Here is an 83,427-nt window from a genome sequence, read left to right as displayed (position 1 = left end):
GGTACCACATCGCTGCGCGATGTGCAAGGGGCGCGGGCGCTGCGCTCCCTTCGCCCACGCGGAGCGTGGGCGCCTCCCTCCGCTGCGCTCCTGGAGGCAGTGGGGCGGGCCGCTGCGCGCCCGGTTGGCCGCGCATCGCGCGGCCGTGCCGCTGGGGTGTGGTGGTGCGGCTAGTGGGGCCTCCAGTGCGGGAGTTGGGGGAGCGCGGGGCGCTCCCGGCGGGTCCGCTGCGCTCCCCCGCCTGACGGTCCTTCCGGCTGCGCCTCCAGGACCTGGGGCCCGCTGGCGCGGGCCGGGCTGGCTATGAGGGGTGGGGGCGGCGGGTTTGCGAGTCGTGCCCTTCTGGAAGAATGCACATGTAGAGTTGGTGGAAGCAGGGCACATCCCCTGATGCCCGGAAGGGCTCTTCTCAGGAACGGAACGCGCATGTGGAACCGCCTTTTTGCAGCTTATCGAGGAGTTCGCTGATGTGGTGTGCGGATGACGTGGCCCGGGACGTGGTGCGCCGCCGGGGAGCGGGGCTGAGTGCGGCGGAGGTGTTGGGGAAGGTGGCCGAGGCCGCGGTGCGGGAGCGTGAGACCGCCGGGGGGCTGACGGGCTGGGCCCGTCAGTCGTCCAGTGAGCTGTCGTATGAGGATCCGCAGCATCTGGCCGAGGTGTGGAAGGCCCGGCATGCGGAGTGGCGTCGGGTTCGGGACTGGATCGCCGCCGCTGGAACGGCTGCGTATGACCCTGAGCAGGACAGCGTGGGCAGTGCGTGGGCCCGTGAGCGTGTGGAGCGGAGGGCCGCCGCTCTCACCGGCCATGCGGCGTGGATGGCTCAGCGGCGCGGGGCGAAGGACGAACTCCGTGCGGAGGTGTGGCTGGACGCCTCCACCGGCCGGCGGCTTCGTGCGGTGGCCGAGGGCGCGGGACTCGCCGCGGAGCAGGTCCTCGCCCAGCTCGCGCAGCACGTCGTGCTCGGCCCGGACGGCACCCTCTCCGTTCCGCCTTTCACGCCGGTCAATTCCTAGAAAGGGACCAGGGAATGCCTGCTATTCAGCTTCGGGAACACCAGGTGGATGCGAATGCACGTATCCGGAAGTGGGTGGGGTTCCCTGCAAGAACTGCTGTGCCGGAGGGTGGTGCCCGTGCCACGGTCGTGTCGGCGACCGGGTCCGGCAAGACGATCACCTCCGCCTGGGCCGCGCTCGACAATTTCCGGGACGGGCGGATCCTCGTCATGGTCCCCACCCTGGATCTGCTCGTGCAGACCGCTCTGGTGTGGCGCAGGGTCGGGCATCACGCGCCGATGGTGGCGGTGTGTTCGCTGGAGAAGGACGACGTCCTGGAGCAGCTCGGGGTGAACACGACCACGAACCCGATCCAGCTGGCGTTGTGGGCAGGGCACGGGCCGGTGGTCGTGTTCGCCACGTACGCCTCCCTCGTGGACCGCGAAGACGTCGACGCCCCCTCGGGCCAGGAGAAGGTGCGGGGGCCGCTGGAGGCCGCTCTCGCGGGTGGGGAGCGGTTGTTCGGTCAGTCCATGGATGGCTTCGACCTGGCTGTGGTGGACGAGGCGCATGGTACGGCGGGTGATCTTGGCCGGCCGTGGGCGGCGATCCACGACAATGCCCGCATCCCGGCCGCCTTCCGGCTGTACCTCACCGCCACCCCTCGCATTCTGGCCTCCCCGCGGCCCCAAAAGGGCAAGGACGGCAAGGAGCTGGAGATCGCCAGCATGACCTCCGATCCGGCAGGCCCCTACGGTGAGTGGATTTTCGAGCTGGGTCTCTCGGAGAGCGTCGAACGGGGCGTACTGGCCGGGTTCGAGATCGACGTCATCGAGATCCGCGACCCCGAACCGGTCCTGGGCCTGTCCGAGGAAGCGCTGCGCGGCCGGCGCCTCGCACTCCTCCAGACCGCTCTGCTGGAGCACGCCGCGGCGAACAACCTGCGCACCGTCCTGACGTTCCACCAGCGGGTCGAGGAGGCCCGAGTCTTCGCGGAGAAGCTGCCCGAGACCGCGGCCGAGCTCTACGCCACGGAGGCATCGGACCGGTTCCTCGAGGACGCTGCCAAGCTGCCAGCGTCCTCGATCGACGCGGAACTCTACGACCTGGAGCCGTACCGGCATGTCCCGCCGGACCGGGTCTGGGCGGACTGGCTGTGCGGCGACCACCTCGTGTCCGAGCGGCGTGAAGTGCTCCGTCAGTTCGCCAACGGCATCGACGCCGATGACCGCAGGGTGCACCGGGCATTCCTCGCCTCCGTCCGCATCCTCGGAGAAGGCGTCGACATCGTCGGCGAGCGAGGTGTCGAGGCCGTCTGCTTCGCGGACACCCGCGGGTCGCAGGTCGAGATCGTGCAGAACATCGGGCGGGCCTTGCGCCCGAAACCGGACGGGGCCACGAAGGTCGCCCGGATCATCGTGCCGGTGTTCCTTCAGCCCGGTGAGAACCCCACCGACATGGTCGCCTCCGCCTCGTTTGCACCCCTTGTAGCCCTCCTCCAGGGCCTCCGCTCTCACGACGAGCGCCTGGTCGAGCAGCTCGCCTCCCGCGCCCTGACACGGAGCAGCAGGGAGCGGCCCGTACATGTGAAGCGGGACGCGGACGGGCGGATCATCGGCGCCGAGGGTGAGGGCGAGGACGTCGAGCAGGAGGACGGCACGGAAGCCGTGGTCGAGTCGGCGCTGCTGCACTTCTCCACGCCGCGTGATCCGGCGACGATCGCGGCGTTCCTGCGGACCCGGGTGTTCCGGCCCGAATCGCTGGTGTGGCTGGACGGATACCAGGCACTGCGGCGCTGGCGCGCGGAGCACGAGATCACCGGGCTGTTCTCGGTGCCGTACGACACCGAGACCGAGGTCGGCGTGGTGCGGTTTCCCCTTGGGCGGTGGGTGCATCAGCAGCGCCGGGCGCAGCGGGCCGGTGAACTCGACCCCCACCGCAAGGAGCTCCTCGACCAGGAGGGCATGGTGTGGGAACCGGGCGATGAAGCGTGGGAGACGAAGCTCGCCGCATTGCGGTCCTTCCACCGCGCCCACGGGCACCTCGCGCCACGGCAGGACGCCGTATGGGGTGAGGCGGATGACGAGCTGGTGGCGATCGGGCAGCTGATGGCGAACCTGCGCCGAAAGGACGGCCTGGGCAAAGACCCGGAACGGGCCGGGACGCGGGCCGAGCAGCTGGCCGCCATCGATGAGGACTGGAACTGCCCGTGGCCGCTGGACTGGCAACGGCACTACCGGGTCCTCGCGGACCTCGCCGACACCGAGGCCGGCGGGACCTTGCCCGCCATCCAACCCGGTGTGCTGTTCGAGGGTGACGACCTGGGGAAGTGGCTGGCACAGCAACGGCGGGCGCACACCTGGGCGCAGCTGAGCGGTGAGCAGCAGGAGCGGCTCGGCGGGCTCGGCGTAACACCCGACGCGCCGGAACCCGCCCCGGTGACAGCCCGCGCGGGAAGAGGGGCGGGCGGGCTGTCGGCACCCTTCCGGCGAGGGGTCGCGGCCCTCGCCCAGTACCTCCAGAGGGAAGGACACGAACGGCCCGTCCCGAGGAAACACGAAGAACCCATCGACATCGACGGCCAGAAACACCTCGTGAAACTCGGCGTATTCATCAGCAACACCAAGAGCCGACGCGACAAACTCACCCCCGAACAACGCCAGGTCCTCGCCGAGCTCGGGGTGGAATGGGCCTGACACCGGCCGCGGCCGGTCGTTGAACCCGCCGGACACGTCACAGTGCACCGCGAGACCCCGGACGATGGCGCCCGGGGTCTCGTAATGACGGCACCGCAGGAGCCGACGGGGTAGGCGTGTTGGCCCGGAGACCGGCCGGGATCGCAACGCCGGTGATCGGCAGACCGCACCGAACGGCCCGGCCGGCCCGTGCATGCGCTACCTGCGGCACATCCCCGGCCGGGCCACGGAGACCGAAGAGAACGTGCCGGAGCCGGGCGGGGTCAGCTGTTGCCTCCGCTGTTGCCGCCACCGTTGCCCCCGCCGCCCCCCATGGCAGGAGGGGAGAGCAGGTTGAGGAGGTTGCCCAGGATCTGAGGGTTGTAGATGTACTTATTGCCGCTGCCGATCGAAACATCCGGGCCCTGACCGGCGGAGCAGACAGAGCAACCCTTTTCCCCGCCATAGCCACCGGAACCGGCGGCGGCGGCCAAGCCCGCGTTGGCGAAGACAAGACCGCCGCAAAGAGCCGCGACGACAGCAATTTCCCTGATCACATTCCACCTCTTCATTGGTGACTTCATGCCATTCTGCGGATTCCGTGTACGTCATACCGCTGGGTGGGCCGACCATCCGCGCGCGCCTTGACGCAAGTTCACTCCTTCGGCCCGCTACTGAAACTTGATTGGGTGATGTCGGGCCGTTCGCCTGACATCGGCTGAGTCGGGTCGGTAGCTGTGGGGTGTGAGATACGCGCAGGGTGGCGGTTTGACCGATGCCAAGAGGGCTGCAGGAGAGCGGATCCGGCTGGAAGCGGTCGGTCGTTTCGAGAGTGGCGCGAAGAACCGGGAGATCGCGGCCGCGCTGCGGGTGAGCGAGCGGTCGGTGGAGCGCTGGCGCCGTCAGTGGCGTGAGCGGGGTGAAGAGGGTGTCCGGTCGAAGGGATCGCCAGGGCGTCCGAGGCTTTCGGCAGACCAAATTGCCTAACTGGGGCGGGAGTTGGAGCGCGGCCCGCTCGCCCATGGCTGGGCTGACCAGCGGTGGACACTGGCCCGGGTGAAGACTCTGATCGGACGGTTGTTCCACGTCGGCTACACGGTGGAGGGGACATGGCGGCTGTGAGGTGCCCCCCGGAGTGTGGACACAGGGGTTCATGCCGCGAGTGTGAGTCTACGTTCTGTCTGGTGCTGTTGTTCGAACTCGACGGGTGAGAGGTAGCCGAGCGAGCTGTGGCGCCTTCGCCCGTTGTAGTACGTCAGCCACTGGAAGAGTTCCAGTCTGGCCTGGCTGATCGTCGTGAAGAGCCTCTGGTGCATCGTCTCTCTCTTCAGTCCCTGCCAGAAGCTCTCGGCGAGGGCGTTGTCGTAACTCGACCCGACGCGGCCCATGCTCCTGCGGATCCCGAAACGGTCGCAGACCTGGGCGAACGCGCCCGAGGGCGCGGTCACGTTGGCTGGCTCGTGGGATGATCTTCGGGGTTGATCACGTTGGGGGGAGCCGTCCGTGGTGGGTACACCGCCGTCGTACAAGGGGCACCGATACCCGGTTGAGGTCATCTCGCACTGCGTGTGGCTGTACTTCCGGTTCCCGCTCAGTTTCCGTGAGGTTGAGGAGCTGATGCTCCAGCGTGGTGTCGCCGTCTCCCACGAAACCGTCCGGCGGTGGTGCGCCAAGTTCGGGCAGGACTACGCCAACGCGCTGCGCCGCCGTCGGCCCCGCCCCGGGGACAAGTGGCACCTGGACGAGGTCTTCATCGAGATCAACGGTGAGCAGAAGTATCTGTGGCGGGCGGTCGACCAGGACGGCAATGTCCTGGACATCCTCGTGCAGGACCGCCGGGACAAGGCTGCGGCCAGGCGCTTCTTCCGCACACTCCTCAAGAAGACCGGTGCCGCGCCCCGGGTGATCGTCACTGACAAGCTCCGCTCCTACGGCGCGGCTCACCGCGAGGTCATGCCCTCGGTGCAGCATCGCTCGCACAAGGGCCTGAACAACCGGGCGGAGAACAGTCACCAGCCCACCCGACAGCGTGAACGTGCGATGAAGGGCTTCCGTTCTGCCGGCGGGGCGCAGCGGTTCCTGTCCGCGTTCAGCGGCATCTCACCCCACTTCCGGCCCCGACGCCACCTGATGACCGCACACCACTATCGAGCCGAGATGACCATCCGCTTCGCCATCTGGGAGCACATCACAGGCGCCACCGGCCAGCCCACCACGGCCTGAACACGGCTCCCGAACCCGCCCCACCACACCCCGACACACCGTCAGATGTACGCGCGCCCAACAACGTGACAGCGCCTGGACGACGCCTGCTTCAAGCTGTGGATGTCAAGGACGCCCCGCGCCACGCACGTCGCGGTCCGTGCTGTTCGCCCTCCTCGCCGTCGCGTCCAGCGCGTCGAGCAGGCGGGTCACGGCTTCCCGGTCGGCCGCGGTGGAGCCGCTTGCCGCTATGTGGCCGTCCGGACGGACCAGGAGGAAGCCGCGGTGGGGTGCCGTGCGGTGGGTCAGCAGGTGTGGCCGACGGGCTGCCAGGGCTCGGGCCCAGTGTGCGGCCGCGTCACCGGTGACCAAGGCCAGGCGGTGGTCCGGCGCATGGGCCAGGGCCCACTGCGGGGCGCGGGCGCCTGCCCGGCGGCCGGGGCCCGGGAGTTCGTAGCGCACTCGTCTCCCGGCCAGCAGGGGCACGAACCACCGGCGCAGCACACCGGCGGACTCCAGCGCCTGCCACACCAGGTCACGCACCCTGGCGGCCAACGGCGGCAGCATGAAAACGCGGAGCATGGTGTGGGTGGCCCGGACGGTCTGCTCGGCGGCCTGGCGGCGTTCCTGTCCGTATGTGTCGAGCACGTCCGGATGGAGTGCGCCGCTCACCACGCCCGCCAGCTTCCACGCCAGATTCCGTACGTCCTGAAGGCCCAGGTTGAGGCCCTGGCCACCGAGCGGGGCATGGGTGTGAGCAGCGTCTCCGGCCAGGAAGCACCGGCCCACCCGCAGCCGCGACGCGATCCGCTCGGCGCTCGTGAACTCGCGCACCACGTCCAGCCGGGCCAGGCGCATACCGCGTGGACCGCGCTCCGTCAGCAGGCGCTGGACGGTCTCCTCGGTCAGCGGCGTGTCCGGCGGGACGGCCGTGTAGATCCGGACCGTTCCGTCCCGCATCGGGGCGTACACCAGGGACCCCTTCTCGGACATGGAGTAGTGCACGGCGCCGTGCTCGATGTCCTCGGTCAGCCTGCCCTCGGCGAGCAGGAGAGGCATCGGCACCTGTTCGCCCAGAAACTCGACGTCCAGTGCGGTGCGTACGGTGCTGCGCACTCCGTCGGCGGCTATCAGCCAGTCCGCCTCGATCACGCCTGGTCCGCCGGGACCGTCGGTGCTCGCCCGTACGCCGGTCGTGTCCTGCTCGATACCGGTCACCCGGATACCCCGTTCGACGATGCCGCCCAGCCCGCGCAGGGCCCGGTCCAGCAGTTCCTCCGTCCGGTGCTGGGGCAGCAGCAGGGGCTGGTCGGCGGGGCCGAGGGAGAGGTCGAAGCGACGGCGGCCGGCCAGTGTGAACCGCATCGCCCGCACCGGCTGACCGAGCCGGCCGGCTTCCTCCAGCACGTCCAGGTCGTCCAGTACCGCGAGCCCGCTCGGCCACAGTTGCATCGCCCGGGGGCCGGTTGCCGGGTGGAGGGCGGCGTCCACCACCCGTACGCTGACGCCGAACCGGCGCAGCTCGGCGGCCGCCGCGAGTCCGACCGGGCCGGCGCCGACCACCAGTACGGTGGTCCGGGCGCTCACGCGGACCACTCCAACTCGCGCGGACCGGTGATGTCGTCCAGCCAGTCGGCCAGCGCGGCCGCGGTGTCCGCGGCGTGCTCCTGCAGGAGCGTGAAGTGGTCGCCGGGTACCTCCCTCACCGTCTGGCCGCCGGGCCAGGGCATCTGCCATGACGGCACGCGCCACGGTGTATGCCCGGGCAGCGCCGAGGCCGCCCGTATCAGCAGGGTGGGCGCGGCCGGGTCGGTGGGCTGCCACTGGCCGATGAGCGGAAGGTAGCCGCCCATCGCGGCGACCCGGCGGTCGTCGGCCTCCAGCACGTCCAGTCCGCGCGCCACGCCCGACAGCAGCGCAGGCGGCAGCCCGGCCAGGGTGAGCGGGCCCGGCGGGTAGGTGTCCAGCAGGACCAGAGCTTCGGCAGGGGTGCCGGACGCGGCCAGCCTGGCCGCCACCGCGTGGGCGAGGAGGCCACCCGAGGAGTAGCCGGTCAGTGCGACGGCCCGCCCTTCCGCTCGCGCCGTCACCGCCGTGGTCGCCGCGTCGACCAGCGACGCCCACGAGGCGGGCAGCCGCTCCTCGCCGGCGAAACCCGGCAGTTCGAAGGCGCACACCGCGTGCCGGCCAGTCAGCTCCGTAGCCAGCCGGACGAACTGGTGGGCGCCGGACGTGGCCAGCACGGTGGGGAAGCACATGAGCATCGGCCCGGCCGGGCCGGCGGCGAGGTCGTACGCCCTGGGCACGTCTCGCGCCTGGGCCACGTCGAAGCGCGGCAGCCGGGTGGCCGCCTCGGCCACCCGTTCGCCGAACAGGGCGATCCGGTCCGGATCGGTGGACGCGGCCGCGTCCGCCGCCGCGCGGCGCAGCGCGCCGGGGGCGGGGCGTCCGGTGTGGTCGGTACCGCCGTACACGGCGGGATCGACGGTGCTGCCCTCGGCGCCATCAGCGATGCCGTCTGCGATACGGACCGCCGCGACGCCAGCCGGGTCGACGGCGCGGTCGCCGGTGCCGGCCGCGCCACCGGCGGTGCCAGCCGCGCGGGCGGCCGTGTCGTCCTGCGCGCCGTCGGCGCGATCCGCGCCGAACAGTTCGATGCGCAGATGCCGTGCCAGTGCGTCCGCTGTGCGCAGGTCGAAGAGTTGGCGCACGGTCAGTCTCTTGCCGGTGGTCGATGCCAGTCGGTTGCGCAGAGCGACCGTGACGACGGAGTCCATTCCCAGTTCCAGGAACGAGCGGTCCGGGTCGATCGCGCCCGGGGTTTCATGTCCGAGCAGCGAGGCGACTTCCGTACGTACCAGGTCCAGCAGCCGCCGGTACTGTTCGGCCGGTGCCAGGCCGGTGAGGAACCCCGCATCGGCCCGCTCCCCGGGCACCGGCGCCGGCGGCCGGTGTTCGCGGGCCCGGCCGGATGTCGTGTCCTCGATCCAGAAGCGTCGGGACTGGAACGCGTAGGTCGGCAGGTCGACCGGCTCGGACGCGTCCGGCAGCGACGACGACCAGTCGACGCCTATGCCCTGTACGTACGCCTCGGCAACCGCCGTCGCCATCCGCTCCGGGCCGCCCTCGCCGCGCCGCAGCGTGCCGATGACGACCGCGTCCGTCTCCGCGGCGTGCGCCAGGTCCTCGATGGCGGCGGCCAGCACCGGCTGGCCGCTCACCTCGATGAAAGCCCGGTGGCCCTCGTCCAGCGCGGCCCGGACGGCGCGGTCGAAGCGGACCGGTTCACGCAGGTTCCGGTACCAGTAGGCGGCGTCCGGGGCGGTGGCCAGTCTGCCGCCGGTGACGGTGGAGTAGAGCGGGACCTCCGGGGCTGTGGGCCTGAGCCCGGCCAGTTCCGTGAGGACGGTCTCGCGTACCGGTTCGACCTGGGCCGAGTGACCGGCACCGGGTGCGTCCAGGAGGCGTACGCGGACGCCCTCGGCCTTGTAGCGCGCGTGCAGTTCCCGGCAGGCGTCGGCGGCGCCCGACACCACCAGGGCCTCCGGCCCGTTCACCGTGGCCACGGACAACCGGCCGCCGTACCGGACCAGTTCGGCCTCGATCTCCTCGACCGGCAGTGCCACGGCGAGCATCGCGCCGGTGGCCCGTAGTCCGGCCAGGGCTGTGCTGCGTACCGCGACCACGCGCGCGCCCTCGGCAAGGGTCAGTGCCCCCGCGACGCAGGCCGCGGCCACCTCGCCCTGGGAATGGCCGATCACCGCCGCCGGGTGGACTCCGTAGGACCGCCACATCCGGGCGAGCGACACCATGACCGCCCACAGCACGGGCTGCTGCACGTCGAGCCGCTTCATCGCCTCCTCGTCGCAAAGCGCCTTCGCCAAGTCGGTCTCGACGGGCCAGTCCAGATGCGGGGCGAGGGCCGCCGCGCACTCCCGCATGGAGTCGGCGAACACCGTTGACCGCGACAGGAGTTCGGATGCCATGCCGGGCCACTGGGAGCCGTGGCCGGCGAACACGAACACCGGTGCGCCGCGCTCCTTGGCCGCACCGCGCACCAGCCCGGCCGCAGGACGGCCCTCGGCGAGCGCTGTCAGGCCGGCCAGGACGCCGGCCGGATCGTCACCGAAGAGCATCGCGCGGCTGGGCAGCGCGGGGCGGGCGGCCAGGGCCGCTCCCACCGCCCCGAGGGGCAGGTCCGGCCGCTCGGCCAGGAAGGACGCCAGCCGGCCGGCCTGCGCGGCGAGCGCCTCGTCCCCGCGTGCGGAGACGAGCAGCGGGACCGGGGCCGTGTGCGGGGAAACGGTGTCCGCGGTGCCGGGCACCTGCGGCGGGGCCTGTTCGAGGATCACATGGGCGTTGGTGCCGCTCATGCCGAAGGCGGATACCCCGGCGCGGCGCGGACGTCCGGTCTCCGGCCACGGTGTCTCCTCCGTGACCAGCCGGATCGCGTCGGAGGACCAGTCGACGATCGGGGTCGGCCGGTCCACGTGCAGGGTCTTGGGGACGGTTCCGGCCCGCATGGCGAGGACCGTTTTGATGACCCCTGCCATGCCCGCCGCGGCCAGGGTGTGGCCGATGTTGGACTTCACCGAGCCGAGCAGCAGCGGTTCGTCCCGGTCCCGGCCGTACGTTGCCAGCAACGCGCGCGCCTCCACCGGGTCGCCCAGGCGGGTCCCGGTGCCGTGGGCCTCCACCACGTCGACGTCCCCGGGGGCCAGGCCGGCGGAGCGCAGGGCTTCGCGTACCACCCGCTGCTGCGACTCGCCGCTGGGCGCGGTGAGTCCGTTGCTGCCGCCGTCCTGGTTCACCGCGGTGGAGCGGACGAGGGCGAGCACCTGGTGGCCGTTGGCGCGGGCGTCGGACAGCCGCTCCAGCAGGACGAGACCGATGCCTTCGGCGAAGCCGGTGCCGTCCGCCGACGCGGCGAAGGACTTGCACCGGCCGTCCGGCGCGCAGGCGTGCTGGCGGCTGAAGTCCACGAAGCCCGTCGGGGTGGACATCACGGTGACGCCTCCGGCGACGGCCAGGGAGCAGGTGCCGCCGCGCAGCGCCGACACGGCCAGGTCGAGTGCGACGAGCGAGGACGAGCACGCCGAGTCCACGGTGACGGCCGGCCCCTCCAGGCCGAAGGTGTACGCCACCCGGCCCGACACTACGCTGGTCGCCGAGCCGGTCATCCGGTACGCCTCGATGTCCTCCGGAGCCTCGGTGAGCAGCACCTGGTAGTCGCTGGTGACGCAGCCGGCGTAGACCCCGGTACGGCTGCGGCGCAGGGTGGCCGGGTCGACACCGGCCCGCTCGAACAGTTCCCAGGTCGTCTCCAGGAACAGCCGCTGCTGCGGGTCCATCGCCAGGGCCTCGCGCGGTGAGATGCCGAAGAAGTCCGCGTCGAAGTCGAGCGCGCCGTCGAGGAAGCCTCCCGAGCGGGTGTACGTACGCCCCGGACGGTCCGGTTCCGCGTCGTAGAGGCCGTCCACGTCCCAGCCGCGGTCGTCCGGGAACGCGCCGACCGCGTCGGTGCCGGACGAGACGAGCTGCCAGAGCTGTTCCGGTGAACGGACGCCGCCCGGGAGGCGGCAGGCCATGGCGACGATCGCGATCGGTTCGGTGCTTTGCCGGCGCAGCGCATCCAGCCGGGACCGGGTCTCGTGCAGTTCGGCGGCCACCCGTTTGAGGTAGTCCCGCAGCTTCTGTTCGTCAGACATGGAGTTCCTCAGACATAGTGCTCCTCGTTGCCGATGCCCAGTTCGTTGTCGATGAAGGCGAAGACGTCCTCGTCGTCCGCGTCCGCCAGCGCGACGGCCACGGAGGAGCCGCCGGAGAGTTCGGCGGTGAGCTGCCGCAGCAGACCCGTGATCCGGTCCCGTTCGCCGTCGTCGGCCGTGAGCGCGGCCTTTCTGATCCGGCCGAGGTCGGCGCCGATACCGGCCGGTGGTGGCGGGGCCGACGTGAGCTGGTCCGAGAGGTACGCGGCGATGGCCGAGGGGGTCGGGTGCTCGAAGGCGAGGGTTTCGGGGAGGGGCAGCCCCGTCGCGACCGCCAACGAGGTGCGCAGGGTGACAGCGGCAAGCGAGTCGAAGCCGAGGTCCCGCATCGCGGCGTCCGGCGCCACCGCGTCCGGCGTCGCATGGCCGAGGACCGTCGCGGCCTCGCCGCGCACCAGATCGAGCAACAGCCGCTCCCGGTCGACCGCGCCCAGTCCGGCCAGCCGGTCCGCCCAGGCACCCGGCCGGTCCTCATGGGGTTCGCCGTCCCCGGCGACATCCGCCGCCGCGGCCTGTGCGCTCGTACGAAGCCCGGCCGAGGCCGTCCCGGGCGCGTCGAGCCAATACCGCCGGTGCTCGAACGGGTAGCCGGGCAGGCCGGTCCGGCGGGCGCCGGTGCCCTCGAACACCGCGTCCCACGCCACCGGCGCGCCCGCCGTCCACAGGGCGCCGAGCGCGTCGAGGCCGGTGCGGACCTCGTCCTTGTCGCGGCGTTGGAACGGCACGGCCGGCACGTCGGTGGCGGCGTCGTCCGCCGGTGCCGCGCGGACGAGTGCGGTGAGCACCGCGTCCGGGCCGATCTCCAGGAACACCCCGGCGCCGGCCTCCCGCAGCGCGCTCACGCCGTCGTGGAAGCGCACGGCCTCATGTACGTTCCGAACCCAATAGCCGGGATCGCACAGGTCGTCCGCGCTCGCGAGGCGCCCGGTCACGTTCGACACCACCGGCAGGACCGGCGGCCGGAACACTGTCCGTTCGGCGACCGCGCGGTACGCGTCAAGCATCGGTTCCATCAGCGGCGAGTGGAAGGCGTGGCTCACCCGGAGCCGCCGTGTCCGGTGCCCGGACGCGGCCAGTTCGTCGGCGACCCGTTGTACGTCGTCGCCGGCGCCGGACACCACGACGGAGCGCGGGCCGTTCACCGCGGCCACCGCGACGGTCCCGCCCACGGCCGCGAGCACGTCGCGCACCGTCGCCTCGTCCGCGGCCACGGACACCATCGCGCCGCCGCCGGGCAGCGCCCGCATCAGCCGGCCGCGCGCGGCGACCAGGGCGGACGCGGACGGGAGGTCCAGGACGCCCGCGACATGGGCGGCGGCGAGCTCGCCGATAGAATGCCCGGCGACGAACTCCGGCCGGACGCCCCAGGATTCGACGAGCCGGAACGCCGCGACCTCGAACGCGAACAGCGCGGCCTGGGCGTAGTCGGTCCGGTCGAGTTCGTCCGCGTCCGTGCCGGACAGGACGGTGCGCAGCGGCCGTTCAAGGTGGGCGTCCAGCAGGTCGGTCGTGGAGTCGAATGCCTCGGCGAAGACCGGGAACCGGGCGGCGAGGTCGCGGCCCATGCCGAGCCGCTGGCTGCCCTGCCCGGTGAACAGCACGGCGACGCGGGGGTCTGTGGCCCGTCCTCGTGACACGCCGGGAGCGGCCCGGCCCTCGGTGATCGCGTCGAGGGCCGCGCGTAGTTCGTCCTCGTCCGCGACCACGGCGACCGCCCGCTCGGCGAGTGCGGCGCGCCCCACACCCGAGGTGTACCCGATGTCGGCCACGCAGGCCCGTACGGAAGCCAGGTCCGCGGCTCGTCCGCGTAACGCGGCAGCGGTCGCCGCCGACAGCGGGACGGGGACCATGCCGTCGGGAACCGCCTGGCGGGGAGTCTGCGCCGGGGGCTGTTCGAGGATGACGTGGGCGTTCGTCCCGCCTATCCCGAAGGACGAGACCCCGGCGCGCCTCGGCCGGCCGGTGTCCGGCCAGTCCACCGGGCCCGACGACACCACCTCCACGCCACCCGACGACCAGTCCACGTGTTCCGACCGGCGCTCGGCGTGCAGCGACCCGGGCACCACACCGGCGTCCAGCGCCGACACCATCTTCATGACGCCCGCGACACCGGCGGCCGCCTGGGTGTGTCCGATGTTCGACTTCACCGAGCCCAGCAGCAGCGGGTCACCGGTCCGGTCATGGCCGTAGGTGTCCAGCAGCGCCTGCACCTCGATCGGGTCGCCCAGCGCGGTGCCGGTCCCGTGCCCCTCGACCACATCGACGTCCGCCGAGGTCAGGCCCGCGTCGGCGAGGGCGGTCCGGATCACCCGCTGCTGGGCGGGGCCGTTCGGCGCGGTCAGGCCGTTGCTGGCACCGTCCTGGTTCACGGCTGTCCCACGTACCACCGCCAGCACCCGGTGCCCGTGCCGACGGGCCGTGGACAGCCGCTCCACGACGAGCATGCCGACGCCCTCGGCCCATCCGGTGCCCTCCGCGCCCTCGCCGTACGCCCGGCAGCGGCCGTCGGCGGACAGACCGCCCTGGCGGCTGAACTCCACGAACGTGAACGGCGAGGACATGACCGTGACCCCGCCGGCCAGAGCGAGTTCGCACTCCCCAGTGCGCACCGAGCGCACGGCGAGGTGCAGGGCCACCAACGAGGAGGAACACGCGGTGTCGACGGTGATCGCCGGGCCTTCCAGACCCAGCGTGTACGCGATGCGGCCGGAGGCGACACTGCCGGTCGTCCCGGTCCCGAGATAGCCCTCGGCCTCGGCCGGCACGGACGGCAGCCGGCTTGCGTAGTCGTGGTACATCAGACCGGCGAAGACACCGGCCTGCGCGCCGCGCAGTTCGGCCGGGTCGATGCCGGCCTGTTCCAGCGCCTCCCACGACACTTCGAGGAGCAGCCGCTGCTGCGGGTCCATCGCCACGGCCTCGCGCGGCGACACCCCGAAGAACCCGGCGTCGAACCCGGCGGCGTCGTCCAGGAAGCCGCCGGAGTGCGTCGCCGAGGTGCCCGGCCGGCTCTTGTCCGGGTCGAACAGCGTCGCCAGGTCCCAGCCCCGGTCGGTGGGGAACGGTGAGATCGCGTCGACCCCGTCCCGCGCCAGCCGCCACAGGCCGTCCGCCGAGCGCACCCCGCCGGGATAGCGCCCGGCCATGCCGACGATCACCACCGGGTCCTCCCCGTCCGGGCCGCCCGCCGGTGGCGTGTCCGGCGGCGCGTCCTCTTCGGCGGGCCTGAGTCCGGACATCAGCCGGGCGGCGAGTTCGTCCGGGGTGGGATGGTCGAAGAGCAGCGTGGCGGACAGCCGCAGACCGGTCGCTGCGGAGAGCCGGGTACGCAGTTCCAGCGCGGTGAGCGAGTCGAATCCGATGTCGCTGAAATTGCTCCGCCCCGACAGGACGGCGGTGTCCGGCAGGCCCAGGACGGAAACGGCTTCGGTGCGGATCAGGTCGGTCAGCAGCGGCAACCGCTCTGCCTCACCGGCCTGGGCCATGCGCCGGGCCAGGTCCGTACCGGGGCCCGCGCCCCGACGGGTGCCGGGGAGAGCGGCCGGTACGAGGCCGCGCAGTATCGCCGGGTAGTCCGTGGACGAGCGCAGGGCCCGGCGGTCAAGGCTCACCGCCACCAGCTCCGCCCTCGGGTGGCCCAGGGCGGCGTCGAAAAGCGCGAGACCCAGCTGCGGGGTGAGCGGAACCATGCCGGTACGGGCCAGCCTGGCCCGGTCGGCGGCACCGAGCGAGGCGGCCATGCCGTCCTCCCACGGCCCCCAGGCCAAGGAGAGAGCGGCCAGTCCCTCGGCGCTGCGCCGCCGGGCCAGCGCGTCCAGGAACGCGTTGCCGGCCGCGTAGGCCGCCTGACCGGCGGTGCCGAGTGTGCCCGCGATCGAGGAGAACAGCACGAACGCGGCGAGGTCCAGGCCCTCGGTGGCCTCGTGCAGATGCCAGGCGCCGTCCACCTTGGGGCGCAGCACGGCGTCGAGCCGCCGGCGACTGAGCCCGCCCACCGTCGCGTCGTCGAGCACGCCCGCCGCGTGCACCACGGCGGTGAGCGGGTGCCCGGCCGGGGCCCCGGCGACCAGGGCCCGCACCTGCGCGGCATCGGTCATGTCGCAGGCCACCACGCGCACGGTCGCCCCGGCCGCGCGCAGTTCGGCGGTCAGCTCCGGGATGCCGGGGGCCTCGGCGCCCCGCCGTCCGGCGAGCAGCAAGGACCGTATGCCGTGCCGGTGGACGAGGTGACGGGCGAGCAGCGTGCCCAGCGCACCGGTGGCGCCGGTGATCAGCACCGTGCCTTGCACATCCAGCGTGACCGGCGGCGAGCTGCCGGCGGGGGCGAGCCGGGGCACCAGCATCTGCCCCGCGCGCAAAGCCAGTTGCGGTTCCCCGGTGCGGAGCACCTCCTCGGGCAGGGCCTCGGGCCCGGTCTCGTCGAGGTCGACCAGGGTGATCCGGCCGGGGTGCTCGGCCTGCGCGGACCGCACCAGCCCCCATACCGCCGCGTGCGCCAGGTCCGTGGTAAGCGGACCGCCTCCGGTGGCGACCGCTGCCGTGGTGACCAGCACCAGGTGTCCGGACGCGTACCGCTCGTCGGTCAGCCAGCCGGTGACCACGTCGAGCGCGGCGGCCGTGGTGGCCCTGACCCGTTCGGGCGCCGCGCCGTCCGTGCTCGGCGCGCGCAGCACCACGATGTCGTCCGCGCCGACCGGTACGACGAGGTCGGCGAGCGAGTCCACATACCGGATGGACCGCACGGGAGCGGTGGCCGGCGCGGCCGCGGTGGGCAGCGGCACCCAGTCCACGGCGAACAGCGCGTCCGCGGCGGGGCCGCCACCGACGAGCGAGGCGAACCGGCTCTTTGTCACGCCACGCACGGACAGCGCCCCGATCGACAGGACCGGGCGGCCGTCCTCGTCCACGACGTCCACCGCGACGGTGTCCTCACCGGCGGGCTCGATGCGCGCCCGGACCGCCCCGGCACCGGTGGTGTCGAGCCGCACGTCGCGGAAGGCGAACGGCAGCTTCACCGCCGGGTCGGCCGGCTCGACAAGGCCGAGCGCGTGCAGCACGCTGTCCAGCACCACGGGGTGCAGTCCGTAACCGCCCGGGTCGAGCCCTTCGGGCCGCACCGACACGTACACCGCCCCGTCCCGCCGCCGGGCCGAGCGCAGGCCCCGGAACGCGGGGCCGTAACCGAGCCCGCGATCGGCGAGCTCGTCATACCAGGCGGCCACGTCCAAGGGCTCGTCGCCGTAGCGACCGCCGGCGGGGGCCGAGGCCGGCTCGTCCTCGAGGTGACGGCCGGCCGTAACCCGCTCGCCGTCCCCGCGACGGCTGACCACGCCCGTGGCGTGCCGCGTCCACTGCCCCGGCTCGTCGTCTTCCGGCCGCGAATGAACCGACAGCGAACGCAGCCCTGCCTCGTCCGGTGCACCGACGACGACCTGCACCTGCCGCGCGGGAACGGCCGGCATCGGCGCCTCGACCACCAGCTCGTCCAGCACCGGGTGACCGCATTGGTCACCGGCGCGCACGGCGAGGTCGACCAAGGCCGAGCCGGGCACCACCGCGGTCCCGAACACCGTGTGGTCGGTGAGCCAGGAGTGCATGTCCGGGTCGACCCGCCCGGTCAGGACGTACTCGTCGGCGTCCGCACGGGCGATCACGCTGGTCAGCAACGGATGCCCGGTCCCGCCCTGCCCGTGCCCGCGCGGATCGGTGGGCTGCCGCACCGCGTCGAGCCAGTAGCGGGCCCGCTGGAACGCGGACGTCGGCAGGTCGGCCGGGCGGGCCCCGGTCCTGTCGAACAGCGCGGACATCCTGACCGGTGTGCCGCGTACCCAGAGCCTGGCCAGGGCGTGCGCCAGTCCCAGCGGCTCGGCGCGGTCCCGGCGTATCAGAGGTACGAAGTCGGCTTCGTCCTCCACACCGGCGTCCTCCGCCGTTTCCCCGGCGAGCGTGCTGAGGACGGCGTCCGGTCCCAGCTCCACGAACGTACGCACGCCGTCGTCCGTCAGGCGCCGCACCGCGTCACCGAACCGGACCGTGGACCGTACCTGCTCCACCCAGTAGTCGGGAGTACACAGTTCGGCGGCGCTCGCCGGCCTGCCGGTCACCGTGGACACGAGGGGAATGGCCGGGGGGTGGTAGTCGAGGCGCGTGGCGACGGCTCGGAACTCCGCCAGCATCGGTTCCATGAGCGGGGAGTGGAAGGCATGGCTCACCCTCAGCCGCCGGGTCCTGCGGCCTGCCTTCTCGCACTGGCGGGCCACCGCCAGCACCTCGGCCTCAGCACCGGAGAGCACCACCCGGCCGGGACCGTTCACGGCGGCGACGGCGACACCGGGCCGCCCGGCCAGCAGTCCGGCGGCCTCCGCTTCACTCGTCCGTACCGCGACCATCGCTCCGCCCTCGGGCAGGGCCGCCATCAACCGACCTCGGGCTGCGACCAGTTCGGCCGCGTCCGGCAGAGACAGCACCCCGGCGACGTGTGCGGCGGCGAGCTCGCCCACCGAGTGGCCGGCCAGGTGGTCCGGCCGCACCCCGAGGGCGACGACGAGCCGGTACAGAGCGACCTCGACGGCGAACAGCGCGGCCTGGGCGTAGTCCGTACGGTCGAGCAGGCGGGCGTCCGCGTCGCCCTCCCCGTCCACCGGCCCGGCACTCGCAGCGCCCTCCCCCGCGAACAGCAACGTACGCAGCGGGCGGTCCAGGTGGCGGTCGAGTTCGGCGCAGACCTCGTCCAGCGCGGCGGCGAACATCGGCTGGTGGGCGTACAGTTCGCGGCCCATGCCCACGCGCTGGCTGCCCTGTCCGGTGAAGAGGAACGCGAGGCCGCCGTCGGTGACCTGCCCCGTGACCACGGACCTGTGGGCGCGGTCCCCGGCGAGCGCGGTCAGGCCCTCGGTCAGCTCCGCGCGGCCGGTGGCGAGCACGACGGCGCGCAGGTCGGCCGGGGCGCGTGCGGTGAAGGTGGAGAGGCCAATATCGGCGGGCTCGGCGGTGTCCAGGCCGGCGAGCAGCTTCGCGTTCGCCGAGCGGACCGTTTCGTTGCGGCCGGAGACGGCGACGGGCACCACGGGCGGGGTCGCGCGCGCTGTTGTGTCGTCGGTTGCGGCGGGCGCCGCCTCCACAATGAGGTGCGCGTTGGTGCCGCCGATGCCGAACGAGGAGACCGCTGCCCGGCGGGGCCGCCCCGAATCGGGCCACGGAGTCGACTCCGTCACGAGCTCCACCGCACCGGATGTCCAGTCCACGTGCGGCGAGGGCTCGTCCACGTGCAGGGTGCGCGGCACCGTACCGGCCCGCATGGCCAGCACCATCTTGATCACGGCGCCCACACCGGCGGCGGCCTGGGTGTGGCCGATGTTCGACTTCGCCGATCCGAGAAGGAGCGGGGCCGCGTCGCCGCGGCCCTGTCCGTAGGTGGCGAGCACCGCCTGCGCCTCGATGGGGTCGCCCAGCGGTGTGCCCGTGCCATGCGCCTCCACCACGTCCACGTCGGCCGGCCGCAGCCCGGCGCCGGCGAGCGCGGCGCGGATGACGCGCTGCTGGGAGGGGCCGTTGGGGGCGGTCAGGCCGTTGCTGGCACCGTCCTGGTTGACCGCGCTGCCGCGCAGCACGGCGAGCACGGGGTGGCCGTTGCGGCGGGCGTCGGACAGCCGTTCCAGCACCAGCATGCCCGCGCCCTCGCCCCAGCAGGTGCCGTCTGCGGAGGCGGCGAACGACTTGCAGCGGCCGTCGACGGCCAGGGCCCGCTGGCGGCTGAACTCCACGAACGGGAACGGCGTCGACAGCACCGTCGCGCCGCCCGCCAGGGCCATTTCGCACTCGCCCAGCCGCAGCGCCTGCGCGGCCAGGTGCAAGGCCACCAACGACGAGGAGCACGCGGTGTCCACGGACACGGCGGGGCCCTCCAGGCCGAGCACGTACGACAGCCGGCCGGAGGCAACGCTGCCGTAGCTGCCGGTCCCGAGGTAGCCCTCCAGCTCCGAAGGGGTGGTGGGCAGCCGGGTCGCGTAGTCGTAGTACATGATGCCGGCGAACACGCCGGTGCGGCTGCCGCGCAGGGTGGTGGGGTCGATGCCGGCCCGCTCGACCGCCTCCCACGAGGTCTCCAGGAGCAGCCGCTGCTGCGGGTCCATGGCCAGCGCCTCGCGCGGCGAGATGCCGAAGAACTCGGCATCGAACCCGAGCGGATCGGTGAGGAATCCGCCGTGCCGGGTGTACGAGGTTCCGGGGCGGGCCGGGTCGGGGTCGTAGAGCGCGTCCAGGTCCCAGCCCCGGTCGGCCGGGAACTCCGAGATGGCGTCGACCTCGTGCGCGAACAGGTCCCAGAACCGCTCGGGTGTGTCGGCGCCTCCCGGGTAGCGGCAGCCCATGCCGATGACCGCGATCGGTTCGCGGACGGCCTCGGTGAGCCGGTGGTTCTCCTTGCGCAGCCGGCCGGTCTCCCGAAGGGACTCGCGCAACGCCTCGACGACCGCCTCGGGTGAGGGGGATGGGCTGCTCATGCTGTCGTCTCCTGCCTCGTCGTTCCCATGTCGCGTCCGGCCCCGGCCAGCCGCACCAGCTCGGCCACGTCCAGGCCGTCGAGATCGTTCTCCGCGTCGCCCCACTCCTCGCCGAGAGGTCCGCGTCCGGGCTCGTCGTCCGGCTCCGGGGCGGGCGTGTTACGGGCCAGCGCCTCGGTGATGTGCGCGGCCAGCGAGGCGGGGCTGGGGTAGTCGAAGACGACGGTGGTGGAGAGCTGAAGGCCCGTTTCGGCAATGAGGCGGTTGCGCAGTTCCAGCGCGATGAGCGAGTCGACCCCGAGGTCGCGGAAGCCGCGCCGCGTATCGACTGCGCAGCCGCCCAGCGCCGTGGAGAGTTCCGTACGGAGCAGCGCGGCCACCGCCTGCTCCCTCTCCGGTACGGACAGACCGGGCAGACGGTCCGCGAAGGCCGGCTGGGCCATGGCACCGGGAGCGGCCGTGGGTACGGTGCCCACCTGGACCAGCGCACGTAGCAGGGACGGTAGTTCGCGGGGCCGTTCGGCGAGTACGGCCCGGTCGATCCGCAGCGGCACGACGGCGGCGTCCGCTGCGGACAGCGCGGCGTCGAACAGTGCGAGGCCCTGCTCGTTCGAGAGGGCCGCCATACCGAGGCGGGCAAGCCGCGCCAGGTCACCGGCGCCGAGGGAACCGGCCATGCCCGCCTCGCGCCACGGCGCCCACGCCATCGCCGTCGCCGGCAGCCCGGCTTCGACGCGCTGCACGGCCAGCGCGTCCAGGAACGCGTTGGCAGCGGCGTAATTCGCCTGCCCGGCCGCGCCGAACACCCCGGAGGCGGAGGAGAACAGCACGAAGTGGTCGAGGCCGAGGCCCGCCGTGAGCGTGTGCAGATGCCAGGCCCCGTCCACCTTCGGCCGCAGGACCCGGGCCAGCCGCTCGGGTGTGAGTGCCTGGGTCACGCCGTCGTCCAGGACGCCCGCCGCGTGTACGACGCCGGTGAGCGGCCGGTCCGCCGGGATGGCGGCCAACAGGTCCGCCACGGCCGCCCGGTCCGCGACATCGCACGCGGTGAAGACCACCTCGGCCCCGGCTGCAGTGAGCGCGGCCCTGAGCGCGTCCGTGTTCGGGGCGGCCGGGCCCCGCCGGCTGACCAGCACCAGCCGGCGCACGCCGTGCGCGGTGACCAGGTGCCGCGCGATCAGGTCGCCCAGCGCGCCGCCGGCGCCGGTGACCAGGACGGTGCCGTCCGGCCGCCATGCCGGAGCCGTACCCGTGTCGGCGGGCCCGAGCCGAGGCACCCGGATCTGTCCGTCACGGAGGGACGAATGCGGTTCGTCGATGGTGAGGAGGGCCGGCAGGGCGACGAGCGAGGCGTGGGCGCCGTCCGTCTCGACGAGAAGGATCCGGCCGGGGTTCTCGCGCTGCGCCGACCGGACCAGCCCGCGTACCGCGGCGACGTCCAGGTCCGGCCGGTCGTCGGTCAGCACAACCAGCCGCGCCGTTCCGCGGTCGCGGTCCAGCCAGTCCTGGAGTGTCGCGAGGGCCCGCCTGGCCGCGGCGTGGACCCGCGCGGGCATGTCGTCCTCGGGCCCGGTACGCCACGGCAGGACGACCAGGTCCGGCAGGTCGTCCCCCGTGTCGAGCGCCTCCGGGCCGGGGAGGCGGGTGACGGTCAGCCCGTGGCGCGCCAACGCTTCGGGCAGCGCGGTGAAGGGTTCCGTCCCGGGCTCTTCAAGGATCGCGACGACCGAGCCGGGCGCAGCCGCCCGCGCGTCGACCGGCACCCAGTCGACGCGCAGAGGCCGTTCGGCCGCCCCGGCCGGCCGGTCCGCCAGGCGGTCCGCCGGCACCGTACGCACCGTCATCTCGTCCACCGTCACGACCGGTGTCCCGGCCGGGCCGGCGAGCTCGACCCGTATGGTGTCCTCCCGGAGCCGGGTGATCCGGACCGTCGCGACCGTGGCGCCGGGTGCGTGGACGCGGACCCCGGACCAGGAGAACGGCAGCCGGGGTCCTGCCTCGCCGGTGAAGAATCCGAGCGCGCCGGCGCCGTGCAGGGCCGCGTCGAGCAGGACCGGGTGGACGAGGTATCCGGCAGCGTCCTCGGCGATCCCGATGTCGGCGAGAGCGGTGTCGCGGCTCGCCGACAGCGCGGTCACACGCCGGAACGCGGGGCCGTAGGTCAGGCCGGTGGCCGCGAGCCCGCCGTACAGCTCGTCGACCGACAGCTCCACGGCGTCCGCGACCGGGGCAGTCGCAGCGGGCGGGGCAGTCGTGTCCGTGCGTACGAGGGAGCCAGCGGCGTGCCGGGTCCAGGCCGTCGCGTCCTCGTCGCGCGAGACCACCGTGACGGTGCGCCGTCCGGCGGCGTCCTCGGCCCCGACCTCGATCTGGACGGCCACCGGTTCCCGGCCGGTGAGGACGAGCGGAGCGGCCAGCACCAGCTCTGCCAGCTCCCTGGCCCCGACTTCGGCGCCCGCGGCGAGCACCAGTTCGACGAGTGCGGCGCCGGGGACCACGACCGCTCCGGCGACAACATGGTCGGCCAGCCACGGAACGGCGGCCGCCGAGAGGGTCGCGGTGAAGACCTCGGTGTGCCCGGACAGGCTCACCCGCGCGCCCAGCAGCGGATGTGCCGCGGCCCACAGACCGAGCGAAGCGGGCGTGGCGGCGGGACGTCGGCCGAGCCAGAACCGGCGGTGCCGGAAGGGGTACGTGGGCAAGGGCACCCGAAGCGCCTTGGGCAGGACCGCCGTCCAGTCCACCTCGGCCCCGGTGACGTACAGTCCGGCCAGTCCCGCCATCAGTCCGGCCGCCTCCGACCGATTGCGCTGCTGGGCGGGCACGCACCGGACCGGCTCGTCCGCGCACGCCTGCTCGACCAGCGCGGTGAGCACCGGCGCGGGCCCCACCTCGAACGTCGCGGTGACCTCGTCGGCCATCAGCGCGCGCACTCCGTCGTGGAATCGCACCGGCGCGCTCACGTGCCGGACCCAGTAGTCCGGCGAGGACATCAGCTCGTCCTCGGCGTACCGCCCGGTCACGTTGGAGACGAGCGGGATCGTGGGCGGCCGGAAGGTGAGGGTGTCCAGCACCGCGTGGAAGTCCGCGAGCATCGGCTCCATCAGCGGCGAGTGGAACGCGTGGCTGACATCGAGCCAGGTGGTCCTGCGCCCCGCCGCACCGAGCGCGTCGGCGGCCTCGGTGACGGCTTTCCGTGTGCCGGAGAGCACCACGGAGTGGGGCGCGTTCACGGCCGCGACGGCGATGTCGGGCGACCCGGCAGGGAGAACGGCCGCGGCGTACCTTTCATCGGCTTCCACCGCGAGCATCGCACCGCCGGAGGGCAGCGCCTGCATCAGCCTGCCACGGGCAGCGACCAGCGCGCATGCGTCCGCCAGGTCCAGGACACCGGCGATGTGTGCCGCCGTCACCTCACCGATGGAGTGACCGGCCACCACGTCCGGCCGGACGCCCCAGCTCTCCACCAGCCGGTACAGGCTGACCTCGTACGCGAACAGCGCGGCCTGCGTGTACCCGGTCCGGCCGAGCAGACGCGCGTCGGGGGACCCCTCGGGGGCGTACATCACCTCCTTGACGGGCCGGTAGCCGTACGGTGCGAGTGCACGGTCCAGTTCTCCGCAGACCGTGTCGAGCGTCCGCGCGAACACCGGGTGGCGGGACGCCAGTTCGCGTCCCATGCCGGGCCGCTGGCTGCCCTGCCCGGTGAACAGCACCGCGAGTCGGCCGCGCGTCCGGGACCGTCCGCGCACGACGCCCGGGGCGATCCGTCCCTCGGCCACGGCCGCCAGTCCGGCTCGTAACGCATCGTCGTCCGCGCCGACCACGACGGCCCGTTCGCCGAACGGCTCCGACCGGGCGAGGGAGTGGGCGAGATCGGCTGAATCCTCGGCCCCGATCAGGGGCAGGATCTGCTCGGCCCGCGCGCGCAGTGCCTCGGGGTCGTGGGCGCTGAGCAGCAGCGGCACGGGGGTCTCGTCAGCAGGTGAAGGGGCGGGGGCGCCGCCCCTTGGCAGGTCGTGCGCCACCTCGGCCTGCTCAAGCACCATATGGGCGTTCGTCCCGCTGATGCCGAACGACGACACACCCGCCCGCCTCGGCCGGCCGCTCTCCGGCCACGGCACCGACCCCGCCGACATCACCTCCACGCCGCCCGACGACCAGTCCACGTGCGGTGACGCCGGGTCGGCGTGCAGCGACCCGGGCACCACCCCGGCGTTCAGGGCGAGCACCGTTTTCACCAGACCCGCCACACCGGCCGCCGCCTGGGTGTGACCGATGTTCGACTTCACGGAGCCGAGCAGCAACGGTGCGGCGCTCCGCTCGCGGCCGTACGTCTCGGCCAGGGCCCGCACCTCGATCGGGTCGCCCAGCGCGGTGCCGGTGCCGTGGCCCTCCACCACATCGACGTCCGAGGGAGACAGGCCGGCGTCGGCCAGGGCGGCCCGGATCACCCGCTGCTGTGCCAGGCCGTTGGGGGCGGTCAGGCCGTTGCTGGCGCCGTCCTGGTTGACGGCGCTCCCCCGCACCACGGCCAGCATCCGGTGCCCCTTCTCCCGCGCCCGCGACATCCGCTCCACGGCGACGACCGCGACGCCCTCGGCCCACCCGGTGCCGTCCGCGCCGTCGCCGTACGACCTGCACCGGCCGTCCGCCGACAGGCCGCCCTGGCGGCTGAACTCCACGAAGGTGAAGGGCGAGGAGAGCACGGTGACACCGCCGGCCAGGGCGACATCGCACTCCCCGTCGCGCACCGAGCGCACGGCGAGATGGAGCGCCACCAGGGACGAGGAGCACGCCGTGTCCACGGTGATGGCGGGCCCCTCGAAGCCGAACCGGTAGGCGACCCGGCCGGAGGCGACACTGCCCGCGCCGCCGGTCATCCGATGGCCGCGCACCTGCGGCGGCACGTTCTCATAGGTGGCCGCGTAGTCGTGGTACATCAGGCCGGTGAAGACCCCAGTCCGGCTTCCGCGCATCCCGCCGATGTCGAAGCCGGCCCGCTCCAGCGCCTCCCACGACACCTCGAGCAGCAACCGCTGCTGCGGGTCCATCGCCAGCGCCTCGCGCGGCGACACCCCGAAGAACCCGGCATCGAACCCGGCGACGTCGTCCAGAAAGCCGCCGTACCGGGTCCGGGAGCCACCGGGGCCCTCCGCGTCGGAGAGCGCGGCAAGGTCCCAGCCCCGGTCGTCGGGGAACGGCGAGATCGCGTCCACACCGTCGGAGACCAGCCGCCACAGGTCTTCCGGCGAGGCGACGCCCCCGGGCAGCCGGCAGGCCATCCCCACGATGACCACCGGATCGTCATCGGCCGAGTCGCCCCGCGCCTCCGGGGCCGTCGCGGGAGCGGGCTCCTCGGCGGTGCGTGCGCGCAGGTGGTCGATGACGGCGGCCGGGGTGGGGTGGTCGAACACGAGACCGGCCGGGATGGGCCGGCCGGTGCGGCGGGCGAGCCGATTGCGCAGTTCGACGGCACCGAGCGAGTCCAGTCCCAGGTCATGGAACGTGGCGTCGGTGTCCAGCCGGGCGGCGGACGGCAGCGCGAGGACTCCGGCCAACTCGGCCAGCACCAGGTCTCTGGTCTGTGGGGCCGTAAGTGCCAAGCCCTCCGGGCCCGTGAGTGCCGGTGACGTATCCGTGGACGGCGACTTCTCCGTGGACGCCGTCGCCACCGCCTCGTCGCCGATCCAGAACCGCTCACGCTGGAACGCGTACGTGGGCAGGACGGTCCGCTTTCCCGCGCGTACGCCCAGGTCCGCGAAGACCGTCGGCCAGTCGATGGCGGCCCCGCGGCTGTGGAGCGCCGTCAGGGCGGCGAGCAGCGTGGCGGTCTCGGGCCGGCCCGCCCGGCCCGCGCACGCGAAGAGCGACGCGTCGTCGCCGGCGCACTCCCGGCCAGCGCCGCTCAGTACCGCGTCCGGGCCGACCTCCAGGAAGCGGGTGACGCCCCGGGCCCGCGCGGTGCGGACGGCGTCGAGGAAGCGCACGGTACCCCGCGCCTGCCGGACCCAGTAGTCGGGTCGGCGCATCTCCTCCGCTTCGATCACCTCACCGGTCAGGTTCGACACGACCGGCACCCGTGGCGGGTGGTACGTGAGGGTTTCGGCCACCGTGCGGAAGTCGTCGAGCATCGGGTCCAGGTGCGCCGAGTGGAAGGCATGGCCGGTCCGCAGCCGGTGGATGCGCCGCCCGGCTGACTCCCACGTACGCGCCAGCTCCAGTACGGCGTCACGGTCACCGGACAGCACAGTGGCGGCCGGTCCGTTGACGGCGGCGACGCAAACGCCCTCGGGTAGCTGCCCGAGTTCGGCCTCGGCCGCCTCCACGGCTACCATCGTGCCCGTGGACGGGAGCGCCTGCATCAGCCGGCCGCGCGCGGCCACCAGCGTCGCGGCGTCCTCGATCGACAGCACACCGGCCGCTCGCGCCGCCGCCAGCTCACCGACCGAGTGGCCGATGAGCACATCCGGCCGTACGCCCCACCGCTCCAGCGTCGCGGCGAGCGCCACCTCGTACGCGAAGAGCGCGGGCTGCGTGTACGCGGTACGGTCGAGCAGCGCGGCGTCCGAACCGTCGAGCACTTCGCTCAACGGTCGCGGGAGCAACGGATCCAGGTGCACGGCGACAGCGTCGAAGGCGTCCGCGAACGCGGGTACCGCGCGGCGCAGTTCACCACCCATGCCGAGCCGCTGACTGCCCTGGCCGGTGAAGAGGAACGCGCACGTCCCCTCATCCACCACATCGGCGCGGGCCCGGCCGTCGGCCAGGTCATGGAGCCCCGCGCGCAGCGAGGCGAGGTCGTCGGCGACGAAACCGGCGCGGTGCGCGAAGTGGGTGCGCGTGGCCGCCAGCGCGTACGCGACCGAGGCTGGCGGCAGATCCGGGTGGGCGTCCAAGTGGCTGAGCAGCCGGGTCGCCTGGTCCCGGACGGCCTGTTCGGTGCGGCCGGAGAGCAATACCGGGAACGGTCCGGACACATCCTCGGGCTGAGCGGCAGTCTCGGTGGGGCGCTCCCCCAGTACCAGGTGGCAGTTGGTACCGCCCATGCCGAACGAACTGACTCCGGCCACCAGTTGACGGCCGTCCTGCGTCAGGGGCCGGAGTTCGGTGTTCACGGTCAGCCGGGTGGCTGCCAGGTCGATCTTCGGGTGCGGGGTGCGGTAGTTCAGGCTCGGGGTGAGCGTCCGGTGGTGCAGGCACAGCACGGCCTTCAGCAGACCGGCGATGCCGGCCGCGCCCTCCGCGTGGCCGAACACCGTCTTGACCGAGCCGACCGGCAGCGGTGCGTCCTTCGGTCGCACGCTTCCCAGCACCGCGCCGAGCGAGACGGCTTCGACCGGGTCGCCCGTGGGGGTGCCCGTGCCGTGCAGCTCGACGAAGCTCGCCTCGGCCGCGTCGACACGGGCGTGGGCGTAGGCGGCCCGTAGCAGCTCCGCCTGGGCGTCGGCGCTGGGCGAGGTTAGCGACGTACCGCCGCCGTCGTTGTTGACCGCGCCGCCGCGGATGACCCCGAAAACGTTGTCACCGTCCGCCAGGGCCCGCTCCAGTGGTCTGAGCACCACCATGCCGCCGCCCTCGCCGCGCACGTACCCGGTGGCACGGGCGTCGAAGGTGTGGGCGCGCCCGTCCGGCGACAGCGCTCCGAAGCGGTCCGCGAGGACGAATCCGGTGTCGGTGAGGTTCAGCTGGACTCCGCCGGCCAGCGCGGTGGTCACGGCTCCCGACCACAGGCTCTCGCAGGCCTGCAGCACCGAAACGAGCGACGAGGACTGACCCGTGTCGACGGTCGTGCTCGGTCCGCGGAGACCGAGCACGTACGAGATCCGGTTGGCGAGGATGCTCCGGTTAAGGCCCGTCAGGGTGGTGGCGGCGGCCTCGTTCGTACCGCGCCGCCGGGACAGCTCCGCGTAGTCGTCCGCCATCGCGCCGAGGAACACGCCCGTACGGCTGTGGCGCAGCGTGCCCGGCACGATGCCGGCGTGTTCCAGCGCCTCCCAGGCGAGTTCGAGCGCCAGCCGCTGCTGCGGGTCCATGGTCGCGGCCTCGCGCGGCGGGATGCCAAAGAACGCGGGGTCGCACCGCTCCACCTCGGCCAGGAATCCGCCCACCCGGCCGGGCAGTTTCCGGCCGGCCGGTGCCGGGCCGACGGCGCTGCGGCCGGACCGCAGGAGCTCCCACAGCTCCTCGATCGTGGAGGCACCCGGCAGCCGGCAGGCCATACCGATCACGGCGATCGGTTCGGGTGCCCTGGGGTCGCTCGCCCTCGTCATCGTGATCCTTCGGGAAGGGTGCGGTCGTGGTCCTGGTCCCGTGCCTCGGCAGGCGTCAGCGCGAAACGGGGGCCGTGTGCTGGACCGGGGTCAGCGCGTTGCCGCCGAGTCGCTCGCGCAGCGCGGGGTCCGACACGCCGAGGCCCGGCGCCGGGGCCATGCAGAGGATGCCGATCTTGCCGACGTGCTCGTTCAGCTGGAGTCGACGGCACGCGTCCGCGGCGTCGTCGAGCCCGTAGACCTCGGACAGCGCCGGTTTGACGCGGCCTTCCGCGATCAGCCGGGTGCACTCGACGGCTTCCTGCAGGTTGGCGCCGTGGCTGCCGATGACGGTCTTCAGCTTCATCCACAGATACCGGTTGTCGTACGTGTGCTGGTAGCCGGAGCTGGAGCCGCAGGTGATGATCACTCCCCCGCGCCGCGCGACGAACACCGAGACGCCGAAGGTGGCGCGGCCGGTGTGCTCGAACACGATGTCCGGGTCGCGTCCGACCAGTTCCCGGATCTTCGAGCCCAGGCGTTTTCCGGCCCTGATCACCGCGTCCGGTTCGGCGTCGAAGTCGCCGTCGAGCCCGATCTCGGTACGGTCGATGACGTGGTCGCAGCCCAGTTCGCGTACGGCTTCGGCCTTGCGCGCGGAGCTGACCACGCCGATCGGTATGCCGCCACCGTTCTTCACCATCTGCACCGCGTAGGCGCCCAGGCCGCCCGCCGCGCCCCAGATCAGGACGACGTCACCCTGCTTGAGCCGCGCGCCGTGCCTACCGACCAGCATGCGGTAGACCGTGGTGGCGCACAGCGTGTTCGACGCGGCCTCTTCCCACGTGAGGTGCGTGGGCTTGGGTATCAGCTGGCTGGCCCGGACGACCGTGTACTCGGCCATGGAACCGAAGTTGGTCTCGAAGCCCCAGGCCCGCTGGTTCTCGCCCATCATTCCGTCGTCGTGGGTTCCGTGCTCCTGGTCGTCCACATGGGAGGGGTGGATGACGACCTCGTCGCCGATCTTCCACCGGCGCACACCGGAACCGACGCGCACGACGACACCGGAGCCGTCGGAGCCTATGACGTGGTGCGGCAGGTCGTGGCGCGCGGCCCAGCCGCCCTGCCGGGCGAACTGCTTGAGGAAGTTGAACGTCGGTACGGGCGAGAACATCGCCGACCAGACGGAGTTGTAGTTGACCGCGCTCGCCATCACCGCGACCAGCACCTCGTCGGGCGCGATCTCGGGCATGGGTACCTGACCCACCACCAGGGATTTCCGCACATCCTTGTCGCTGACGCCGCGGAACATGTCGACGTCCTCGGCCCGGAGATGAGCTGCCTTGTACGTGGCGGGCAGAGCGGCCTGCTCCAGTTCCTCGGGGCCGGCACCGCGGTGCAGAGCTTCGCTCAGTTCCATGCCATTACTCTTTCTCCTCGTGACGATCTCCCGGATCCTGCTTGCCGGCGAAGGCCGTATGTCCTTGGCCGATGAGGCGCGCGGTGACCGAACCAGCCTGCGGCCACCGGGTGGGCTGCGGGTGGAGCAGCGGTGGATACGGTGGAAAGAGGGCATCGGACGCACAGCAGGCTGAGCAATATCGGAGATGCCCGCACGGGCCTGAAGCCCGGATCCTTGTCGTCATGTATGACGGAAGCATCGACAACCCTGCACGCCGGGTGGCGCGGCCATGACCGCCAAACGGTTTACCGCGACCGTGGTGGGCGGCGGCGTCGGCGGGTTGGCCGCGGCAACAGCGCTTGCACGGTGCGGCCTCGACGTGACGGTCGTGGAACGCGCGCCGCGCTTCGCGCCTGCGGGCTCGGGGCTGATGCTCTACCCGAACGGTGTCGCCGCAGCGGATGCCATGAGCAGCCGGCTCGGTCGGCGCCTGCGTGAATCCGGGCATGTCATCGGACCGGTCGAGGAACGCGTCCTGCTCAGCTCCTCCGGCCGGGTCCTCGCACGGGAGCACATCGGACGCCTGGCCCAGCCCGATGGGACACCGTCGATCTCCATCCTGCGCACGGCCGCGCAGAACGCACTGGCCGACGATGCCCTCGCTTCCGGAGCCGAGATCCAGATGGGCACCGTCGTGTCCGACTACACGACGGACAACGGCCCCGTCTCCCTGCAATGGTCCGACGGCAGCATCCACTCCGCGGACCTCCTCGTCGCCGCGGACGGAATCTGGTCGTCCGTACGCAAACGGATGATCGGCGACGGGCTACCGCGATACTGCGGATACACCTCGGTACGCAGCCACACACCGGGAAACTGGCCGTGGCCGCACGGATTCGTGGCGAACGGCAACGGCGTCCAGATATTCGCCGCCCCAGTCGGCGACGGGGCACTCTACTGGACAGCCAAGATCACCGCTCCCCCCGGCACATGGCCACAACTGGGCTCCGAAGCCGCACAACGGGCGCTGGCCGAACTGATCGGGCACTGGCCGGCCCCGATCGTACAGCTGATCACGAACAGCGACCCCGCTGACGTCGCGGTCACGGACATCCACGACCGCGACCCCGTGTCACGGTGGGTGGACGGCCGCGTAGTACTGCTGGGCGACGCGGCACACCCGATGTCCCCGGCCCTGGGACAAGCGGCGAACATGGCGCTCGAAGACGCCGTCGTTCTCGCCTCGACGCTGCGAACGCATGTTGTGGAAGGCAGTCGTGGTGACTTCTCCACCGCTCTGCGAGCCTACGAAAGGCAGCGGGTACAACGCACCGCCCGGGTAGCACTGCTCTCACGCCGACAAGGCCTGCTGGACCAGGGATCGGGCCCGCTCCGGTCCCTCCTGCGCAATACCACCATGCGGATGCGCGGCCGCAAGGACGTGGCACTCCATGAGATCACCCGCTGGTCCGCCCCGGCCCTCGCGGCGTAGTCCCGCCGACGAAATCCGGGCACACCGCTGGGAGGCACGATGAACAAGCCAGGCCTGCCGGGCAGGGCCGCGTCCCGGCACGACGACACCCAGACGGGCCTCGTCCTTGCCAGCAGACTCACCGACGAACACGAACCGCCGAAACTGCAGGCATCGGCAGGACTGTTCCGGCTCCTGGCCGAAGACGTCCGCACCGTCGTCGAGCGTGACCCATCGGTACGCACATTCACAGAGGCACTGCTGCACCCGGCGCTGCCCGCCCTGTGTACCCACCGGGTGGCTCACCTGCTCCACGAACGAGGAGCCCGGCTGTCCGCACGCGCCCTCATGACGGCCGCCAGAGCACTCACCGGCACAGAAATCCATCCCGGAGCCACACTCGGTCGCAGAGTCTTCATCGATCACGGCGCGGCAGTCGTCATCGGCGAGACAGCCGTCGTGGGTGACGACGTGACGATCTACCACCAAGTCACCCTCGGCGCGGTCGGCTGGTGGCGGGACAACCGCAGACCGCCCGGCGAACGGCGCCACCCCGTAGTCGGCAACGGAACCGTCCTGGGCACAGGAGCCACCGTCCTGGGCCCGGTCACCATCGGCGACCAGGTAATCGTCGGAGCACAAGCACTCGTCCTCACCGACATTCCCGACGACGCCCATGTCACCGCCACGAGTCCACCTGCGCAACCACCCACCGCACTACCCCGAATCGCACACACACCCTGACCCCCACCTCGCCCGTACCCACACCGGGGAAGAAACGGAGAGAGCGTGCAAGCGGACACCACCGCGCTTCTCGTCGGCGCCACCGACTCGACGGTGAAGAAGGCAAAAGGCCTGGGCCTGAACGTCCTCGTGCTCCAGCATCCCGAGAAACTCGCGGAGGCGCCCTGCGAGCTCGCCGACGAAGTCCGGGCCGTGAACTACACGGACCTCGACGCACTGGAAACGACTGCCCGCCAGCTACACGAAACAACGGGATTCACCGTCGCCCTGTCCCTGACCGAACCCGGGCTGGAAGGCGCGGGCCTGATCAACGATCTCTTCGGCCTGGGCGGCACAGGACTCGAAACAGCGAGAAGGTTCAGAGACAAACTCGCCATGCGCCGCCACCTGGCCGCCACCGGCGCATCCGCCGGCGCGGCCGCGGCCCCCCTGACGCAACGCGGCGACCTCGACACCTTCGCCCAGCGCCACGGTTACCCCTTCGTCGTCAAACCGACGAACGGAACAGGCAGCTACGGAGTGGTCCGGGTCATCGACCCCCACACAGCCGACGCCGCATGGGACACCGTACGCACCCTGAACGGGCACCCCATGGCCCGCACCACCATGCCCTTCACCATCAAGGGCTTCATGCTCGAACAGTACGTCGAAGGACCCCAGTACAGCGCCGAAACATTCGGCTTCAACGGCCGCCACGTCATCATCGGCATCACCGAGACTCACCTCGCCCCCGACAGCTTCGCGGCCTTCTCACACACCATGCCCGCCCAGTTGGACACCACCGCCCACGCCGGCATCCAGCACAGCGTGAGCACGTTTCTCGACAGCATGGGGCTCCACGACGGACCCGCGCACACCGAATTCAGAATCGGAAAAGACGGACCCGTAGTCATCGAGTCACACAACCGCTACGGCGGCGGCGCCATCAACGAACTCGTACGCGGCGCCTACGGAATCGACCTCGAAACATACGCACTCGGCTGGCCCTTCGGACTTGTCCCCGAAATGTCCCGCCCGCCCCGGGCACAGCGCGCCGCCGCCGTGAGATTCCTCATCAGCAACCCCGGCCGCGTCGAATCCATCACAGGAATAGAAGAAGCACGCGCACAACCGGGAATCCTCACGGCACAGGCCTGGGTGAAACCCGGCGACACCGTCCGCCCCGTCAAAGACTCCTGGGACCGCCTCGGACTCGTCGCCGCGACAGCCCCCACCACCGAACTCGCCATCCGCCACGCCGACCACACGCTCCACAACACCGTCCACATCCACATCCGCGACACCAACGGCACACTCCGACCCGCGCACATCGCCCAACCGCACCACCCCGCACAGAGCCCCACCAGCCGGTAGAACCCAGCAGAAGCTCCCGTATACAAAAAAACTGGCCCCCATCCACCCGGACCGGGGCCAGCACCCAACGTTTCCAGCAACCTCCTAAAGGGCTGTCCCGACCGACAGATAGCGCTCACCGGAATCAGGGAACACCGCGACGATCGTGGCCCCGGACCACTGCGGCCGCCGGGCCACGGCCCGGGCGGCGTGTGCCGCCGCCCCGGACGAAATTCCGGCCATGAGCCCGGTGGCCCGGGTAATCTCCCCGACCGCGGCAGCAGCGTCATCGTCCGACACCGCGATCACCTCATCGATGAGCCCGAGGTCCGTGATCTGCGAGACGTAACCCGCGCCGATCCCGGGGATGCCGTGGGGCCCTGCCTCGCCTCCCGACAGAACGGCTGATCTGGCGGGCTCGACCGCGACCACATGGACATCGCGTCGTTCCTTGAGGAAACGCGCGATCCCCGTCAGCGTCCCGCCCGTACCGACACCGCATACCAGCACGTCCACCTCGCCCGCGGTGTCCCGCCACAGCTCCGGTCCGGTCGTCTCGTAGTGCGCCAGCACATTGGCCGGGTTGGTGTCCTGGTGCGGGAGCCAGGAACCGGGCAGGGACTTCTGCAGCCGCTCCGCAAAGGCCCATGCGGCCAGCAGTCCGTCGCCGTGGGGCACGCTCTCGATCTCGGCGCCCAGCTTGCGCAGGATCAACTGTCTTTCCACAGTGGCGTTGTCGGGCAGGACGATGATGCAGCGATGCCCGTACAGCCGGCTGAGCGCGGCGAGGGAGATGCCGGTGCTCCCGGACGAGCACTCGATGACCGTGCCGCCCGGGGACAGCTGCCCCGACTCCCGCGCGGCGCGGAACATGTGGAGCACCGCCCGGTCCTTGACGCTGGCGAGCGGGTTCAGCATCTCCAGCTTCGCCAGGGTCCGTACGTCCTCCGGAACACCCGGCAGCCGGTACTGGAGCAGAGGGGTACCACCGACCAGCTCCTCGATGGACCGGTAGATGCGGCCTTCCGGACTCATGAGTCCTCCGCCCCGCGGGCCGCCGCCAGGTGCATGGCCGCGACCTGTTCGAGATGGGTGATGTCACTGGAGATCGTGGCGAAGGTGTACCCGTCCGACAGCCACCGGGCCGCGCTCTCGCCGTCCATGCAGTGGATGCCGCTCGCGATGCCCGCGTCGCGTGCGGCGCCGGCGATGGCCTTCGACGCTTCGACGAGCGCCGGCTGCACCGCGGGATCGCCGAAGTAGTGTCCACCGAGTGCCACGGACAGATCGGCCGGTCCCAGGTAGACGGCGTCCAGGCCCGGCGTCGCGCAGATCTTGTCGAGGTTGTCCAGGGCGGCTTTCGTCTCGATCATGACGATGCAGACCACGCCCTCGTCGATCTCCGCCGGAACGTCACCGAGACGGAACTGGGCTCGTACGGGGCCGGCCAGGCTACGGGTTCCGGCAGGCCAATGCCTGGTGGCCCGCACCGCCGTCTCGGCCTGCTCCGGCGTTTCGACCATGGGCACGATCACTCCGCGCGCCCCGGTGTCCAGAGCGGCGCCGATGGCCACCGGGTCCACGGAGGGGACCCGGATCAGACCCGCCGCGCGTTGTCCCGCGTCCACCGCCATCATCGCGGCATTCCAGCCCGGCTGCGACAGCACGCCGTGCTGGCCGTCGACGCCGATGTAGTCGTAGCCGAGCCGGGCGATGCGTTCGACCGCGACCGGGTTGTCGCACGAGATCCAGTAACCGGTAAGCCGCTCGCGTGCCCGGAGCCGCCGCGCGAAGGAATCCGGGGTCGCCATGTCTGCCGCCATGTCTATCGTCCCTCCTCGTTCCCGTCGCCGGCATGAATCACGTAACTCTGTTTGCCGTCCAGGCCGACGGGCACGTCGCCGGTGACCGAGACGCGGTGCAGCAGCCGGCGATGGTCGTCGTAGTCGTTGACGCCGTAGTGCTGCGTGCAGCGGTTGTCGAAGATGAGCACGTCTCCGGGGCGCCAGGTCCAGCGGACCTGGTTCTCCGGGCGCAGTATGTAGGACTGCAGTACGTCGATGATCGGCCTCGACTCCCGCAGGCTCATGCCGACGAGCCGCTGGGCGAAGCCACCGAGGAACAGGGAGGGTTCGCCCGTGACCGGATGGACCCGCACGACGGGGTGCGCGGTCTCGAACCGCTTGGCGAGGAAGGCCCGGCGTACTTCTTCACCACGCCCGGTGCCCAGGCGCGGCTGTTCCGCCCGGTTGGTGTGCACCGCCCAGAGCCGGTCGGCGATGTCCCGCAACTCGGCGGGCAGATCTCGGTAGCCGGCCGCGCCGCCGGCCACCAGGGTGTCTCCGCCGTACGGCGGCAGCACCACACTGCGCAGCGTGGTTCCCAGGGACGGGGTCTCGGTGAAGCTGATGTCGCTGTGCCAGTGGTTGGCCCGTTGGTCCTCCCCGTCGACGACGAGGACCTGCGGGCTCTCTTCGGCGGTCCGCATCATCGGATGGCGCCGGGTGAGCGGGCCGAACCGGCCGGCGAAGGCCAGCTGCTGTTCGTCGCTGATCTCCTGGTCGCGAAAGAACAGCACCTTGTGGTCGAGGAACGCCTGCTCGATCTCGGAGAACAGCTGTTCCGGGATCGTGGTGCTCAGGTCGATGCCGGTGATCTCGGCTCCTATGCGGCCGCCGATACGCCGGATGTCCATGCTGCTCATTCGCTCGTCCCCTGCTCGTGTCCCCCACTGCCGCCGGCCTGCTGCCATCCCCGTGCCAGGGCGTCCTCCAGGCCGTTCAGGACCGTGTAGGCGTCGTGCAGGAGCGTCTTGGAGTCCGGCGACTTCAGGTAGAGGACTCCGCCGAGCACCATCTTTCCGCCGCTGCGTTCGTACTTCGGCATGGGCGTCCCGTCCGCGATCGTCAGTCCCGGCACGGTCTCGATGGTCGTGCCGGGCGTCACCAGGGACGGCCAGTCGACCACGTGGGTGTCCCAGATCAGGTCCCTCGACCACGGCTGTCCCACCGCGTTCGTCGCCAGGAGGGACAACGTGCACGCGGCGCCGGTGGCGTCGCCCTGGGCCAGCATGGAAACGGGAGGGTCCGTCGGGAGCCCGAGCAGCGCGTCCGCCAGAGTGCCGACCAGGTCGCAGCCGTAGACGTGCTCGATCTGGGCAAGGATCGCGGCGCCGCCGAAGCGCGCGGCGGACTCGATGAGTGCGAGCCCTCCGTCCCGCATCAGCTTGATCTCCGTATGCGTACCGCAGGTCCGCAGCCCGAGGGCGTCGACCGCGGCGCGCGCCACTGATTCGATCTCGCGCTGGAGCGGTCCGGCGAGTTCGCACGGCGCTATGTTGCAGAGCTCCATGAAGGGCGGGATCGTCGGCAGCCGCGATGTGATGCAGACCGGGTGGTACTCGCCCTCGATGACTATGCCCTCGACGCTCAGATAGTCGCCGTAGCCGCTGTCGTCCGCCCACCAGGACTGTGTCGTGCCAGGGATGATCTCCTCGACGAGGAAGTCGTCCTCGGCACCCGGTACCTCCAGCATCACGACACCGGCCGCGTCGGCTGCCGTCATCACCGCCGTCACCTCCTCCCACGCCGGATCGATCTCCTCCTCACGGGAGACGACGAGCTGCGCGGTCGAGCCGGCGCCCCACGCCGACTTCAGCAGCAGAGGGGGCTGCAGCTCGTCGAACGCCCGGTGCAGGTCGGCCGCCGAGGCCACTGTCCGGTACGCCGGCTGCGGCACGCCGGCCTTCTCCCACGCAGCCCGCATCAGCCGCTTGTCGCGTGATGCCGCTGCCACCGGGCCCGGGCCGGGAAGACCCAGGCGTTCGGCCGCCTCCGCCACCGGGACCACCGTGTACTCCGACAGGCCGCACAGCGCGTCCGCGCCGACCCGGCCGGCCGCCTCCACGATGGCGTCGACCAATGCGTCCCCCTTCAGCCGCCGTTCGTGGGCGGGGATGACCGAGGCGCAGTACTCCTCCGCTCCGGCCGGCAGCGGATGGAACGCGAGCACGTGGACTTCTGCTCTGGCTGCCAGCCGGCGCAGCGCGAAGTCGAGGGGCGGACCGGACCGGCTGTGCACCAGCAGGATGCGTTTCTTCACCGGCTAACCCTTCACTCCGCACAGAAGACTGTGGACATGAATCATCTCGGGTGGCCGCTCGTCCGCCCCATGCGTGATCGTCTCGACGTCGGTGAATCCGCATTCCTCCATCCACTGCTTGTACGTGGAGGCCTTCTGCGGGCCGCCTTCGGCCGTGCTGCAGCCGAGGAAGTAGGCAGGGAAGAAGTCCGCCTGACTCGATTCCCTGACATTCTCGGGATAGGTCGGCACCAGGGCGTAGATCCGGCCTCCGGGTTCCAGGCAGTCGTAGACGGCGCGCAGCACCCGGAACACGTTCTCCTTGCCCAGCTGGTCCAGGAAGTGCTTGACCAGAACGGCTCCGAAGCCTTTGGGCAGACCCTCGTACACGTCGCCGCCGATGAAGGTGCAGGAATCCTCGACACCATGCGCGCGGAAGTTCTCCAGCGCGTCGTCCCGCTTCTCCGGAAAGTCGAAGCAGGCCACTTCGAGGTTCTTCTCCGGGTTGTACTTGCAGGTGAGGATCGCACCGAGGCCGGTGTGGCCGGCCAGGTCAAGCACCTTGGTGCCGGACGGGATATCGACGTTCTCGAAGAACCAGGGGTCGATGAGGGATGTCGTCTGGTCCATCATCTCGGACCAGGCACCACGGAGTTCCTCGTGCCCGGCGCACGCCTCGTACAGATCGCCGTGGAACCCGAAAATCTTCTCCAGGCCCACGACCTTGCCTGTCCGTACGCTGTCGGGAAGGTAGTAGAGCTGCCGCAGACAGACTTCCTTGATCATGGACATCAGGCGCATGGCCCGGGCGAATTCGTCGTCGGAGAGGCGGGCGAGACCCACTGCGCGGTATCCGCCGGTATCCGCGTCGTACGCGATGAAGTCTTCCTTGACCAGCAGATGCAGCAGTTGCTCGACGGCATCCGGCCGGACACCGCTCGCCTCGGCGAGATCCGCGGCCGACAGCGCGGTGCCGTCGCTCTTGCGGAGCCGGTCCAGAATCCCGAGCTCGTAGCAGGCGTGAACGGTCATGAACCGGGTCGGGCCGACCGCGAGATCCCGGAACTGCTCCAGGACCCGCGCGGACTCCGTCCGCGGCCCGTCGGGCGTGGTGGTCACGCGCCCACCTCTTCCCACTGCTCGGGGTTCCCGGCGTCGGCGAACAGGGTCACCACCACCTGGTCCGAGGGCAGCTGTGCGGCGATCCTGCGCGCGACCAGCCAGTTCGCCGAGGCGGAGGTGCCGATCCGGGTGCCGGTGAGGCTGTAGAACTCCGCGGCGCCCTCGAGTGCTTCGGGATAGGAGACCTGCCGGTGCGCGGCGACGTCGTTCTCGTACGCCTTCACGAACGGCTGCTTGAGGCCGTAGCCGAGTCCTCCGGTGCCGCACAGTCCGCGGGGGGTCGCCGGGGCGCCGCCGTGCCCGTACGGGGATTCGGCAGGCGTGACGCCCACCGCCCGGACGCCGGGGTTGACGGTGCGCAGCATGTTCAGGACGCCGATGAGGGTGCCGCCGGTTCCGATGGCGGCGACCCAGGTGTGCGGGATGCGGCCGTCGAGCTGCCGGACGATCTCCGTGCCCGTGGTCGCCTGATGCATGGTCAGGTTGGCGGGGTTGACGTGCTGGAACAGCAGCTGCCGGGAGCTGTCCTCGTCCGCGATACGCAGCGCCTGCCGGATCGTGCCGAGGAAGCCCTCCTCCTCCGGGGCGATGTCCACCGCGGTCCCGCGCGACCGCAGGGTGTCCAGCACGCTGTCCGACGTGAAGGACGCCACGACCAGGTTCAGCGGAATCTCCGCCTCCGCGCACAGATAGGACAGTGCCAGGCCCAGGTTCCCGCCCGAGTACTCCACCAGTCGAAGGTCCTCCGCCGGCCGGTTGCCGTGGCGCCTGATGGCATCGCACACCAGCGCGTAGGCCACTCGGTCCTTGACCGAGCCCGCCGGATTTCCCCATTCGCACTTCGCGAGAATGCTCGCGCCGCCGGGCGCCGTCGGGACCTCGATGAGGGGCGTGTCCCCGAGCCGTTCCCGGAATCTCGCCAGCCCGGGATAGCGCTCATGAATGGCGTCGACGCTCTGCAGTTCGGAATCGGCGACGTGGCTGAACGGTTTCAGCAGCTCGTCCACCACCGGGGCCAGAATTCTCCGCACGTCATCCATGAGACTTCCTCTCCGCCGCCTCGTTCACGCGGGCGGCGTCCTCTGTAGCGGGGGAGGCGGGTTCTTGCATGCTTCACAGCATGGGAGGAGCCCCGGCGTGAGACATATCCCAAATTGCTGACACCCGCCGTGCCGTGGTCGCCCTACCGCGGTTCGAGTGCGGTGCGAGCCGTACCCAACCGGGGCGGCGCACCTTGGTGGCCGTGACAGCAGACAGGCGCCAGGTCGTGCCCGAAGCCCGCAACGGTGCCATTCGTGAAGCCATAGAACGTGCCATCGAATACATCTGGGAGCGGTACAGCGAGCCGGTCTCGCTGGACGAGCTCTCGAAGAGCGCTCTGCTCAGCCGCTTCCACTTCGCCCGGACCTTTCGGGAAATCACCGGCGTGACCCCCGGCCGGTTCCTCTCCGCTGTCCGCATCCATCAGGCGAAGCGTCTGCTGACCACCACATCGAGGACGATCACAGAGATCTCGTTCGCCGTCGGATACCAGAGCCTCGGGTCGTTCACGAACTACTTCACGCAGAGCGTCGGAATGCCCCCGAGCCAGTTCCGTCACCTCGTGAGGGGCACCGCGCTCAATCCGACCCTGCCCAAGGACGAGGTGCAGGCATCACACGGCACGGCGGCCGTGACAATCTCCTTTCCCAGCGCGTGCCCGGCCCTGCGCGTGTACATGGGGATCTTCCCCTCCCCCATCCTGCAGAGCCCGCCGGTCGCCGCGAAGATCATCGATGCGGCCGGCGACCACCCCCTGCGCTGCGTCCTGTCCGGTGTGCCGCACGGCACGTGGTTCGTCCATGCCGTCGCGGCCACGCGCACCACCCGCCCGGACCGGCGCACTGACCCGATGCTGTTCGTGGACCGGCGCGACTCCGTGACGGTCGGCGCACGCTCGCCCCTTCGCGTATCGATGCGCCTGCGCCCCAGCAGACCGACCGATCCCCCGATCCTGTTCGCGCTGCCGGTTCTGCGTTCCCTCCCCCCTCCCGTCCGACCGCAGACCGGGTCGGACGGAATCGGCTCGGATGCCGGCTCTGTTGGCCGTCCCCTCAAGAACTCGAGGCACCCATGATCCCTGCCGGCATACACCGGAACGTGAAGCTGCGCATCGGAGTCGGGTTCGTCCGGAAGTTCCTGGACATCATGCTCGCCCCGCTGATGGTGATCCACTTCTCCCATCTGTACGGTGCCGCAACGGCCGGACTCATGACGTTCGCGATCGCCGTCGCCGTCGTCGGGTGCACGTTCATCGGGGGCCACATGTCCGACACCCTCGGCCGGCGCCCCACCCTCCTGCTCGGCGAGATCGGCAGCGCCGCCGCCCTCGTCCTGCTCGCGCTGGCCAACTCTCCGTGGTGGCACTCGGGAACCGTGACCTTCTGCTGCTACCTGCTCAGCACCAGCCTCTTCGGTATCGCTGTGCCGGCCAACGACGCGATGATGGTGGACATCTCCACGCCGAAGACGCGCGAGCAGATCTACACGATCAACTACTGGTCGATCAACCTGGCGTTCCTCCTGGGTTCCCTCGTCGGCGGCTTCGCCTTCGGCGCGTTCTTCTTCCAGCTCCTCCTCGGCGCCGCCGTGCTGGCCGGCGTCATCGCGCTGATCACCCTGGTGGCGATCAGCGAGACCGCGCCGAGCGACCGCACCGGTACGGCACGGGACCCTCGGGCCCGCGGCCGGCTCAGGTCGCTGCTGGGCGGTTACACGACGGCGCTGCGCGACAGCGTCCTGGCCCGCCTGGTCCTGTCCGCCCTGCTGATCCGCAGCGTCGAGATCCAGATCTCGTACTACATCGCCGTACGCCTCAGCACGGACTTCGAGCGGCAGCAGTTGCTGAGCTTCGGGCCGTGGCGGCCGACCGTCGACGGTGTCGAGATGCTCGGCATCCTGCGGGCGGCGAACACCCTCATCGTGGTCTGTCTGGCACTGTTCGCCGCGTGGCTGTTCGGCCGGCTGTCGGACCGGCAGCGGATCTTCGGCGGCATCGTGCTCTTCACGGCCGGATACATGGTGTGGGGGGCGAGCAACGCGCCCTGGCTGCTGCTCGCCGCAGCGGTGGTGCTCACCGTCGGCGAGATCATGTCGGTGCCGATCCGGCAGGTCCTGCTGGCTGACCTGGTGCCCGCAGACGACCGCAGCAGGTACATGGCCGTCTACCAGATCAACGTGCAGCTGGGGATGGTCGTCGCCTCGCTGTGCCTGGCCCTCGGCGTACTGATCCCGGCGGTCGGGATGAGCCTACTGTTCGGGCTCTTCGGAGTGGGCGCGCTCCTCATCTACTGGTCGCTCTTCCGCGAGCGCGACGCCCGTGCGGCCGTCCCGCAGCCCGCCGCCGTCCAGGAAAACACGCAGCAGACATGAGTGCGGCCCGCATCAGTGAGGGGAACACCACGTTGAACAACAAGATCCTCATGGTCATGCCATGGCGAGCCTATGTACGCAAGGCCACCGAGGAGGGCTTCCGGGTCTTCTCCATCTGGGACCCGGAGCGCATCCCGGACGACCACCGGGAGGAGGTCGCCCGGTACTCCGAGGAACTCCTGTTCACCGACTTCCGGGACGTCGCCGGGCTGCGCCGCCTGGTGGCCGGCACGGCCATACGGCTGGGCGTCGCGCACGTGCTGCACCTGGGCAACGAGGACACCCAGCTGCCGGTCTGCGAGGAGGCGCACGCCCACGGTCTCGCCCTCAATCCGCCTGAGGCACTACGCGTCATCAACGACAAGACGGCGATGCGGCAACTGCTGCGCGAGCGCGGTCTGTCGCCGGTGCGTGCCACCGCGGCCGCGTCGGCGCACGAGGTCCGGTCCTTGCTGTCCCGGCTCGAACTGCCCGTCGTGGCCAAGCCGGCCCTGCTCTCCGGCAGCCGCGGCGTACGACTCGTCCACGAGGCCCGGGACCTGGACGAGTGGGAGGAGCAGCTCGCCGACCAGCGCTACACGGGTCCCGTGCTGATCGAGGAGTACCTGCGCGGGCCGGAGTTCAGCGTCGAGACGCTGACGGCGCAGGGCACCCACCATCTCGTGGGCATCACGTCCAAGCGCAAGACACCGCCGCCCGGCTTCACTGAGATCGCGCACGTGCACCCCGCGTCCCTGACCGAGCCGGACCGGGCGGCCGTCGCCGATCTGGTGGTGCGGTTCCTGGACGAGGCCGGTTACCGGTTCGGCCCGGCGCACACGGAGGTCATCCTGACAGCGGACGGACCGAGGATCGTCGAGTCGCAGACCCGCGCCCCGGGCGACCGAATCCATCGGGCCATCGCGCTCGCGTCCGGGTACGACATCGAAGCGGCCATGTTTCGCGCACTCGCCGGCAAGCCGGTCCAGGTGAACACCGCTCATCGGGTGGGGTGTGTCTCCTTCTTCCAGCTCCCGCCCGGGCGGCTCGTGTCTGTGGAGGGGCTGGACGACATCCGGGCGCTGCCGTTCGTGCACGAACTGAAGTTCCCCTTCGCACCGGGCGACACGGTCCCGGAAATCAAGAACTCCGGGAGCCGGCACGGTCATGTCGTCATCGACGCCGCGTCCGAAGAGGAAGTGGACCGCCGGATCGCCCTTGTGCGCTCGCTGTTGCGCGCCACGACGGACGCCGGTCTCTCGGACGGGTCGGGGGACACCCCGCAGGCCCGGGCGGGACTGGGCTGATCGCGGGGTGCTCGGGGGAGGCGCGACCGGCCGCCCCCGAGCCCCGGTGCCCGGGCTCGTCCCCGTAGCCACGTCCCGACGGGGTGTCAGGCGCGGCCGCTGTCCGCGGTGAGACCTCGCCCCGGTGGTCCGGCCGGGAGCCAGCGTCCGGTGGGACTGCCGGCCTTCTGCTCGTTCGCGTCCCAGACCACCTCACCCGCCCTGATCGTGGTCCGCACCCGGCCAGCCATCGTCCATCCCTCGTAGGCCGACCAGCCGCATTTGGACTGTACGTCGTACGCGGAGAGCATCCAGGAGTCGTCCGGACCGAAGACCGTCAGGTCCGCGTCGGCGCCCGGCTCCAGACGCCCCTTGCCCGGCAGCCGGAACAGCTCGGCCGGCCCGGCCGCCAGATGATCGACGAGTCGCGCGATCGCCACATCGCTGGACTCGTCCGGCCAGCGTCGGCGCATCCCGGTCCAGACGGCGACGGCGAGCTCCTGCACGCCGGGAATCCCGGGCGGAGCGTCCGGGACCGGCAGGAGCTTCTCCGCCATGGTGTGCGGAGCGTGGTCACTACCCAGTGCGGCGACCTCGCCGCCGCGCAGGGCCGCCCAGAGCCGGTCCTGGTCGGCGGCGGAGCGGATGGCCGGCGAAAGACGGGTACGCGCTCCGGTCCGCAGGGTGTCCTGGTCGGTGAACGACAGGTGGTGCCCGGTCACTTCGTAGGTGACGGGGAGTCCGGCGTCGCTCGCGGCCGCGAGCAGGTCGGCCTCTTCCGCGCTGGACACATGCAGGATGTGCGCCTGCGTTCCGTGCCGGTGTACGAGCTCGATGACCTCGGCCACGGCCGCGATGCCCCCGCTGCGGGGCCGGGACCGTTCGTAGGCGTGGTGGTCCCGAAGCCGGCCCCGCCAGTCGTCGAGCATCGTGAACAGGGTGTCCCGTTCGGCGTGCAGCACCAGTCGGACCCCGCCGACGGCCGCGGCGGCGAAGATCTTCTCCAGCCGTTCCGCGTCCCGCACGACCGTGGGTGCGGTCTGGTGCCCGGCCATGAACACCTTGGCGCTGGTGGCGATCGCGGGATCGAGGTCGGCGAGCAGTTCTGGCCGGTCCGGATCGGCGCCCATATGGAACCGGTAGTCGACCAGCGAGGACCCGGCCACCAGTGCGGCCTTCGCCGCTATCGCCTCCGGCGACAGCCCCGGGGGCCGCGTGTTCGGCATGTCGATGACCGTGGTGAAGCCGCCGGCCACCGCGGCCCGGCCGGCGTGCTCCCAGTCCTCCTTGTGTTCCAGGCCCGGGGTGCGGAAGTGCACGTGCGAGTCGATGAGTCCGGGCAGGACGTAGGCGTCGCCGGCGTCGAGGTGTGGCACGCCCGGGGCGGCCTCGTCGATGGCAGTGAGGCCGGTGACGGCGGCGATACGGCCCGCGGAGACGAGGACCGCGCCCGGCCGTACTCCCGTGGGCGTGACGAGTCGCCCGCTCACCACGAGATCGGCGGGTTTCCGGTTCAGCTCTCCCATGACGCCGCCACCAGGTCCCTGCACAGATCGTTGGTCGGGCCCATCAGGGCGACCGCTCGGGCATCGGCGATCAGCCGGTTCAGCCGGTGGCCGACGACGTAACCGGCGGACCCGAGCATGCGGGAGACCTCCAGGCAGATCTGCTCGGCGGTCGCCGAGGCGTGCAGCTTGGCCTGGAGCGTGGTCCGGCCCGGATCGTCCGACGACCGCCGGCCCGCGCGCGCGACGAAGGCGTGCGCCGACTCCAGGAGGGTGCTGAGCGCGACCATCTGGCGCCGGCCGACCGGGGCCAGGGACGGGTCGAGGAGGGCGCGGTGCCCGACCGCGAGGTCGTACGCCGCCTGGGCGATGCCGGCCGACACGGCACCGAGCGTCGCGCCGCTCTCGCGGACGCCGGCGATGACGGCCGCCGCCTCTCCGAGCGGTGCCAGGCGGTCGTCGTCGGTGACCTCGCAGTCGCTGAGGCGGACGAAGCCCGTGGCCGATCCGCGCATGCCGACCAGGTCCAGGCTCAGATCGGGGATCAGCCCGGAGTTGTCGCCGCGCACGAGGAAGAAGCTCTGGCCCGCCGCGCCATAGCGGCTGCCCGCGTCGTCGTCCTGTGCCGACGTCCGTACGAGCACGAGATAGAGGTCGGCGACACCGGCGCCGGTGGTGAACGACTTCGCGCCGTTCAGCCGCCATCGGCCGTCCGGCAGCCACTCGGCGGTGGAGGCCAGCCGCTTCTTGGCGGCGCCCGCACCGGGCTCGCTCCATGACGAGGCGGCAAGGCACTCGCCGGAGGCCAGGGCCGGCAGGAACCGCGCCTTCTGCTCGTCGGTGCCCCATTCGTCGATGCGCGCGCACACCGCGAAGTGCTGGAACAGGATGATCGCCACGGACGGGTTCACCGTCGCTACCTGTTCCACCACCCGGTTGACGGCCACGGCGTCGCCTCCGGCGCCTCCGTACACCTGCGGGACGGCGGTCGCGAGCAGGCCCGAGGCCCGCAGTCCCGACAGCGCCGCCGGGTCGGGCCTGCCGGTGACGGCGGCTTGGGCATCGGAGTCGCGCAGTAGGTCCAGGAACGGCGGTGCGAGGGTGGGGCCGACGGTGCGGACGGCTCCTTCGGTGCGGGTCAGGCGGGAAGCGACAGACATTCTCCGAACTCCCTGGGTTGGAAATAGGTGAGTGACTCGGGGAAGAACGAGCCGTGGAACCGGACGGTCTTGTTCCCCACGGCGACCCAGGCGAGTTCGGTGCGTCCGTCGCCGGTCCGGGTGGTGGCGGTCACCGCCGTGCTTCCGCCCGTGGTCAGGATGTCCACATGCCCGTCGGGGCATCCCGCCTCCCGTGCCGCGAGCCATGGAATCGTGTCCGGGATGCAGCTCGCCGCCCCCAGGCAGACCGCGCCGGTCAGCGCCAGCGTGGGATGCCAGCCGGGTACGGTCACGGCCCGGGCCGCGATCCGGCCGGGTCCGTCGGGAACCACGACGGCGATCTTGGGGAACGCGCCGTCGGGCGCCCATTCGAACAGCCGGGCCGCCGCTTCACGAATCCGTTCCAGCCGGCCGAAGAGGGCGGGCCCGCCGGCGAACAGTTCCGCGGAGCCGGACACTCCGGCGTCCCGCGCCCCGACGAAGACGTACGGATTGCCCGAGGAGACGAGGGAAACGGTCACCTTCTCATCGTCCAGGTCGAGAATGGTCTGCGGTTCGTCCCGCAGCAGCAGGCCCGACACCGGGACCGGGGGCGTGTGCAGGAAGTACATCGTGCAGCGGGCCGTGTCCCGGTCGGCCTCCTCGATCTCGCACACGAGGTGATCGCCGTTGTTGAGGACGCGCACCCGGGCCCGGTCCCCGGGCGCCTGCCGGGGGAGCATCCCGGTGTGTCCGGCGGCGATCACGGAGCACAGCACGGAGTGCCCGCACGAGCCGCGCAGATCGAACCGCTCGACACTGTCGGGGAGCGCCTGGACGAAGCGGTAGTCAAGATCGAACAGCGGATGCGACGAGGACTCGATCAGCGCGATCTTGAGGATGTGCGCCCCGCCGGACAGCACCAGCCGGCGGCGGACGCCGGTGAGGGCCTCAAGGAGCGGTCCGCTCTCTCGCGGGAACTGCCGCGCGTCGAGGACGAGCGTGGGGCAGGGCGCTCCGGAGGCGTAGGCGATGTGGCCGATCACGCGGACATCACCCCTGTCGCGGCTCCCACCCGTGCGCCGGGCCGCAGGAACAGGTCCTGCCATATCTCGTGCACCAGCAGGGCCCAGATCGTCAGCGCCGCGGTGGCGTCCGGGCGGTCGGCCTGGGCCGTGAAGAGGTTCTGTACGGCGGTGGGGTCGATCTGGCCCGCGGAGCGCAGCCGGCTCACGGCCAGCATGTCCCGGGCGTAGTTCCACAGCGGCCGCCCGGGGGCGAGCATCGCGGTGATCGGCAGGGTGAAGGGCTGCTTGGGCCGGTTCAGGACGTCCTGCGGCAGCAGTCCGGACGCGGCGCCGTAGAGCGCCCGTTTCACCTGCCCGCCGCTGATGCGCTGGGAGTCGGGCAGCGCCCGGCCGAAGGCGACGATGTCGCGCTGGCAGAACGGCAGTCGCACCTCGACCGAGTGCGCCATGCTCAGGTGGTCCACGCGGCGCAGGTGGTAGGCGGGCAGCCGGTACTCCATCTCGAACGCGGTGATCCGTCCCAGCGGGCTGTCGCCGTCGTCGCGCAGCAAGCGGCCTGCCCGCTCGGGAAGCGGCGTCGTGCGGTCCACCTCGGCGGCGTAGTCCTTGGTGTAGAGCCGGTTCCGCCGTCGCGCGGGGACGACGGCGAGGGCGTCCCGGTACGCCGCGGACCACGCTCCGGGGGTCCGTGCCGCCTCGCGCATCCGGTCGTAGCCGCCGAAGACCTCGTCCGCGCCGTCGCCGGTGAGCGCGGCCTTGAAGCCGGCGTCCCGGACGGCGCGGAACAGGGCGTAGGTGCTGAGCGTGATCGGGTCGGCGTTCGGCTGACCCAGGTGCCACACGACGTCCGCCATCAGGTCGGGGAAGGTGGCCTGGTCGATCTCCACCTGGTGGTAGACCGCTCCGGTGCGCTCCGCGATCTGGCGCGCGTACACGCGCTCGTCGCCGGGCCAGGTGCCCTTGTAGGAGAGGTTGAAGGTGTGCAGGTCGCCGCCGTCCTGTGCGGCGAGCGCCGTGACCAGGCCGGAGTCGAGCCCGCCGGACGTGATCGAGGCGAGCGGGACGTCGGCCACCCGGAGCCGGCTCACCTCGTGGCGCAGCATCTCCCGCAGCCGGCCCGGGGTGTCGCCGCCGGGCAACAGGCCGGGCTCGGGCGGGTTCCGGCGCAGGACGCGCATCCCGGAGGTCCGGTCGCAGACCAGTGTGGCGGCCGGGGGCAGCACCTTGATGTCGGCGAACATCGTCTGTTCGCCGAAGGGTGTCCTGGTCGCGAGATAGGCGTCGAGGCCCGGCGCCCAGAGGGAGTTGGACACCGCGTCGAAGGCGAGCAGGGCGGGGATCTCCGAAGAGAAGTGAAGCGCTCCCGATGCCGGGTCCCACCGGTAGTACAAGGGCTTCATGCCCACGTGGTCGGTGGCGAGCACGAGCCGTGGCTCGGCGCGCAGGTCGAGGACGGCGATCGCGTACATGCCGTCCAGGTGTTCGGGGAAGCTGTCGCCGTAGACGTCGTACAGCGCCGGGAGGATCGATCCGTCACAGCGGTCGGTGAACGTGTATCCCCGTGCGCGCAGCCTTTGCCGGAGCTCGTCGTGGTTGTAGATCTCGCCGTTGAAGACGACTCGTATCCGGCCGTCCAGCAGCTCGTAGGGCTGTCTGCCACCGTCAGGGTCGACGATGGCCAGCCGGTTGTTCCCGACGGACCACTCCGCGCCGTGCGCGCTGCCCTGGCCGTCGGGGCCGCCGTGCCGCTGAAGTGCGCCGACCGTCTGGAGTTCGTAAGGAGTCACCGTTCCGTTCAAGTGACCAAATATCCGACACATCGCCCGACCCTCGCCTGTATGAATGGATGAGAACTGGACTTTCGGCACCGACGCGACGGCAGCGGGTCGACTTCAGCGGCCTCAAGTTGACCAGCACGGCCTAGAAGCGGGCTCGAGCGCCGGGGCAGGCGTCACCGTCGTGGGGCGGGTGCGGGTACGCGACGATGATCGGGTTCGGGAAGCGGCTCCGGCCGTCGGGGACGACGGCCCGGAGCGGACTGCCGCTCGGACGGGGTCCTGACGACTGTGCGGGGGCGGGGCCGCGCGGAACAACGAGTGCCCGGCAACCTCGTCAGTTGCCGGGCACTTCGTCACCTCTGTGTCAGGTCAGGTCAACCAGCAGTCGGGGGCGGGGCCGCCGCTGCCGAGCGACGGGAAGAGCACGTCGAGGTCGGCGAGGAGGGACTCGGGCAGCTCGCAGTCCAGGGCTTCGAGTGCGCCATCGATGTGCTGCTCGGTCCGCGGGCCGATCACCACGCCGGTCACCCCGGGGCGGGACAGCGTCCAGGCCATGCCGACCACCGCCGGATCCAGGCCGTGACCGGCGCAGAGCTTCTCGTAGGCCTCGATGGTGTCGCGCTGCGCGTTCAGGGCCTCCAGGCCGCGGCCCTGCGCGGACTTGACGGCCGAGTTGGTCTCCATCTTGCGCAGCACGCCGCCGAGCAGGCCGCCGTGCAGCGGTGACCAGACGAAGAGTCCGAGTCCGTACGCCTGGGCTGCGGGAATCACCTCGAGCTCGGCGTACCGGGTGACCAGGTTGTAGACGCACTGCTCGGTGACCAGGCCCAGGCTGTTCCTGCGCTGCGCGGCCGCCTGCGCGGACGCGATGTCCCAGCCGGCGAAGTTGGACGAGCCGACGTAGCGCACCTTGCCCTGGGCGACCAGGAGGTCCATGGCCTGCCAGACCTCGTCCCAGCCCACGGTCCGGTCGAGGTGGTGCATCTGGTAGACGTCGATCCAGTCCGTTCCGAGCCGCTTGAGCGACGCCTCGCAGGCCGCGACGATGTTGCGGGCGGACAGACCGTGGTCGTTGGGGCCCTCGCCCATCGGGTCGCCCACCTTGGTGGTCAGGACGACCTGGTCGCGGCGGCCCGGGCTCTTGCCGAGCCAGCGGCCGATGACCTCTTCGGTGTGGCCCTTGTGGACGCGCCAGCCGTAGATGTTGGCGGTGTCGATCAAATTGATGCCCCGGTCCAGGCCATGGTCCAGGAGCCGGTGCGCCTCCGGCTCCTCGACCCGGCCACCGAAGTTGACGGTGCCGAGGGCCAGCCTGCTGACCCGCAGACCGGTACGGCCCAGCTGTGTGTAGATCACGCGTCCTTCTCCTCCTTCAGCGATGGGTGCTTGCGCGGCGACGGGCTCACCACACGTCGGCCTCCCGGCCGTCGGTGCAGAACTCCGTCGTCAGACGCAGGCCCTCCTCCAGGGACACCTGCGGTTCCCAGCCGGTGGCGGCCCGGAACGCGGAGGAGTCGACGGTCACGCTCCGGAAGTCGCTGACCTCGGCGTACTCCGGCGGCTCGACGGAGACCACCGGCACCGGTTCGGCGCCCGTCTGCTCGGCGACCAGCGCGGAGACCTTGGTGAACACGTCCCCGAGCGCGGCCCCTCGGCCGGTGCCGATCAGCCGGCGCTTTCCCCCGAGCACATCCATGTGCGGGACGGCGGCCCAGAAGGCGCGGGCGGCGTCATCGACGTGGAGCAGGTCCCGGCGCACTGTTCCGTCGTGCCACATGGTCAGGGGCTCGCCGGCCACCGCGCGGCGCGTCATCGTGGAGACGATGCCCTTGTCCCGGGCGGTGGACCCGGCGCTGTAGCCGTACAACGTGGTGAGGCGCAGGCTGGCGCCCCGCACCGTTCCTGCCGCGTCGGCCGCCAGCAGCAATTGTTCCGCCTCGAGTTTCAGTCGTTCGTAGTAGCCCTTCGGCCGGTCGGGTTCGGTGCCGTCCCGGACCTCCTTGTCCGAGTCGCCGGCCGCCGTGACCGATCCGGTGAACAGGACGGTCGCGGGCTCCCGGGAAGCGGGGCGGTCGCCGAGGGCATCCAGCAGATCCCGCATCAGGCCGACGTGGACGCGTTCGGCGCCCGGGTCGCCGTCCGCTATGCGCCAGGTGGAGGCACCCTCCAGGTACGCCAGTGCGTGGATGACGACATCGGCGTCGGCGACGGCGGCGGCCATGCTGCCGGGTTCGAGAAGGTCCGCGGAGACCACCTCGATCTCGGCGCGGGCATTCTCGGGGACAGGGCACTTCCGTCGGGAGACGGCCCGAATCCGGACCGGATGCTGTGCCAGCTCGCGGAAGACGGCGGAGCCGACGAAGCCCGCGGCGCCCAGCACCACGATGAGCGGGGAGTTCACTCCCGTACCTCCAGAGGGTTTGCGTGGTTCGGGAACCGCGGTTCCCGGTAGTTCCGACGGCCCGTCAGAGCAGGCAGGAGGCCAGGCTGCGGGCCTCGACGTTGACGTGGTATCCGAAGTGGATCAGGCGGCTGAGCAGGTTCAGGCTGATCCAGCGGTAGTTGTCCGGTGCCTCGACCGTGTGGTCCTCGGGGACCTCGACGACCAGGTGGCGGGTGTCCGCCTTGGAGAAACGGCCGCCGTCCTCCGACTGGATGGTGTCGAGCCGGGTCCACGACGCGGATGCGTCGAGGTACTCCGTCAGCGGCGGGAGGTCCTGGGGGCCGCGGTGGTAGCCCGGGGAGAACTGGACGGTGGGGCCGAGTTCGAGCCGGTCGGTCAGGCCGGGCTGGATCGTGGCCTGGAGCAGGAACTGCAGTACCCCGTTCCGCCGCTGGCAGACCAGGGCGACGGCGTTGCCGGGGCGGGGTTCGAGCATGGGCTGCCACCAGGTGCCGACCTCCCGGCTCGTGGCCTTGACCGACATGCCGATGATGTCGAAGATGCGGCCGTCACGGTGGCGGATGCTCTCGTCGTCGCAGATCCAGTCGTCCATGTCCCGCAGGCTGATCCGTCTGGCGTCCAGGCTGTACTTCGCCTTCTGGTCGAAGAGCCACGTCAGCGCGCCGGCGAGGTCGTCCGCCGAGCTCGGCGTCCGGTGCGACTCCAGGAGCTCGGCGTGGAAGCCCTCGGGCTGCTCGCCGTAGGACAGCAGGTCGCCGTCGGCACCGCCGTACGCTATGCCGGACAGCACGGTCCGGGCGTTCATGTTGACGCGGTTGCCGAGCATGAGCTGGTGGCGCACCTGGCCCAGAGTGAGCCAGGTGAAGTCGTTCTCGACGGGGACGTCCTCGTCCTCGGGCACCTCGACGATCATGTTCCGGTTCCTCTTGTGCAGGTACCAGAAGCCGTGCTCGGAGAGGAGCTGGTCGAACAGGACGCGTCGCCGCGTGCCCTCCAGGAAGTAATCCAGGTACGGGGTGGCCCTGCCACCGTGCACCCGCCGGTAGTTGCTCTGCGTCGCCTGGACGGTCGCCGCGTACTGGACGAAGGCGGTGTTCCCCGGCTCCATCTTCGCCTGCATGAGGAAATGGAGCACACCGTCGAACCGCTTGGCGACGATCCCCAGGATGCCGACCTCCGGCTGGACGATGATTGGCTGGGACCACTGCGGAACGGGTCCGAAGTCCGTCCGTACGGAGAGCCCCTCGACCGTGAAGAACTTGCCGTCCTCGCGGCTGAGCCGGTCTCCGTGGTGCCAGTTCGGGAGGGCGGCCAGGGGCACCCGCTCGACGTCGTACGAGGCGGACTCCTCGCGTTCCTCGAGGAAGGCTCCCGCGTCGGGGGTCAGCCGGGACTTCGACACCAACGCCGACGCCAGGAAGTCGTCGGCACCGTTCACCTCGGGCTGCATGCTGCTACTTCCTTTCAACGAGCTGTCGGGCGGAGGTGGCTCTGTCGAAGCGGGGCGACCTCGGCGGCCACCCAGGGCTCCTCGGGACAGTGGCCGGTTCGGTTCGGTTCGGGACGGCGACGCTAGGGCGGGCCCCTCGCCCCTCCCTCGCGCTCCGCTGGAGCGTTCCGGCGCCCGCCGCGCCTCGCGCCCGGATTCCCGCTCCAGAGGGACTCGACCGCGGCTGGCGATGCTCGACCTGATCGTTCTTCTCCCAGCCCGCCAGAAAGGCCCCCATGTCGAATCACCACGCCCTCGTCCAGAGCTTCGTGGACATGATCAACAGCCACGACGTCAGCACCATGGAGAAGCACACGGCTCCTGGTCACATCGACCACAACCCGGGGGTGGCCGACGGCATCGAGGCCAACCGGGGCTTCTGGACCCAGGTGTTCAGCGCCTTTCCCGACCTGAAGGCCGTGCTGCACGACGCCGTCGGGGAAGGGGACCGGGTGGCCGCGCGTCTGGAGTACAGCGCGACCCACCAGGGCACGTTCCTCGGCATACCGGCCAGCGGACGCCCGGTGAACTTCCAGTCCATCGACATCTGGAGGGTGGAGAACGGGCTGTTCGCCGAGCACTGGGACCAGCTGAACATGGACGACCTCTTCCGCCAGCTGGGCGTCGACCCGGCGCCGGCCGCACAGGCCTGAGGGCTGTCCTGGGCGCGGCATCAGGGTTGCTCCACTCGGTCTTGAGCAGCGGCGGCTACCGTCGTGACCATGGAACCCATCAGCCTGGAAGTCAGCGAACTCGCCCTGCCGGGCGCGTTCCTGCTTACGCCCCGGGCCGTTGGGGACGAGGTCGTGGTGCGCTACGAGACCTTCCGCCAGGACCGTGTCGAGGACGTGATTGGACGGCCCTTCTCGATCCGGTACAGCGATGTGTCGGCCGCGCGGCGCGCGGTCCTGCGGGGCATCCACGGCACCGACGCGGAGGACGGCCGTGCCCGGCTGTTCGACTGTGTGCGGGGTTCCGCCCTGCACGTCGTGGTGGACCTGCGCGTCGGGTCCCCGGAGTACGGCCGGCACGAGACGGTCTGGCTGGACCACCACAACGCGTCCGGAGTGTTCGTCTCCGAGGGCCTGGGCCACGCCTGGCTCGCGCTCGAGGACGACACGGTGGTCGCCTGTCACAGCACCCGGCCGGCCGGGCCCGGCTACACGGTCAGCGCGCTCGACCCCGCTCTGGCCCTGCCGTGGGGGCTCACCGAGGAGCCGGTGATGTCCGACGAGGATCTGGCCGCGCCCACCGCGGCGGAGGCGCTGGCGAAAGGGCTGCTGCCGACGTACGAGGACTGCCTCGCGCCGTACAACCACCCCGTGATCATGGGGGACTGAACCGACCCGTAGCCGACCCGGCCTCCCCCTTCCGGCCGGACACGACGAGGCCCCGCCACCATCCCGGCGCGCGGGGCCTCGTCGTGTCCGGCACGCCCCGCCACCATGAATCGGTCATGCCCTGACCAGGACAGACGCACTCGCAGGAGCGGGAACAACACACTGTCCGCACGAGGCGGCCTCGTGGGAAGTTCAAGGTTCCATGACAGAGACATAAGGGGGCAGCATGCGAATCTCTGTTCTAGGGTCTTTGGATGCCGAACTAAACGGCGTTCCGATCCTGCCCACGGCGGCGAAGCCGCGTCAGATCCTGGCGCTGCTCGCCATCTACGCGAACCAGGTCCTACCGGTTCCCACCCTGATGGAGGAGATCTGGGGCGACGCACCGCCGCGCAGCGCGCTCACCACGCTGCAGACCTACATCCTCCAGCTCCGACGCTGCATGGAGAAGGCACTGGACGGGGAGCCCGGCGGTTCCAAGGCACTGCTGCTGACCCGGCACGGCGGATATCTCCTGCACACCGAGCCGGGAAGCATCGACGCGCACGAGCACGACCGGCTGGCCTCACTCGGCCAGCGCGCCTTCGACCGCGGAGAGCACCAGCAGGCCGCGGAGCTGTTCCGGGAGGCGCTCGCGCAGTGGCGGGGACCGGCTCTGGTCGACGTACGCACCGGACCGCTGCTGGAGATCGAGGCGATGCGCCTTGAGGAGAGCCGGCTCGGCGTGCTGGAGCGGCGCATCGACGTCGAGCTCCGGCTCGGCCGGCACGGCGAACTGCTCACCGAGCTCATCGCCCTCGCCGCCAGGAACCCGCTGCACGAGGGGCTGCACGCCCAGTCCATGGTGGCCTTCTACCGGGCGGGGCGGCCCTCCGCGGCGCTCGAAGTCTTCCAGAATCTTCGGAGCCGTCTCGTGGAGGAGCTGGGCATCGAGCCCTCGCAGCGTCTGCAACATCTGCAGCGTGCCGTGCTCGGCAGCGACCCGGCGTTGGACATCGACGTCGAGAACGGGCGGATGCTCGACCGCTTTGCCAGGTAATGGCGCAGGGAGGAACTGTGCGTGTTCTCTTCTCGGCGGGCCTCGGCATGCCGGCGGTGCTGCGCATGGTGCTGCTCGCGAGAGAACTGCAGGCGGCCGGGCACGAAGTCCGCTTCTGCGGTCCGGCCCGGACCCGCCACCGCGTGGTCAGTGCCGGGCTCGTCCCGGTACTGGCCGCTCCACGGCGGTTCAGCCGGGCCTGGCAGCCCGACCTGGTGGTGCACGATCCACTGTGCCCGGAATCTACGGCCATGGCGGCCGAGTCGGGGGTGCCCACCATCGGCTATCTACCGTACGCCCACGCACCGTTGTCGCCGCGGCCGACCGTGTGGATCGACCCCTGTCCCGGGCCGTTGCGGGAGCGGCCCGACCCCGACGCCTGGCATGTGTGCTGTGATTCCTACGAGCTGCCCCCGCAGCCGGTGCCCCAGCTCACCGAGCTGTCGCTGCGCCCCCGCGTCTGCGTCACCGGGATGCCCACCGGCACCCGGCCCCGGGACCGGCATCGAGCGGGGCTGTTCCGCCGGGTCGCCGAGGGCGTCGAGAATCTCGGCCTGCAACTCGTCGTGCTGACCGGCGACGCCCAGCCCTGGAGCGTGGTGCTGCAGGGCAGCGTCGTCATGGTGCACGGCGGGGACGAGGGGAGCGTGTATGCGGCCGCCCGGTACGGAGTCTCCCAGCTGGTGCTGCCGGCCGGGGAGGAGGAATGGCGGGCGGGCAAGCGTCTGGAACAGGCGGGCATCGGCCTGTGCCTGAGCGACGACGACCTGGCGGGCGCCTCCAGCATGCTGCGGCTGCGCTTCCACCTCGCCGAGCTGGTCAATGGCGGCCGGGTACTGCCCGCGGCCGCGGAGTTGGGCCGCGACATCGCCCGTATGCCGCGGCCCGCCGATCTCGTGCCCCGTATCGAGGCACTGCCACGCTGATCCTGGACGTCGGTGCCGGCCCGGGAACACGGCAGCGGCGGCGCACCATTTCCGGTGGAGGGGTGCCGCCGCTGCGGTGTTCCCGGGCCGGTGCTGCCCGGCGTCCGGTGGGGCGTCAGACGCCCGTACGCGTTCGGTCGGTGCGCCGCGACTGACTGAACCGGCGCACGAACGGCGTCTCGACCAGCCGATGCAGCAGCCAGGACAGCACCACCGTGGCGAGGGCCGCGCCGATCATCAGGGCGATGCTCTGTGTGAGGGAGTACATCTGCGTGCCTAGCTGCTTTCGCAACGTCGCCAGCACGATGTAGTGCAGCAGGTAGAAGGCGAAGGAGATCTCGCCCAGCCAGACCATCGTGCGGTTGCGGAACACGGTGAAACGGCCCTCGATGTCCGAGGTCGCCGCGGCCGCGATCAGCAGCACGATCGGGATGATCATGGTGGCGCGCTGCCCGTAGAAGTAGGGCACGTGGAAGGTGAGCCAGTAGCCGCCGGCCAGCAGCACGAACGACGGAATGATGCCGATGTTGCGCCAGCGCCCGTGCTTGACCGCGAGCGCGACCAGGATGCCGAGGGCGAAGTCGACCACGCGGACCGGCGGCAGCACATACGTGAACCAGTACGCGGTGGCGGGCATGTTCTGGCCGCTGGGCACCAGCGGGGTCGCCGGGAACGCCGCGTAGGCGATCGCCGGGGTGGCCCACACCAGGGCGATCGTCCCGGCGATCCAGTACTTCAGACGGCGGGGGTCGATGTGCCGGAAGACGGCCAGCAGCAGCGGGAAGCTCAGGTAGAAGACCGCTTCCACGCCCAGCGACCAGCTCGGCGGGTCCACACTGAAGTTGGTGTAGTAGTCGGGCGCCCACACCTGGACCATGAAGAGGTTGGAGAGGGCGATGCCGGAGGACGTGGCGCTGCTCGCGAACAGCACCATCGCGAGCACCCAGGCGACCACGTAGTTCGGGTAGACCTTGACGAACCTGCGTCGCCAGAACCTCGTCGTGGTGTCGGTCTCGCGCGCCGACCAGGTCAGCACGAACCCGCTGAGCACGAAGAAGAACGCCACCCCGAGCCCGCCGGCCTGGTCGAACCAGCCGAACAGCCGGAACTCGGTACGGTCGTCGGCCAGCAGCCGCAGCGTCGGTATCGGGATGAAGCAGTGGTAGACGAACACGGTCAGCGCGGCAAGGAACCGCAGGCCGGTCAGGGACGGCAGCCGGGGGGTGCGGGCGGCTTGCGGCTCGGTGGCCGCTGCGGCCCGGACACCCGGACCGCCTTCCGCGGCGGCCGGCTCCGGGCCGGACAGTACTTGGTCAGTGGCCATAGGACTTCCGTTCTCGGGTGAGGTCCGGCAGCGATCCGGCTTCTGCGAGGGGAGGCGAGGCCGGCGCTGTCGAGGGGACGGTGCGACGCGGCGGGAACGTTCACACCTGCCGTCGCGGGCTTCTCCTCGAGCGGGAGCAGCACTTCTGTGTACCGCCTCCCGGTCGGGGCTCACTCGAGGGCCGTTCATGGGTGTGGACATACGACGATGGGCCCGCGCCGGCGGGGGATGTGCGGCGCGGGCCCATCGGCTCATAGACCCCTACGGGCGGGCCCGCCCGGCCTGCGGTCGGCGTCCGTGCGATGAGCGGGATGCCGTTGCGAAGCCGGGGGAGGCCCCAGTCTGCCGACCGGGCCTGGAGGGCGGCTCGAACACGGGTCGGCAGACGGTGCACCGGTCAGCGGTGTCCGTCCGACCGGTCCCGGACGAACTGCGGCGGCGCCGTCCAGTCGAGTCCCGCCTCCTCGTAGGAGGTGGCGGGGCCGGCCCAGGGGTCCTCGCCGTGGATGTCGAGGATCCGCTCGCGCAGCCACTGGTCGAAGGGGTTCTTCGACTGGGCCCAGCGCTTCCTGGTCCGCTCCGGGTCCGCGGTCTCGAAGTGCACGATCACGTGGTCCCGGTCGGCCCGCGGGTCGACGCGCAGCACCTCGCTGGTGATGCCCAGTCTGCGCCGGGAGGCCTCGTACTCGCGCCGGCGCGACCCCTGCAGCTCGGCTACGAGCCGTTCCCAGGCCAGCGGCTTGCCGGAGCGGATCGGCACGGTCCGGGTCACGGACCGGGTGCCCTCCGCGGCGCGGCGGCGGCCCTTGCGCGGTGCCAGCAGCCGCATGCCGAGCGCGGCGAACATGTTGGACGACACGCTGTGCTCCCAGCGTTCGGCGATCCGGCCCTCCTCGTCGAACCGCCAGATGACGATGCCGACGGAGAGGAACGAGCGCCCGGTGGGTGCCATGCCGAGCAGTTCGCCCAGGTGGGTGCCGCGCCAGGTGTTGTGGATGACGACCATGTCGTCGTGCGCGCTGATGTCTTCGATGGTGACGTTGAAGTCGGGGACCGCCTCGCGCAGGGAGGCGATGGTGTACTTCACGCCCTCCAGTCCCTCGGGTGCGCCGGGCAGGCCCGCGTGGTCGACGACGTCCGGCCGGTAGTGCTCGTCGGCGACCGAGGTGTCGCCCCGGTTGATGAACTCGGCGAAGACGCGCTGGATGGTCGCCTTGTTTCGCTCCTGGACGCTCTCCCACAGGGATTGCACCGGTTTGGTGGTGGCCGCAGTGGTCACAACAGCAGTCCTCTCGTCGTGGCGGTTACGGACGTACTCAGGCCGCGGTGGCGGCGACATCGGCCGCCCACCGCGTGCCGTAGGCAACGTGGTCGCGTTCCGTGGACTGGAAGGTCTTGTTCCAGGTCAGGCCCATCACCCGGTCCCGCAGCCAGACGGCGGCCGGGTTCTGCAGGGAGCCGAGCACGCCGATGCGGTGGGCGAGCAACTGCATGGGCCGGGTGCGCTCCTGCCGTTCGGTCTCGTAGGCGCGCAGGGCCTCGGTGACGCCGAGGCCGGGCGTGGTGAGGTGTCCGGCCAGGACGAGACCGTCCTCGATGGCCTGGCAGGCGCCCTGTCCGATGTTGAAGGTCATGGCGTGCGCGGCGTCGCCGAGCAGGGTGACCCGGCCGCTTCCCCACACGGAGTCCGGCTTGCGGTCCAGGACGTCGCCGCGCAGGATGCTCGACGGCACGGTGGCGTCGAGGATCTGCCGCACCCTCGGGTCGGCCCAGCCGGCGTGCCGGTCGCGCAGCATGTCCAGGGTCTGTTCGGGCGTGCCCGCGTCGCGGCCGCCCTCGGGGCCGTCGGCGACGCTCATCCAGTGCACGACACCCGGGGCGATGTCGTAGTACGTGAAGCGGGTCCCCGGGCCGAAGAGGGCCTGGAAGGTGCCGGGCGGGAACTGGTCGGAGCCCAGTTCGGCGTGGCCGCGCCAGGCGATGTAGCCGGTGTAGTCCGGGGGCTGGGGGCCCAGCAGCTGGGCGCGCACCGCCGAACGGACGCCGTCGGCGCCGATCAGCAGGTCGCCCTCCTCGGAGCTCCCGTCCGCGAAGTGCAGGCTCACCCCGTCGGCGTGCTCGGTGTACCCGGTGACCTCGGCGCCGGTGACGACGGGCGCGGTCACGGCGTCCCGCAGAATGCCGTGCAGGTCGGAACGGCCGATGGCGACCGTGGGCTGGCCGTAGCGCTCGACGAACTCGCCCACCGGCCATACCCCGATGGGCCGGCCGGCCGAGGTCGCGAAGTTGCACTCGGCCTGGGCGGGGGCGATCGCGGCGACCTGGTCGGCGACGCCGAGCCGGTCCAGAGCGAGCATGCCGTTGGTCCAGATGTGCAGTCCGGCGCCGCCGTCGCGCAGCTGGGGCGCGCGCTCGAAGACGACGGATTCGATGCCCTGCTGCTGCAGGGCCAGGGCGGTGGCGATGCCGCCGATCCCGCCGCCGGCGATGAGTACACGGCGTAGGAGGCGAGGCGTCTGCGCGGACATTTCTTTCTCCCAGGAGATAGTGACGGTTGCCTGAAGAAGCGGGACTCAGCGGCTCAGCGCGGGCATCTCGGCGTCCGGGTAACGGTTCCCGGCGGTGACGCCGTACGGGGCGATGGCGTCGATCGCCGCCAGGACGTCGGCGGAGAGTTCGACGTCGGCCGCGGAGACGTTCTCCTCGAGGTAGGTGCGCCGCTTGGTGCCGGGGATGGCGACGACATCGTCGCCGCGGGAGAGCACCCAGGCGAGCGCGAGCCGGGTGACGGTGGTGTCGGCAGCGGCGGCGAGTTCGCTGAGCCGGTCGACGACCGGCAGGTTGCGGCGGATGTTCTCGTCCTTGAAGCGCGGGGCGATGCGCCGGAAGTCGAGGCCCTCGGGGATGTCGGAGGTGCCGCGGATGGTGCCGGTCAGGAAGCCGCGGCCGAGCGGGCTGTAGGCCACGAACCCGATGCCGAGCTCGCGCACGGTGTCCAGTACGCCGTTGACCTCGACGTCCCGGGTGAACAGCGAGTACTCGGTCTGCACGGCGGTCAGCGGGTGCACCGCGTGGGCGCGCCGGATGGTCGCGGGCCCTGCCTCGGAGATGCCGAGGTGGCGTACGAGCCCGGCCTGGACGAGTTCGGCGAGCGCGCCGAAGCTCTCCTCGACGGGGACGTCGGGGTCGACGCGGTGCAGGTAGTAGAGGTCGAGGTAGTCGGTGCCCAGGCGGCGCAGCGTGCCCTCGATGGAGCGGCGGATGTAGTCGGGACGGCCGTTGAGCCGCCATGTCAGCTGTCCGTCGGCGACCTCGTTGCCCACCTTGGACGCGATCACGACCTTGTCGCGGCGCCCGGCGACGGCCCGGCCGATCAGTTCCTCGTTGGTGTACGGGCCGTACATGTCGGCGGTGTCCAGCAGCGTGACGCCGAGCTCCAGGGCCCGGTCGATGGTGGCGCGGGCCTCCTTCTCGTCCGCTTCGCCGTAGCCGAACGTCATGCCCATGCAGCCAAGGCCCTGAGCCGGAACGACCAGTCCGGGCTTTCCCAGCGTGCGGTGCTTGATTGCCACGTGATGCCTCCTGCGACTGCGCCCCACGACGGAGGCGGCGTGAAATGAACAGCGATGACTTGCTGAGTCGGGGGACGGCCGGTCAGGCCGTCAGCGGCGCCCGCCAGGTCAGTGACAGACCGGTGTAGACGTATCGGCTGGCCTCGATGCCGAGCAGCACGATCCGGTCGCCCGGCTTGATGCGCCCCGAGGTCCAGCCCGCGTCCAGGGACAGCGGCACCGCCGCGGAGCCGGTGGCGCCCACATCGGCCAGGTTCTCCACGACCCGCCCGTCCAGGGCCCTGATCTCCTCGTCGGACATGCCGGCGGACGCGAACTCGTCGGCGAAGTAGTCGGCGTTGCCCTCCGGCAGCACGATCGCGTCGAACTCGTCGAGCGCCCGGCCGTCCTTGCGCGCCATCTCCTGGATCGCGCGGACGAACACCTGGGGGCTGAAGGTGGTGGTGCCGGACACGTCGACCTTCATCTGGATCAGCTGGCGCCTGCGCAGCTGCTCCGCCTGCGAGACGTCCGTACCGCCTCCGATGATCTCCATGCCGGGCTTGCGCAGCCCGCCCACGCACGCGTTGACGTAGGCGAACCGGTCCGCCGTATCGCCCGCGGGCTCGGCGCGCAGCACCACGGCGCCCGCGCCGTCCCCGAAGGTGTACAGCGTCAGCCGGTCGCGCATCCGCACGCGGTCCGGCGCCTTGCCCAGGAAGTGGGGCGCCAGGACCGGTGATCCGGCCTCGCTGCCCACCACGAGCGCGGTGCGTGCGGTCCCGTCGGCGAGCTGCCGCCGGGCCAGGTCGAGTGCCTGCACCCAGCCCGCGCAGGCCCCGCGGATCTCGATCGCGGCGACGCTCTCCAGACCCAGGTAGTGCTGCAGGGTGGTGGCCACGTTGGGCAGGCTGTACTCCGGCGTCGCCGTGCACACCACGATCAGGTCGAGCTCCTCCGGCTCCACACCGGCCCGCTCCAGGGCCTGTCGGGAGGCGCGCTCGGCCATCCGGCTGTTGTTGATGCGGTGCTCGCCGGTGACCGGGTCGATCATCCAGTACCGGGTCTTGACCTGGATGCCTTCGAGGATGTCGTCCGGCAGCGGCCCGACGTACTTCTCCAGCGTGGCGTTGTCCAGCGGTTCGCCCGGCACGTAGGCACCGGTGGAGAGGATCTTCACGTCGTACGCAGTGGTCATCGGACGGGCTCCGTTGCGGGAAGGGGGACGGGGGACAGGACGAGCGAGGTGTGCGTGCCGCCGAGGGACGAGCTGTTCACCAGGACGGGGCCGCGGTCCGTGCCCGTGCGCCAGGCACCGAGGGCCAGCACCGCCGACAGGTGGGCGCCCGCGCCGGCCGGCTCGCCCAGCACCCGCTTCGGAGTCTCCACGCGCACCCGGCCGGTTGCGAACACCCGTTCCACAGCGGCCTGTTCGGGACGGTCTGCGGTGGCCAGACCCGCCGCGTTCGCCCACACCGCCGCCACCTGGCCGGGACCGAGCCCGGCGTTGCGCAGGGCCCCGCGCATCGCCCGCTCCACACCGGCACCGGACGCGTCCCAGCGGCCGATGCCGCACGCGTCCGACGCGGTCGCATGCCCCAGGACCACGGCGTGGACCGTCGCGCCGCGCCGCTCGGCACTGGTCCGGCGCTCCAGGACCAGCGCGATGCCCGCCTCGGCGAGCGTGTACCGGCGCCCGGCCGCCGAACCGAACAGCGGGATGCTGCGGTACGCGGCCAGCGTGGCCGGCGAGAACGCCTCCACCGCCGGCACCAGGAGCCGCTCGGCGCGCCCGGCCCGCAGCATGTCGTAGGCGACCCCCAGGGCGGCGGCACCGGCCGCGTGCCCCGAGCTCAGCGTCGACGTGGGCCCCCTGGTGCCGAGCGCCATGGCGACGTGACCGGCCGCGCCGTTGTACACGGTGTTCGTGAACACGGCCGGGTTGGCTTCCTGCGCGCCCTCGGCCAGCACCGGAAGGGTGAAGCGTTCGCCGCTCTCCATCGGCCCGATCGCGGTACCCAGCACCACACCGGTGGCGGCGACGACGGCCGCGTCGGCGGCCGTTGCCGACGGGTCCGTCAGACCCGCCGCGGCCAGCGCGGCCCGGCACGAGGCGATGGCCAGCTGGGAGACCTTGTCCATGCGCCGGCGCTCCCGGGGCGTGCCGGCGACCGAGCGGTCGAACTCGGCCCGCGCCACCCGCAGCCCGTCCTGCGGCGCACCCTGCCGGCGCCCGGCCGCATACGCGTCCCACAGTGCCTCGGCGCCCTCACCGGCCGGGGTGATCACCCCGAACCCGGTCACCACGATGTCGTCGGGGCCGACGGCCGGAGCCGGCGCGCCGGGGCCTGTGGGGCGGGCGAAGGCGACGCAGGCGTTGGCGCCGGCGAACCCGAAGTTGTTGGACAGCGCGGTGTCGAGCACCATCGGGCGGCCCGTTGCGGCCACCGGGTCCAGACCGCACTGGGGGTCCGCCTCGGTGAAGGACGCGGTGGGCGGTGCCACCTGGTCGCGCAGGGCGAGGACGGTGACGATGCCCTCCACCGCGCCGGCCGCGCCGAGCAGATGGCCGATCATCGACTTGGTGCTGGACAGCGCGACCTTCTCCGCCGCGTCACCCAGGACGGCCCGCACGGCGTTGCTCTCCGCGGAGTCGTTCTTCTGCGTGCCGGTGCCGTGTCCGTTGACGTACCTGATGTCGTCGGGGGCCAGGCCCGAGGAGGCCAGCGCCGCACGGATCGCCCGGGCCGCGCCCTCACCCTCGGGGTGCGGCGCCGTCGGGTGATAGCCGTCTGCGGACAGGCCGTAGCCCAGTACCTCGGCGACGACGGGGGCACCGGTGCGCTCGGCCGCCTCCCGCGACAGCAGGACGAGCATCCCGCCGCCCTCACCCAGGGTCAGGCCGGCCCGGTCCATGGAATAGGGGGCCGCGGGCTCGGGAGAGAGCGACCACAGGCTGCTGAACCCGGCGAACGCCGACTCGGTGAAGGCGTCGCTGCCGCCGACGAGCATCGCGTCGGCGGCACCCGCCCGGATCACCTCCAGCGCGTGCGACAACGCGTGGGCGCTGGCGGCGCAGGCCGTGTTGGCGCTGAGCACCGGTCCCTTGAGACCGAAGGCCGCCGACAGAGCCTCCGCACCGGCCTGCGGCGGCACGAACGTGTAGCGGTGCCAGTCCGGTTCGGTGCCGTCCTGCACCTCGCGCAGGGCGAGTTCGGCGCTGCGCCAGCCGGCGTGGCAGGTGCCGTAGGCCACGCCCCAGCGTTCGGCCGGAATGTCCGTTCCGACCCGCAGGCCCGAGGCTGCCATGGCCTCCTCGGCGGCGGTCAGCGCGAAGTCGATCGACCGGTCACGGACGTCGCTGTCCGGGACGTACTCGTACCCGGGCGAGACGGGTACGGTGACCTCGCCGCCCAGGCTGGTCTGGTAGTGGTCCATGGGCAGGCGGCGCACGGGCGAGATCGCCACCCGCCCGGCGCGCACCCCCTCCCACAGGGCCTCGGCAGAGCCGCCGAGCGGGGTGATCGCACCCACTGCGGCGATCACCACGCCGACGGTCTTGTCAGGAACGTCAGTCATGCGTCTGCTTCCTTCTGCGGACTGGGCTGCTCAGCCACTCACGCCGGCCTGGACAGGGTGAGGGCCACGGCCTGTCCCTCGATGCCCCGGGCCAGCGCCATCGCGTGGGACGGCCTGGTCTCCCGGGCGGCGCCACGGACGTGGGCCAGGGCGCACGCCGGGTCGGGGCGGTCGAGGTTGAGGGTCGCGGGCACGGCCCCGTGGTGCAGCGCCAGCGCGGCCACCGCGGCGTTCAGTGCGCCGCCGCCGCCGACGAGATGGCCGGTCTGCGGCTTGGGCGTGCTGACCGGCACCGTCGGGGCCGCCGCACCCAGCGCGGTACGCAAGGCGATGGCCTCGCTCACGTCCCCGATGCGGGTCCCGGAACCGTCCGAGGCGATGTAGCCGAGGTCGCCGGCATCCAGCCGGGCGTCCTCGAGCGAGCGCCGCACCGCGCGGGCCAGACCTCGGCCCTCGGGGTCCACCGCCGGTGGCGTACGGGCGTCGTGGCCCGCGCCGTAGCCGGTCAGTTCGGCGTAGATACGGGCGCCTCGGCGCAGTGCCGCCTGCTTCTCCTCCAGCACCAGCAGGGCCGCGCCCTCGCCGGGCAGCCCGCCGCTGCGGTCCTGGTCGTAGGGCCGGTAGGCCTCCGGCCCGAGGTCGTTGCGGGTGGTCAGGATGCCGAGCCGGTCCAGGAGCGTCATCGACCACCAGCTGGTCGCGTCGTCGTAGCCGCCGGCGATCGCCACGTCCGCGTCGCCTCGGCGCACCGCGCGCATGGCCCGGCCGATGGCGTTGGCGCCGGCGTCCGCGTACCCCGCGAAGAAGGTGCTGGAGCCCCGGATGCCGTACGTCTGCGAGATGTTGAACACCGCGCCGGACGGCAGTCCCTCGACGAAGAACAGCGGCGGCATGATGACGTCGCCGTGCCGGGCGAGGTGCGCCAGGTCGGCCGTACCGTCCGGGCGGCGGATCACCTTCAGTTCATCGATCAACTGCTCCATGCGGCCCAGTGACTTGTTGCCGCCGAGGTACAGGCCCGCCCGGTACCCGAGCTCGTCGCCGCCGTCCATCTTGTGGGGCAGGCCCGCGTCGTCGAGGGCGAGCCGGGCGGCGGACAGCGCGAGGCTGTCGCCGCGGTTGACGGTGCGCAGCTGGCGCCGGGTGGCGTACCGGGTGGCGTCGAACTCGGGCATCTCGCCGCCGAGCCGGGTCTGGAGCGGCTGCGGGTCGTACGCCCGGATGTGGCCGATCCCGCTCTCGCCGTCGACCAGCGCCTTCCAGTTGGCCTCGTGGCCCTCCCCCAGCGCGGTCAGCAGGCCGATGCCGCTGACGACGACCTGACGTCCGCTGCCGCTCATCGCGCTCCTCCGTGTCGCTGTCGGATGGTCATCGCTTCGCCCCGTGCTCCTCGTAGCGCCCCACGACCAGTCCGACGTTGGTGCCGCCGAAGGCGAACGCGTTGACGAGGGCATGCCGTACGTCCTGCTTGCGTGCCGTGTTCGGGACGAAGTCGAGGCCGAGCCGGCGGTCGGGTGTCTCCTGGTTGATGGTCGGCGGCACCACCCCGTTGTTGATCGCGCCGATCGCGGTGAGCAGGCTCAGCGCCGCGGAGGCCGCGGTGAGGTGGCCCGTCATCGACTTCGGCGAGCTGATCACCAGCCGCTCGGCGGCGTCGCCGAACACCTTCCTGATCGCCGTGGTCTCCGACAGGTCGTTGCCCGGGGTGCTGGTGCCGTGCGCCACGACGTAGTCGATGTCGCCCGGCTCCAGTCCGGCGTCCGTGATCGATGCCTCGATGGACTCGATGGCGCCGCTGCCGTCCGGCGGTGAGTCGGTCATCCGCCAGGCGTTCAGGCTGGTGCCGTAGCCCAGGACCTCGGCGAGGATGTGTGCCCCGCGGGCGCGGGCCGCCTCCAGCTCCTCCATGACGAGGACGATGCCGCCCTCCCCGAGGACGAACCCGGAGCGCTTGTCGTCGAAGGGGCGGCTGGCCCGCTGCGGGTCGTCGTTGTACTCCTTCGTCAGCGCGCCCAGCAGGCCGAAGCAGAGCACGTCGAGCCAGGTCGTCAGGGAGTCGTAGCCGCCCGCGAGCATGAGCGTGGCGTCGCCCTCCTGGATGCTGCGGAAGGCCTCACCGACCGCGTGCCCGGAGGCCGAGCAGGCGGTGGACATTCCCAGCATCGGGCCGCTCGCGTCCAGCATCCTGGCCATCGCCGCGGATGCGATGTTCTGGCTGTACTCCAGTGCGCTGGAGGGCGCGTAGGTGGTGAACGCGTCGTCCCGGCCGGTCCGGTCGCGCAGCGCGCCGACGTCCACCAGCCACTGCAGGTCCGGCCGGTCAACGCACGCACCCATGGCCACGCCCATGGCCGCGCCGTCGTAGGTGTCCTTGTCCACCCCGGCGTCGCGCAGCGCTTCCCAGGCCGCGCCGACACCGAAGGTGCCGGGACGCAGCAGATGGCGCAGGCCGACCGAGGCGGGCACCTCGTCCCGCAGCCGGTAGTCCTTGACCTCTCCGGCGATCGTCACGTCAAAGCCGGTGGTGTCGATCGTGGTCAGCCGGCCCACTCCGCTGCGTCCTTCGACCAGTGCCTGCCAGGTGCTCGGCGCGTCGTTGCCCACCGGCGTGACGGCGCCCACGCCGGTGATGACGACCCTGCGGCTCATCGCGGCGCCCCTGTCTCGTCAGGCCTCATGACGTTCGTCTCCTTCTCCCGTGTACGTGGTGCGGTCCGGTGCGTCGTGCGGAGTCGAGGGGTGGCACACCATGACGGCGTGTGCGACGGCGAGACCCGCGCTGTGGCTCAGCGTGAGTTCGAGGGAGTACATGCCGAGGGATCGTGCGACCACCTCGACCTCGCCGGACAACCGCACCCGGGGGCGGCCCGCGCGGTCGTTGACGACCTCGATGTCCGTCCACTCCATGCGCGGCCCCATGCCCGTACCCAGGCTCTTCAGCACGGCCTCCTTGGCGGCCCAGCGGCCGGCCAGATGCTCACCGGCGCGCTTGCGCCGGTAGCAGTAGGCCAGCTCACGAGCGGTGAACACCCGCTCCTGGAGCTCCGGTTGCGAGGTCATCAGCTCCTCGACCCGGGAGACCTCCGCCAGGTCCATCCCGGTGCGTACCCTCAGCAGCGGCGAGGCGGCGCCGTGCGATGACCGCCCCGCGCCCCGCTCATGCGGCGGCCGCAGCGAGGGCGGCACGTGTAGTCACCAGGTCCGTCAGGTTCTGCACGGTGAACAGGGTCAGCACCTCGTCCGCCGTCAGCTTGCCGGCCAGCTCCTCGACGTCGATCTGCGGCAGCGACTTCTTCAACTGGGCCAGCCCGGCGTCGTTGATGATGTCGTCCTCGTCGGCGAACTCCTCGTCGGGTATCCCGCCCTGGAGCAGCTCGGCGATGTCCGAGACCTTGATCTTCACGTCCGCCGCCTTCTCGATGCGGAACAGGACGTCGAGCAGGTCGATGGACTCGGCGTCCAGGTCGCCCAGCAGTGTGGCCTCGGGCACGGCCTCCTCGATATCGATGCCGAGAGCGTGGGCGACCGCCTCCTGAACGATGGTGCCGAAGTCTTTACCGTCGTACGACATGTGTCCTTGCCCTTCGTAGGTGAGTGGAGATGCCCGAACCGGGCCGCGCGGTCGTCGGTTCGTGCGGGTCAGGAAGCCACCGGCTCCTGCCACGTCTCCGATGCCAGCTCGCCGTACAGAGCCGTGAGCCGGCGAGGGTCTCCGGTGGAGCGGGTGCGGGCCTCCCCGAGGGTGCGGCGGGCGAGCCCGCTGAGCACCCGGCCGGGACCGATCTCGGTGTACGCGCCCACCGGGTGGCGGGCGGCCGTGCGCAGCACCTCGACCCAGTGGACCGGGCTGGTGAGCTGGCGCCGCAATAGTTCCCTCGCCTCCTCGCCCGAGCCGATGTAGGTGCCGGTGACCGAACTGATCACGGGCAGCACCGGGTCGGCGAACGGGTGGGCGGCGAGCGCCTCGGTGAACTCCTCCTCCACAGCCGACATCAGCGAGCAGTGGAAGGGTGCCCCGACGTCCAGCGGCACGACCTTGTCGGCGCCGGCTTCCAGTGCCGACCGGCCGGCCACCTCGACGGCGTGGGCGTGGCCCGAGATGACCGTCTGCAGCGGGTCGTTGTAGTTCGCGACCTGGACCAGACCGAGCCCCTCCGCGGTACTGCAGGCGGCCTGCACCTGGTCCGCGGTCAGGCCGAGGACGGCCGCCATGGCGCCGGGCACCTCGCGGGCGACCTTGCCCATCAGCCGGCCGCGCAGCTGCACCAGCTGCAGGGCCGACTCCAGTGACAGCACTCCGGCCGCCACCAGCGCCGGGTACTCGCCCAGGCTGTGGCCCGCGGCCGCCGCCGGGTGGTAGCCGGCGTCGTGCAGCAGTTCCCACACCACGAGGCTGGTGGCGGCGACAGCGGGCTGGGTGATCTCGGTGCGGGCGAGCTCCGCGGCCGTGCCGCTCGCGCAGATCCGCGACAGCGGGAGGTCCAGGATCTCGTCGGCTCGGGCGAACAGATCCCTGGCCGAGGGGTAGGTGTCGAGCAGGTGCCTGGCCATGCCGGGCCGCTGCGAACCCTGTCCGGGGAACATGGCCAGGCAGCCGACGGTCGTGCCATCGCTGCCGGGGCCGGTCCAACCGGTCATCGGATCGTCCTTTCGTGGGTCGGTGTGCGCTGCCATCCGGCCGCGTCCGGTGCGACGGCCGGCGGATGGGGCCAGCCGGCCCGCCGGCCCCAGCGGCGCTCGGTGGCCGGGGAGTCCGGCTCGCCGGATGTGCCGCGCAGTGCGGCCAGCACGGTGAGCAGTCCGGCCAGTTCCTCCGGTGTGGGGTTGCCCCGCAGCACCATGAGCGGGGTGGTCTCCGGCATGCTCACAGAGGCTCGTTCCCGTGCTTGCGGACGGGCTGCCGGGCCCGCTTGGTGCGCAGCATGTCCAGGGACTTGATCAGCACCCGCCGGGTGTCGGCCGGGTCGATGACGTCGTCCACGTGTCCGCGCTTCGCGGCGACGAAGGGGTTCATCAGCTGTTCGGTGTACTCGGCGACGAGCTCCTCGCGGAGCTTCTCCGGGTCCACCGCGTCGCGCAGCTGCCGCCGGAAGATGATGTTGGCCGCGCCGTCGGCGCCCATCACGGCCGTCTGGTTGGACGGCCAGGCGAACGACAGGTCGGACCCGATCGACTTGGAGTCCATGACGATGTAGGCGCCGCCGAACGCCTTGCGCAGGATGACCTGTACCCGGGGCACGGTCGCCTCGCAGTACGCGTACAGGAGCTTCGCGCCGCGCCGGATGATCGCGTTGTGCTCCTGGTCGGTGCCGGGCATGAATCCGGGCACGTCGACCAGCGTCACGATCGGGATGTTGAACGCGTCGCAGGTGCGCACGAACCGGGCGGCCTTCTCCGAGGAGTTGATGTCCAGCACCCCCGCCATGACGGCGGGCTGGTTGCCCACGATGCCGACCGTGTGGCCGTCGAGGCGGGCCAGCGCGCACACGATGTTCGGTGCCCAGGCCGCCTGGACCTCCAGGTAGTCGCCGTCGTCGACGATGTGGCCGATGACCGTCCTGATGTCGTACGGCGTCCGGTCGTCGACCGGGACGAGGCGCAGCAGGTCCTCGCAGCGACGGTCGGGGTCGTCCTGGGGCCTGCTGTACGGCGGCGTCTCGGCGTTGTTGGACGGCAGGTAGGAGAGCAGTTCCCGTACGCCCTCGAAGCAGGACTCCTCGTCCGGAGTGACGAAGTTCGCCACACCGGTGCGGGTGCTGTGGGTGTGCGCGCCGCCGAGCTCCTCCTGCGTGACCTTCTCGCCCGTCACCGCGTGCACCACGTCGGGCCCGGTGATGAACATGTTGGCCATGCCCTCAACCATGAACGTGAAGTCCGTCAGCGCCGGCGAGTAGACGGCGCCGCCCGCGCACGAGCCGAGCACGACGCTGATCTGCGGGACCACGCCTGAGGCGCGGACGTTGCGGGCGAAGAGTTTACCGAAGCCGGCCAGCGCGTCGATGCCCTCCTGGATGCGTGCGCCGCCGCCGTCGTTGAGGCCGATGACCGGGGCGCCGACGGAGTCGGCGAAGTCGAGCAGCTGGTGGATCTTCGCGGCGAACGTCGCGCCGAGCGCGCCGCCGCGCACCCTGGCGTCGTGAGCGAAGACGAAGACCGTACGGCCGTCGACCTTGCCCCAGCCCGTGATCACTCCGTCGCCCTCGGGGTGCGAGTCCTCCATGCCGAAGCCGACCGCCCGGTGTTCGGCGAACAGCCCCAGCTCGGTGAACGTGCCCGGGTCGAGGAGTTCCTCGATGCGCCGGCGGGCCAGCAGCTTGCCCTTGGAGAGATGCCGGGCGTCGGCGTCCGGATCGTGCCCGAAGTGGGCCTGCGCCCTGCGGGTGCTCAGTTCGTCGGCCAGTTCGGCCATCGTGGGGGGGTGCGCCGGTTTCGCGGGCCGGGGCTGTGTGTCGGCCCCGTCGAGGTCCGGCAGCACGGCCTGGGGAGTGTCCGGAGGCGTCATTTGCGGTCCCAGTCCTTCCTGCCCTGTCGCATGGGTGGCTTCGGAGACGACTCTCCGGCACCGTGATGGGCGCTGGACTGGAGTGCCTCTTGACCGCAGGTGTATTCCCAGGTGAGTCCCCGGTGCGTGTTCTTTGGACCATGCCGGGCCGATCCGAGGACACGCCTGCGGAGAGCCCTCAGATGGACAGCGGGACGGCCTCGTCCAGGGCGGGGGTGGCGGCGGCCTCCTGGCCGGAGCCGAGTTCCTGCGCGAAGCTGCGTTGCAGGCCGTCGAGGCGGTAGCGGGTGGGCTGGTCGGCCGTCGCGGGGGCGGCCACGCTCAGGAAGTACGCCTCCACCAACTGCTCACAGGCGTCCTCGACGGTGGCGAAGTCCTTGCCGAGGACCGGGCAGGCCAGATGGGCGTCGAACTCCGACATCGGCAGATGGCCCAGGCAGCACAGCGCCTCGCGGGCGTCCTTGGGCAGCGCGTTGTACGTCGCCCTGAAGCTGGCCCGCACGCTCAGCGAACCGTGCGCCAGCTCGTCGAGGCGCCGGCCGTCGTCGCTGAGCCGCTCCGCGTACCGGCTCAGCGACCAGTGTGGGCGGGTGTTGAGCCGTACCGCCGCGGCGCGCAGGGCGAGCGGCAGCCCGCCGCAGTACCGCGCGATCGCGGCCGCGGCCGACGGTTCCCGGGAGACCCGCTCGGGCCCCAGCAGCCGGGCCAGCAGCCGGACGCTGTGGCCGTTCGGCAGTTCCGCCAGATGCGGGACGCGGGCGCCGAGCGGTGCGCTGAGCCGGCCCCTGCTGGTGATCAGCACCGCGGTGTCCGCGCTGCCCGGCAGCAGCGGTTGCACCTGCTCGTCGTCGGCCGCATCGTCGAGGGTGAGAAGCAGGTGGCGCCCGGCGAGGGCCAGCCGGTACACCTCGGCGCGCTCGTCGGGGTCGGCCGGCAGCCGGTCGGGGTCGGTGCCCAGCGCACGCAGCAGCCGGCCCTGCACCGCGTGCGGGTCGGCCGGCCGGCCGGTGCTGCCGCGCAGCGCCGCGTACAGCTGGCCGTCGGGGAAGGCGGACCGCAGCCGGTGCCCGAGGCGCACGGCCAGCGCGGTTTTTCCGACGCCGCCGCCGCCGACCAGGACCACCGCGGGCGGCTGTGCGTCGGTGGGCTGGGTCAGGGTCCGCTGGAGCACGTCGAGTTCACGCTCGCGCCCGATGAAGTCGGGGAGGTCGATCGGGAGCATCTGCGGGATGTGCGGGGCAGTGGTGACCGGGAACACGGCGGCGGCCGGCGTGCCCGGGCTCTGCGGGCCGGCGCCGCGTATGTCGCCGCGGTCGGGGGACAGGGCGGGGACAGCCGTCCCGCCGCGCAGGATCGTCTCGTAAAGCCGCTGCAGCCGGCGCGACGGGTCCGTGCCGAGGTCCTTGGCGATCAGCCGGCGGATCGACTGGTAGTACTCGAGCGCGTCGACGCTGCGTCCCTCCAGATAAAGCGCGAGCATCAGCCGCTCGCAGAGCTGTTCGGAGAGCGGGTCGGTCAGCAGTGCCGCGCGCAGCTCCGCGAGGACGGCGCCGGGGCGTTCGAGGCGGATCTCGGCGTCCGCCCACTGGCTGAGCGCCTCGTGGTGCAACTGCCTCAGCGTCTCCCGGAGCCGGGCGGCCCAGTCGCTCTGCATGCCACTGAGCGCGTCGCCCCGCCACATGTGCAATGCCTGCTGGAGCAGCGTGCTGCGCTCCTGGTCGCCGAGTCCCTCCTGCTGGGCCCTCTTGAGCAGCCGGCGGAACCGCACCAGGTCCACGGCGCCCGGATCGGCCGAAACCTGGTAGCCGGCCGGGGTTCGGATCAGCCCGACCGGCTCGGACAAGCCGTCCGAAGCGAGCGCCCGGCGCAGCCGGGTGATGTAGGTATGGACGACATTGCGAACCCCCGCGGGCGGCCGGTCTCCCCAGACGCGGTCGACCAGGGACTCAAGCGGTAACGGTCGTTCCGGATCGACCAGCAGCACACCGAGGATGCTGCGCTGCCGCGCGGGGCCGAGATCAGCCAGGGCATGGCCCGTCCAGAGTTCTATCGGTCCCAGTATTCGGAGCTCCATCGAAGATCACCCGTATTCCTTCAGTGGCCGGAAAACTAACCCTGGCCGGTGCAGCGCCCCTTGATTTCCGCTCTGTCGCGGACTCGTGGACGTCTGCACGGTGAGGTCGGGGCCGGTGCTGCGGGTGATTGCGGTGATGCCGCGGTCGGGGTCCGCCCGTGGCCGGCGCGGGCGGGGCGGTCCCCGCGTGAAGGCAGCACGGAAGCGCTCGGCCGGGGTGTGCCGACCGAGCGCTTCGTGGATCTGGAGCTTTACGGGGTTCCGGTCAGCCGACGAACTCGGGGAACCGCGCGACCGTCTCGTCCGGTCCGGGCATGGCCTCGACCTCCTTGGCGATCCGGCGCGCGGCCTCCCCGATCGCGCCGTCGGCCAGAAGGGTGCGGACCTCGGCCTCCACCGCCGCGGAGGTCACCTCCGCACCGACCAGCACCTGGCCCGACCCGGCCGCGCGCACGGCGGGCCCGTTGGCGAAGCCGTCGCCCTCCGCCGGCAGGATCAGCTGGGGCAGCCCCGCGGCCAGCGAGGCCATCGTGGTGCCGTGGCCGCCGTGGTGGATGACGACGTCGGCGTGGCGCAGCACCTCGGCCTGCGGCACCCAGGGCAGCGCAACGACCCGGTCCGGCAGCTCGCCCAGATCGGCCGGGTCCACCGCGCTCGTCGCGACGAGGACCCGCACGCCCAGCGGCAGCAGACCGTCGATCACGGTGCGCAGCCGCTCCGCTGAGCCGACCACGGTGCCGAAGCTCAGATAGACCAGCGGGCCCTCCCCCTCGGTGATCTGCGCGGGCAGCTCGCCCGGTTCGGCGAAGGGGATGGGCCGCTGCTGGATGATCCGGACGCCCGAGGACGGGATCTCCTCGGTCTGCACGACGGAGGGGCAGATGTCGACGAAGGGGTTGCCCAGGGTCCGGTTGGGGCCGATCTTGTCGGCGACCCCCAGCTCGTTCGCCGTACCGAACAGCTCCCGCTGGATCAGCGGGTCCATCGTGGGGGCGGGCGAGACGCGGCCGATGCCCTGGCAGAGCGCGGGCACACCCGCCGCCGCGGCCGCGAAGCCGGCGCCCGGGTTGGCGATCTCGTAGACGACCAGGTCGGGCCGGAGCGAGTCGATGACAGGGGTGATGTCCTCGAAGACGTTGCGCGGCAGCACCGAGCCGAACGCCTTCACGGCCAGGCCGGCCAGCTGGTCGGACGGAATGTCACTGGCCTGCACGGAACCGCCGTGGGCGTCCAGGAATGCCTGGCCGCCCGCCGCCTCGATGAACGCCTCGGGAACGGTGAGCCCGCAGCTGACCGGCCGCAGCCCCGACTTCTCGAGGATGGGGTGGAACTGGTGGTTGGTGGCGAACCACACTTCGTGCCCGGCCTCGACCGTCGCCTTGGCGAGCGGCACCATGGGGAACACGTGCCCGTAGTTTCCGAGGCTTGCGAAGAGAACCTTCATGTCTCGCACGGCCTTTCTGCCGGTGGAGTGATAGGTGACAAGTAATCCGGTGGAGCGCTGAGCTGGACGCACGAGCGATGCCGTGCCGCCGAACACGCGCGGCCCAACGCGATGTCCTCGTGTCGGGCCGCGGGGTCGGTGTACGGGCGTCAGCCGGCGACCGAGGAGGTCGGTGCCTCCACGGCCACGACGGGTTCGGCGCTCTGCGGTTCCTCCGTGATGGAGGACCGCCGCGGCGCGAAGAGCATGACGGCCGCGGCCAGTGCCGTGGCCGCCGCGGCGACCCACAGCGCGGGCACGAATCCGTCGACGAACTGCTGGCCCGACGCGTAACCGCCGTTGTGGGTGAAGATGCTGCTGAGGACGGCCACACCGAGCGCCGCACCCAGCTCACGCATGGCCGACGTCGAACCGGAGGCGACACCCTGCTCGGAGACCTCGACAGAGCTCATCGTCAGGTTCATGAGCGGGGCGAAGAAGCAGGCGACCCCCACGCCGCCCAGCAGATAGCCGGGCAGCTGCCCGACGTAGGACGTGTCGGGTTCGATCACCATCGCCCAGTAGGCGAACCCGAGGGCGAGCATCGTGAGCCCGAAGACCGCGACGGGGCGTCCGCCGATCCGGTCGGACAGGATGCCCGCGAAGGGCGCCACGAGAAGCGGCATCGCCGTCCACGCCAGCATCCGCACACCCGCCTCCGTGGGCGTCATGTGCTGGACGGTCTGCATGAACTGCGTGATGAGGAAGACGACGCCGTACATGCCGAAGGCCATCAGCAGACCACCGGCGTTGACCGCGCTGAAGGCCCGGTTCCGGAACATCCGCATGGGCAGCATGGGCGTCTTGGTGCGCTTCTCCCACAGGACGAACACGACGATCAGCAGAAGGCCGCCGACCAGAGGGCCGAGGACCTTCGGGGCGCCCCAGCCGTCGTGGCCGTTGGCCCGGATCAGGCCGTACACGAAGCCGAGGAGGCCGAGGCTGATCAGGAAGGTGCCGGGAATGTCCAGGCGGTTGTTGGGACCGTGGCTCTCCTTCAGACCGCGCCAGGAGGCCGGGATGAGCAGCAGGCCCACCGGCACGTTGATCCAGAAGATCCACTGCCAGGACAGGTGCTCCGTCACGACCCCGCCCACCAGCGGACCGCCGGCGATGGCCAGTCCGCCGACCGCGCTGTAGATGCCGAGGGCGGCGCCCCGCTTCGCGGCGGGCACGGCGCTGGTGAGCAGCGTGAGGGAGAGCGGCATGATGGCGGCGGCACCGGCGCCCTGGACCACACGGGCGGCGATCAGCTCACCGATGCCGGGTGCCAGCGCGGCCCAGGCGGACGCGGCCGTGAACACCACCAGACCGCCGATGAACACCCGGCGGCGGCCGAACCGGTCACCGAGGGACGAACCAAACATCATCAGCACGGCGAACGACAGCGTGTAGGCGTTCACCGTCCATTCCAGCTGCTCCAGGCTGCCGCCGAGTTCGTCCCTGATAGTGGGAAGCGCGGTGAGGACCACGAGGTTGTCGAGCCCCGCCATGAAGGTGGCCAGGGCCGTGATCAGGATGGCCAGGCCCGGAGACTTCCCCACCCTTGCCGTATCGCCGTCGAGGGCGATTTTGTCAGTACTCATTCAGGAATTTCCTTCCGACTTCACCATGGAAGACAGCGGTTCCCGCCGCGCGGCCAGGAACGAGGGGCCGGCCCGACGCCGACGGCGCGGGACGTCCCGCCAAGGCTAGGCAGCCCGGCTCAAGCGCCGGTTGATTCCACCGCTGCTCCGCCCGCACTCGATCGGCCGGAAGCACCATCAGGGAGCGGGACCCGGGCAGCCGCGGCCCCGCGCCGCCACCGGAGGAAGCCGCACCGGGTCGTCGGACAGACCCCCTGCGCAGTGGCTCCCGCACGGATCCCGGCGGACCGGCTCACGGCCGGGAACCCGGCATCCCCACCCGGCATCCCGGGGTTCTCGGACCCTGCGCACGGCCGGCCCCACCCCACGCACGACGAAAGGGAAGCTGAGATGAAGGGCATCATCCTCGCCGGTGGCAACGGCACCCGGCTGCGCCCGCTGACCGGCACGCTGTCCAAGCAGATCCTGCCGGTCTACGACAAGCCCATGATCTACTACCCGCTCTCCGTGCTGATGCTGGCCGGAATCCGGGACATCCTGGTGATCTCCTCCAGGCACCATTCGGAGAGCTTCCGCACCCTCCTCGGGAACGGCTCCCGGCTCGGTCTGAACATCTCCTACGCCGAGCAGGACCAGCCCCGCGGCATCGCGGAGGCCCTCGTCATCGGCGCCGACTTCATTGATGACGACCAGGTCGCGCTGGTGCTGGGCGACAACATCTTCCACGGGCCGCGGTTCTCGGTGCTTCTCGACGACGCGCTGCGCAACCTTGACGGCGCCGCGCTGTTCGGCTACCGGGTGAGCGATCCGCACCGTTACGGGATTGGGGAGATCGACGCCGACGGCCGGCTGCTGTCGCTGGAGGAGAAGCCCGCCGACCCGCGCTCCAACATCGCGGTGACCGGGCTGTACCTGTACGACAGCGATGTGGTCGGGATCGCCAAGAACCTCTCCCCGTCGGCGCGGGGCGAGTTGGAGATCACCGACGTCAACCTCGCCTATCTGGCGCAGGGCCGGGCCCGGCTCACCGAACTCGGCCGCGGCTTCGCCTGGCTGGACATGGGCACCCACGACTCGTTGCTGCAGGCCGCGCAGTACGTCCAGCTGGTCGAGCAGCGGCAGGGCGAGTGGATCGCCTGCGTCGAGGAAGTGGCCCTCAACCGCGGCTTCATCACCGCCGAACAGTGCCGACGCCTCGGCGAGGAGATGTCGGGCACTGCGTACGGGGCCTACGTCACTGAGATCGCCGCCCGCCGCCGTCCGATGCCGACCGCACGCGTAGCCTGAGAAGGAGGACGTCCCCATGTCCGCGATGCGACCGGCCGACGCGGCCGACGCCGAGGTGCGCACCACCACCCGTGTTCTGGTGACCGGCGGGGCCGGATTCATCGGCTCGCACTACGTCCGTACGGTGCTGGGCCCCGAGGGTCCAGGTGATGTCGCGATCACCGTCCTGGACAAGCTGACGTACGCGGGCGTTCCCGCCAACCTCGACGAGGTCCGGGCGCACTCGCGCTTCTCCTTCGTCCAGGGCGACATCTGCGACGCCGAGCTGGTCGGCAAGCTGATGGCCGAGCACGACCAGGTGGTGCACTTCGCCGCGGAGTCGCACGTCGACCGGTCGATCGACGGCGGCGCCGAGTTCGTCCGTACGAACGTGGTCGGCACACACACCCTCGTCGACGCGGCGCACCGGGCCGGCGTCAAGGTCTTCGTGCACATCTCCACCGACGAGGTGTACGGCTCGATCGACGAGGGCTCCTGGCCCGAGAGCCATCCGCTGCGTCCCAACTCCCCGTACTCCTCGTCGAAGGCGGCGAGCGACCTGATCGCGCTGTCGTACCACCGCACCCACGGTATGGACGTCCGCGTCACCCGTTGTTCGAACAATTACGGTCATCACCACTTCCCCGAGAAGGTGATCCCCCTCTTCGTGACCAACCTCCTCGACGGCGGGAAGGTCCCGCTGTACGGCGACGGCCGCAACGTCCGCGACTGGCTGCACATCGACGACCATGTGCAGGGCATCGAACTGGTCCGCACCAAGGGGCGCGCGGGCGAGATCTACAACATCGGGGGCGGCACCGAGCTCTCCAACAAGGAGCTCACCGCCCTGCTGCTGGAGGCGTGCGGAGCAAAGTGGGGGGAGAGCGTCGAGCACGTCGAGGACCGCAAGGGTCATGACCTGCGCTATTCCGTCGACTGCACGAAGATCAGCGAGGAACTGGGGTACGCACCGCGCAAGAGCTTCACCCAGGGGCTGGCCGAAACCGTCCAGTGGTACCGTGATCACCGCGACTGGTGGGAACCTCTCAAAGAGGCGGCCGACGGAGTCCGGCCCTCCATTTGAGTGAGAACTTCACCCGCCTCCGGTGAAGGCGACACTGTGCGCCGCATCACTCACTCACGAAGAATCCTGGGCATCGGAGCACCAGCCCACCTTCAGTGAGGAACACCTGCGATGAGCCACGCCAGTGCCACTGCCACCCTCTCGGCGCGCGTCACCGAGGCAGCTCCCGCCCGTCCGCTCCTCGTGGTCGAACGCCTCGACCACTCCCTCGGGACCACCGCGCTGTTCAGCCTCTGCGCCATCCCGATCCCCGCGCACTCCCCCTCCACCACGGCCTCCGTGACCCTTGATGGTGAAGCGGTCGCGGAGACCTGGATATGACCTTGGAGTCGCCCCTCCCGCAAGGCCCCGGACCGGCCGTCCTGCCGGACGGCTCGGCCCTTGTCGGATTCAGGCACCATCTGCGTCCGGCGACCGTCCCCGGCGAGGCGACCTACCTGGTCTCCCGCCGGGGCGTGACCACCCTGCACGGGGTACTCGCCGACGTGCTGGTGCCGCTGCTCGACGGCACCCGGTCGCTCAGCGAGATCCTGCGGGCCGCCTCGTCCGTCCTCACCACCGAGGAGGTCGAGGACGGGCTGGCCCGGCTCAGCGGGGCCGGGCTGCTCCGCTTCTGCGATCCCGCCCTGGCGGCGACGGGCACCGACCCGGTCGCCGAGGCGTACTGGGACCTGGCCGGTCTGGACGGCACCCGCACCGCGGCGGGACTGGCCGGCTCCCGGCTGCGGGTCCTGCCGCTCAACGGCGTGGACGCCGCACCGGTGCTCGCGGCCAGCCGGGAGTCCGGTCTCGGGCTCACCGCCGCGGACGCGGACGCGGAGCTCACGCTGGTGCTGTGCGACGACTACCTCTCCCCCGAGCTGGAGCGGGTCGACGCCGAGCACCGGGCGACGGGCAAGCCGTGGCTGCTCACCCGGCTGTGCGGTTACGAGCCGTGGATCGGCCCGTTCTTCCGGCCGGGCGAGGGGGCCTGCTGGTCGTGTCTGGCCCACCGCGTCGAACAGCACCGCGGCTACGAGGAGCCGCTCCAGCGGGCCCTGGGCCTGGACGGCCCGCTCGCGCGGCCCTTCGCCTCCCTTTCGGCGGGGCGCGTCATGGCCGCGCAGAGCGCGGTCCTGGAGGCGGCCAAGTGGCTGGCCGGACTGCGCTACGCCGACCAGGGCGCCATCCGCACGGTCGACACCCTCACCCTGAGCACCCGGGTCCACACCGTGTCCCGGATTCCCCAGTGCTCCTCCTGCGGCGATCCCGGTCTGACGCGCCGCCGGGTGCTCGCGCCGTTCGTCCCTGTGTCGCGGGCCAAGGCCGGCAACGGCGACCACCGAGCCCTCAGCCCCGACCAGCTGCTCAAACGGCACGCGCATCTGGTGAGCCCGGTCACCGGCATCGTGCCCGTGCTCGAGCCCTCCCCCGGGGCACCCAAGTTCGCCACCACCTATGTGTCGGGGCACAACCTGGCGATGCGCGACCGCGGTCCCGCCGGGCTGCGCTCGCAGAGCGGCGGCAAGGGCCTGACCGACGCGGAGGCCCGCACCAGCGCCCTGTGCGAGGCGGTGGAGCGCTACTGCGGCACCCGGCACGGCGACGAACCGGTCGTGGTGGACACCTTGCGCGCCCTCGGCGAGCAGGCCATCCCCCCCAACGTCTGCCAGTTGTACGCGGACCAGCAGTTCCGCGAACGGGACCGCTGGAACCGCTCGGGCTCGCCCTTCCACTACGTGCCCGAGCCCTTCGACGAGAACAGGCCGGTGGAGTGGACACCGGTGTGGTCCCTGACCGAGCGGCGCCAACGGCTGCTGCCCACCTCGATGCTCTACTTCTCCGCCGCCCCCGATGCGCCGGGTCCGTACGCCGACTCCAACGGCAACGCGGCGGGCAGCAGCCCGGAGGACGCCCTGTTGCAGGGCTTCCTGGAACTGGTGGAACGGGACGCCGTCGCCCTGTGGTGGTACAACCGCACCCGCCGGCCCGCGATCGACCTGGACGCGTTCCACGAGCCGTACATCGGGCGGCTGCGCGACGGATACCGGAAGATGGGCCGCGATCTGTGGGCCCTCGACCTCACCTCGGACCTCGGCATTCCCGCGATGGTGGCGGTGTCCCGACGTACGGAGGGGCCCACCGAGGACATCATCTTCGGCTTCGGCGCGCACTTCGACCCGGCCGTCGCACTACGCCGCGCGCTGACCGAGGCGGGGCAGCTACTTCCGGCCGTGAGCACCGACCGCCCGGGCGGCGGCTACGGCATCACAGATCCGCTCCCGGTCCGCTGGTGGCGGCAGGCGACGGTGGCCAACCAGCCCTATCTGGCACCGGCCCCGGCCACCCGGCCACGCACCCCCGGCCACTGGAACTACGTGATGCGCGACGATCTGCTCGACGATGTCGAGGCCATCGCCGAACTCACCGCCGCCAAGGGCCTGGAGCTGCTCGTCCTCGACCAGACCCGCCCGGACGTCGCCCTACCCGTGGTCAAGGTGATCGTGCCCGGGCTGCGCCACTTCTGGGCCCGGTACGCGCCGGGCCGGCTGTTCGACGCGCCTGTCGCACTCGGCGACCTCCCCCGGCCCACCCCCTACGAGGAGCTCAACCCGATCCCACTGTTCGTCTGACAGGGGCCGCGTGCGGCGGCCCCGAGCCTGGTCGGTACCGCCCGTGAGCCGGATTCCGCGGCAACGACCAATGCGGAGATGACCACCGAACTTCATCCAACCTACATAGAATGGAGCCCAGTTGGTCGAAACGTAATCGACACGCGAGGGGAGCTGGAAGACGAAAGATGTACCGCATCCGGCCGAACAGACCTCCAGCTCGTGCCAGCCGACCGCAGGACGACGGATACGTGGTCACCAAGACAGCCCGGGGCATTCTGCTGGCCGCACTGATCTGCTATCTGGGCATCACCTTCCTCAACCTGCTTTCCCAGTCGCTCGGCGCGTACGATCTGGCCCGTGCCGTCTTCTGCCTGGCGGTGGTGTTCCTGCTGCAGCTCGCGCACTCGGCACCCGGCTTCTCCAAAGCCCGGACGCGCACCAAAGTGATGACCCTGACCGCTCAGGGGCTCTTCTCGTTCCTGCCGTTGATCTGGTTCGGGGTGTACTGGGGCGCCATGGCCGGCTTCTTCGCCGGCTCCCTCCTGCTGGTCCTGCCGACCAGAGCGGGCTGGACGCTGTACGGAGCGACGTCGCTCAGCATGGTCGTCCCCGCCGTCCTGGCCGGCCGGGGTGCCATCGACGTCGTGTACCTGGTCCAGACGACCGCGCTCACGGGTCTCGTCGTGTACGGGCTGAGCCGCCTGTCCGGCCTGGTCGACCAGCTGACCAAGGCCCGCGCCGAACTGGCCCGGCTGGCCGTCAGTCAGGAGCAGTTACGTTTCTCCCGTGATCTGCACGATCTGCTCGGATACAGCCTCTCCGCCATCTCTCTCAAGAACGAACTGGTTCGGCGCCTCATCCCGACCAATCCGTACCGAGCCTGCGAAGAGGTCGACGACGTCCTCGTCATCTCCCGCCAGGCGCTTGCCGATGTGCGCCGGGTCGCGAGCGGGTACCGCGAGATGTCCCTTGTCTCGGAACTCTCCTCCGCCGAGTCGGTGCTGGCCGCCGCCGACGTCTCGGTCACCGTCGACGCCCATGACACCATCGAGGGCCTGGGGCTGATGACGTCCACCGCGCTGGCCACGGTGCTGCGCGAGAGTGTCACCAATCTGCTGCGGCACTCCAAGGCCTCGCAGTGCTGGATCTCCGCCCAGGTCGAGGACGGCGTCGTCCGGCTCACGATCGCCAACGACGGCTTGGTGGTCGGCTCCCATCCCCGCTCGCCCCACAGCGGCAGCGGCCTGGGCAACCTCGAACGCCGGCTGGAGGACATCGGCGGCCGGCTGTTCACAAGGCGCCTCACCGACGATTTCGACGTGGACCGCTTCGAGCTCACGGCCGAGGCACCCCTTCGGGAGCACGTTCCGACAGCCCGCAGGATCGCCGAAGAACTGCAGCCGAAGGGCCGGACCGACCATGTAGCGTGAGCGGCCTCGGTACCAGGACCCCCGTCGACGAAGCTCCGACGGCAGGCGCCGCGCAGGATCTGGTCCAGAAGAAATTCCGTAAGTGGGGGAACGGTGGACGCGCGACGATGATTCGGATTCTCCTGGCCGAAGACATGCACATGGTCCGCGGCGCGCTGGTGGCGCTGCTCGAACTGGAGGACGACCTGAAAGTGGTCCTCGAGGTCGAGCGCGGCGATCAGATTCTGGGCGGGGCGCGCGAGCACCGGCCCGACGTGGCGATCATCGACATCGATCTGCCCGGCCTGGACGGACTCAGCGCGGCCGAACTCCTGCATGAGCGCCTCCCCGAGTGCCGGACCCTGATCCTCACCAGCCTCGGCCGCCCCGGCACGCTGCGCCGGGCGATGGCCGCGCACGTCTCGGGTTTTCTCCTCAAGGACGCGCCGCCCAGCGATCTCGCCCAGGCCGTGCGCCGGGTCGTCGCCGGCCAGCGGGTGATCGACCCGCAACTGGCCCTGGCCGCCTGGGGCGGCAGCGAGAGCCCGCTGACCATCCGTGAGACCGAGGTGCTGCGCATGGCCTCGCAGGGGTCGGAACCCCAGGAGATGGCCGCGCAGCTCCACCTGTCCGTGGGCACCGTGCGCAACTACCTCACCACGGTCGTGACCAAGCTCAACGCGCGTAACCGGGTCGACGCCATCCGCATCGCCCGCGAGTCGGGCTGGCTCATGTGACCGGTCAGCCGGCGACCACTGTCATGCCGGCCCCGGCCAGGTGACCGAGGATCGCCAGGGTCAGTTCGGCGGGCAGCGGAGCCACCTCGACCATCGCCTGCGGCGTCGTCGCCCAGGCCAGCAGGGACACCACCCACATGGCCTCGGGGCGGTGGATCTGCACATGGTGCTCCAGGCCGCGGCACTCCAGCAGGAAGGAATTCGTCTGCGCCGTGATCGTCACATCGGGGCGCAGCCGCACCCGGTGCTGCGGCGGTACCGAGACCGGGACGAAGCGGGCGGTGCGGCTCACGGGCACCACCGACAGCACCGGTCCCCTGAGGTCCTCCATGGACAGCGTTCTGATCACCAGGTGGGAGATCTCGCGGAGCAC

General features: G+C 71.3%; 53 protein-coding genes and 4 pseudogenes (1 of these 57 cut by a window edge). 20 read left to right on the top strand and 37 right to left on the bottom strand.

What is annotated here, in order from left to right; translation table 11 throughout:
- Positions 1-467: 467 nt before the first annotated feature.
- Positions 468-1,013 carry a hypothetical protein gene (locus tag OG322_RS41340; RefSeq protein WP_329305836.1) on the top strand — a complete coding sequence of 182 codons (546 nt, stop codon included), beginning with the start codon at positions 468-470 and terminating at the stop codon, positions 1,011-1,013.
- Positions 1,014-1,027: 14 nt separating this feature from the next.
- Entirely contained in the window at positions 1,028-3,688 is a 2,661-nt protein-coding gene (locus OG322_RS41335) for a DEAD/DEAH box helicase (RefSeq protein WP_123466584.1), read from the top strand.
- A 263-nt stretch (positions 3,689-3,951) separates the two neighbouring features.
- Here OG322_RS41335 and OG322_RS41330 read toward each other — a convergent pair whose 3' ends face one another.
- A complete protein-coding gene (locus OG322_RS41330) occupies positions 3,952-4,224 on the bottom strand; it encodes a hypothetical protein (protein WP_124287015.1) in 273 nt (90 codons plus the stop codon).
- Positions 4,225-4,411: 187 nt separating this feature from the next.
- On the opposite strand from OG322_RS41330, the pseudogene OG322_RS41875 reads away from it, so the two are divergent.
- Positions 4,412-4,786: pseudogene (locus OG322_RS41875) on the top strand (helix-turn-helix domain-containing protein); the annotation flags it as partial.
- Between the two features lie 32 nt (positions 4,787-4,818).
- Here OG322_RS41875 and OG322_RS41315 read toward each other — a convergent pair.
- Positions 4,819-5,103 (bottom strand): annotated as a pseudogene (locus tag OG322_RS41315) (integrase core domain-containing protein); the annotation flags it as partial.
- Positions 5,104-5,170: 67 nt separating this feature from the next.
- Here OG322_RS41315 and OG322_RS41310 point away from each other — a divergent pair.
- The gene (locus OG322_RS41310) at positions 5,171-5,890 is read left to right on the top strand and encodes an IS6 family transposase (RefSeq protein ID WP_124286631.1); all 720 of its coding nucleotides are present in this window, start codon (positions 5,171-5,173) and stop codon (positions 5,888-5,890) included.
- 105 nt (positions 5,891-5,995) lie between these two features.
- On the opposite strand, the gene OG322_RS41305 is transcribed toward OG322_RS41310, so the two are convergent.
- The 5 genes and pseudogenes from OG322_RS41305 to ccrA form a co-directional block, all read right to left on the bottom strand.
- Positions 5,996-7,456, bottom strand: a complete 1,461-nt coding sequence (locus OG322_RS41305) for an FAD-dependent monooxygenase (protein ID WP_329307841.1) — start codon at positions 7,454-7,456, stop codon at positions 5,996-5,998.
- Positions 7,453-11,577 (bottom strand): annotated as a pseudogene (locus OG322_RS41300) (type I polyketide synthase); the annotation flags it as partial. The gene OG322_RS41305 and the pseudogene OG322_RS41300, both read right to left, overlap by 4 nt.
- Positions 11,578-11,585: 8 nt before the next feature.
- Positions 11,586-20,081 (bottom strand): annotated as a pseudogene (locus tag OG322_RS41295) (type I polyketide synthase); the annotation flags it as partial.
- Positions 20,082-20,134: 53 nt separating this feature from the next.
- Positions 20,135-28,411: a type I polyketide synthase gene (locus OG322_RS41290; RefSeq protein ID WP_329307838.1), complete on the bottom strand. Its 8,277-nt coding sequence runs from the start codon at positions 28,409-28,411 to the stop codon at positions 20,135-20,137.
- 55 nt (positions 28,412-28,466) lie between these two features.
- Complete coding sequence (gene ccrA / locus OG322_RS41285; protein ID WP_329307837.1) at positions 28,467-29,810, bottom strand: crotonyl-CoA carboxylase/reductase; 1,344 nt, start codon at positions 29,808-29,810, stop codon at positions 28,467-28,469.
- A gap of 271 nt (positions 29,811-30,081) precedes the next feature.
- Here ccrA and OG322_RS41280 point away from each other — a divergent pair, with 271 nt between their 5' ends.
- The 3 genes from OG322_RS41280 (at position 30,082) to OG322_RS41270 (ending at position 33,360) form a co-directional block, all read left to right on the top strand.
- Positions 30,082-31,284 (top strand): FAD-dependent oxidoreductase, encoded by a 1,203-nt coding sequence (locus tag OG322_RS41280; RefSeq protein WP_329307836.1) that lies wholly within the window; start codon positions 30,082-30,084, stop codon positions 31,282-31,284.
- A gap of 144 nt (positions 31,285-31,428) precedes the next feature.
- Positions 31,429-32,007 (top strand): serine O-acetyltransferase EpsC, encoded by a 579-nt coding sequence (epsC, locus tag OG322_RS41275; RefSeq protein WP_405703545.1) that lies wholly within the window; start codon positions 31,429-31,431, stop codon positions 32,005-32,007.
- A 45-nt stretch (positions 32,008-32,052) separates the two neighbouring features.
- Positions 32,053-33,360, top strand: a complete 1,308-nt coding sequence (locus tag OG322_RS41270) for an ATP-grasp domain-containing protein (RefSeq protein ID WP_329307835.1) — start codon at positions 32,053-32,055, stop codon at positions 33,358-33,360.
- An 84-nt stretch (positions 33,361-33,444) separates the two neighbouring features.
- Here the strand turns inward: OG322_RS41270 and OG322_RS41265 are convergent, their stop codons facing one another.
- The 6 genes from OG322_RS41265 to OG322_RS41240 are packed head-to-tail and all read right to left on the bottom strand — an operon-like array spanning position 33,445 to position 39,581.
- Entirely contained in the window at positions 33,445-34,374 is a 930-nt protein-coding gene (locus OG322_RS41265) for a PLP-dependent cysteine synthase family protein (RefSeq protein WP_124286625.1), read from the bottom strand.
- Positions 34,371-35,162 carry an HpcH/HpaI aldolase family protein gene (locus OG322_RS41260; protein WP_124286624.1) on the bottom strand — a complete coding sequence of 264 codons (792 nt, stop codon included), beginning with the start codon at positions 35,160-35,162 and terminating at the stop codon, positions 34,371-34,373. Before OG322_RS41260 ends, OG322_RS41265 begins: the two co-directional genes overlap by 4 nt.
- 2 nt (positions 35,163-35,164) lie before the next feature.
- Positions 35,165-36,043 (bottom strand): TauD/TfdA dioxygenase family protein, encoded by an 879-nt coding sequence (locus OG322_RS41255; protein ID WP_123471706.1) that lies wholly within the window; start codon positions 36,041-36,043, stop codon positions 35,165-35,167.
- The gene (locus OG322_RS41250) at positions 36,040-37,440 is read right to left on the bottom strand and encodes an ATP-grasp domain-containing protein (RefSeq protein WP_123471704.1); all 1,401 of its coding nucleotides are present in this window, start codon (positions 37,438-37,440) and stop codon (positions 36,040-36,042) included. The genes OG322_RS41255 and OG322_RS41250 overlap by 4 nt, the downstream gene beginning before the upstream one ends.
- A 3-nt stretch (positions 37,441-37,443) precedes the next feature.
- A complete protein-coding gene (locus tag OG322_RS41245) occupies positions 37,444-38,538 on the bottom strand; it encodes a methyltransferase (RefSeq protein ID WP_241200544.1) in 1,095 nt (364 codons plus the stop codon).
- Entirely contained in the window at positions 38,535-39,581 is a 1,047-nt protein-coding gene (locus tag OG322_RS41240) for a PLP-dependent cysteine synthase family protein (RefSeq protein WP_123471703.1), read from the bottom strand. The genes OG322_RS41245 and OG322_RS41240 overlap by 4 nt, the downstream gene beginning before the upstream one ends.
- A 203-nt stretch (positions 39,582-39,784) precedes the next feature.
- On the opposite strand from OG322_RS41240, the gene OG322_RS41235 reads away from it, so the two are divergent.
- Genes OG322_RS41235 through OG322_RS41225 form a run of 3 tightly spaced genes read left to right on the top strand, consistent with a single transcriptional unit; the run spans position 39,785 to position 43,238 of the window.
- The gene (locus tag OG322_RS41235) at positions 39,785-40,657 is read left to right on the top strand and encodes a helix-turn-helix domain-containing protein (RefSeq protein ID WP_164494607.1); all 873 of its coding nucleotides are present in this window, start codon (positions 39,785-39,787) and stop codon (positions 40,655-40,657) included.
- Positions 40,658-40,680: 23 nt separating this feature from the next.
- A complete protein-coding gene (locus OG322_RS41230) occupies positions 40,681-41,952 on the top strand; it encodes an MFS transporter (protein ID WP_260147629.1) in 1,272 nt (423 codons plus the stop codon).
- Entirely contained in the window at positions 41,949-43,238 is a 1,290-nt protein-coding gene (locus OG322_RS41225) for an ATP-grasp domain-containing protein (RefSeq protein WP_124286622.1), read from the top strand. The genes OG322_RS41230 and OG322_RS41225 overlap by 4 nt, the downstream gene beginning before the upstream one ends.
- Positions 43,239-43,324: 86 nt before the next feature.
- On the opposite strand, the gene OG322_RS41220 is transcribed toward OG322_RS41225, so the two are convergent.
- The 7 genes from OG322_RS41220 to OG322_RS41190 all read right to left on the bottom strand — a co-directional run bounded on the left by OG322_RS41220 (position 43,325) and on the right by OG322_RS41190 (position 52,521).
- A complete protein-coding gene (locus OG322_RS41220; RefSeq protein ID WP_123471696.1) occupies positions 43,325-44,743 on the bottom strand; it encodes a dihydroorotase in 1,419 nt (472 codons plus the stop codon).
- Complete coding sequence (locus OG322_RS41215; protein ID WP_123471694.1) at positions 44,731-45,882, bottom strand: acyl-CoA dehydrogenase family protein; 1,152 nt, start codon at positions 45,880-45,882, stop codon at positions 44,731-44,733. Before OG322_RS41215 ends, OG322_RS41220 begins: the two co-directional genes overlap by 13 nt.
- The gene (locus OG322_RS41210) at positions 45,861-46,907 is read right to left on the bottom strand and encodes a PrpF domain-containing protein (protein ID WP_123471692.1); all 1,047 of its coding nucleotides are present in this window, start codon (positions 46,905-46,907) and stop codon (positions 45,861-45,863) included. Before OG322_RS41210 ends, OG322_RS41215 begins: the two co-directional genes overlap by 22 nt.
- A complete protein-coding gene (asnB, locus tag OG322_RS41205; protein ID WP_123471690.1) occupies positions 46,904-48,709 on the bottom strand; it encodes an asparagine synthase (glutamine-hydrolyzing) in 1,806 nt (601 codons plus the stop codon). The genes OG322_RS41210 and asnB overlap by 4 nt, the downstream gene beginning before the upstream one ends.
- Positions 48,710-49,036: 327 nt before the next feature.
- A complete protein-coding gene (locus OG322_RS41200) occupies positions 49,037-50,023 on the bottom strand; it encodes an aldo/keto reductase (protein ID WP_329307834.1) in 987 nt (328 codons plus the stop codon).
- Positions 50,024-50,069: 46 nt separating this feature from the next.
- A complete protein-coding gene (locus OG322_RS41195; RefSeq protein ID WP_123471753.1) occupies positions 50,070-51,050 on the bottom strand; it encodes an NAD-dependent epimerase/dehydratase in 981 nt (326 codons plus the stop codon).
- Positions 51,051-51,132: 82 nt separating this feature from the next.
- Positions 51,133-52,521, bottom strand: a complete 1,389-nt coding sequence (locus tag OG322_RS41190) for an NDP-hexose 2,3-dehydratase family protein (protein WP_123471686.1) — start codon at positions 52,519-52,521, stop codon at positions 51,133-51,135.
- Positions 52,522-52,796: 275 nt separating this feature from the next.
- Here OG322_RS41190 and OG322_RS41185 point away from each other — a divergent pair, with 275 nt between their 5' ends.
- The 4 genes from OG322_RS41185 (at position 52,797) to OG322_RS41170 (ending at position 55,865) form a co-directional block, all read left to right on the top strand.
- A complete protein-coding gene (locus tag OG322_RS41185; RefSeq protein ID WP_123471684.1) occupies positions 52,797-53,213 on the top strand; it encodes an ester cyclase in 417 nt (138 codons plus the stop codon).
- A 69-nt stretch (positions 53,214-53,282) separates the two neighbouring features.
- Positions 53,283-53,900, top strand: coding sequence for a dTDP-4-dehydrorhamnose 3,5-epimerase family protein (locus tag OG322_RS41180; RefSeq protein WP_123471682.1), 618 nt, complete (start codon positions 53,283-53,285; stop codon positions 53,898-53,900).
- 226 nt (positions 53,901-54,126) lie between these two features.
- A complete protein-coding gene (locus OG322_RS41175) occupies positions 54,127-54,939 on the top strand; it encodes an AfsR/SARP family transcriptional regulator (protein ID WP_123471680.1) in 813 nt (270 codons plus the stop codon).
- A 17-nt stretch (positions 54,940-54,956) separates the two neighbouring features.
- Positions 54,957-55,865 carry a glycosyltransferase gene (locus OG322_RS41170; protein WP_123471678.1) on the top strand — a complete coding sequence of 303 codons (909 nt, stop codon included), beginning with the start codon at positions 54,957-54,959 and terminating at the stop codon, positions 55,863-55,865.
- 115 nt (positions 55,866-55,980) lie between these two features.
- On the opposite strand, the gene OG322_RS41165 is transcribed toward OG322_RS41170, so the two are convergent.
- The 16 genes from OG322_RS41165 to OG322_RS41090 all read right to left on the bottom strand — a co-directional run bounded on the left by OG322_RS41165 (position 55,981) and on the right by OG322_RS41090 (position 75,964).
- The gene (locus tag OG322_RS41165) at positions 55,981-57,189 is read right to left on the bottom strand and encodes an acyltransferase family protein (protein ID WP_329307833.1); all 1,209 of its coding nucleotides are present in this window, start codon (positions 57,187-57,189) and stop codon (positions 55,981-55,983) included.
- 397 nt (positions 57,190-57,586) lie between these two features.
- Positions 57,587-58,468 carry an ester cyclase gene (locus tag OG322_RS41160; RefSeq protein ID WP_329307832.1) on the bottom strand — a complete coding sequence of 294 codons (882 nt, stop codon included), beginning with the start codon at positions 58,466-58,468 and terminating at the stop codon, positions 57,587-57,589.
- A gap of 37 nt (positions 58,469-58,505) precedes the next feature.
- Positions 58,506-59,717 carry an FAD-dependent oxidoreductase gene (locus OG322_RS41155; protein WP_123471673.1) on the bottom strand — a complete coding sequence of 404 codons (1,212 nt, stop codon included), beginning with the start codon at positions 59,715-59,717 and terminating at the stop codon, positions 58,506-58,508.
- A 45-nt stretch (positions 59,718-59,762) separates the two neighbouring features.
- On the bottom strand, positions 59,763-60,755 hold the full coding sequence (locus tag OG322_RS41150) for an aldo/keto reductase (RefSeq protein ID WP_123471751.1): 993 nt from the start codon (positions 60,753-60,755) through the stop codon (positions 59,763-59,765).
- An 88-nt stretch (positions 60,756-60,843) separates the two neighbouring features.
- Positions 60,844-61,938, bottom strand: coding sequence for a 3-oxoacyl-ACP synthase III family protein (locus tag OG322_RS41145; protein WP_206432518.1), 1,095 nt, complete (start codon positions 61,936-61,938; stop codon positions 60,844-60,846).
- A complete protein-coding gene (locus tag OG322_RS41140; RefSeq protein ID WP_329307831.1) occupies positions 61,935-64,319 on the bottom strand; it encodes a beta-ketoacyl-[acyl-carrier-protein] synthase family protein in 2,385 nt (794 codons plus the stop codon). The genes OG322_RS41145 and OG322_RS41140 overlap by 4 nt, the downstream gene beginning before the upstream one ends.
- Before the next feature lie 38 nt (positions 64,320-64,357).
- Positions 64,358-65,659: a beta-ketoacyl-[acyl-carrier-protein] synthase family protein gene (locus OG322_RS41135; protein ID WP_123471670.1), complete on the bottom strand. Its 1,302-nt coding sequence runs from the start codon at positions 65,657-65,659 to the stop codon at positions 64,358-64,360.
- Between the two features lie 28 nt (positions 65,660-65,687).
- Positions 65,688-66,968 (bottom strand): beta-ketoacyl-[acyl-carrier-protein] synthase family protein, encoded by a 1,281-nt coding sequence (locus tag OG322_RS41130; RefSeq protein ID WP_123471668.1) that lies wholly within the window; start codon positions 66,966-66,968, stop codon positions 65,688-65,690.
- An 18-nt stretch (positions 66,969-66,986) separates the two neighbouring features.
- Positions 66,987-67,415: a holo-ACP synthase gene (gene acpS, locus OG322_RS41125; protein ID WP_123471747.1), complete on the bottom strand. Its 429-nt coding sequence runs from the start codon at positions 67,413-67,415 to the stop codon at positions 66,987-66,989.
- A 61-nt stretch (positions 67,416-67,476) separates the two neighbouring features.
- Positions 67,477-67,890, bottom strand: a complete 414-nt coding sequence (locus tag OG322_RS41120) for an acyl carrier protein (RefSeq protein ID WP_123471666.1) — start codon at positions 67,888-67,890, stop codon at positions 67,477-67,479.
- 68 nt (positions 67,891-67,958) lie between these two features.
- The gene (fabD, locus tag OG322_RS41115; RefSeq protein ID WP_185095752.1) at positions 67,959-68,957 is read right to left on the bottom strand and encodes an ACP S-malonyltransferase; all 999 of its coding nucleotides are present in this window, start codon (positions 68,955-68,957) and stop codon (positions 67,959-67,961) included.
- The gene (locus OG322_RS41110; protein WP_123471664.1) at positions 68,954-69,181 is read right to left on the bottom strand and encodes an acyl-CoA carboxylase subunit epsilon; all 228 of its coding nucleotides are present in this window, start codon (positions 69,179-69,181) and stop codon (positions 68,954-68,956) included. The genes fabD and OG322_RS41110 overlap by 4 nt, the downstream gene beginning before the upstream one ends.
- 2 nt (positions 69,182-69,183) lie before the next feature.
- Positions 69,184-70,821 carry an acyl-CoA carboxylase subunit beta gene (locus OG322_RS41105; protein WP_241200540.1) on the bottom strand — a complete coding sequence of 546 codons (1,638 nt, stop codon included), beginning with the start codon at positions 70,819-70,821 and terminating at the stop codon, positions 69,184-69,186.
- Positions 70,822-70,999: 178 nt separating this feature from the next.
- Positions 71,000-72,895, bottom strand: a complete 1,896-nt coding sequence (locus OG322_RS41100; protein ID WP_329307830.1) for an AfsR/SARP family transcriptional regulator — start codon at positions 72,893-72,895, stop codon at positions 71,000-71,002.
- 265 nt (positions 72,896-73,160) lie between these two features.
- Positions 73,161-74,339 (bottom strand): glycosyltransferase, encoded by a 1,179-nt coding sequence (locus OG322_RS41095; RefSeq protein WP_329307829.1) that lies wholly within the window; start codon positions 74,337-74,339, stop codon positions 73,161-73,163.
- A 149-nt stretch (positions 74,340-74,488) separates the two neighbouring features.
- Positions 74,489-75,964 carry an MFS transporter gene (locus tag OG322_RS41090; protein WP_329307828.1) on the bottom strand — a complete coding sequence of 492 codons (1,476 nt, stop codon included), beginning with the start codon at positions 75,962-75,964 and terminating at the stop codon, positions 74,489-74,491.
- Between the two features lie 390 nt (positions 75,965-76,354).
- Between OG322_RS41090 and rfbA the strand changes: the two genes are divergently transcribed.
- The 6 genes from rfbA (at position 76,355) to OG322_RS41060 (ending at position 83,054) form a co-directional block, all read left to right on the top strand.
- On the top strand, positions 76,355-77,251 hold the full coding sequence (rfbA, locus tag OG322_RS41085; RefSeq protein WP_123471656.1) for a glucose-1-phosphate thymidylyltransferase RfbA: 897 nt from the start codon (positions 76,355-76,357) through the stop codon (positions 77,249-77,251).
- Positions 77,252-77,276: 25 nt separating this feature from the next.
- Positions 77,277-78,314 (top strand): dTDP-glucose 4,6-dehydratase, encoded by a 1,038-nt coding sequence (gene rfbB, locus OG322_RS41080; RefSeq protein WP_123471741.1) that lies wholly within the window; start codon positions 77,277-77,279, stop codon positions 78,312-78,314.
- A 111-nt stretch (positions 78,315-78,425) separates the two neighbouring features.
- Complete coding sequence (locus OG322_RS41075) at positions 78,426-78,635, top strand: hypothetical protein (RefSeq protein WP_123471654.1); 210 nt, start codon at positions 78,426-78,428, stop codon at positions 78,633-78,635.
- Positions 78,632-80,926: a TOMM precursor leader peptide-binding protein gene (locus OG322_RS41070; protein ID WP_124286615.1), complete on the top strand. Its 2,295-nt coding sequence runs from the start codon at positions 78,632-78,634 to the stop codon at positions 80,924-80,926. The genes OG322_RS41075 and OG322_RS41070 overlap by 4 nt, the downstream gene beginning before the upstream one ends.
- A gap of 230 nt (positions 80,927-81,156) precedes the next feature.
- Entirely contained in the window at positions 81,157-82,338 is a 1,182-nt protein-coding gene (locus OG322_RS41065; RefSeq protein ID WP_164494606.1) for a sensor histidine kinase, read from the top strand.
- 107 nt (positions 82,339-82,445) lie between these two features.
- Entirely contained in the window at positions 82,446-83,054 is a 609-nt protein-coding gene (locus tag OG322_RS41060) for a response regulator transcription factor (RefSeq protein WP_123471739.1), read from the top strand.
- A 4-nt stretch (positions 83,055-83,058) separates the two neighbouring features.
- On the opposite strand, the gene OG322_RS41055 is transcribed toward OG322_RS41060, so the two are convergent.
- Positions 83,059-83,427 carry the 3' portion of an NADH oxidase gene (locus tag OG322_RS41055; protein ID WP_148085591.1) on the bottom strand. 261 nt of this gene lie beyond the right edge of the window, so the window shows 369 of its 630 coding nt (coding positions 262-630); the start codon falls outside the window, past its right edge — the gene reads right to left on this strand; the stop codon is at positions 83,059-83,061.

Source organism: Streptomyces sp. NBC_01260 (assembly GCF_036226405.1).
In the GTDB taxonomy this organism is placed as follows: Bacteria; Actinomycetota; Actinomycetes; order Streptomycetales; family Streptomycetaceae; genus Streptomyces; species Streptomyces laculatispora.
Note: the sequence above shows the minus strand (reverse complement) of the source record. Positions and strands in the feature narration are given on the sequence as shown.

What these genes read in the sequence shown, in the direction of transcription:
- OG322_RS41340 (WP_329305836.1), top strand. Translation starts at nt 468, where the DNA reads ATGTGGTGTGCGGATGACGTGGCCCGGGACGTGGTGCGCCGCCGGGGA.
- OG322_RS41190 (WP_123471686.1), bottom strand. Translation starts at nt 52,521, where the DNA reads ATGCAGCCCGAGGTGAACGGTGCCGACGACTTCCTGGCGTCGGCGTTG.
- rfbA (WP_123471656.1), top strand. Translation starts at nt 76,355, where the DNA reads ATGAAGGGCATCATCCTCGCCGGTGGCAACGGCACCCGGCTGCGCCCG.
- OG322_RS41175 (WP_123471680.1), top strand. Translation starts at nt 54,127, where the DNA reads ATGCGAATCTCTGTTCTAGGGTCTTTGGATGCCGAACTAAACGGCGTT.
- fabD (WP_185095752.1), bottom strand. Translation starts at nt 68,957, where the DNA reads ATGACCGGTTGGACCGGCCCCGGCAGCGATGGCACGACCGTCGGCTGC.
- OG322_RS41140 (WP_329307831.1), bottom strand. Translation starts at nt 64,319, where the DNA reads ATGACTGACGTTCCTGACAAGACCGTCGGCGTGGTGATCGCCGCAGTG.
- OG322_RS41255 (WP_123471706.1), bottom strand. Translation starts at nt 36,043, where the DNA reads ATGAGCAGCATGGACATCCGGCGTATCGGCGGCCGCATAGGAGCCGAG.
- OG322_RS41095 (WP_329307829.1), bottom strand. Translation starts at nt 74,339, where the DNA reads ATGAAGGTTCTCTTCGCAAGCCTCGGAAACTACGGGCACGTGTTCCCC.
- OG322_RS41130 (WP_123471668.1), bottom strand. Translation starts at nt 66,968, where the DNA reads ATGAGCCGCAGGGTCGTCATCACCGGCGTGGGCGCCGTCACGCCGGTG.
- OG322_RS41145 (WP_206432518.1), bottom strand. Translation starts at nt 61,938, where the DNA reads ATGACCACTGCGTACGACGTGAAGATCCTCTCCACCGGTGCCTACGTG.
- acpS (WP_123471747.1), bottom strand. Translation starts at nt 67,415, where the DNA reads ATGGACCTGGCGGAGGTCTCCCGGGTCGAGGAGCTGATGACCTCGCAA.
- OG322_RS41165 (WP_329307833.1), bottom strand. Translation starts at nt 57,189, where the DNA reads ATGGCCACTGACCAAGTACTGTCCGGCCCGGAGCCGGCCGCCGCGGAA.
- OG322_RS41155 (WP_123471673.1), bottom strand. Translation starts at nt 59,717, where the DNA reads ATGTCCGCGCAGACGCCTCGCCTCCTACGCCGTGTACTCATCGCCGGC.
- asnB (WP_123471690.1), bottom strand. Translation starts at nt 48,709, where the DNA reads ATGTGTCGGATATTTGGTCACTTGAACGGAACGGTGACTCCTTACGAA.
- OG322_RS41060 (WP_123471739.1), top strand. Translation starts at nt 82,446, where the DNA reads ATGATTCGGATTCTCCTGGCCGAAGACATGCACATGGTCCGCGGCGCG.
- OG322_RS41280 (WP_329307836.1), top strand. Translation starts at nt 30,082, where the DNA reads ATGACCGCCAAACGGTTTACCGCGACCGTGGTGGGCGGCGGCGTCGGC.
- OG322_RS41225 (WP_124286622.1), top strand. Translation starts at nt 41,949, where the DNA reads ATGAGTGCGGCCCGCATCAGTGAGGGGAACACCACGTTGAACAACAAG.
- OG322_RS41260 (WP_124286624.1), bottom strand. Translation starts at nt 35,162, where the DNA reads ATGGCGGCAGACATGGCGACCCCGGATTCCTTCGCGCGGCGGCTCCGG.
- OG322_RS41135 (WP_123471670.1), bottom strand. Translation starts at nt 65,659, where the DNA reads ATGAGCGGCAGCGGACGTCAGGTCGTCGTCAGCGGCATCGGCCTGCTG.
- OG322_RS41215 (WP_123471694.1), bottom strand. Translation starts at nt 45,882, where the DNA reads ATGTCTGTCGCTTCCCGCCTGACCCGCACCGAAGGAGCCGTCCGCACC.
- OG322_RS41265 (WP_124286625.1), bottom strand. Translation starts at nt 34,374, where the DNA reads ATGAGTCCGGAAGGCCGCATCTACCGGTCCATCGAGGAGCTGGTCGGT.
- rfbB (WP_123471741.1), top strand. Translation starts at nt 77,277, where the DNA reads ATGCGACCGGCCGACGCGGCCGACGCCGAGGTGCGCACCACCACCCGT.
- OG322_RS41240 (WP_123471703.1), bottom strand. Translation starts at nt 39,581, where the DNA reads ATGGATGACGTGCGGAGAATTCTGGCCCCGGTGGTGGACGAGCTGCTG.
- OG322_RS41290 (WP_329307838.1), bottom strand. Translation starts at nt 28,411, where the DNA reads ATGACGAGGGCGAGCGACCCCAGGGCACCCGAACCGATCGCCGTGATC.
- OG322_RS41120 (WP_123471666.1), bottom strand. Translation starts at nt 67,890, where the DNA reads ATGTCGTACGACGGTAAAGACTTCGGCACCATCGTTCAGGAGGCGGTC.
- OG322_RS41075 (WP_123471654.1), top strand. Translation starts at nt 78,426, where the DNA reads ATGAGCCACGCCAGTGCCACTGCCACCCTCTCGGCGCGCGTCACCGAG.
- OG322_RS41220 (WP_123471696.1), bottom strand. Translation starts at nt 44,743, where the DNA reads ATGGGAGAGCTGAACCGGAAACCCGCCGATCTCGTGGTGAGCGGGCGA.
- OG322_RS41185 (WP_123471684.1), top strand. Translation starts at nt 52,797, where the DNA reads ATGTCGAATCACCACGCCCTCGTCCAGAGCTTCGTGGACATGATCAAC.
- OG322_RS41100 (WP_329307830.1), bottom strand. Translation starts at nt 72,895, where the DNA reads ATGGAGCTCCGAATACTGGGACCGATAGAACTCTGGACGGGCCATGCC.
- ccrA (WP_329307837.1), bottom strand. Translation starts at nt 29,810, where the DNA reads ATGGAACTGAGCGAAGCTCTGCACCGCGGTGCCGGCCCCGAGGAACTG.
- OG322_RS41070 (WP_124286615.1), top strand. Translation starts at nt 78,632, where the DNA reads ATGACCTTGGAGTCGCCCCTCCCGCAAGGCCCCGGACCGGCCGTCCTG.
- OG322_RS41110 (WP_123471664.1), bottom strand. Translation starts at nt 69,181, where the DNA reads ATGCCGGAGACCACCCCGCTCATGGTGCTGCGGGGCAACCCCACACCG.
- OG322_RS41180 (WP_123471682.1), top strand. Translation starts at nt 53,283, where the DNA reads ATGGAACCCATCAGCCTGGAAGTCAGCGAACTCGCCCTGCCGGGCGCG.
- OG322_RS41090 (WP_329307828.1), bottom strand. Translation starts at nt 75,964, where the DNA reads ATGAGTACTGACAAAATCGCCCTCGACGGCGATACGGCAAGGGTGGGG.
- OG322_RS41335 (WP_123466584.1), top strand. Translation starts at nt 1,028, where the DNA reads ATGCCTGCTATTCAGCTTCGGGAACACCAGGTGGATGCGAATGCACGT.
- OG322_RS41105 (WP_241200540.1), bottom strand. Translation starts at nt 70,821, where the DNA reads ATGACGCCTCCGGACACTCCCCAGGCCGTGCTGCCGGACCTCGACGGG.